Below are 112039 nucleotides of genomic sequence, written 5' to 3'. Positions count from 1 at the left end.
CACGGGGGTTCCGGTAATGTGGGAGCCGGCAGACAGTTCCTGGTAGGGTCTGAAATGTCGGCCTGCCGACAATTTGGCAGGCCTTCTTTGCTTAAGCTCCACAGTTGATCCAATTTTTTCGGAGATCGTCTATGAGCGCTATGGTGCTTGTGATCTTTAGTCCTCGCCAGCACATAGAGCTGGTCACTCCAATACAAACCATCGATCCTGAAAGCGGCAAACAATCTCGTGATTGGTTTGATCGCACCTGGCAGGAACTGGGCTGTGAACCCATGCGGGCCAGCGGCAAAGTGCTGCTGCTCGATAAAATCATGGGTGTTGCCGATGCCCTGGGCTATACCTTGCTGACGCAAGACGAAGAACGCGCCCAGGAGTTTGCACGCCATTGTTTGCAAGCGGTCGGTTCCATGCAGGTCACCGTGGATTTGCCAGGTTTGGCGGTTACTTACTGATCAGGTTCAAGACAATGGAAGACCGGCTCCTTGGGGTCGGTTTTGTTATTCCTTTTTAGCGCGACTGGACAACTGAACCGGTGTTGAAAATTTTGAGCATGTTCGCCCAAAACCCATCGTCGTGAACTTCCATCCCTCAGCAGGCGGAATATAGCCGATCGATGAGTGCAAACGTTTATGGTTGAACCAGGCAACCCCTCCCAAGCTCGCCAAGTTGCTGAACTGCCAGGCTGAATCTGCCGTCAGGCTCAGTCGTTCCACGAAAAGTCGCATTTTCACAAAAAGACCGAGCCTTGCTCAAGTTAGGCGTGCTTGGCAACCGAGGTTAGAGGGTGATCTTGCCTACGTACAACAACCACAGCACCACGACATCGGCGATCAGCAAGATGGCGACATACAGTTTTTCCAGCCTCTCAAAGATTGGCTTACCGTCGTTCTTTTCCTTACGCGACCAAATGAATACGGGCAGACCGCAAGTCAGAAGGATCGGAACGAGTGCCAGGTAGTTCAGTGAGCTGGCGTAGAAGATGAAAAGGCAGAAAAGTACGCCCATCACGCCGCTGACGAGCGCAAGCGTCATGCCTGTTGAAGAATACTTCTTGTATTCGTGAGTCAGGCACAGCTTGGTTATGTAAAGCGTGGTTGTGATATAGGCAGGCACCACCATGAGGGCGCTGATGTTGTACATCGTGTTCCAGGCATTGTTGGAGAAATACACCAACAGCATGGCCGCCTGCATGATGCCGCTGCTTACCCAAAGCGAGATGCTGGCTGCGTCGTTCTTGTTGGTCCGGGAAAACGCCTTGGGAAATGCACCGTTTTGCCCAGCTGCCATGGGAATTTCAGCGCACAGCATGGTCCATGCTAGCCATCCAGCCAGAACTGAAATGATCAACCCCACATTCATCAACCAACTGCCCCATTGCGCGCCCACGACGTGTTCCAGCACGCCGGAGGTAGACGGGTTGGCCACTTGAGCGAGCTCTGGCTGCGTCATGGCGCCAAAGGGCAAGACCGATAACAAGATATAAATAATCAGGGCAATCAAGAAGCCCAGCAGGGTGGCCTTCCCCACGTCGCTTCTTTTGCGGGCGCGGCCAGAGAGCACCACGGCACCTTCTACGCCAATAAATGCCCACAGGGTAACGGTCATGGGTGCCATGATCTGTGCTGTCAGCGAAACCGGGGTGCCCTTGTCTCCGGGACCGCTGAGCACTTGAGGCGAGGAGCCCCAGATATTGCTGAGCAACTGGGAGTAGTCGATCAAGAAGCCCAAAAGGAACACGAACAGCACCAGGGGCACGAGCTTGGCAATGGTGCCTAGAGTGTTGATGAAGCCGGCCACTTTGGTGCCGGAGAGAACGAGATAGTTGTAGCCCCATATCAAGATGGAGCCGCAAATAATCGAGTTGAGGTTATTGCCGTTTGTGAATACGCCGGGAAATATCTGGTCGAACGCATCCATGAGAATGACGGCAAAGGCTACGTTGCCAAAGCACGTCATCAACCAATAGCCCCATGCCACGTTAAAGCCAATGAAAGAGCCGAAACCCTCCTGGGCATACATGTAGACCCCGGCCTGCAGGTCTGGACGCAAATCGGACAGCATGCGAAAAGCGTTGGCAATGAAGTAAACGCCAATGCCGGCGATGATCCAGGCAATGACAACAGGCCCCACTGCCGATGTGGCCGCCGTGTTCTGCGGCAAGCTGTAAACGCCGCCGCCCAACATTGAGCCCGCCACAATCGCGATAAGGGCCAGCATGCCAAGCTTTGCTCCAGCGGGGCCTGCGCTCGGCGTAGCGTCGGCACTTGCACTTACTTGAGATTTATCAGTCATGTCTTTTCTCGCACCTTAGAAGAAAATGTCGCCCAAACATCGGACGGCCACCTTATTTATTGCCTTCCCTTCTTGATTGAAGAAACGCGGGGCGCCTTGAAGTTAATGTGCTTAGGTGTGGGATGAGGCTGTCTGTCTTCCTCGACGATGGCTCGGACCCAATAATCTCCGTTCTGATCGATGCTGACGCCCTGAATTTCATGCTCGAATCCGGGGAAGCGCTTGTCGAATTCCTGCAGCGCTTCGAGGTAGCCGGTAATGCCGGTGTCGTCGGCCGGCAGGCGCTCGCCCGGCATCAGAACAGGAATGCCCGGGGGGTAAGGCACCAGCATGCTGGCGGCGATCCGATTGGCAAAATCAGCCACTTTGACGCGTTCAGTTTGATAGCGCACCACCTTTTGGTAGGCCTCAGCGGGTGTGAGCACAGGTTCGGGTATGGAACTCACAGCATCGCTGCTGTGCTTCATCAGGTTCAGCTCTTGCATGGTGTCGTGCATCTGCTGGCACAACGCTTTGAGTGTCATCGACGCATACTTGGGTGACATGCGGGCCAGAGATGGGATGGCGTCTGTTGCCTTGGCACCCTTGTCGTAGAGCTTCTTGAACTCCAGCAGGCTCTCGATCAGTGTGCCCCATTTGCCCTTGGTGGTGCCCACCGAGAACAGAATGAGGAGGGTGTAATCGCCAGTTCGGGCAACTTCGATGCGGCGATCATCGAGGAACTTGCTGACGATACTGCCCGGGATGCCGTGGGTCAGGTGCTGACCGTCGGGCGTGATGCCGGGGCAAGTGATGCTTACCTTCACCGGGTCGAGCATGCAGTCCGCTTCGCCGATGTCTTGTGCAGCAAAGCCGTGCCAGTTGTCGCCGGCATTGAGACGCCACAGTTCAGGCGTCTGGCTCAGCAGCTTGATCGGTGCCTTATGAAAGGCGTGAACCTCGCCGCTGGCAGGATCTTTGACTTCAGTGGGCTGTAGCACATCAAAGAACCACGATGACTCACCGTCTTCTTCGGCGAGCTCTTGCTTGACGTTAACAACCGCTTGGCGGAAAGCGATGGCTTCTTCGATGGATTCCTGCACCAGTGAATAACCGCCCCTGCCCTGCATCATCGCCACGGCCACGTCGATGGAGGCAATGATGGGATAGAACGGCGACGTCGTGCCGTGCATCATGAACGAATCGTTGAAGTCGTCAAATTCCAGCGGGGCACGCTCGCTAGGTTTGACGTGAATCATCGAGGCCATGGAAAGCGCCGGCAGCATCTTGTGCGTGGAATGCACCGCGAACAACGTGGGGCGGTTGGGCATGTTGTCGTCTACATCCATGGCAAACCGACCGCGATAGAGCGGATGGAACTTGGCGTAGGCGTACCAAGCCTCATCGAAGTGAATGCGTGGCACGCTTTCGCTAAGCTGGCCCACTACCTGATGGACGTTGTAGATGAAGCCGTCATACGTGCAATTGGTGACTACCGCATAGCTGGGGTCCGGACTGACCGCGCCGGCGGTCAAGGCACTCGACTGGATGAGCTGGCGGATGCTGCTTTTTTGTAAACGCTGTGCCGGGATGGGGCCGATCAAACCGTAGCCGTTACGGCTGGGCGTCAGGTAAACCGGCCGAGCTTGCGAGAGCGTAAGTCCATGATTGAGGGACTTGTGGCAGTTGCGGTCTACCACGGCAATCTCGTTGGCACCAATAGCGCCTTGCGCCACCACGCGGTTCGAGCCCGACGAGCCGGCCACGCCGTAGAAAGTCCATTTGGCACCAAACAGCTCGGCGGCGATTTCTTCGGATTGCTTGGGTGGCCCAGAGTGGATCAGGTAGTCACCCATTTCGGCTGTGGCGACCCCAATGTCCGCCCGCATCATGTTTTCACCGAAGAAATTGATGAACTCGACGCCGACCGGATGCTTGGTATAAGCCATGCCGCCCATGTGCCCCGGGCAATCCCAGTAGTAATCGCCGTCCTCAGTGAAGTTCTTCAGAGTAGCAAAATAAGGAGGGAGCAGCTTCTGAGCGTAGCGATGAACCGCCGTGTACACTCGGTTCGCCGTGAATTCGGCGGTTTCAGAGTACAGATAAACATACTCGTTAATTTCTCTCAGTATGGAAACAGGAATGCCGTTGACGGTTTCCTCTTCCGAAAGCAAAAAAATGGGAACCGTGTCGTTGCGTTCGCGTATCTGCTGGATAAGTTGCTGGCTCTCGCTAACGATGGCGGGATTGCGGGTATCCCACAAAAGAGCGATGAAGCTGTAATGCGGGCTCTGCTGAATGTAGGTAAGGCCGGCCTTGGGGTTAGCGGCAAGCTGGACGTTAAAGCCTCTTTCGATGACCGCCGTCTCTAAGGCCTTGAGGGCCTGGGCGGCGGGTAGACCCGGGGTCAAACTATCGGAAACCACCACTAGCGCATTGTGATTAAATTTCATTTCAAAGCTCTACGGTTAGGTTGGCCGGTGCGTCCGGCATTTGATACTGACGCTTGAACGTCAGTACGAGAAAACCTTTTACAGCTTGATATGCCCCATTAAATAGAGCGCAATGACCAAGATATCGATAGTTAGTAGAAGCATTAGCGCAACGCGTTCGCCCTTACCCAGCGCAACCTGAGAGGGATGATCCTGGTTACGTGCCCAAAAGAACAAAGGAAGGCCTAGCGTAAGCAGCAGCGGAGTCATCGCGACATACCGAATATCGCTTGCGTACAGCATGAACAGGCAAAAGCCAGCCCCCACCAAGCTGCTGAACAGCGCCAGCCCACGTCCCGCAGGCTGGCGTCGGCTGAATTCGCCATTCATGCAGGTCTTGATCAGATAGGCGGCCGAAGCGAAATAGGCGGGCAGCACGCAGATGGCTGAGATGGCCAATAGCGTGAGCCAGGCATGGTGTGAGAAATACACCATCACCATTACGGATTGCATAATCCCGCTACTGACCCACAGGGCGATGGATGCGGAGCCCTTGTTATTCTCAGTGGCAAACACTTTGGGGAAGGTGCCGTTGCGGGCTGCCACCTGTGGAATCTCGGCGCAGATCATGGTCCATGCCAGCCAACTGACGAGAATTGAAATAAGAACCCCGATGTTGATCAGCCACTCTCCCCAAGCGCCGGTGAGATGATTCATGACGCCAGCGGTGGACGGGTTGGGGATCTGGCTCAGGGTTTGTTGCGATAAGGTGCCAAAGGGAAGCACCGACACGATCATGCAGATGATCAGGCCCAACACGAAGCCGACCAGCGTGGCGCGCCCCACGTCCTTTTTGTTCCGGGCCCGCGCCGATAATGCAACGGCGCCTTCAACGCCGATGAAGCACCACAGAGCCACATACATGGGTGAAAGCGTTTGCGACAGAATGGAGCCAAGCGGCTTGGCGCCTGGCACGGGATGGTGGCCCCAGATATCGGCGGTTAACTGGGTGTGGTTGAGAAAGTAGCTCACTACCCCGACAAAAATTACCAGCGGAATGAGCTTCACAAAGGTACCGATGGTATTAATCATCCCCGCCGTTTTGGTGCCGGACAGCACCAGGGTATGAAAGCCCCAGATCAGGATGGAAGCGCCAACGATAGAGGTGATGTTGTTGCCACCGGTGAAGTCGCCCGGGATAAAGTAATTAAGCGTATCCATCACCATTACAGCAAACGCCACGTTGCTGAATATGGTCATGAGCCAGTAGCCCCATGCCACGACGAAGGCACTGAGAGGACCGAAACCCTCTCTGGCATACATGTAAACACCAGACTCGAGATCTGGCCGAAGATCAGAAAGCGCAACAAACGTCTTGGCGATAAAAAACATACCAAAACCGCTAACGAGCCAGGCAATGACCACCGGTCCGAGAGCTGAAGTTTCCGCCATGTTTTGCGGCAGGCTGTCTACACCGCTTCCTATCATTGAACTGACAACGATGGCAATCAGTGCCACAAGGCCGAGTTTCTGGTCGGTAGACTTAGTGCTCATACGCTCTCATTGGTTATTTCGGCGCAGTTGCCGCTCTTGATGGGGTGCCAATGGATGGAGGAAACGGACCATACAATCGATGTATCTCAGTTCGTATGGCTTAGACCGACTGGAGCAAAGATACCAGAGTAATTCACTTACCGTTGAACGGATATCTTCAATCTTAAAATAATTTAGTACGACGTATGGATGATACAAATGGCGCACGATCCGACTGTGCACGATAAGGTTTAACGTCAATGGTGTGGAGGGCAGCAGTGGCGTTAACAGGATTGAGTGGACAAGGGTGTGACCAGATTAGACTGCCCCGATAATCCCAGGCATGTCAGGCTTACGATTTGAGCATGAGGGGTAGTCCATGAGTACTCAGTGTTTTTCCCCCTTGAATTCAAGAAGGAGGCCGTTCGACAAATTGTTGCCTGGGGGTATTCAGTGGCAGAGGTTGTTGCCCGGATCGGCGTGTCGGCCCATCGCCTTGCTAGGTTGTAGTCGTGATAAGGCCGTGAGGCCCGATAATTCGGAGAAACACGCTACCGAACTTGTCGAGGCCAAGCGCGGTCTTCTGCCTCTGCGGGTCGGCATGCGATCCTCACATTCTCGCAGCTATACGCCCACGCCTTAGACTGCGCTCTGGCTCTTGGCATGCGTGCTGCCCACCCAGTGGGCAGGCAATCCACCATCGCGCTTGAGGGCACCTTGTCCCTGAATCTAGAAGGTTTGATAGATAGTTTCGTGAGAGATGCGCACCGATTTATCCTCCTGAAAATCGGAAGTCGGTTGGCAATCTGTGCGGGCGACCAGCCCTTTACCCATTTGTGGTCCCCGCGATGTGGTTTATTCCATCCATTAAGCGGCGACTGCCGAGAGTGTTCGATCTCACACTGAAGCACCTATGCGATACCTAACCGGAAAAGCAGCATGCGCACACGGTGGTCGAAATCTGGCCTAACCTGCCCCGTCCTACTTTTCATGGCGCGGCATGATCCCGCAAAAGGCTTGATAGCAGACATTTTTTAGGAGCGAATGGAGATGGCCTCTTGAGTCGCCCACGAAAAACCCGCCTTGTGGGCGGGTTGCGGGCAGAGCGACGATAAGCCGGGCTGCGAAAGCGGGTCAGGCGCGGCCGGGATAGACCGGGCGGGCGCTGGAGCGGGATCACCCCTCCAGCGGCGACATAAAGACGATTTAGGCCGTCGTGGCTTCAGCTTCCTGCTGGGCGCTGGTGTGGCGGTTGACGGCGCTCAGGATTGCCAGGAAAGACGAGGTCACGATATCGGCGTGGATACCGACCCCGAAACCCGAGGGGCTGTCGCCGATACGCATTTCCACGTAAGTGGCGGCGCGGGTCTCAGCGCCCGAGCCGATGGCGTGCTCGTTGTAGTCCATGATCTTGATCGCCAGGTCCAAGGCATTCACAAAGGCAGAGATCGCGCCTTCGCCCGAGCCTTTCAAGGTGCGTACCTGGCCGTCGTGCTCAACATCCACCTCAATGGTGAATTGCTGGCCACTGTCGGCATGAGGCTGGCTGATGATGTTGTGCTTGAGCAGCTTGTAGTGTTTTTTGCAGTTCAGGTACTCAGACTCGAAAATGCCGTATACGTCGGCCGGTGTCACTTCCTTGCCGGTGGAGTCGGTCACGCGCTGAATGGCGCGGCTAAATTCGATTTGCATGCGACGTGGCAAGACCAGACCGTGTTCCTGTTCCAGCAGGTAGGACACCCCTCCCTTGCCGGACTGGCTGTTGACGCGGATCACCGCATCGTAGCTGCGGCCCAGATCGGCCGGGTCGATGGGCAGGTAAGGCACTTCCCAGAGCTCGTCGGATTTTTGCTGGGCCAGGCCCTTTTTGATGGCGTCCTGGTGGGAGCCGGAGAACGCGGTAAAGACCAGATCACCGGCGTAAGGGTGACGTGGATGGACTGGCAACTGGTTGCAGTACTCGGCGGTGCGGCGCACTTCGTCGATATCGGAGAAGTCCAGCTCAGGGTCCACACCCTGGGTGTACAGGTTCAGGGCCAAGGTGACCAGGCAGACATTGCCGGTACGCTCACCGCTACCGAACAGGCAGCCTTCAATACGATCCGCGCCAGCCATTACGGCCAGCTCAGCTGCTGCCACGGCAGTGCCACGGTCATTGTGCGGGTGTACGCTCAAGGTGACGTTGTCGCGTTGTTCCAGATTGTTGTGCATCCATTCGATCTGGTCGGCGTACATATTGGGCGTGGTGGCCTCAATGGTAGCGGGCAGGTTCAAAATAACGCGCTCGTCCTTGGCCGGACCCCAGGTCTTGACGACGGCGTTGCACACATCCAGGGCAAATTCGGGCTCGGTGGTGCTGAATACTTCGGGCGAGTACTCGTAGCCCCATTGGGTTTGCGGGTACTTGGCCACTTCGTTTTTGACCAGACGCGTGCCGGTCAAGGCAATTTCCTTGATCTCGTCTTTACTCAGGTTAAAGACAATCTTGCGAAAGGCAGGAGCGCAGGCGTTGTACAGGTGAATGATGGCGCGCTTGGCTCCTGCGGCCGCCTCGACCGTGCGTTTGATCAGGTCTTCACGCGACTGCGTCAGCACAATGATGGTGACGTCGTCGGGAATGCGGTTCTCGTCAATCAGCTTGCGAACGAAATCGAAGTCGGTCTGCGACGCGGAAGGGAAACCGACCTCGATTTCCTTGAAACCGATTTTGACGAGCTGCTCGAAAAAGCGCAGTTTACGAGCCACATTCATGGGTTCGATCAAGGACTGATTGCCATCGCGCAGGTCAGTGCTCATCCAGATGGGCGCTTTGGTAATGCGCTTGGACGGCCAGGTGCGTTCAGCAAAGTCGCGATCAAAGGCGACAAAAGGACGATACTTTTGAGAGGGGTTTTTCAGCATTGCCATGGGGATACCTGTCGGACAAAAAGTGTGGATTACTTCTTGCCGTCACCAGCGATTGCAGCATTTACGTAGGCCGGTGGCGGCACAAATGACGTAGATGTGGCTGAGTATTGGCTGCCGAACTGCCACGGGACACTAGGCCCGGCAACCGGACGCTAGTAGTAGCAGGCAGGATAGGCTGGAGACAGGGGCCGAAAAGCGGCCTTCACGCACGGAACGCGACAAGGCTGCTTCAGCGGCGGGGCTGAAACCTTGGCATGCGTAGGAGGATGGGCGTGCGTAAGTCATGACCGTAAGTCAAACACAAAAAAAACAGGAAGGCAAGCGTTACGCCTGCGGTTCATGGCGTTCGTAGTCGGCTTGAAGCAGGCGACTTTGCTGCTGAGCCAGTTCTATTTTGCCAAAGCGACCGGCACGCAGTTCGCGATGGGCGCGTTGTAAATCACCCACAGTCAACGGGCTGCGTTGGTCGGGCCAGGTCCATAAAATGACTTCCCGAGCCGGGCGGCTGAGGGATCGGGCCAGTTGGGCCACCGTAGCCTCGTCAATAATGCGTTGCTGGTTGCGTCGCATGACCGCTTGTACGAAGCCATACAAAAGATAGGCAATAATGAGGGTTATGACGCCCACGACCGTCCACCAGAAAAACGGGTTGTATTGCTTGATCAGCGCCAGGTTCTGAATGCTCAGGGCCTGCAGGCCGGAGTAATCCAGACCACGCCCAAAGCTGATAAGACGGTTGAGCAGGTCCCACCAGATAATGGCGACCACGATAGTGACTACGGTGCAGATAATAGTGGCCGTGGCGCACAGTTTGAACAGTGTGTTGCGCAGAGCCTGACTATCGTTGGCGGTGGGTGTCTGGGCGTTGTCAGTTTTCATGGAAACGATTGTACCTATGCTTACGCGTCAGTCACTAGATTTACGCCAGCAGCAAACGCTGGTTTTGACGCCGCAATTGCAACAGTCTATTAAAGTGTTGCAGCTATCGGGTGCCGAGCTGGAGCAGGAATTGGCTCAGGCTTTGCTGGAGAATCCGTTGCTGGAGCGTTTGGACGTGCAGGCGGATGTCGCCGCCGATCCATTGCCGGAAGCCGTTTCGGGTGAGGCGGAATCCTCGTGGGCGAGCCTGGAGTTTCCAAAGCATCTGGGCGACAAGGAGGACCCGGACTGGACGCCGGAGTCGGCCATGGATCAGGACCTGGTGGCTTACCTGGTCGAGCAGTTGGGCTTGTTGCGTTTGAGCGACCGTGACCGGGCCTTGGCGCAAATCTTGATCGAAGAACTGGACGATAACGGCTACCTGCCGATGTCACTGGACGAGGTGCTGGCGTGCCTGCCTGCCGAGCTGGGCATTGATGACAGTGACTTGCGCTGCGCACTGGCCCAGGTGCAATCCCTGGACCCCGCCGGTGTCGGCGCTCGGGACCTGTCTGAATGTTTGAGCTTGCAACTGCTGCACCAGGCCAGACAGCTCGAACCCGCCTTGCTGGAGTGTGCCCTTTATCTGGTGCGCGAGCATGTCAGCGTCCTGGCCTCTCCCAGCCAGTTGCGACAGCGTTGCGCTGGCCGTTATTCGGCTGAACTGGTTGAGCGTGCCCATCATCTGGTCTTGAGGCTGGACCCCAAACCGGGCCGTGCCTGGACGCAGAATGTCTCGGCTTATGTCGTGCCCGATGTGTTGCTGGTTCGGGGCAAGGACCGCTGGCAAGCGGCCCTCAATCCCTTGGCTGTGCCACGGCTGCAATTGGTCAAGCTGCACGACTATGACATCGAGACACACCCAGCCTTGTTGGCGGAACGGCAAAAGGCCACTGGCCTGCTGCGCAGTGTGAACAGCCGCTTTGTGACGATATTGCGGGTGGCGCAAGCGATTGTGCAAATGCAGCAGGACTTCTTTACCCAGGGCATTGCCGCCTTAAAACCCATGCAATTGGCGGATCTGGCAGCAGAGTTGGATTTGCACGAGTCCACGATCTCACGTGCGACGCGGCAAAAGTACATGCAAACCCCGCATGGCGTGATGGAACTCAAGCAGTTCTTTACCGTGGGCTTGAGCAGTACGGACGGCAAAGCCGATATGTCGGCCGCCTCGGTACGAGCCCAGATTGTGCAGATGATTCGCGAAGAGTCGCCTGCCAAGCCTTTGTCGGACCAGCAGATTACCGATCTTTTGCAGGCCCAGGGCTTGACGTTGGCACGCCGCACGGTAGCCAAGTATCGGGAGGCGGAAGGGTTGGCCCCGGCTTCACAGCGCAAGATGCGGGCAGCTGCCGGGGTTTAGCTGCGAGGGCCGCGTATCTGCCTTCGTGGGGCGATTGCGGTGACGATCCGGCGCTGACACGTGCTGGGCTGCCTCCTGCCAGACGCATGCCGGGGCGTTTCCTAGCTGAACAGCCAGGGCTCCTGCCGTTTGCGCTTTTCCTCGTAGGCCTGGATCATTGCCTGCTTTTGCTCGGTGATGCTGATGTCATCCAGGGCCAGTAGCAGACGGCGTCGGCGTTCGGGCTCCACGTGGAAAAGGATGGGTGGTTGGGGGCCGCTCAGCGTGCAAGCCTGTAGATCCACTGTCCATTCATCCCAGGGATGACGGGCGACGGTGGCAAACAGGGCGTCTACCTGAGCGGTACTGAGCGTTATGGGTAATAAGCCATTTTTAAAGCAGTTATTGCGGAAAATGTCGGCAAAAGAAGGCGCAATCAGTACGACAATGCCCAAATCCTTCAGCGCCCATACCGCGTGCTCGCGGCTGGAGCCGCAGCCAAAGTTCTCCCGTGTCAGCAAAATACGCGCTCCTTGCGCACTGGGCTGATTCAGGCAAAAACGGCTGTTCGGCTCGCGTTCGGCCCGTGGTTTGCCCGGATAGCCGATGTCAGCGTATCGCCAGTTGTCAAAGGCATAAGGGCCAAAGCCGGTGCGTGACAACGAGGTCATATATTGCTTGGGCAAAATGGCATCGGTATCCACATTGGCGCGGTCCAGTGCAATCAGGCGCGAGCGTACGGACGTAAATGCGGTGTTGAGGCTCATGGGGTCTCCCAATGTCGGATATCAACCAGGTGGCCCGCAATTGCGGCTGCGGCGGCCATGGCCGGACTCATCAGGTGGGTGCGCCCCAAGGCGCCCTGCCGCCCTTCGAAATTGCGGTTGGAGGTGGAGGCGCAGCGCTCGCCCGGCTTTAAGCGATCCTCGTTCATGCCCAGGCACATGGAGCAGCCTGGCTCGCGCCATTCAAAACCGGCTTGCATGAAAATCTGGTCCAAGCCCTCTTGCTCGGCCTGACGACGCACCAGACCCGAGCCGGGGACCACCAAGGCTTGCAGCACGGTGCTGGCCACGCGCTTGCCCTTGACCATGGCGGCCGCACTGCGCAGATCCTCAATGCGCGCATTGGTACAGGAACCAATAAACACCCGGTCTATGGCGATACCCGCCAGCGGCTGGCCGGCCTGCAAAGCCATATAGTTCAATGCGCGTTGCGCATCAGCTTGTTTGCCCGTGGCGGCGGTCAAGGGGTCAGGCACACGCTGGTCGATGGCCAACGCCATATCGGGGGAGGTTCCCCACGTAACAGTGGGGGCGACCTGCGTGGCGTCGATCTGCAAGTGCTGATCGTATTGGCAGCCCTCATCGCTGACCAATGTGCGCCAGTACGATTCCGCCTTGTTCCAGGCTTCGTCTTTCGGTGCCAAGGGACGACCGCGCACATAGTCCAGAGTCTTGTCGTCCACAGCGACCAGGCCAATACGGGCACCCGCTTCGATCGCCATATTGCACAAGGTCATGCGCCCTTCCATCGACAAGGCGCGGATGGCAGGGCCGGTAAATTCAATGGCACAGTCCCGCCCGCCATCCGCGCCCAGGCGGGCAATGATGTGCAGGATCAGATCCTTGGCGGTGCTGGTGGCTGGCAGTTCGCCTTGCACATCTACTTGCAGGCTGCGCATGCGTTTTGCGGCCAGACATTGCGTGGCCAGAACATGCTCCACCTCGGAAGTGCCAATGCCAAAGGCCAAGGCCGCAAATGCGCCATGCGTGCTGGTATGGGAATCGCCGGCCACGATGCTGGAACCGGGCAAGCTCATGCCCTGTTCGGGTCCGATCACGTGGATGATGCCTTGGCGCTCGTCATCCAGCCCGAAGTAGCGCAGCCCAAACTCCCGGCTGTTGATCTCCATCTGGTCAATTTGCGCCTGGGCCAGGGGGTCTGCCAGACGCTGATTGCGGCGACGAGTGGGCACGTTGTGGTCGACCGTGCTCAGTGCGGTTTCCGGGCGACGCACGTGACGCCCGGCCAGACGCAAACTCTCGAAGGCTTGCGGACTGGTGACTTCGTACAACAACTGGCGGTCTATGTAGATCAGATCATGCTCATCGTCTAACGCTGCCACGCGATGTGTATCCCAGAGCTTTTGAAACAGGGTGCGGGCGGGGTTCATGACGGGGACACCTTCAAGGCATAAGCCGGGCCGGCTTTGTGCAGACGACTCTGAATAGGCTCGTGGGTCAGGGCGGCGATTTCTTCAGCCAGTGCTTGCAGCTTTTCCAGATTCAAACCGGTTTCCACGCCGCTGATCTGGAACATATGCGCCAGATCTTCCAGGCTGGCATTGCCGCTGGCACCCGGGGCATAAGGGCAGCCGCCCAAACCGGCCAGTGCTGCATCGAAACGACGCCCTCCTTCGCGGTACGCCGCCCAGGCATTGGCCAGCGCCAGACCGCGGGTGTCATGAAAATGGCCGGTGACGCCCTGCTCGCCATACAGGCTCAAAGCGGCTTGGGTCAGGCGCTCTACATCCACGGGCGAACCCATGCCGGTGGTATCGCACAGGCTGACGGAGCTGGCCCCCATACGCTGTACTTCTTGCATCAAGGCAATCACGTGTGCAGAGGCGACGGAGCCGCTAAAGGGGCAGCCAAAAGCGGTGGACAGGGACACGTTGACGGGCGTGTTGCCCGCTGCTTCCAGGACCTGCTCCAGCTGGGCCAGTGATTGCGCAATCGTCATGCGCAGATTGGCCTGGTTATGTGCTTCAGAGGCCGAAAATACAAAGTTCAGCTCATCCATACTGGCCGCTAAAGCCCGTTGCGCACCGCGCAGATTGGGAACCAGGGCGGTGTAACAGACGTGAGGGCCGCGTGCGGTCAGGCTGGCCAGCTCGTCGGCATCCGCCAGGGAGGGAATGGCTTTGGGCGAGGTAAAGGATGTCAGCTCGATCTTGCGCACGCCGCATTCAGGCAGGGCGTGCGCGATACGCAGCTTGTCCGGGGTAGGCACCCAGCGCGGCACGATTTGCAGGCCGTCACGCAAGGTGACGTCGCTGATCAATACGGTACTCATTCCACGATTCCTTGTTCACGCAGTGTTCGGCAGCGCTCCGGGCTCATGCCCAGTTCTTGCAGGATGCTGTCCGTGTGTTCGCCCAACTCCGGCCCCAACCACTGGGTGGCGCCGGGGCTGCGGCTGAGCTTGGGCACGATGCCGGGTATGGTCAGTTCCTGGCCGTCCTCCAATGTGTGTTTTTCCAGCATGCCGCGGGCCTGGTAGTGTGGGTCATTCAGAATGTCGGCAGCAGTGTAGATGCTGCCGCTGGGAACTTCGGCCTGCTCCAATGCCGTCAGCACGTCGGTCAGGCTGCGAGCGCCGGTCCAGTCGCCAATGGTCTGGTCCAGCATGGCGCTGTGTTCCACGCGTCCGGCGTTGTCCGACAGACGTGGGTCGCTGGCCAGATCGGGGCGGCCCATGGCCTGCATCAGGCGAATGAAGATGGCATCGCTATTGGCCGCAATCACCACCCACTTGCCGTCACCGGTAGGATAGGTGTTGGAGGGGGCAATGCCGGGCAGGCTCGCTCCGGTGCGTTCGCGTTGATGACCGTTCAGTTGATAGTCCGGAATCAGGCTTTCCATGATGGCAAAGACCGATTCGTACAAGGCCACATCAATCATTTGGCCCTGCCCGCCTGACTGATGCAGATGGTGCATGGCCAGCAGCGCCCCAATGGTGCCGTACAGCGAAGCCAGCGTATCGCCCAGGCTGACACCGGCCCGTACGGGAGGACGATCCGGGTAGCCGGTGCCATAACGCAGGCCGCCCATACATTCTGCGATGGCTGCAAAGCCGGGGCGCCGGTGATAGGGACCGTCCTGCCCGTAGCCGGAGACGCGCACCATGATCAGGCGCGGGTTCAGTGCATGCAGTGTTTCCCAGCCCAGACCCCAGCGTTCCAGCACGCCGGGGCGAAAATTCTCAATAACGATATCGCTTTGCAGGGCCAGTTCACGGGCAATGTCCTGGCCTTCGGGCTGGCGCAGGTCCAGTGCAATGGAACGCTTGTTGCGGCTTTGCACGCGCCACCACAGGGAGGTGTCCTTGTGCAGTTGCCGCCAGCGGCGTAGCGGGTCGCCCTTGCCGGGCGGTTCAATCTTGATGACATCGGCCCCGAATTGGGCCAGCAGGCTACCGGCATAGGGGCCGGCAATCAGTGAGCCCAGCTCCAGGACTTTGATGCCTTTGAGCGGGGGGGCGGTAAAGCTGTTTTTATCCATTTCTGTTTCCTCCAATGATTGATTCTGGAATAGAAAAAGAAAGTGGAAAAGCAATGAAATATTATGCTGCCATCGTAAAAAACGTGGATGGAAGATAAATAAAAACCCGCATGAAGCGGGTCTTTATTTAAAGTGTTCTGGGAAGCCAAAGAATAATATCGGGAAAGATGGTCAGAATAATAATGGCCAGAATTTCCAATGCTACAAAAGGCAAGGCTCCTCGTGTAATTTGCTGTAGCGAGATCTGTGGTGCAATGCCCTTGATGACATACAAATTCAATCCGACAGGAGGGGTAATGACCGCCATTTCGCAGGCGATAATCATGACAATCCCAAACCACAAAGGGTCATAACCCAGAGCCACAATAACCGGCAATAAAACAGGCGTGGCAATCAGAATCAGGGAGACAATATCCAGGAACATGCCGACCGCAATTAAGAACAGCAGCACGAACAGCAAAATAAGCCAGGCCGGCTGAGACGAAGCCGTAATTAAGGACACCAGCTTTTGCGGAATCATCAGGCGCGTCATGATATAGCCAAATAGCAGCGCCGCAGCCAGAATGAGCAGGATCATGCCACTGGTCACCGCAGTGGAGCGCAGAATTTGCAAGGCGACGCGCCAGTTCATTTCCTTGTAGGCGATGGCGATGATAAAGGCGCCCGCAGCACCAATGCCTGCTGCTTCTGTTGGCGTGGCAATACCCATGTAAATCGTGCCCAGCACCAGCAGGATCAGCAGCGCGGCGGCCCAGATGTCTTTCAGGGCAGTCAGCTTCTGAGTCCAGGTGACGACTTCGGCATTGCGGGGAGCTGCTTCGGGTTTGAACACCGCAACCAGCGCTACATAGATCACCATCATGATGGTCACCATCAATGCAGGCAGCAAGGCGCCAATGAATAGTTTGCCGATGGACTGGTCCGCCATTTCGCCATAGAGCACAAAACCGATGCTGGGTGGAATCAGCAGGGCCAAGGCACCAGCGGCGGCAATTGTTCCGCCCGACAGGCTAGGCGAGTAACCGCGCTTGAGCATTTCAGGAATGGCAAAGCGACCAATCGTGGCGGCCCCCGCTACGCTGACGCCGCTCATGGCACCGAAAACGGCCGAGCTGCCCACACTGGCTACAGCCAAACCACCGGGTAAACGGTTCAGCCACAGGTAAAACAGTTGATAGAGCTTGCCGCCAATGCTGGTGCGCGCGATGACCTCGCCCATCAAAATGAACAGCGGGATGGCGATCAGGGAATAGCTGGCCATGCCGCGGTGCAAGGTGGCAGGAATCACATCCAGGCCGGCTAGACCGGACTTCATCAGAATGCCGGAAATGCTGGCCACACCCAGTGCGGCAAAAATGGGGGTACCGATAACCATCAGGATGGCAAAGCAGGCCATCATCAGGCTGAAAATGAGCATGGAATCCATGTCAGAACTCCTTGATGCTGTCGTTGGATTCCACACTGTCCGGGATGAACAGTCGGCGCAGGGTTGCCAGACCCAGCAAGGTGCCACCTAGCGGGATCATGCCGTACGCGATCCATAGGGGGAAACGCAGCATGGAGGCCGAGCGATAGTTGCGGGCAAGGGCGGTTTCTACCACCGACATCCCGGCCCACAAGAGCACCAGGCAGAAAAACAGAATGCACAGTTGCGAGATGCAGGTCGCCAGACGCTGGCCGCGCGGTGAAAAGCGCATGTGGAAGGCCTCGACACTGACGTGGCGGTTCTCCAGATGGACCCAACCTACGGATAACCAGGAGCAGACCAGTAGCAGGTACACGCACACTTCGGTGATGTAGATGCTGGGACTGTTAAAGACATAGCGAGCTATCACGCCGTAGGTGCAGGCAAGCATCAGGGCGGCGAGGGCCACTTCGGCAAGCAGAATGGCAAGCCGATTACTGCCGCGCGCAAAGGCGCCCAGAAAATGAATAAGTGGATTCATGGTGTCTCCCCACGCGCAAGGCGCGCCGGTGCTGGGCACGGCGCGCCGTCACGTGTGATCAGGGCTGGCGGGTTTTTTCGATCAGTTCCAGATAGGCTGGGCCGTTCTCAACCTGCTTGCTCCATTCTTCAATGGCGGGGCGGGTCTGTTCACGCATCTGGGCCAGTTGGGCCGGCTCGACACGATTGATAGTCACCCCGGCTTGTTCGTAGCGTTGCAGAGCCTGGTCTACAAAGGCATTGACGCGCTCAAACTGCTCCTGGTCTCGCTGCTGGGCAGCCTTGATGAGGATCTCCTGCAGATCAGCGGGCAAGGACTCCCATTTCTTGCGATTGATGGCGAGCACCGAAACGTCGATGCCAAAGTTGGCGATGGACAGGTGCTTGGCCACTTCGTACAGATTGCGTCCAATGCCCGTCAGCAAGGGGCGCGGGGTGGCGTCGATCACGCCACGGTCAAAAGCCAGATAGAGTTCAGACGAGGGCATGCCGGTGGGCGAGCCCCCCAGCAATTGCAGTGCGCGAGCGTCCATGGAGCTGGTCGAGGCCCATACTTTGCCTTTGACGTCGGCAGCCGAATTGATCGGTGCCTTGCGGCTGTAAAACTCGTACGGGTCCCAGGGCGCCAGGCCCAGCACCACGGCATCATGTGTATCGCGCAGTTCCTGCTCGGCACCCAGCTTGAACAGGCCCTGGTCCAGAGCCCGCTTGAGGTGGGCGGTGCTGTCAAAGAGGAACGGCAGGGTAAAAATGTTGAGCGCGGGCACCGTGCCGCTGGGGTAGGTGCTGGTCATGTTGACCATGTCCACGTCGCCGCGGGACAAAGCGGGCAGTTCCTCGTAACCGTCAAACAGCTGGCCGGAATGGAACACATTGATCTTGATTCGGCCCTGGCTTTCTTTCTCGACGGTCTGGACGAAATTCTCGATGGGTTTCCAGGCGTACTCGTAGGCCGGCGGCAAATAGGTTGAAAAGGTCAGTTCCACTTCCTGGGCGTGGGCTGGCGAACTACCCAGCGCCAGGGTGCAGGCGGCCAGAGCCGCTGTCAGGGCTTTTTTCATGTATGTCTCCTGTGGTTTCTTTTTTGTTTCGTGTTTAAAGCGTGTGCAGATGAGCGATCAAGCCTGCAGAGGGCAGCACTTCGGCGTATTTGCTGGCCATGTCGATCAGATTGCTGCGGTGTTGGGCTGCCGAGCGGTCCGCTACCGCATCTTCAGCCACGAACGGGGCAAATCCTGACTGCAGGCTGTCCACCACACTGGCGCGCACGCAACCGCTGGTCGTCGCACCTGCCACTATCAGCATGTCGCAGCCTTGATGGGCCAGCAGGGCGGACAACGGCGTGCCGTAAAAGGCGGAGGCCTGTGTTTTGTGCAGGATGATGTCTTGCTGGGGGGCGTAGTCCAGTCGGGGGTCCAGCTCACAGGCTGGCGAATCACGCAGCAGGCAGCGCAAGGACGAGGCCTTGCTGAGCCACAGATTGGCGTCGGCCAGGTGGGTTTCATAGCCGATGATGGTGAATATCACGCGGCCTTTGCCGCGCATGGCGCCAATCAAGCGGTTGGTCTGTTCGATCTGGCTGTCACAGTCCGAGGCCAGCGGCGTCAAGCCGGGCTCGGTAAAGCCACGTTGAAAATCGATAACGAGTAAAACCGGCTGGTGCCCCATGGGCAGGGTGCCATCAAAGCCCCCTTTCAGATTGTCGCTGTCGCGCATCGTGTCTGTCCCCTCACTTTATTTCTCTGACTTGGATAATCAGGTTCCGTATTATTGACCTAGTCTGTCATCGCTATTGGTGTGAGTACAGCGTCAAATTGCGATGGTGCTATCGCGATTGATGATGGTAGAGCGCTTGTCGGCCTGCCTCTCCTAGGATGGAATACTGGCTTATGAACATTGATCCCAAATCTTTGCGGCTGTTTTTACTGGTGCTCGAACGGGGCACCATTTCGGGGGCTGCCGAGCAGTCTCACATTGCCCCTGCTGCCGTCAGCAAACGTCTGAGCGATCTGGAACAGCAGTTGGGCGCCGCCCTGATCGAGCGCAGCAACAAGGGTGTCTATCCCACCGCGGCGGGTAAATCGCTGGCCGCCATGTCCCAGCGGTTGCTGGACGATATGGACGCCATGGGCGCGTTAATGCGAGATTTTGCCGGGGGGGCGACCGGGCATGTGCGGATTGCAGCGAATCTGTCGTCGATTACGCAGTTCTTGCCGCAAGCCCTGAGCTCTTTCATGGCACGCCATCCCAAAGTGCGGGTATCCCTGGAGGAGCGGATCAGTGCCGGGGTGGCGCAGGCGGTGGCGGACAATAACGCCGATCTGGGGGTTTTGATTCGAGGCGTGGACAGCGCCGAGGTGGAGTATTACGATTATCGGCAGGATGAGCTGGTTCTGCTGGTGCCTGCCCGCCATCCCTTGGCCGACCGGCCCGAGCTGGCCTTTGCCGACACACTGGATTTTGACTATGTCGGCATGCACACCGGTAGTCATCCCAATCTTTTGCTCTTGCGCGCGGCCAGCGAGCTGGAACGTACCTGGCGTTGCCGCGTCCAGGTCACCAGTTATGACGCTCAGTGCCGCATGATTGAGGCCGGCCTGGGCATTGGCGTACTGCCTCGTTCCGTGGCCGAATCCTACGTACAGAGTCTGGGTCTGGCCATGTGCGTCATTCGGGAGCCGTGGACGCGCCGCCGGGTTGCCTTGTGCGTACGCAGCCGCTATAGCCTGTCCCCTGCTGCCCGCCTGCTGATGGACCACCTGTTGCAAAATTGATGCGTTTTTTCCCGCCTTGAGTCCGGTGGGCACTGCCCGGTAGCAGGCCGTTCCCAGGAGGCACAGAACGTTCAGGTGTTCTTAATGAGAATGACTCTTGATCTTTTTGCGGTTCTTGATAATAATGGTTCTCATGTTTATCTGCATATGTAACGCAATCACCGAGCGTCAAGTACAAGAAGCAGTACGAGGCGGCGCTTCCAGTCTGGCAGACCTTCAAGGTCAGCTGGGCGTGGCGTCGTGCTGTGGCTGCTGCGCGGAGACGGCTCAGGACTATTTACCGGGTGGGCGCTATGCCAATCAAGCCATGATTGCCAGCCTCGAAACCGCCCGGGTGGATTCGGCTGCCAACGACAGCCTGATCCCTGTTCCCGAGTTCGGCCGCCTTGTCTGTCGCGCTTAAGCGCGTGATTTCAATCAGGATTGTCGCTTCCCGCTCTTCGTAGTGGGAATGATTGTTGTTAGTCCTGTTACTAACCCAAAAGTGCAACGCTTTCTGGGTGCCTGTCCCTTTTTTAAGCCATTGCCCTCGAGTGCATGGTAGCCTGTCACCTTCATCCCCCACCCCGATTTTGACTGCGTCGCACCTGCTTGTGATAGCGGCAGTGAGGTCTTGTGTGGGGGCTGGGCGCGTCCTTGGGGGGAGCGCCGTCAGATTTACAGGAGAACAGCATGTTTGGCGATAAAGTGGTAATTCAGCATTTGAACAAGCAGTTAAAGAACGAGCTGACAGCGATTAATCAATACTTCTTGCACGCTCGCATGTTGAACCATTGGGGCTTTAACAAGCTGGGCAAACACGAGTATGACGAATCCATCGGCGAGATGAAACATGCCGATATGCTGATCGAACGTATCTTTATGCTCGATGGCCTGCCTAACCTGCAGGATATGCACAAGATCATGATCGGCGAGAACGTGCCTGAAGTGCTTGGCTGTGACTTGAAGCTGGAACAGACAGCGCGTCAGACGGTGGTAGAGGCCATTGAGTACTGTGAGTCCGCGCGTGACTATGTCTCTCGTGATCTATTTTTGAAGATTCTGGACGACACCGAGGAACACATTGACTGGCTGGGCACGCAGTTGGAACTGATCGAGAAAGTGGGTCTGCAAAACTACCTGCAATCGCAGATGGGCGATCACGACGAGTAAGTCTGTGCTGAACGCGCAGGTCACAAAAAAAGCACCCGTCAAAACGGGTGTTTTTTTATTGCCGTTTCAGGAGCCGGAGTCGGTCTTGAACCTGGAGCGTCGGGGCGCGCTGGTCGTAATAGCCAGCAGCCGTCAGCGATCAGCGTGTCCTTAAAAGGACTTGCTCGGACAGCCGGGCACCTTGCCCCAGGCATTGTTGGGACCACAGTACTTGTTCCGGGCTTCCCAGGAGCAGCTGGGGCGATCGAAAAAGCCTTTTTTGCTACAGGCATTCAACTCTTGCTGCAATTGCGCCTGCCAGGCCCCGCCATTATTGCTGGCAATCTGGATATCTTGTGGCGGGGGTGGCGGGGGGGTGCCAACCTCCACCGGCTGAATCGCCTCGGCATCACCCAGGTTCACCCGGGCGATTCCCTGCAGCTCCCGATTCTGCTCGGACATGGCAATCTGAATGGCCTGCTCCAGGGAAATGGATGTGGTCGCCAGCGCAATGGGCGGTTTTTCTTCGGTAAGCGTCGAGGTATCGATTTCCCAGGCAATAGGCGTGGGCTCCTCGGGTACCCCTAAGCGGCCATTGACCAAAGGTTGTGGCGGCTGGGCGGTAAAGGGCTTTCCATCGGCATCAAGCGTAGGCAGATCGGATGGATCAGGCGCACTGACGACCATGGATTTTTCAGGGCCGTGCGCGATGAGCCAGTTCCCCAGTTCCAGGCCGCCCCACACTGAAGCACCTGCGGCCAGCAGCAAGACAGCAATGATAAAACGCCAGGGCATAAGCGATGTCTCGGTTTTGAATCAGGGGCGATCCGGTCAGCCGGATGCGCGTTATTAAAAGAATAGAGCCGTCATTGTAGCGAACTGTCGGCTCTGCTCTTGTGACAGAATTAGACGGCATCCCCGAAAACGTGTCCACCATGTTCACGTAATGCGTGGAATTCAATGCCTGGATTGAGCTCCTGCGCCACACGCAATTGCGCTGGCGAGCTTGCTAAAAAGGCAGTGGCCTCGACCACGTCATAGGCAATATTGCCAGCGTTGGTCTCGATGAACTTCTTCATGTCTTTAGGGTCTTTGGCCGTGACCCAGCGTGCCATGTTGAAGCGGCTGGACGACAGGCGGGCTTCCACGCCATATTCTGTTTTCAGACGATGGGCCACCACTTCAAACTGCAACTGGCCCACGGCGCCCAAGAGCATCATGCCGCCTGCCATATGGGGGCGAAACACTTGAATGGCGCCTTCTTCGCCTAGCTGGGTCAAGCCGGTACGCAATTGTTTGGTGCGTAAAGGATCTTTGACCTCAATGGATTGAAAGAGTTCAGGGGCAAAGAACGGCAGGCCGGTAAACTGCAGATTTTCGCCTTCGGTCAGCACGTCGCCCAGTTGCAGAATGCCGTGGTTGGGCACACCGATGATGTCGCCTGCAAACGCATCGTCCAATAGCTCGCGACGCTGGGACAGAAAGGACACCACGTTATTGGGGCGAATCTCTTTGCCGGTACGTGATACTTTCAGTTTCATGCCACGCTTGAAGTGCCCGGAGCTGACACGAACAAAGGCGACGCGGTCGCGGTGAGCGGGGTCCATATTGGCTTGCACCTTGAACACCACACCACTGAATTTGGGCTCGTCGGGCTGCACTTCGCGTTGCAGGGCAGCGCGTGGGCCCGGCGCAGGAGCCAGATCCACCAGCGCGTCCAATACTTCTTGCACGCCAAAGTTGTTGATGGCCGAACCAAAGAATACCGGGGTTTGCTTGCCTGCCAGGAACAAGTCCAGGTTGAACTCGGGCGCTGCTGCATTCAGCAGTTCGATCTCTTCCTGCGCTTTTTCAAATGGCTCGCCAAAGCGCTCGGCAATCACGGGGTTGTCCAGGCCAGGGATGATCTCATCCTCGCCATGACGCTCCTGACCGGGCTTGAACACACGCATATGGTTGGCGCGCAGATTGAACACGCCGCCAAAGCGACGCGCCATCCCGATCGGCCAGGAAAACGGCACCACTTCCATACCCAGGTGCGATTCAATTTCCGACAGGACATCCAGTGGCTCTTGAACTTCGCGGTCCAGCTTGTTCACAAAGGTGATGATGGGCGTATTGCGGGCCCGGCACACTTGCAAGAGGCGAATGGTTTGCGGTTCCACACCGTTGGCGGCGTCAATGACCATCAAGGCAGCGTCCACGGCGGTCAGCACCCGGTAGGTGTCCTCGGAGAAGTCCTGGTGACCGGGGGTGTCCAGCAAGTTGATGACGCAGTCGCGGTATTCCATCTGCATGACCGAGGAGGCCACCGAGATACCCCGTTGCTTTTCAATTTCCATCCAGTCCGAGGAAGCGTGGCGGCTGGCTTTACGAGCCTTGACGCTACCGGCAATCTGAATCGCGCCCGCGAACAGCAGCAGTTTTTCAGTCAGTGTGGTCTTACCCGCGTCAGGGTGAGAAATAATGGCAAAAGTGCGGCGTTTCTTGACTTCAGAGCGTATGTCACCGGACGACATTGAAAATCCTTGTGGCAGCGCCAGTCTGGCGCGTGGAAAACAGTGAGCGAATTATCCGTAAAGCAGGGCCTGGGGGCAAGCGCAGGCGCGCACGAGGCTAACGTGACACGCTGGCCAATACCGTTCCTGCCAGAATAAATAGCGAACCGAACACGCGGTTCAACAGCCGGACGTGGCTGGCCTGACGAAGCACATGCAACATGCGTGCCGCCAAGGAGGTGTAGCAACCCATGGCCACCAGATCCGTAAAGCACAGGGTCAGGGCAATGAGCAAGTATTGCAAGGGCATCGGCCGATTCACGTCCAGAAACTGGGGCATGATGGCCAGCAGAAATACCAGACCCTTGGGGTTGGTGATGTTGATCAGACAACCCCGAAGCAGCAAATCGCGGATGCGAAAGTCGCTGGGCGCCTGACCGGTGACTTGTACCGGCATGGCGTCGGTGCGCAGTTGCTTCCAGCCCAGATAAATCAGGTAGGCTGCGCCCAGCCACTTGAGCGTGGTGAACGCCAGTTCCGAGCGCGCCATAACTTGTCCCAATCCCAGGCTGATGATGAACACCTGAATCATGATGCCGATATTCAGGCCGATCGCCATCCAGTAGCCACGCTTGAAGCCGTATTTCAGGCCGGATGACATGGAGGAAATCGCACCTGGGCCAGGTGAAAACGAAATGACCCAGGAAGCCGCGAAAAAGGCGAGCCAGGTGCTCAGTGCCATGATGTGCTCGGTTCAAAGGCGGGCACTGCGCCCGCCTTTGGCAGGCACAGTCCCTTGGCGGAGTTTAGGCTTTGGCTTGTGCGGCGCTACGGTTGCTGCGGTTGGGACCGCGGCTGTCCTGACGGCCACCAGGGCGACCCTGACCGGCACGGGCCGCACCACCACCGGCTGCACCGGGGGCGGCGCTGCGACGTGGGCGGTTGTCGTTGCCAGGCCGGCGCGGACGGCTTTCACCATTGCCGCCGCGGCCTTCAGCGGAGCGGGCTTGGCCAGCACCGTTGGGACGACGGGCAGCAGGAGCACGAGCGCCAGGAGCGCTGTTGAAGCGACGCTCTGCGTACGTGTCTTCCTTGGCTTCTTCGGCCAGAGCAGCGCGCGAAGGAGGCGTCCAGCCTTCCACCACGATGCGGTCGATCGGATTGCGGGTCATGCGCTCGATCTGCTTGAGCAGGCGCATTTCGCTGCGATCCACCAAGGACAAGGCCACGCCTTCGCTGCCGGCACGGCCCGTACGGCCAATACGGTGAACGTAATCTTCCGGCACGTTGGGCAACTCGAAGTTGACCACGTAAGGCAGTTGGTCAATGTCCAGACCACGCGCGGCAATGTCAGTGGCAACCAGCACCACGACCTTGCCATTTTTGAAACCGGCCAGAGCACGGGTACGAGCCGCCTGGCTCTTGTTACCGTGCAGGGCTTCGGCGGCCATGCCGTCTTTCGACAGTTTTTCAGCCAGACGGTTAGCGCCGTGCTTGGTGCGGCAGAACACCAGAACCTGATTCCAGCTGCTTTCGCGGATGATGTGGCTGAGCAGATCGCGCTTGTGCGCCTGTTCCGCCAGAATCACTTGCTGGGTAATCAGTTCGTTGGTGGTGTTGCGGGCAGCAACGGCCACTTCGTCAGGGTTGTTGAGCGAACCGCGGGCCAGTTCGCGGATTTCGTCCGAGAAGGTGGCCGAAAACAGCAGGGTCTGGCGCTCTACCGGCATCAGGCTGATGATCTTGCGGATATCGCGGATAAAGCCCATGTCCAGCATGCGGTCGGCTTCGTCCAGCACCAGGATTTCCACGCCGGTCAGATCGACTGTGCGCTGACGCACGTGGTCCAGCAAGCGGCCAGGGGTGGCCACCAGAATGTCCAGCGGTTTGCGCAGGGCATGGAACTGGGGGTTGATGTTCACGCCACCAAACATGACCATCGAGCGCAGACGGGTGTGCTGGCTGTACAGACGGACCGATTCCTCGACCTGGGCGGCCAGTTCACGGGTTGGGGCAAGAATCAGCGCGCGTGGGCGGCCGGGTTTGCGGTTTTGCTGAGGGTTGTTCAGCAGGCGGTGCAGGATAGGCAGGGTAAAGCCGGCCGTTTTGCCAGTACCGGTTTGCGCAGCGGCTAGCAAGTCGCCCCCTTCAATGACCTTGGGGATGGCCTGGGCCTGAATAGGAGTGGGGTGGGTATAGCCTGCGTCAGTTACAGCACGCAACAGAGGTTCTGCCAGCCCAAGGGCGGCAAAAGTGATTTGAGAGTCCAAGAATTTTCCAGTGACTAGCCCAAAAGCCCTCTTCGGGGCCCTACCAATCCAGGCTAAGGTATTTTGTTTATGGCGACAATGCCACGGCAGGGGCAAGAACGCCGCCTGCTGCAAGAGGCGCAGTGATTGGTGCGCTGCGCAATCTGACATTATAGCGTGAAATCAGTAAAAATCCTCATTGACCATCTTGTATCATTTTGCGCGGTCGCGTTAAAACAACCTGTTTCAAGGCTAAAAGGTCAGCGTGGCGGGCACGGCGGATTTGACAGAAATTGTTAAGCACCGCCATAGACGCACTTGTTATGCTGCAGTACGCGGTTTACGCTTGGCGTGCACGCACTGCCTGACGGGTTTGGGCACGTGCCCTGGCAAATGGGGTGTAACCTGTTTTTGTTGTTTATCTGCTTATTTTTGCAGGAAAAAAATCATGACATCATGGATTCGATGGGTCTTTATCAGCAGCATGGCGGTCTTGCTGTCGGGTTGTGGGTATAACGAGATCCAGCGGCTGGACGAGCAGGTCAAGGCCGCGTGGTCGCAAACCTTGAATCAATACGAGCGCCGAGCCGAGCTGGTGCCCAAGCTGGTCAGCTCGGTCAATGCCTATATGGTCAATGAGCGCACGGTACTCACGCAGGTTACCGAGGCGCGCGCCAAGGTGGGCACCATACAGATGAAAGTCGAGGATATTGATAATCCCGAGGTCATGGCGCGCTTTCAGGAAGCACAGAACCAGTTGTCCTCAGCCTTGTCGCGCCTGATCGCGGTCTCGGAAAACTATCCGCAGCTCAAAAGCGACGGGCTGTTTCGTGATTTGATGACGCAGCTGGAAGGCACGGAAAACCGTATCGCCACCGAGCGCGGTCGTTACGTGCAGGCAGTGCAGGAATACAACCTGTACATTCGCCAGTTCCCTACCCTGATTACCGCCAAGCTGTTTGGCTACAAGGTCAAGGAAAACTATGGGGTGGATCGTCAGAGCGAAATCACGCGTGACCCCGAAGTCAAATTTGATATTCCTGCGACACCGGCTCCTGCCGGGTATTGAGTGACTCTGGAGGGGGTGCCATGAAGGTGTCCGATCTTGCACCGACGACCGGGCTTGGGTCTGTACGGACAGGCAGGCTGGTTTGGGTCTGTCTGCTGACGGTTTTGCTGATGTTGTGCTGGCCGTGGGGCCAGGCGCAGGCCAAACCCGAGCCGATTCCCGCCATTGCCGGTTGGGTGACGGACACCACCGGCACCCTGAGCGCGGAGCAGAAAGAGGCCCTGAACCAGCAGCTCAAGGCTGTGGAGCAGGAAAAAGGCGCACAGGTGGTGATCCTGATGGTGCCCACCACGGGTGAAGAAACGATCGAGCAATACGCCCTGCGTGTTTTTGATCAGTGGGAGATCGGTCGCAAGAAAGTGGACGATGGCATCTTACTGCTGGTGGCCAAAGATGATCGTCGCATGCGTATCCAGACTGGCTATGGTCTGGAAGGCGCGGTGACAGACCTGCAAGCTGGCCGCATCATCCGAGAACAAATGACCCCTCGCTTTATCGAAGGCAATTTCTACGCCGGCATTCAGGCTGCGACGGATAGTTTGGTGGGGCTGGTCAACGGCGAGGAACTGCCCCCGCCCCCTAAAAATGCCCCTGTCACTTCGTCCGGGGAAGATGGGGTGTTCTGGGAGCCTTTGCTGGCCGTCGGCGCGATCGTGTTTTTTGCTTCGCCCTTGTTTGCGGCCTTTGCCGCGGGGGTGTTCACGCTGGTGGTATCGGGCAGTATTGGTCTGGCTTTGCTGGCCGCCGTCGTTGGTGCGGGTTTGAGCATGATTGGCCGACTCTTTGGGGCAGGCGGCAAGTCCAGCTCCGGGCGTGCTTCGCGTCGTGGCGGCGTCATTGGAGGCCTGGGCGGTTATTCCTCGGGCGGTTTTGGCGGCAATGGCGGCAGCAGCGGTGGGGGTTTTGGCGGCTTTGGCGGTGGCAGCGGCGGTGGTGGTGGCGGCAGTGGAGGCGGTGGCGCCTCCGGTAGCTGGTAAGGCCACAGGGGAGCAACATGAGTGTGAACTGGAAAGAGTTGTCGGGCTGGGCATCGGTGCACGGCCAATGGCTGCGCCGACGTCATTTCAACGCGGAAATGCTGGGCCATCTGGCTGAACAGATTCGCAAGGGTGAACAGAACCATAGTGGCGAGCTGGTGGTGGCGATCGAGGCCGTCCTGCCGGCGCACGAAGCGGACAGTGCCCAACGTGCCCTGGAGGTGTTCGGTCGTTTGCGTGTATGGGATACGCCGCTCAATTCCGGTGTCCTGTTGTATCTGGCTCTGGGGCAGCGGCATATCCACATCATTGCGGATCGTGGCATCCAGGCCGACCCGGCCCAGTGGGCGCGGATCTGCCGAGAGTTGGAAAAGGATCTGGCGGCCCGCGAATATCTGTCTGGCTTGCTGACGGCGGTGGAGGCGATTGAGGCGGTGTTGCAGCAAGGCGCGCCGGCGCATGATCCGAATGATGCGCGCGTCAATGCCTTGCCTGATGAACCTGTGCTGCTGTAAAGGGGGCCCAGGGCCATGAAACCGTCTGCCCCTGTCGGCTCCTGGCAGCAACAAACCTTGGTTGAAGCCATACGTTTGCGTGAGACCCTGTGGGGGCCCCTTGAAGACCTCTCGGAGTCGCGACGTGCACGGGCGGCGGGTGGCTCATTTGCTCGACGCGTAACGGCGCGAGCCCTGGCTCTGGCTCAACGTGACGGGTTGGAGCAGGCCTGGAGTCGCTGGTGGCGCGTGGCGCGTCTTCTGATGGTCGCGATGGCCGTGCTGGCGGTGTTGGCCGGTGCTGCGACCGCAGCCGGTGCCTTGGGCGATGGCCGTCGTGCCGTTAATGTGGTCACGGCCGTAGGAGCCTTGTTGGGACTGCATGTTCTGACTTTTATTTTCTGGTTGCTCAGTCTGGCCTTGTCGGGGAAAACGACCGGCGCTGGCAGTTGGGCTGGCGATCTGTGGTGGTGGCTGAGTCGCCGCTTCGTCAAAGGCGAGGCCAGTCTGGTGCCGCAGGCTTTTGCCGCCGTGTTGGCGCGCCGTGGCAGTCAGTTCTGGCTGGCGGGATTGATCAGCCATGGTTTGTGGGTGTTGGCCTTCCTGTCGGCCCTGAGCACCCTGCTGTTATTGCTGGCTTCGCGTCGCTATCACTTCAACTGGGAAACCACGCTTTTGACGCCAGAGACCTTTGTCTGGCTGGTTGAAGGCCTGGGCGTCCTGCCGTCCTTGTTGGGCTTTACCTTGCCCGATACCCTCACCATACGTAGCAGCGATGGCTTGCACATGCTGGATGCCCAGGCTCAGGCCCTTTGGTCCAGCTGGTTGCTGGGTGTGGTGGTCACGTATGGCCTGCTGCCTCGTGTGCTGGCCCTGGCCTGGAGCCTGTGGCAATGGCGTACACACACGGCGCGACTGAGCTTGGACGACAGTTTGCCGGGTCTGGCGGAATTGCGCCCGCGCCTGATGCCTGCCAGTGAGCCTACGGGCGTAGACGAACTGGCCTCGCCCGACAAAGTCGCCCGGATTCACAATGAGCCCGGCGCTCTTTTAGCGGCTCATGCTCTGTGTGTGGTGGGGCTGGAGTTGCCGCCCGAACACCGTTGGCCGCCTGCCTTTATCCAGGAGGACATGCAGGATCTGGGTCGCGTGGATTCACGGGCCGAGCGTCTGGCCATTTTGGGCCGCCTGCAGTCAGCGAGCCCTCGTCATTTGTTGATGGTGTGTGACGCTGCCCAGACCCCGGATCGGGGTGTGGTCGCCACCTTGGTGGAATGGGCGCAGTTGGCCCAGCAGTCCGATGTCATTTTGCTGGATGAGGCCTTGGCCGATCCTGAGCAGGCACGCCGTCGCAGCTGGCATGAACGCTTGGTGGCGGCCGGTTTTGCGCCGGGACAGATACACGATCAATGGCCTGACCGGCCTTTGAAGGAGCCTTCATGAATGCTGCGGCTTTGACGCTGGCGGTGGTGGGCCATACCAATACCGGCAAGACCTCCTTGTTGCGCACCCTGACCCGGGACGCCGCTTTTGGTCAGGTCAGCAACAGTCCCGGCACCACACGGCATGTAGAAGGAGCCCGGCTGACGGTGGACGACGAGGCTCTGGTAGAGCTGTTTGATACCCCCGGCCTGGAAGACAGCATGGCTTTGCTGGACTTTATGGATCAGCTGAGCCAGCCTGGGGAGCGTATTGATGGGCCGGAACGGATTCGGCGCTTTCTGGAGTCCCCCGCGGCGCAGGGACGCTTTGAACAAGAGGCTCGCGTGCTGCGTAAGTTGCAGTCCTGTGATGCCGGTTTATACGTGGTGGATGCACGCGATCCTGTGCTGAGCAAGCATAAAGATGAGCTGACGCTGCTCGCCTATAGCGGGCGGCCTTTGCTGCCTGTTCTGAACTTCGTGCGCAGCCCGCAGGCTCGGGTGCAGGAATGGCGTAGTGCTTTGGCCCGCTTGGGCCTGCATGCCTTGGCAGAGTTCGATACGGTAGCGCCAGCGCTGGATGGCGAAGCGTTGCTGTACGACAAGCTGGCGGTATTGCTGGAGACGCAGGCCGGGGTGTTGCAACATCTGAAAATGGATTTGGCCCAGCAGGCGGCCTTGCGGCGTCGGGATGCCCTGCGGCTGTTGGCAGAGTTGCTGATTGATGTGGCCGCCTGGCGAGTGAGTACGCCCTCGGACAAGGAATCCATGGCCTTGGCGGTGCAGCAGTTACGGGAGCCGGTCCTGGCACGCGAGGCCAAGAGTGTTCAGGCTTTGCTCAGACGCTACAGCTTTGGCCGTCAGGATGTGGTGGCAGATCTGCTGCATTTTGAGGGAGGCCGTTGGGGTATGGATTTGTTTGATCCCCAGGCCTTGAAAGAGTTTGGGGTGCAGTTGGGTAAGGGCGTGGCGGCTGGCGCCATGGCCGGTGCGACACTGGATGTGATGACTGGTGGCTTGAGTCTGGGAACGGGAACGGTTCTGGGCGCACTGGCCGGCGGTTTGTGGCAAGGCGCGGACAAGTGGGGCCAGCGCTTGATGGGCAGGCTGCGAGGCGAGACCGAGTTAAGTGTGGATGACGCGGTGCTGCGCCTGTTAGCGGTGCGCCAGCTCAGTTTGATTGCGGCTCTGGAGCGGCGCGGTCACGCGGCGCAAACGCCTATTCGGCTGGGCGAAATTGATGCTGAGGATTTCGATCAGGCCTTGCAGCGGGAATTGAATGTCTGGCGTGCGCAAAGCCTGCCTGAGGAGTTGGCGCAGGCTCGGATTCATCCGACCTGGTCCGCCTTGCGCAATGACTACGCGCCGGATTCGCGGCGTGAAGCCTGTGTGCAGAGCCTGGTCAAGCACTTGCTGGGAGCGCGCAATGCGCCAGGGGCCAGCTCGGTTGGGCAGACACAGCGATAACGCAGTCGGCTTTATTCCTTTTCCTCGCGTGGCAAGTGGGCATAACAGACCGGCGAGCTGGGTTCCCTTGCGTCATGGATGCGGTCCTCGTTGGCCAATGCGTTGAGCACGGCCTGTTTTAGCACCGTCAAATACGAGGTGTGTGGGTCATGGGCGGCGCTTAGCAATTGCAGTTCGCCTTTGCGGGCCAGCGTCATCAAGGGCAGCAAGGCGTCGGGGTCCTGCTCCAACTGTTGTTGATAGCGGCGCTGAAATTGCTCAGGGGAAATGTCGCCTTTATGAAGACCCTTGCGCAACTCCGGTGTGGGGCTGGCTTCGTGCAGCCACTGGATATCGCCCAACGCTTCTTTGCGCAGGCCGCGTGGCCAGAGACGGTCTGTCAGGACACGGGCAGCCTTGCCGGAAGACGCATGGATGGCATCGTAAACGCGATTCAAGGTGATGATGTAAGGCATGACAGGCTCCGGGAACGTCGGGTGTCCTGGCGCTCAGTCGCGATGGCTGGTCGTTTTCTGCTTCTGTGCGTCGGGGCCGCCGCAGTAACAAGCGGCGGTGAATGCGGCTGCTAAAGGCAAGCAGCAAGCTGCAGCAGCTTCCCGGACTTGTGTAGCCCGTTTCCGTGCGAGGGTGAGGTTCAGGTCTCAACCACCTGGCCGTCAAGGCTGCTGCAGTGTTGGGGGGTACGTGTGGCGCTTTACGCCTTCTTACTGACCAGGCCGTAGATAAACAGGACGATGATGGCACCCACGATGGAACCGATCCAGCCAGCGCCTTCGCCGGGGACGTACCAGCCCATGGCTTGACCCAGATAGCCGGCTACAAATGCGCCGACAATCCCCAGGATGGACGTCATTATCCATCCCATCTTCTGGTCGCCAGGCATGATCGCCCGCGCCAGCAAACCTACGATAAAGCCCACAACAATCATGGAGATAATACCCATCGTTCTACTCCTGTTCTGTGTTTGCCGGTCATAGGTTCAGACCGCTGGGTCTATCTTAGGTAGGGAGTTTTTGCACGTCTATCGTTTTGCGTATCTGAAACCGTTAAAAACGTCAGGCTTTGTAAATGGATGATCCTTATCCGGGCTGCTGCTAGTGTGCGAATGTCGCGCAGCCTTGCGAAGAACCGGCTATTTCCCTTTGCCCGTGACTCTGGCTGTCGGTGGGCTTTCACCGGAATTTTGCGCGGACAGCGCTACGATGGGGTAAAGCGAGAGGTGTGCGCTGTCACTGAGGGGGTGGCCTGAGCCTGCCCGTTCTTGTTTAACCTGCCTTGTTTGAGGGTGTGCTGATGACGATTCCCTTGCCCATTCTGGACCTGAAGCAGTGCGATGCCGAACACGCTATGCGTGCGTTCATCGGCTGGTGGCCCGATGCGCAAACCCGGGCCTGGCTGGCCGAACAGGCCCGTCAGGCCCAGGCCCTGTATGGTGGACGGATGATGCAGTCTGATCACTTTCACTTAACCCTGGCTTTTCTCGATAGCAGCCCCGTGTCGGCGCTGCAGTCCTTGGCGACACGAATGGCTGGATGGACGGTGCCGGATATCAAGCTGGATCTGACCGTACGGGATGTGTTTGAAAAGCCCAGGGTGGTGTGGGCCGGTCCTGACGACTCGCAAAAGCAGGCTCTGGATGCCCTGCAACAGTGGCATGAGGCAATCTGGTCCAGCTTGACCGGGCTGGGCTGGGCACAGCCTCCGCGCCCTTTTCGACCGCACGTGTCCTTGCTGAGACATGCGCAGATTGTGGCGGGCCGAGCGCATGGCCATAGGTTGTCGCCCCAGGCTTTTGTCGGTGATGGTGCTGGCTTGATTGTGTCCGTTCCCTGTGAACAGCGGAGCCAATATCATCTTGCCGCCATGATGGGCTCAGAAAGGACAGGTGCATGAATATTCGTTTTTTGGAAACCTTCATCTGGATTGCTCGCTTGGGCAGTTTTCGGGCGGCCGCGAACAAGCAGCATTTGACACAGGCTGCGGTGTCGGGACGGATTGCAGCCCTGGAGAGCGAGTTTCAGAAAACCCTGTTTGAGCGCGGTCATCGGGATTTGCGTTTGACTCCCGCCGGGCGAAAACTGATGCAGTACGCCGAGCAGATGCTGGGCATGGAGCACGATCTGCGCGAGGCCCTGGCAGGTTCCAGCCGCTTGAGCGGCCGTGTGCGTCTGGGGGTGGTCGAGTCCATTGTGCATACCTGGTTCAAGGACCTGATTCGCCAATTGCATGCCCTGTATCCCGAACTGGAAATTGAGCTGACTGCTGAATCCACGTTGCGCCTTCATGACCTGCTCAAACGCGGAACGATTGATGTGGCCTTGCAGACCGATCCCATCATGGGCGATGGCATACGCAATCTGCCCATGGGGTCGATGCGTATGGGCTGGGTGTGCATGGCCGATGAGAGCATGCCGGTCCGTAGTGGCTTGCAGGAGTTGGTCCAACGCTGGCCCTTGGTCACCTTCCCTCGCGGCTCGCAGCCCCATCTGGCCTTGGTGCAGTTGCTTGACCCCTTGCCGGTAGATCAGGCCCGGATTCATTATGTCTCTTCCATTGCCGCCAGCATGCAACTGATCGAGGCACAACCCAGTATTGCGACCTTGCCCCTGGCGGCGGTCAGTCGTCAGCTCAACAGTGGGCTGTATCAGGAAATCGTCTGTGAGCATGCCTTGCCGGACTTGCGTCTGGTGGCCAGTTGGCGACCCGATCCCTTGACGCAAACGGCTCAGGCCGTCATTGGGGTAGCGCTGGAGCGCATGCATCATTTTGCTGCCGAGCATCCAGGTCTGGCTTTACCCCCGCCAGACACGCGTGTTTTTGCCATCTAGCCTTTGAGGGTTTTCCCCTTGCCCGTACAGGTGTACGACCGCCGCGCTTGCTTGATAAGCTATATCTCGCGCCATTCGCTAGAACTGATCGCTTTTTCCGATTGCTCCAGGTTGAAATAAACCGTTTGGTCTCTGCCCGGCAGCCGTTGGACACTCCCACAAAGCGTGTGCAATGACTTTGATTCGGGAGAGCTGTCGTGTCTGCTATTTTTCGTACGGATCGTGATGCGCCGGGGGAGTTGTTCATCTGGACAGATATCGCCCCGGAACATGAGCGGGATTTCAATCAATGGTATGAGCGCGAGCACATGGCCGAGCGTGCGGCCATACCGGGCTTTCAATGGTCGCGACGTTATGTGCGTCAAGGGGTCGGGCGCAAGTATCTGGCCCTGTATCGCACCGAGTCCCTGCGGGTCTTTGGTACCCCCGAATATCGAAAAGCATTTGAGCAGCAGACAGACTGGTCCAATACCAACTTTGCGCGCATGAGCAATACCCAGCGCCGCGTGATGGCGGTGAGCGTGCTGGGCGGGGCCGGTACGGGCTCACATGTTTTGCTGGTGCGTCTGCCTGAACGTGCACATCAGCAAAGCCTGGCCCGTCACAGTGCGGCCTATCTGGAACAGGTGGATGGTTTGGTGGCCTTGCGTGTGCTCACGCCTGATCCCGAGCTCTCGACCCCCCTGCCGTCCGAAGATACGCAGCAGCGTCGTTTGGACCCGTATCTGGTGGCGGATCTGACCACCCCGGAGGCTGCGCATGTCTTGGCCGCCCGCTTGCAGCAGGATCTGGGCGTGGCAACGAACGATGTATCCGAGTTTTCTTTGTTGTGGGATCTGCAGTCACGGGATCTGAATGCGAGCCGTTCATAAGACGGCTATCACCTCAATTCTTGGGAGAAGCGACATCATGATTAAAAAATTACTTTCCATGGCTTGCGTACTGGCGTTGGCAGGGACCGCGCAGGCGGCCACCAACTGGAACATGAGCACCGAGCAGCCTGACAACAACTTTCTGACACAGAATGCGCGTGAGTTCGCGGCCGATATCAAAGCGGCGACCAATGGCGAGTTGAATATCAATGTGCAATCGAACTCGGTGCTGCTCAAGCGTCCCGAGGTCAAGCGTGGCGTTCAGCAAGGTGTGGTGCAGGCCGGGGAGATGCTGGTGGCGGCCATCGGCAACGAAGATCCTTTGTTTGAAGTCGACAGCGTGCCTTTCCTGGCCTCATCCTTTGACCAGTCGGAAAAGCTGTGGAAAGCCACCCGTCCGTTTCTGGCCGAGCGCCTGGACAAGCAAGGCATCGTGCTGGTCTATGGCTCCCCCTGGCCTCCACAAGGCATTTACACCAAACAACCGGTGGAGCAGCTCTCGGATCTGGCTGGCGTCCGTTTCCGTGCCTACAGTCCGGCCACCAGTCGCCTGGTTTCCTTGATGGGGGCGGTGCCCACCACCGTGCAAACACCTGAGGTGCCACAGGCGTTTTCTACCGGCATTATTGATGCCATGCTGACCTCGCCGGCCACGGGCGTGGATTCACAGGCCTGGGACTACGTGAAGTATTACTACGACGCGCAGGTGTTCATTCCGCAAAGCTTTGTGATTGTGAATAAGCGCGCGTTCCAACGCCTGCCCGAGAACGTGCAAAAAGCCGTGCTGGAAGCTGGGGAACGGGCTGAGCAGCGTGGCTGGGCGATGTCGCGTGAACAGACGTCCAAGCTGACCCAGACCATGGCCGATAAAGGCATGGTGGTCGGCCCGCTCAGCGACAAGCTGGCTGCGCAGTTGCAGGCTATCGGCCAGACCATGACCGAAGAATGGCTGAAGAAAGCGGGGGCCGACGGCCAGAAGCTGCTTGATACTTACCGTCAGCCCTAAATCAGGAGTGCGTCCATGATTGTGCTGGAGCGTATGGCCAGAGTATGCGGCGCACTGGCCGCACTCTTTCTTTGCCTGATCGGGGTAGTGGTGACGGCGCAGATTGTGGCGCGCCTGTTCTCCATGCAAATACCGGCGTCGGACGACTTCGCAGGATGGTTTATGGCAGCGTCGATTTTTCTGGCGCTGCCCTACGCCATGCTGCAGGGCGATCATATCCGCGTCTCTTTGTTGTTGCAGGTGATCCCCGAGCACCTCAGGCGCCCTTACGAATTGTTGGCCACGCTGATTGGGCTGTTGCTGGCCGCCTGGTGTACCTGGGAGACGGCCCATTTTGTGTATGAGTCCTTTGTGTACAAGGAAGTCGCTCAGGGCATGGTCGCGGTGCCCCTGTGGATTCCCCAACTGGGCATGCCTGTTGGTTTGGGTCTGCTGACCCTGATGTTGTTGCGGCGTCTGCTGCGTGTGGTTCAGGGTCAAGAATTGGAGGCAACGGAACATGGCTGATTTATCTCAGGCAATCGTCTTGTTTGTGGCTCTGCTTGCCTTGCTGGCCAGTGGCGTGTGGGTGGCGCTGGTCCTGATCGCTTGCGGTATCTTGTCTATTTTTTTGTATGCAGATGCACCGGCGGGCATTATTTTTGCCACTAAAGCCTGGGACTCCTCGGCTAGTTGGGCCCTGACAGCCCTGCCCTTGTTTATCTGGATGGGGGAGATTCTGTATCGGACCCGGCTGGCGGAAGATATGTTCAGCGGGCTGGGGCCGTGGGTGCAGCGTTTGCCGGGTCGTCTGGTTCATGTCAATACCTTAGGTTGCGGCATTTTCGCGGCAGTCAGTGGTTCTTCGGCTGCCACGGCTGCCACCATTGGCCGCATCTCCTTGCCCGAGCTCAAAGCACGAGGCTATGACGACAGCATCAGTATCGGCTCGCTGGCCGGCGCCGGTACCCTGGGCCTGCTGATTCCCCCCTCGATCGTGATGATTGTGTACGCCGTGGCCGCTCAGGTTTCCATCATCCGCCTGTTTGTGGCCGGGGTATTGCCCGGTATCTTGTTGATGTGCCTGTTTTCGGCCTACATCGCAATCTGGTCCATACGTCATCCGGATCGGGTGCCGGCGGCAACCGAGCAATTAAGCCTGGGTGAGAAAGTACGGCGCCTGCGTCTGCTCTTGCCGGTGGTCTTGTTGATTGTGGCTGTGATCGGTTCAATTTACGGTGGTATTGCAACGGCCACGGAAGCGGCTGTGCTCGGTGTCATTGGTTCCTTGCTTATTGCCGCGGTGGGGCGTTCCCTGAATTGGAAAACCTTTACGGCCAGCTTGTTAGGCGCTGCGCGCACCTCGTGCATGATCTCCTTTATTTTGATCGGGGCCGCCTACCTGACCAGCGCCATGAGCTTTACCGGCCTGCCTGCCAATCTGGCTGCCTGGATTGGTTCCTTGGGTTTGAGCCAATACGCCCTGATTGCCGTCTTGACGGTGTTTTTCGTCATTCTGGGCGCCTTTCTGGATGGCATTTCCATTGTGGTGCTGACCACGTCGGTCTTGTTGCCCGCTGTGATGGCGGCCGGTATCGACCCGATCTGGTTTGGCGTCTATCTGATTTTGACTGTGGAAATGGCCCAGATCACTCCGCCCATCGGTTTCAATCTGTTCGTGATTCAGGGGATTACCGGCCGTAACCTGTTTGAGCTGGTGCGCATGGCCTTCCCCTTTTTCTTGTTGCTGGTGCTGGCCACCGTATTGGTGACGATCTTCCCGCAAATCGTCATGGTCTTGCCTAACGCGATGTAAAGGGGGGGGAGATGACTATGGCTTATGTCAGCCTGGGAGCGCAACGCTATAAAGTGGAGCGCGCCTGGACGCAGGCCGATGTGGGCAGCATCACCAGCGTGGCGGTGCTCTCTGATGGGCGTATTGCGGCGTTGCTGCGCCGTCCGGCCAGTGTGCTGGTGCTCACTCCGGATGGACAGGTATCGGCCCGCTGGCCATTGGACGATATGCTGTGCCCGCATCACATCAGCGCCCGTCCGCAGGGCGGCGTGTTGGTGACGGATGTCGATGGGCATCAGGTTGTTGCTCTGGACGGCCAGGGCCATGAGCAATGGCGGCTGGGCATGCCGGAGCAGCCGCGTTGGCAGGAACCGTTCAACCACCCCACCCATGCGATTGAATGTGCAGGGGGAGGCTTGTGGGTAAGCGATGGCTATGGCAATACCGTGGTGCATCGCTTTGACCCGCAGCGTCAGTGGCTGGCTGCGCTGGGCGCGCCGGGCCCGGGGCCTTTGCAGTTCAGCACGCCACATATGCTGGCCGGCGCGGCGGACGGTTCGGTCTGGGTGGCTGACCGTGAAAACAATCGCGTCCAGCATCTGGATGTACAAGGTCGTTATCTGGGGGAACTGCGCCCCTTGTACAAGCCAATGGCCGTGGCCGTACAAACCGACGGTTCCGTTCTGGTCAGCGACCAGACCGCGAGCCTGTCACGGTTTGATCCGGATTCGGGCATCTTGCTGGGGCGTTGTCGGGTGCAGGGCGTGTATGGGCATGGTTTGACCACCGCGCTGGACGGACGGATTTATATAGCAGAAATGTTGCCTGATTGCCTGACTTGCTTACAGCCCGTTTAATTATCCACAAAGCATGAAAAAGTAGTTGGCGCTATGGAAGCGGTCAGCGCAAATCCATTAGACTATGCGCATGAATACGTCTGCGTCTCTGTATGTCCGTACAGACTCCTCTGGTCAGCTGCAATTGCTAGGCGACTGGTCCTTGCGTCACTACGAAGCGTTGCAAAGCAGTTTGCGCTCGCTCGGTGACAAGCAGGGCCCGTGGTCCTTGGATTTCAGCGCCTTGAAGTCGCTGGATACCACCGGTGCTCAGGTGCTGTGCGAGTGGCTCGGAGCCGAGCGTGTGCAGGTGGCTCTGGATACGGCCCAAGGCTTGTCCAAAGAGCGCCATCAGTTATTGCAAACCGTCGCCAAGGCGATGAGTCGCATGGATCAGCGCCATCTGGTTGCGCCCCGCTGGGGCATCACGGATCTGTTCGAGCGGGTGGGCCTGTCCATGGTCCACATTTCGCGCAATATGCGCGAGCTCCTGGGTTTCATCGGCCTGACGCTGGAAACGCTGATCCGCAATCTGCTGCGGCCCAGTCAGTGGCGGGTGACCTCGATTGTGGCGCAACTGGAGGAAACTGCATTTAATGCAGTGCCCATCGTGGCCCTGCTGACGTTTTTGGTCGGTGCAGTGATCGCCTTTCTGGGCGCGACGGTGCTGGCGGATTTTGGCGCCACGATCTACACCGTCAACCTGGTCGGTTTTTCCTTCCTGCGAGAGTTCGCGGTGCTACTGACGGCCATTTTGATGGCGGGTCGTACTGCCAGCGCCTTTACCGCGCAAATTGGCTCCATGAAGGCGAATGAAGAAATTGATGCTCTGCGCGCCCAGGGGCTGAATCCCATGCTGATTCTGGTCATCCCCCGGGTGCTGGCCATGTTGTTGGCCATGCCTATCCTGACCTTTGTGGGCATGCTGGCGGGGATTTTTGGTGGCGCACTGGTGTGCGCCCTGATTTTGGATATCTCGCCGACCATGTTCATCAATATCTTCAATCAGGATATTGATTTGCGACACTTTGTGCTGGGCATGGCCAAGGCGCCGATCTTCGCGTTTCTGATCGCGGTCATTGGCTGTCAGGAAGGGTTCAAGGTCACTGGCAGCGCCCAGTCTGTGGGCGAGCACACCACCTCGGCCGTGGTGCAATCCATCTTTATCGTCATTTTGATCGATGCCTTGGCCGCGCTGTTCTTTATGGAGATGGGATGGTAGAGGCTGCCGTTCGTCCCATTATTCAAGTGCGTGATCTGGACAATCGCTTTGGCGATCACGTCGTGCATGAGCATTTGGATATGGACGTCTACCCCGGTGAGATCGTCGGCGTGGTGGGGGGCTCCGGTACGGGTAAGTCGGTACTGCTGCGCGCCATTTTAGGTTTGCGCCCGCCCAATGGGGGCACGGTTCGCATTTTTGATCAGGAAATCGGTTCTCTGACGCCCGAAGACCGTTCGCGGCTGGAGCGCCGTCTAGGGGTTCTGTTCCAGCAAGGGGCACTGTTTTCCTCGCTGACCGTGGTCGAGAATATTGCGATGCCCTTGATCGAGCATATCGGTCTGTCCCGCTCATCGGCCGAGCATATCGCCGCCATGAAAATGGCACTGGCCGGTTTGCCCGCCAATGCGGCGACCAAATATCCGGCCGAGCTGTCTGGCGGCATGATCAAGCGCGCCGCCTTGGCGCGTGCCCTGGCACTCGATCCGGAAATCCTGTTTCTGGACGAACCCACGGCCGGTCTGGACCCTGTGGGCGCGGGGGATTTTGACCAGCTTATTCTGACCTTGCGCGATGCGTTGGGTCTGACCGTTTTTCTGGTTACACACGATCTGGATACGCTCTACACCATTTGTGACCGGGTCGCCGTGCTGGCGCAAAAGCGTGTGTTGGTCAACGACACGCTGGCCCATGTAGAGCAGGTTGATAACGACTGGATTCGGGAATATTTCCACGGTCCACGGGGACGGGCCGCCCAACAGGCCCAAAGCCGTCGTCAGGAGCATTGTTAATGGAACCGCGTGCCCATCATGTATTGATCGGGGTCTTTACCTTGGTAGTGGCGATCGCTGCTGTCTTTTTCTCGCTTTGGCTGGCCAAGTCGGGGCAGGATGCCGAGACCCGTGATTACGATATTGTCTTTCTGGAAGGTGTGCGTGGCTTGTCACGTGGCAGTGCCGTGCAATACAACGGCTTGCGTGTGGGCGAGGTGCGGCATTTGCGCCTGGACCCGAATGATTTGCAGCGTGTGCGGGCGCAAGTGACGATTCAGGCTGCGATCCCGATTCACGAAGATACCCAGGCTCGCCTGGCGCTGGCCGGCATTACCGGCCAGTCCGTGATTGAGCTTAGCGGCGGCACGCCTAACAGTCCCTTGCTGGAGGCCCAGGATGACGGCTTGCCTACCATTGTGGCCTCGCCCTCTCCACTGGCTCAATTAATGGCCGGGGGCGAGGAGCTGATGGCACAGATCTCCCGGCTGCTGGATAACGCCAATACCTTCTTGTCGTCCGAGAACTCATTATCGCTTTCTGCCAGTTTGCAACAGCTGGAAGCCTTGATGGGGCAGCTCTCGAAGGCCAGTGAAGGCGTGCCGGCCCTGGTAAAAGAGCTGTCCCAGGCCAGCGAACAGGCCACTCGCCTGCTCTCGTCCACGCAGGGGCTTGTGGATCGTCAGGGTACGCAGGCCATGAATGCGATTCAGAAATCCATGGAAGATTTCAGCCGCGCCACTCAAAGCCTGAACAAGCTGCTGGAACAGAACTCGGCCGCTATTGGCCGCGGGGCCCAGGGTTTGACCGAGATCGAGCCTGCCTTGCGTGAGTTGCGGCAGGTACTGGCCGGGTTCCGGGCCGTTACCTCCCGTCTGGAAGAAAATCCGACCGGTTACCTCTTGGGTCGCGACAAATTACAGGAGTTCACACCATGATGCCCACGATTGTGCATCGTTTGCTAAAGGCATCGGTAGTTGGTCTGGCCGCCTTGTCTACGGCCTGCTCGGTTCTGCCTCAGTCCGAGCCCCTGACCTACTATCAGCTTCCGGCGGCAGCGCTGAGCGCCCAGCAAGCCGGTGCTTCGCACAAGCAATTGATTATTCAGGTCAATCGCCCTCATGCGGATCGTTTGCTGGCCAGTTCGCGTATTACAGTTTTGCCTCAAGGCAACGAATTAAGCGCGTATAAAGGCGTGCGATGGGGGGATGATGCGCCTGCCCTGCTGCGCAATCGTCTGGCCGATGGCTTGCGTGACGCCGCACAGTTCCGGGCCGTGGTGCTGGAAGGCGAGTCCGTGATTGCCGATATCGAGCTGGGAGGTACCTTGGGAGCCTTCCAGGTCGAGTATGTACAGGGTGCGCCACGGGTACGCATTCAGCTTGATGCCTTGTTGCGTGACCAGCGTTCTGGCCAGTTGATCCAGACCCGTCGATTTGTGGTTCAGCAGGAGGTGGACGGCACGGCGGTGCCTGAGGTGGTTGATGCTTTTGGGCAGGCTGCCGATGCCCTGTCCTTGCAGGTCAGCCAGTGGTTGGGTTCTTTGACGGTTCAGACCGAGACGTTTTAATGATATGTACGAGTCACGCGATCAGCCCTTGATTACGGGTTGGCAGTTTGCCAAACGCCTGTTGATGCATACCTTGATTGGTATCGTTTTTGTAACTTTTTCCCTGATGCTGGGTGCACTGGGCCATATGTGGTTTGAAGAGAATGTGCCCTGGCACGATGCGGCCTTGAATGCAGCCATGATGGTGGGGGGACTTGGCCCCATGGCTCTGCCCGAGACCTGGGCTGGCAAAGTTTTTTTTGCGATTTATGGCGCATATATCAGTCTGGTGCTGGTCGCCACGTTCGGGCTGATTATTACGCCCGTGATGCATCGTATTTTGCATACCTTCCATCTGGAAGATTAAGCCACGGACAGGAAGGCACGGTAGAAGCGAGGAGTCCAGAAAAAGAAAGGGCACACGTCGTTTTTGAGTCCGGCTCGCTACGCCGCGCCTTTTTCATGGCTGCATGAAGGTTTAACCCTGTACGCGTTCGTGCTCCAGCCTAGCGATCAAGGCCGGTAATTCATCCATACGACGGAAGGTGTCCCGCACGCCAAGGCGGCGCAGATCTTCTTGTTTGTCGGGGACCGGGCAGTAACCCAAGACAGTCGCCCCGGCGGCCAGGCCTGCTGTCGCGCCTGTAACACTGTCTTCCACGACCAGACATTCCTTGGGGTCTACACCCAAACCCTGCGCAGCGGCCAGATACACATCCGGGTAAGGCTTGTTGCGGGGGGTCTCGGCGCCGCTATAGATATGGCTGCCAAAATAATCCAGCAGTCCCGTTTGTCCCAGTTGCAGTACCAGCTTGGCTCGGTCTGCCCCGGAGGCACAGGCAATCATGCCGGGCTTGTCGCGCAAAATGGCATCCAGAGTGTCCTGGATGCCGGGAATGGCCATGACTTCATTGCTCAAGGCATGGTTGCGGCGCATGCGAAAGGCCATCACCCATTCCATATCCAGGTCCTTACCCGTCATTTTTCGCACGGTCGGCAGCTCGTCGGGCAGGGCTTTGCCAATGAACCAGTCGTAGCACTGTTCGTAGCTCATCACCCAGCCTTCCTCTTGCAACATGTCCCGCAGCACGCGAACCGTGATGGGCTCGCTGTCTACCAGCACACCGTCACAATCAAACAGCACAGCGGAAAATGTCATCAGTAATACCTTTTAGCCAATAAAACTTGAAGTCTGTGATGATACCGCAGGCGGATGCCGAGCAGGCACGGCGCGGCGTGGACTCCTGAGTACCGGCAGGGGATCTGCCGGCCTAGTGAAAACCCCGACTCATAAATAATTGATTATTGATATATTTATATCTAAACTAAAATTTCATAATCAATAAACCTTACTGCGGAAGTTCCGTCATGGTTCATAAAACAACTCGAGTGGTGGCAGCAGCGTTGCTGGCATTGGGAATGGCTGGCGCGCAGGCGGCGGAAGTCACGCTCAAGGCGGTATCTGTCTTTACGATGGACACCTTCTTTACCAAGCGGTTCAAGCAATTCGTTGACAAGGTCAACGCAGAAGGCAAGGGCTTGGTACAGATCAACGTCATTGGTGGCCCGGAAGCCATTCCTCCTTTTGAGGTCGGCAATGCCCTGCGTTCGGGCGTGATCGATTTTGCCAATACAACCGCTGTCTTTCATGCCAACCTGGTGCCAGAGGCGCTGGCCCTGACGCTGACGGAAAAACCCATGAGCGAGCTGCGCCAGAATGGCGGCTACGAGCTGATGGACAAGATTCACCGTGAAAAAGCCAATATCACCTGGCTGGCCCGCACTACCGATGGCCTGCAATACCACATCTACACCAACAAGCCGGTGACTTCGGCGGACCTGTCGGGCTTTAAGCTGCGTGGCGTGCCGGTGTACCTGTCTTTCTTCCGTGAAATCGGTGCTACTCCCTTGCAGATTCCACCCGGCGAGGTCTATACCGCGTTGGAGCGTGGCGTGGTGGACGGGTATGGCTGGCCGTCAGTGGGTGTGATGGAAATGGGCTGGCATGAAAAAACCAAATACCGTGTTGAACCCGGCTTCTATAACGTGGAAGTGGGTTTCTTCATGAACCAGAAGAGCTGGGAAAAACTGGATGAAGAGCAAAAAGCCTTCATGCGCAAACAGATCGAGTGGATGGAGTCGCAAAACGTGACTGAACACCAGATGGCGGTGGAGGAAAAAGCCGCCACTGAGCAGGCCGGTGTGCAGGCGCTGGTTCTGGAGCCGGACGTTGCTCGTGCCTTGCGAACCAAGGCGTATGAAGCTGGTTGGGCCGGTATCGACAAATCCAGCCCCAAATACGCCGCGCAACTGCGCGAACTGTTTGGTGGTTACCAGCCTTAACGCAGATAGTTGTTGACGCTGTTGGACAGTGGACATTGCCCCCTTGCGGACAGTGTCCACTTTTTGATGGCGCCCTACGGGCGATATGATGCCCGCCCTTTCAGTGATCCTTGACCTGCGGAGAAGACGCGATGTCTGCTGCAACAGCCCCGGAAGGCCAGCCTTCCAACCCGACGTGGGGGCGTCCTTACGCCCTTTTAATGCATACCTGCGGTGCCGTGGCAGCCGTGACTTTCGGGCTGATGAGCCTGCTGGTCTGTGCTGACGTGATATTGCGAAACCTGGGTTACGACGCGCTCTCGACCAGCGTGGAGGTGACCGAGTACATGCTGATTATCGCCACCTTTGTGGCAGCCCCCTGGGTGCTGTACCTGGGCGGTCATATTCGTATTGATGTGCTGTTCAACACCTTGCCAGCTTCTGCCCAGCGCGGTCTGGATCTGCTCTCGAACCTGCTTGGACTGGGTGTTTGCGGCACACTGGCCTGGCAATGTGCCCTGGTGGCGCTGGATTCGCACGAGCAAGGCGCCATGGTTTTCAAAGCGCTGATCTTTCCCGAGTGGTGGCTCAATCTGCCTTTGCTGTTCGGGGCGGGCTTGCTGGCACTGGAATTCTTTCGTCGTCTGATTTCGCGTTCCGCGGCGCAAGGAGCCTGAGCATGGAATGGCAAATGGCATTGATCCTGCTGCTGGGATCGCTTTTTCTTCTGATGGCCATCGGCACGCCGGTGGTATTTGCCTTTCTGTCCGTCAACTTGCTGGGAGCCTGGTTGTTTCTGGGCGAAGCGGCCGGTCTGGCTCAGTGGGCACGGAATACTACCGCTTCCATTGGCAGTTTTTCGCTCACCCCCATTCCCTTGTTTGTCTTGATGGGGGAGGTGCTGTTTCATACTGGTCTGGCCTTTAAGGCCATCGACTCGATTGAACGCATGATCTCGCGCGTGCCGGGCAAATTGTCCATCGTCAGTATTCTGGGAGGGACGACGTTTGCCACCCTGTCGGGTTCGTCGATTGCCAATACGGCCATGATGGGCGGTGTGATGCTGCCTGAAATGCTGCGTCGCGGCTATCACCCTACCATGGCCATGGGCCCCATCATGGCCGTGGGCGGTATCGCCATGCTGATTCCGCCTTCGGCACTGGCGGTGATGCTGGGCAGTCTGGCCGGCATTTCGATCGAGCGCCTGCTGATTGGCGGTATTTTGCCCGGCATGTTGATGGCGGCCGGTTTCCTGGCCTATGTGGTCGTGCGTAGCCGCCTGCGTCCGCAAGATGCACCGATGAGCGATGACGATCCTGCCACACGTCTGAAGGGCTGGGCCCTGTGGAAGCCCTTTGTGCTGAATGTGGTGCCTTTGCTGGGCATCTTTATCGCGGTGGTGGGCTCCATGCTGGCCGGCTGGGCTTCGCCCACAGAGTCAGCAGCCATTGGCGTGGTCGCCTCGGTGCTGGCAACCATTGCTTACCGCGCCCTGACGCTCAAAGCCTTGTGGAAGAGCCTGATCGAAACGGCCAAAGTATCGGTGGTGATCCTGTTTATTCTGGCGGCCTCGACCACTTTTGCCCAATTGTTGAGCTTTTCGGGCGCCAGCGCTGGCTTTTTGGGCTTGATCAAAGACTATGATTTGTCGCCCTTCGTGTTGGTCATTTGCATGTTGCTGGTGCTGCTGGTGATGGGCATGGTGCTCGATCAGATCTCCATGATGATGATCGCCTTGCCCTTTTTCATGCCCTTGGCATTGGCCGCTGGTGTGGACACCGTCTGGCTGGGAGTGATGATTCTGATTGCACTGGAAATCGGCTTGTTGACCCCGCCGTTTGGTCTGTTGCTGATCGTGATGCAAAGTGTGGCACCTCCGTCCATCCGCTTGCCTCACATCTACAGTGCCGCCGTGCCCTTCCTGGTCATCGAGATCGGCATTCTGGCCCTGGTCCTGTTCGTGCCCTGGATTGCCATCGGCCTGCCAGGCCTGATCGGCTAAGGCAGAGCAGGCAGTCTGAAAGCGGGACAACAAGCATGTTGTTCCGCGAAGAAAGCCAGAGTCTGGATACAACGCTCAAACAAAAAACCTCAGTTCGGCAGATGCCAAACTGGGGTTTTTTTATGCTCAATAGCGTTGATCGTTCTTGCTGCCTATTTATGTGCAGCAAAGTGATTGATGTGGGGGCGGCGCACAAGCGCTTTAACGATCTTTCTGCCTGTCGCTGGGATCGCTTTTAGAGGCGAGTAGGACGCAGGTTGTGTGTGCCGACAGTGTTCAGGTCAGTTTTTGAGGCTTGAGCGCATAAGCCCCACGTCTTTAGCTTGTGTGTAGTAAAGCGCACTCAGCCATCCCGTCAAGAACACTAAGTCGGAGCATTCACACCCCCTATCAACAATCGTCCGATAAAAGATGCTGTGAGCTGATTGAGGGGCTGTCCGGGTGTTTGGGGCGGATCAGGCGACTTGCCGCAGGCAGATAATTGCGCAGGGGTGCAAGCACCTTGCGGTTTGAGTCCGACGCTTGTGGTTTGTCCGGGGGACAAGCCACCGGACGAGTTCAAGGGGCGCCCGTAGCGATTATCTGACCAGGGCACCGGCGCGCAGCGCCGGCAAGTTGCCAGCCCCGACACCCGGACAGCCCCTGAACCAGCGTCTTATAGTCACCTTCTTCATTGCGTCGAACCGTGGCTGATTCCAACACGTGAGTCAGCCCAATCTTTACTGACTGGGCATCTAACCCCAGCCTCAGCAAATAAGGCCATTAAACAAGCCGCTGAGAGATCCCCTTTACTTCCGCTCAAGATCCGCATAAATCCCACCATCCCGCAGAACCAACGCGACCTTATCCCCTCGCTGGACAGCCTCATCCAGCACACGAGCAATCAACACCGGCCCCGCATCGCTGGCAACCGTTGCCAGCATATACACCCCTGGCTCCTCGCCAGAAGCAGCGCTACGCGTCAGTTCCGTCACCACACCAGACGCACACTCCTCAGCCTCAAACACATCCCCATGACACATGGGACACAAGAACCGCGCCGGAAACACCCGATGATCACACTGCACACACCGAAACACAGAAGGATGCATTACAAAGCCTCCAGAACAAGCGCTGTCGAGCACATGCCATAGCGATACTCCACCATGCCGTAACCCGTGACCAAGCCATAGCGAGCCTGCGCCACCTGACGCTCCCCCGCCTGATTGCTTAACTGACGCATCACCTCAACCAGTCCATGCAGGCTGCAAGCCGCCCCGGCCTGCCCCGCTGACAATTGCCCGCCAGAGGTATTTACCGGTACACGTCCTGTGGCAATCGACTCATGAATAAAGTGTTTGGCATTATCGGCCTGAAAGAAGCCCAAATCCTGTAACTGCGCCAGCACCATGACGGGGTAGTCGTCATAAATACTGACCACATCCATCTGCGCCGGACTCAAGCCGGACTCCGCCCATAAAGCCGGAGCCAAAGCCGCCAGACCCGTGCTCAAGCCATCGCCTTGCTGATCATCAATATTGTGAAAACTGCGTAACGCCCTTACGGTAATTGCAGGCTGATTCTGCGCTGCCGGATGATCCGCGCGCATCACCATCAAGGCATTGGCACCATCGACCACCGGCACACAATCCAGCCGCGTCAAAGGGTCCGCCACTTCAGGCGCATTCATATAGTCATCCAGACTCATGGGGCTGCGATACACCGCACCCGGATTCATGCCGGCCCACAAGCGCTGGCGCATCACCAAGGCCGCATAATCCGCCCGCTCCAAACCCAGCTTGCGCATGTGATTCGCAGTCAGCATGGCAAAGCGATGATTCGGACTGCCTGCGCCCAAAGGTCGCAAATGGTCATAAGTCGTCTGGTTATAGTTCTCGACCAGTTGCTGGAAATCCTTGGCCTGAAAATGATCCCCGGCCACAATCGCTATACAGCGGGCATCCCCTGCCTGAACGGCGCGAATGGCGTGCTGCAGAATATTCAGACCGCTGGCGCCGCCATTGCTGTCATCCATTATCCAGCCCACCTTCAAGCCCAGCTTCCAGGCCAGATCAATAGCCCGGTCAGGGGCGTGGGTGAAGGAGGCCACCCCCAGGCCATCAATTTCGCCGGCCTCCAGACCCGCTGCGGCAAGAGACTGCTTGAACGCCTGGGCCAGCAGCTCGGAAGTGCCAAGCTGACCGCGTCGCGTATAGGTGACCTCGGTCGCGCCCAGCAGACGCACCGTATTCAAGTTGAAAGCAGGTGTCATGGTCAGTTCCTGTAACAGCGCTTAGCGACGAACCTGATAGCCCGCTTTTTCTCTGTCCCACGTGTTGGGACCAATGCCGCGATCACGCAGGGCAAATTTTTGAATCTTGCCATTTTCCGTAGTGGGCAAGACATCCGTAAATTCGATAAAGCGGGGGACAGCAAAATAGGGCAGGCGGCGTTCGCAATGCTGCAGCAGTTCCTCGCAGCTAACGCTGCAATCAGGACGCAGCACAATCATGGCCATGACCTCGTCCTCGGCCAGTTCGGACTTGGCCGCATACACCGCAACGGTGTGGACAGCGGGGTGACTGGCCAATGCCTGTTCGACTTCGTAGGAGGAAATGTTCTCACCACGACGGCGAATCATGTCTTTCAGACGGTCCACAAAGCGGTAGTAGCCATCGGCATCACGCACGACGCGGTCACCGGTGTGGAACCACAGGTTTTTCCAGGTCTCCACCGTCTTGTCCGGTTGCCCGTAGTAACCCAGCGCGAAGGCATAGGGTTCATCGGCGCGCAGCAACAGCTCGCCCACTTCACCGTCTGGCAGCGGGTTGTCGTTTTCATCCACTACCAGCGCCTCAAAGCCCTCGGATACACGGCCCATATAACCATTGCGCTGCTCCTGGATACCCCGGCCCATCACATAATTGGTCTCGGTGGAGCCAAAGCCATCGAGCAGGTACATCTGGCAGCGCTCCAGAAACTGGCTATGAAACTGTTCAGGCACGCCAGGGCCCAGGGCAATGCGGGTCTTGTGCTGCTTTTCTGCGGCCGTGACCGGCTTGGACAGCAAGATGGGCACCATGGCACCGAGCAGATAGGTAATGGTGGCACCAGTCTGGCACAGATTGTCAAAGAAGCGGCTGGCTGAAAACCGCTTGTCCACCACCATGCAGGCGTCACTGACCAGGGCCTGAAAGAAGGTGTTTAGGGCATTGGTGTGGAACATGGGCAGGCAGGTGTAGAGCACATCGTCGGCTTTCATGCCCAGTTTGCTGGCAGTGTAAATACCCCACCAGTAGAACTGGGCGTGGGGGCATTGCACGCCTTTGGAGGGGCCCGAGGTGCCGGAGGTGTACAGAATGGCCAGCGTATCGCCAGGGCCGATATCCGCAGGCTCGCAGTAATCGCCTAAAGCAGGCAGATCGCAGGTGGCCACAGCCAGTGTTTGTGCGGCTTCCTGGCCTTGAATCAACCAGGCTTGCTGGACGGCAGTGGCGCCAAGGTCCACATCGGCCAGCAGCGGAGTCAGATCACTTTCCACCACCAGCAGGCTGGCTTGGCTATTGCACAGAATGTGCTGCAACTGGGCACCACGCGAGGCGGTATTGATGGGCACCACAATGGCACCCAGCCAGCCGCAGCCAAGCACCATGTCCAAAAATTCGTGGCGGTTGGTGCAAAGCAGGGCGACCCGGTCGCCACGCTTGATGCCGGCGCGGCTCAGGCGGCTGGCGCTGGCTGCGGCCACTTGCAAGGTTTGTTCGCCGGTGTAGTGGGTATGACGGTCTGAGAACAGCGGGGCATCACCCATGCGCTCGGCGCGCAGGCGCAACAGGGCCGGTACCGTGCGCTGCGTGGCGGGTATTGAAAACAGCGGCAATTCAGAAGCGGGAATGGAATGGGCGTGCATGATCTATCTGTCTCCCGGCTCACGCGCCACCAAGGCGATAAGCCGATATGCATGGGTGAAATTACTAATATCCTGCAAACAGTATACTGCAATATATTATTTATAAATTCCTGTCCTTCACCGGAAAAACCCGAAGTGTCAGAGGCCATCACGCAGTGGTACTTCGGGCAAACCCAACCTTGGCGCGGGACAGAAAGGGGGTCGTTTTGCGACGTGTGGAAATACGGTTGGCAAAACAGTTGATCCGGCTTGGGGATGCGGGTTGATCAGCAATAAAACAGGCCGGGCTCACCAATTTGAGCAAGGGTGCTTCACAATGATTTTGAATAAGCCCACAGGGGCAACGGGGATAGAACAATGAAGGTATGGCTTAAGTTGGCAACGTGTTGTGCACTGATGTTGGGTGCACAGGCCCATGCTCAAAACAAGAATGTGACGCTGGTTGTGCCTTACCCACCGGGCGGTGCGGCGGACCAGCTCGCGCGCGTGATCTCCCAGGAAATGGGCACGCGCTTTGATCAAAAAGTCATCGTGGAAAACCGCCCCGGCGCGGGTGCCCAGGTGGCCATGAACGTCGTGAAGAACGCCAATCCCAGCTCCTTGGGTACGGTCCTGTTTCTGGCTGATAGCGGTGCCTATTCCTTGAATCGCCACTTGTATCAGCGTCTGAATTACGACGTGGCAACCGACCTGATCCCCATGACGCTGGCCGCCAAGGCGCCGGTGTTCCTGCTGGTCAATAAAGACAGCCCCTTCAAGACGGTTCAGGATCTGGTGGCCGCGGGCCAGAAACAGGAGCTGACGTACGGTTCGCCGGGGATGGGGACGGGGACTCACCTGCTGGGCGAGATGCTGCGTAAAGAAACCGGCGCCCGACTGGTACACGTGCCTTACAAAGGCGCTGGTCCCGCTTTGATTGACGCGGTGAGCGGCCAGATCGACTTTATTTTTGATGTGCTGACGGGCAGCCGCGGTTTCCTTGAAGATGGCCGTTTGCGTTCGATTGCGGCCGCCACGACCGAGCGCAGCCCTTTGCGTCCAGACGTGCCGACGATTGCAGAAGCCGGTATCCCCAATGTGGCGTTCACCATCTGGTGGGGCATTTCGGCCAAAGCCGGTACGCCTGAGGAAGACGTGGCCCGTCTGACCGAACAATTGACGGCGGTGCTGAAAGAAGAGTCAGTGGTCAAGAAGTTCGTGGACTTCGGTATTCAGATCGAACCTTCCACACCTCAGGAGTTTGCGGATCTGATCGAGCGTGATGCTCAAACCATGGGGCCGACCATTAAGGCCTTGGATATCACGCTGGACTAACAGGACGGCTTGATTGCAAAAGGGCGCTGCGGCGCCCTTTTTTTGTGGCCTGCGGCCGGTGACCGCAGGGGGGCGTGTCCTGTAGGGCCGCCCTCAGGCCAGCAGCTCCGCTTGCTTGAGGCAGTAGGCCGAGCAGCAAATGACCAGGTTTTCCCTAATCAACTGGGCTGCCTGCTCCTGCTGGCATTCACGGAATGCCTGGCAGATGGCCTTGGCCCGCTGCATGGTCTCCAATCGGAACTGGGGGTCCTGGAGGCAGGCAATCCGGGCTTGGTCGGCCTGATCGTGCAGGCGTGCCATGGTGTCGACCAATTGCTTGTTGGGCACCATGCTGATCCAGGCACTGCGAAAGGCCCAGTTGGCCTGAATATTGTCGATCGGGTCACCTTGCTGGTGAGTGGCTTCAATTCGGCTCAAGGCCTGTTCCATTGCCAGCATGCCCACTTTGCTTTGATGGATGCAGGCCAGCTTGGCTGCTGGTGGCTCAAGTAAAAGACGTACTGAGAAAATGTCCTCGATATCCTGGGCGGTGTAGACCCGCAGTACAAAGCCGCGTGATGTTCCTTCCAGCACCCCTTCGTTTTTCAGTTGCAGCAAGGCTTCACGCACCGGCATGCGCGAGACATTCAGGCTGGCCGCAATTTCATTATCGACCAGCCGCACGTCAAAGCCGATCTTGCCCAGGGCAATGTCCTGACGCAACATGCCATAGACTTGTTCACGGATATTGGGTTCGCGTTTCTTGTAGGGATTGGCAGCCATATGCTCGCCCGGCGTCTGGCGCACGGCAAAAGACTCAAAAGGCTATAGGATACCAAGTAAGCGCCGGGGGCTGATGGCTTTCCTGCCCGTACGGTTTTGCTGTCCAAGTTGCAGGATAATACCGGGTATTCACACCAGCACGCACCAGGAGGGCCCGTCGATGCGGTGGCGGCATGTAGAAATTTTTGACGCAATCTGCCGTGGCGGTTCATTGACACAGGCCGCGCAGTTGCTGCATATCTCCCAGCCTGCGGCCAGCAAGATGCTGGCAACGGCGGAAATGCAGCTGGGATTTCGGCTGTTTGACCGCGTGCGGGGCCGCTTGATCCCCACACGCGAGGCCAGCATCCTGGCGCCTTACGTGGCGCGCTTGCATCAGAATCTGGATGACGTCAGCCGACTGGCGCGCAATCTGCGCTCTCACCATGAAGGGCTGTGGCGTATAGGCAGCAGTCCGGCGTTTGGCCTGGAGCTGCTGCCGGTCGCCTTGAGTCGCTGCCGTCAGGCGCACCCGGCCATGAGTTTCGAGCTGCGTACCCACCATAGTGGCGAGTTGCTGCAAGCCTTGGAAACGCGCGACCTGGACATGGTGATGAGCTTTGATCAGGGCGAAGCCTCCGGTGTGCAGCGGCAGGTGTTGGCCCATACGGAACTGGTACACGTTACCTTGCCGGGCGTTGCTCCGTTGCGTCACTGGAAGGAGATGGCCGGGCGCGCCTTCATTGCTTTGGACGCGGATGACCCGGTCGGTGCGATGGTGGAAAGCCTGTTGCAAAACCATGCTCCCGATGTCACGCCCTTTATGCGTGTGCAGACCCATTACGTTGCTTGCAGTCTGGTGGTGCAGCAGGTGGGCGAGGCCCTGGTCGATCTGGTCACCGCGCGCGCCATGCAAGGCCGAGGCCTTGCCATCCATCGTTTGCCCGAGCCTTTGCCTATCCCCGTGAGTATTTTGACGGCCCCTGATGATGCGGGCTCGGGTTCGCGCGAACGCGTGCTCGATCACATCCGGCAGGCGCTGCTGGAATGCCGTTTTCCTGGTTGAGTCGTTGGTTTTTCCATAACCCAGGGTTATGGACTACAGCAACTATTCATTGGCGTCCCGACGCCGCCCCCCAGACAATAGAGCAGTTATTGGGGGTATAGCCATGCATGTATGTATTATCGGCGCCGGTGTAATCGGAATGAGCACTGCGTTCATGTTGCGCCAGAAAGGGATCAAGGTCACGGTTCTGGAGGCCGGCCCGCAGGTGGCCGGACAGACCAGTTTTGCCAACGGTGGGCAGCTAAGTTACAGCTACGTCGCCCCCTTGGCGGATCCCGGCGTGTTCAAGGATTTGCCCCGCTGGTTGTTGAACAAAGACTCGCCCCTGCGTTTTAAGCCGGCCCTGAGCCTTCAGCAATGGCGCTGGCTGCTTCATTTTCTGAAAGCCTGCCGCAGTGATGTGGTGCGTCGGACTACTGCGCAGATGCTGAGTCTGTCCTACTTGAGCCGCGACGTTCTGCACGACTGGCAAGCACGTTTCAATCTGGAGTTTGCTCATCAACGCAATGGCAAACTGATTGTGTTCCGTAGCCCGGGCCCGTTTGAGCATGCGCGTGAGCAAGCGCAACTGCAGGCTGAGCTGGGTTCGTCGCAGCAAGTGCTGGAGGCCGCCCAGGTACTGGAATTGGAACCCTCACTACAGGCTTTGGGTTCACGCTTGCAAGGTGCGATTTACACACCGAGTGAAGAAGCGGGCGACGCTTGTTTGTTTGCCCTTGCCTTGCATGAGCGCCTGCAAAACGACGGTGACTACGAATTGAGGCTGAACACGCCGGTGCAGCGTTTTGTGATGGAAGGACGCGACATTCGCGCTGTGCACACCCCGCAAGGCGAGTTTCAAGCAGATCAGTTTGTTCTTGCCAGCGGGATGGGTACGGTGTCTTTGCTGCGGCAATTGGGTGGCCGCCCGTTGATTTATCCCTTGAAGGGTTATAGCTTGAGCCTGCCGCTGGAGGGTTTGAATCAGGCGGTGCCGGCGATCAGCGTCACCGATTACGAACAGCGTATTGTGTACGCCCGTCTGGGCAAGGTACTGCGCATGGCCGCGATGGTGGATATTGGGTTTGAAGGTTTGGATATTCCTGCTGCCCGCATGGCGACCTTGAAGCAGCAGGTCAATGGCCTGTTTCCCGGTCTGCCACTGGAACAGGCCCAGACCTGGGCTGGTTTGCGGCCTGCGACGCCATCGGGCAAACCGGTGGTGGGAGCCAGCAAGCTGGCCGGTCGCTTGTGGGTGAATGCAGGCCACGGCGCATTGGGCTTCACCTTGGCTTGCGGCAGCGCAGCGATTCTGGCGGCTCACCTGACGGGCGAGGCATCTCCTATTGATGACGCGCCATTTCGTCCTTAAGCCTTGAAGGGGATGATGGGTACGAGGCCATCAATGGTCCATGGCCGGTCATGGGTTGACGGTGGCGGGGCGTGGTGTGAAGGCTTGGTGCTGGGTAATGAGCCGCGAATAATCAGTCGCGCCGATGGTGCACCCCTAGATGGAGATGGGCAAGTTTCTCTTTGGAAGCTAGCCCATTTTTTTTGTGTTTTACGTAGTGATGTTTAGACGGTTGCCCGCAAAACCGGCGTCGCTTTGAAGCCGGCCGTCAGCAGCAGGGACAGACCATAGATGGCCACTGCCAACGCAGGAATTGACCACAGCGCATTGAAATCCAGCGCGGTGAACAGGTAGCGGTACATCAGGTCGATCAGCCAGGGGTGGATCAAATACACCCCCAAGGTCAGCTCCGCCAGATGGGCACTGATGCGCGAGTTGATCAAGGGCTGATTCCAGTCACGCAGCAGCACGATCAACGCGATAGACATGGGGATGACGGTAATGCTCAGGTAGTCGTAAAAGTACGCCGCGGTTTGACGATCGTGGGTGATGGCCAACGCGTAAAAGCCCCAGGCTGTGGCCGCAATACTGCCCAGTAATACCGAGAGGGTCAGCCAGCGGGGCACGCGTACAGGTACTTTGCGCAGCAGATAGCCCAGCAGGAAATAGGGCAGATAAGACAGAAACCAGGTGAAGAAAGGAGCCGAGTGAGTGTTCAGCTCTGGCTTGCTCAGGGTGCTCAGCGCAGACAGTACGAAAGCGGCTCCAGTCAGCACCGTCAATTGCTTCAGATTGGTGTTCTGGACCATGCGACGCAAAAATGGCGTGAACAGGTACAGGAACACGATCATGTACAAAAACCAGAGGTGAAAATAGGGACGCCCCTGCAATAGACGCTCCAGATAGGGGTAGGGATCTGCCTGCGGCGTCCACCAATGTTGCTTGAAGGCGGTCCAGCCCAGGTAAAAGGCCGTCCAGAACAGCAAGGGCAGCAAGACCCGTGATGCCCGTTTGCGATAGAACAGTTTCATGCCTTCTTGAGGCCGGGGTTCGAGCAGGAGCGCACCGCTGACCATCACAAAGACCGGTACGCACCAGCGGGTGGCCGCATCATACAGATTGCCGCTCCACCAGTTGGCCGTGCCTACCTCGGCATTGAGGACGGCGTAGGCAGCGATATGCAGGCATACCACCGAGAAAATCGCCACGATCCGCGCATTGCTGATCCAGTTCATGAGAGGGCATAAAAAACAGACACCTGCTTATCCTAAGGGGCAGACGTTTCTGATTTGTCCCCCAAATACGGGATTTGGCGTCCAGTTTTGTCTGGATGTGACGGGAAGAGGGCGAGCTCACGGCTTGGCGGGCGCGGACACCGTCAGCGTGCTGTCTTTAGGTCGGGATTGAGAAAAGGGTGTATAAATTACCAGCGTTATACGGTTAAATAGCAGGCTTAGCCGGACAGACCGGTCAGGACATTCCTGATCTGGCGGTGCTGGGCAGGAGTAGGGTGGATGCAGCTGGATTTGACGGGAATGGATGTGCTGATCGCGGTGGTCGCCTTGGCGCTGGGACTGGTGCTGGGTGCATGGCTGCGGTCGCGCATGACCGCCCCGGTCGAGCGGGCACTGGAGGATCGATGCGCGCGTCTGGAGCAGGATCTGGCCCATGCTCACGAGCACTCTCAGCACGCCCAGAACCGGGCCGTGGAACTGGATAAAGAGCTGATACGCCGCGATGCTCAGATTCAGGCCCAGGAACGGCGTAACCAGGCTATCCAGGAGGACCTGGAACATAGCCGTGAACAAATGCGGCTGCAGTTCGAGTCGCTGGCTCAACAGATTCTGGAGGCCAAAGGACAAACGTTGCGCCAGGACAGCCAGCGCACCCTGGATGAAATGCTGCGACCCTTTCGCGAGCAATTGGCTGGTTTTCAACTGCGGGTGAACCAGGTGCATGACGAGTCCGTGAAAGGCCAGACCGCCTTGAGTCTGGAGCTGCAACGCATGCAGGAAATGGGGCTGCGCATGAGTGCCGAAGCGCACTCGCTGGCGATGGCCCTGAAAGGTGATAAGAAAACCACGGGGAATTGGGGTGAAACCCAGCTGGAGAAAACGCTGGAAGTGGCGGGGCTGGTGCGTGGTGTGCACTTTGATACGCAGTGGCAGGCACGCGATGAGCAAGGCCGCCTGCGGTATCCCGATTTTGTGGTCCATCTTCCCCAGGACAAGCATCTGGTGCTGGACTGTAAGGTGTCCCTGGTGGACTACGACCGCGCCATTCGTGCTCAGACCGATGAGGAGCGTCAGCAAAGCCTGCAGGCGCATGTGCAGGCACTGCGCAACCATATTGATGATCTGGCCACCAAGGATTACAGCGCCTTGCCCGGTTTGAACAGCCCTGGTTTTGTATTCATGTATGTGCCGATTGAAGCGGCCTATATGCAGGCGTTGCAGCAGCATCATGGTCTGTTCGATTACGGTCTGGGTAAGAACGTCCTGATGGTTTCACACACGACCTTGCTGCCCATTTTGCGCACCGTAGCCAATATCTGGATGATGGTGCGCAGCAATGAGCAGGCCCACGAACTGAGCCAACGTGCAGGGGATATCTATAACCAGGTGTCTCTCCTGGCCGAACGTCTGAAAAAGCTGGGCGAAACCTTGGGGCAGGCGGGCAAACACTACAACAGCACCGTTACGGCACTGGCTGGCCAGCAAGGTTTGTACGGCAAAGTCAGCCGCTTTGCCGAGCTATCGGCCAGGGCCAAACGTACGCAGCCGGGGATTGAGCCCTTGCATACGGATATTGAGCATGAGCGGCTGGAATGGGTGTTGCCGCAAGAGACTGAGCCGGTGCAGGAAAAAGGGTCGGATGCGTGATCGTGCGTGACAGCACAAGCCCCTGCTTGGCTGCGCGATGAGGCCAGGCCGTCCTTATCTGACATGCCTGGAGTCGTGCCAATATCAGCGGGAAGATGGCCGTCAGGGCTGAGTGTGACGGGGCTGGCGTGGCGACGGGAATAAGGTGAAACCGGTGCATGCAGCCCGCGTTTTCAGGGGGCGGCGGCAGGACCCCCATCCTGCTCAATAAGCTCCAGCCACTGCTCCACCAGTTGCGGGGCGCTGAACAAATAGCCCTGCAATCCATGGCAGCCGCGACGCAGCAGGAATTCTTTCTGCTGCTCGTTTTCCACCCCTTCTGCCACCACGTGCAGGCCCAGTTGTCGTGCCATGGCCAGTACCGTGCGCACAATGGCGTTGGCTTCTTGCTCCCCAGGCACCCCCAGAATCAGGCTGCGGTCCATTTTCAACTCATACAGTGGCAGGCGGCGTATGGCGGCCAGGTTGGAATAGCCGGTACCAAAGTCATCCATGGAAAAGCGGATGCCCAGATCCTTGAGTTCCCGCATCATGCTGTTGGCAGAGCTGAAGTCCTCCATCAGCACGCCTTCGGTAATCTCAAAAATCAGGCGATGGGCGGGGGCGCCGCTGCTTTCCAGAATCTGGCGTGTGCGGCGGGCAAAATCGGGCCGGCGGAACTGGATCGGGCTGACGTTAATGGAAATCGGAAAGTGGCACTGCTGGGTTTGCAGCAGCAGATCACAGACCGAGGCCATGATCCAGTCGCCCAGGGGGGTGATCAGGTCCGTGCTTTCCGCCAGCGGAATGAACAGATTGGGAGTGAGCATGCCGCGGGTGGGATGCAGCCAGCGCAGCAGTACTTCAGCACCACAAATACGGTTGTGCTTGTCGTACTGGGACTGCACAAACAGGCGCAGTTGATCCGATCCTATGGCAAAGCGCAGATCGTGTTGCAGATTCAAATGTTCTTCGACGGCCTCTTGCATGCCAGGCTCGTACAGCGTGATCTGGTTGCGGCCATTTTCTTTGGAGCGATACATGGCCGTGTCGGCCTGACGCATCAGATCTTCCGAAGTCAGGGTGCTGTCGGTAATCAGGGCCAGACCGATACTGCTGCTGCTCAGATACGAATGGCCTTCAATGTTGTAAGGCTCCTCAAGACGGGTGCGCACCAGTTCAGCAAATTCCAGTGCTTCTTTGTAGCAGTCGCGCACGGTGCCTGGGTGCAGAATCTTCAGGATGACAAACTCGTCCCCGCCCAGTCGGGCCACGATGTCCTGGGGGTCAATAATCAAGGACAGGCGGCGTGCTACTTTGCGCAGCAAGGCATCGCCAATGGCGTGTCCGCGTGCGTCGTTGATATGTTTGAAGCGGTCCAGATCCAGAAAGTACAACGCACCGGGCCGTTTGTAAGGCTCGATGGTTTGCAGGTGGCGTTCCAGGCGTTGCAGCAGCAGGCGGCGATTGGGCAGTTCGGTGAGTGGATCGTAAAAAGCCAGCCGATAGTTTTCTGATTGCGTGGCTTTAAGGGCCGAGATGTTGGTGGAGATGCAGTACAGGCTGGTTTGCCGCGTTTCCGGGTCTTGGACGGGCATCTTGATGGAGAAAAATGTGGCGCGTATATCGCCTTTACGGTCCCGCACCACCTCTTCCACGGCCAATCGTTCACCGCTGTACAGCACCTGTTCGTCGTTGTGCCGGAATTCGTTGATGGTCTGTTTGTTGGCGTACAGATCCTGATCGGTTTTACCCACAATGCTGTCGGTGGTGTAGTTCAGGTCCTCGCACAGCTTGCGGTTGGCGTATTGATAGCGGAACTGATCGTCCTTGATGTACACGTAGGCGTCAATGGCATCGAGCACCGTATGCAAATGATGCTCGGTGCGCAGCAGTTTTTTGCGCTGGCGACGCAGGACAATGCGCATCAGGGTCACGGTAAGCAGAGCGATCGTCAACAAGACGCCCAGCGTCAGCAATGCAGGAATAATCCAGGGCTTGGTCGGCTTTTCGATCAGGCGCAGACCCCACTGGTTCAGCGTTTCGGTATAGAACGGGTCGTTATTGTCTTGCCAGTTCTTGATGTGGGTATCAATGGCCGCCAGCAGATCCAGGTTGCGGTCCTTGGCAGTGACAAAATAAGTGTTGGTCGGTTCCAGCCGGATAGGGGCGGTTTTCAGGCCATGTTCACCGGCATGGCGTACCCCAAATAAATGGCCGACTACTGCGGCGTCGGCCTGTTTGGTCTGTACCAGTTTCAGGGCACTGTACTGGGAGTCGGTGATGACCAGCCTGGAGCCCAGTTCCAGTTTTTGCAAAATATTGTAGAGCTGGGTCAGTTGCAGGGTGCCGCTCATGACCGCAATGCGTTTGCCATTCAGGTCGTTCAGCGCGCCGATATGTGTGGTTTTGCCTGTGAAGATCTGAGACCAGTCCTCCAGCACCGCTCGGTTGTGGTAGCTGTACAGCGCTGCCCGTTCGGGCGAATAGGCCAGTCCTGGCACGAGATCGAGCAGGTCGTTTTGCAAGGCGTTCAGGCACTGTTGCCAGTCGCACTGTACCGCCTCCAGGGTCCAGCCCTCGCGCTTGGCAATCTCCATCAGCAGCTCGCCCATAATGCCGCCGGGACGGGCCTGGCTATCCAGCAAAAGCTTGGGGGGATTTTCATAGACGCCCACACGCACAATATGCTGTTGGGCATGCGGTGCCGCCTGGGCAAAGGGGACCAACAGGCCCAGGATAGCCAGTAGGCTTGGCATGTAGATTGCCCTGCGCAGCGATAGATAAATAAGGCGGGGCAATTTCATGATGAAGTGGCTGCACAAAGCAGGGAATCGGGTGCGGTCATGCAACAATGATGTGACTAATTTAACTGAATATCGAGAACGGGGGCGGATGCGTGCCACATTTCGGTAACAAATAGCAGGGAGCAGACGAATGGCGGATTGTGAAACCGTAGAGGTGAGTGTTAAAGGGCGGGTCCAGGGGCTTGGGTTTCGTGCCAGCGCCTTGCGTCACGCGCATCTGTATGGCGTCAAAGGCTGGGTCAGCAATGCAGGGGACGGCTCGGTGGAGCTGTTGTTGCAAGGCACGGCCGATGCCATCGATCGTATGGTCAGCTGGCTTTATATCGGTCCCGAGCAGGCGCAGGTTGAGCAGGTGGATATACAGCGCTCTTACACCGACAAGCGTTACGACTTTTTCGAAATTCGCTAATGCCACCCATCATTGGCAGCACAACGCCCTGAAAAAGAAATAATGATAGCGAATTGCGGGCAAACCCTAGTAAAACATTTGTTTTTTTTGTTCGTCTCCAGATTAACATGCGTTTTATTGTGTGGATGTGTGAGTAGAACGATACATGGAGCCCTTGTTACGCCTGCAGCGTCTCTTGCCTGAGCTGACTCCCGAGTTGCGTCGGGCGGCCCAATGGGTAGAACGCCATCCGGTAGAGGTCAGCCTGTGGTCCATGCGCAAGCAGGCGCAGGCCTTGTCGCTGGCTCCGGCCACCATGCTCCGTCTGGCCAAAGCGGCGGGCTATGAAAGCTATGATGGCTTTCGCGAGCCCTTCCAACAGGCTTTGCATCGCACCAGCGGCACGATGGCCGCACGCGCCCAGAACTTGCAAGGCAGCCGCGCCTCGGAGCAACAGGCCAGGGACTTGGGTGCGCAACAGGAGCAGGCGTTGGCGTCCGTGTTGCGGCTCAACCCGCTTAATGCGCTTGATGCGTGCGCCCGGGCCATTCTGGGCGCGTCCAAGGTCGGGTTCTTGGGGCTGGGAGCCAGCTTTGCCTGCGCTTTTCAGATGCATTACGCCTATCAGCTGATTCGGGGCGACGGTGTCTTGCTGAACCGGGCGGCCGATTTGCTGTTGGAGCTGGAAACGGGTCTGGATAGCGGCAGTGTGTTGCTGGTCATCAGTCAGGCGCCGTACGTTAAAGCCGTGGTCAACAGCGTGCAGCAAGCGGTGCAACGCGGGATTCCCGTCGTGGCAATTACCGATAGTGTGTTGTCACCGATTGCACAAGGTGCCCGGCATGTTTTGTTGTTCGAGGCACAGACCGGTGGTCAGTGCGCAGCAAGTTTTTTCCATTCCCTGGTGGGCGCCGTCACCGTAGCCGAGCATCTGCTGGCGCGGATTGCCGCGCTGGGAGGCAAGCCGGTTGTACAGCGCTTGGCGCAACTGGAGACATCCTTTCGTAGTCAGGGAATTTATTGGCAGCACGATGAAGAGGCAGGCCCGGCTCCTGCAAAGTGAAGAAAACCGGCCGTACCGGCTATACAAACAGGGGATTTCCCCATGGGAGACAAGAAGATGGAACACATTAGCAAACAAACCGGCAAAAAGAAGGTGTGGGCGCTCAGCGCAACGGCGGCGGTTTGCGCCATGCTACTGAGCCCGCTGCCGGCCAGTGCCCAGCAGAAATTTGTCAGTATCGGCACGGGAGGCGTGACTGGCGTGTATTACGCCGCGGGCGGTGCGATTTGCCGTCTGGTCAATAAAGATCGGGGTACCGATGGCGTGCGCTGCTCGGTAGAGTCCACCGGAGGCTCGGTTTTCAACGTCAATACTATCAAGGCCGGTGAGCTGGACCTGGGCGTGGTGCAGTCCGATGTAGGTTACAACGCCTATAACGGTGAAGGGCAGTTCAAGGACGGAGGGGCTTACAAGAAGCTGCGTTCGGTGTTTTCTATTCACCCGGAACCCTTTACCGTGCTTTCGCGCAAAGAGGCCAACATCAATACCTTTGATGATTTCAAGGGAAAACGCTTTAACGTGGGCAATCCGGGCTCGGGCACACGGGCATCGATGGATCAGTTGTTGCAGGCAATGGGTCTGGACAACAGCTTTTTCTCGCTGGCCTCGGAACTGCGTCCTGATGAGCATGGCCCGGCCCTGTGTGACGGCAAGATCGATGGCTTCATTTATGGCGTAGGCCACCCCTCGGCCAATATTCAGGACCCCACCACCTCTTGCGGCGCCAAGCTGGTCCCACTGACCGGAGCGGCGGTAGACAAGTTGGTCGAGACCTATCCCTACTACGCCAAAGCCGTGATTCCAGGCGGGTTGTACCCAAATAACCCGGACGATGTGCAAACCTACGGCGTTTTGGCCACCTTTGTGACCTCGGAAGATGTGCCCGAAGAGTCGGTCTATAACGTTGTCAAAGCCGTGTTCGACAATTTTGACGACTTCAAGCGCTTGCACCCTGCATTGGCAAACCTGAAAAAAGAGGACATGGTTAAAAATGGCCTGTCCGCTCCCTTGCACAAAGGGGCTGAAAAGTACTTCAAGGAAAAAGGGCTGCTGTAAGACAGTCTGATCGTGGCCAGGCCGGCACAGGCCGCCTGGCCGCAAGTGCCGCTGCACCAGCAGTGGTCTTGCTTTTCCTGGAGACACATGCAAATGACACAACAAGAACCTAAAAAAACGGCGCAGGACGTCGCTCTGACACAGGATGAAACAGCACAACTGGAAAAACTGGTTGCCGATGTAGACCGGGGTGGGCGTTCGGTCACGGGTGCGGCGGGCATGGTGTTGTTCCTGGCTGCAATCGGCTGGTCTCTGTTCCAGCTCTGGTACGCCTCTCCGTTGCCTTTTGCCCTGAATCTGGGGATTTTCAATGATACTGAGGCGCGTGCCCTGCACTTGGGCATCGCCATGTTTCTGGCCTATCTGGCGTATCCTGCCTGCAAGAGTTCGGCTCGGGATCGCATCCCTGTTCAAGACTGGATATTGGCGCTGATCGCCGCATTTTGCGGCTCGTATCTGTTCTTTTTCTATAAAGAGCTGGCCATGCGTCCCGGCATCCCGACCACGATGGACGTGGTGGTGGCCAGTGTGGGTCTGGTCTTGCTGCTGGAGGCCACGCGGCGCTCCTTGGGCGCGCCCATGGCGGTATTGGCGCTTATTTTCATTGCCTATATCTTTTTGGGCCCCTGGTTGCCCGATGCCTTGTCCCACCGTGGCGCTTCCTTGCAGCGTCTGGTCTCACACATGTGGTTGACCACCGAAGGGGTCTACGGGGTGGCCCTGGGCGTTTCTGTTTCTTATATTTTCATTTTTGTATTGCTGGGCTCGTTGCTGGATCGTTGCGGGGCGGGCAATTACATGATGCAGGTCTCCTTTGCCTTGTTGGGGCACTTGCGCGGCGGGCCTGCCAAAGTGGCGGTGGTGTCCTCGGCGGTCAATGGCATTGTGTCGGCCTCCTCGGTTGCCAACGTGGTGACGGGGGGCATTTTCACCATCCCCCTGATGAAAAAAGCCGGTTACGGTGGCATCCGTGCCGGCGCGATTGAAACCGCCTCCTCGGTCAATGGGCAGATCATGCCCCCAGTCATGGGCGCAGCTGCGTTTCTGATGATTGAGTATGTCGGCATTCCCTATACCGACATCATTCGGCATGCCTTGCTGCCTGCGGTCATTTCGTACATTGCCCTGTTCTACATCGTGCACCTGGAGGCGCTCAAACTGGGGATTCAACCGATGATGGCATCGGGCAAGCCCAAGACCTTTGTGCAAAAACTGGCTGGCTGGGGCATGGGGACGGCCGGCACCCTGATTGTGATGGGGCTGGTGTACTGGATAGGCGTCGGCGTGCAGGCGGTGGCCGGTGCCGCTGCAATCTGGATTCTGTTGTTCCTGCTACTGGCCTTGTACGTGTTTTTGCTGAAAGTGGCAGCGGATCATGAGGATCTGCCCACCGATATCAATGTGAACACGCCGGTGCGGCCCGAACCCTGGCCAACGGTGCGAGCCGGTTTGTATTTTCTGATCCCGATTGGCATTTTGGTCTGGTGCCTGACGGTAGAGATGATGTCTGCGGGCCTGTCGGCTTTCTGGGCAGTAATGGCCATGTTGTTCCAGATGGCGACACAACGGCCCATCATCGCCTGGTTTCGCAAACAGGCGACCGCCCAGCCTCTGCGCCAGGGCATCAGTGAAGTCTGGGTGGGGCTGCAGGAAGGCGCTCGCAATATGGTGGGCATCGGCATTGCCTGCGGGACGGCGGGCCTGATTGTAGGGGCCATCACACTGACTGGCCTGGGCCTGCGCATGACTGCCTTCGTGGAGATGGTATCCATGGGCAATGTGCTGGTCATGCTGTTTTTCACCGCTGCAGTATGTCTGGTTCTGGGTCTGGGTATGCCAACGACCGCCAACTACATTTTGATGGCGACCTTGATGGCCCCCGTCGTGGTGGAACTGGGGGCGCAAAGCGGGATGGTCATTCCGCTGATTGCGGTCCACATGTTTGTGTTCTATTACGGGATCATGGCGGACATCACGCCGCCGGTCGGCCTGGCCACCTTTGCAGCGGCAGCCATTTCAGGTGAGGACCCGATCAAGACGGGCGTGCAGGGCGTGACCTATGCGATGCGCACCGCCGTGTTGCCGTTCATGTTCATCTTCAATCCCATGCTGCTGCTGATCGGCATTCACAGTGCCTGGGAATTAATGCTGGTGGTGCTGGGCGCCACGGTTGCATCGCTGGCCTTTGCCGCAGCCACCATGGGCTGGTTGCGGATCAAGACGAGCTGGCTGGAGACCGGCCTGCTGTTGCTGGTGACTTTCATGTTGTTCCGCCCCGACTGGTTTATGGATCACGTTGCTGAGAAATATCAGGATCGTCCTGCTTCGGAGTTGATGCAGATTGTGCAGACCATACCGGATGGCGGAAATCTGGTGGTTCAACTGGCCGGGATGAACCTGGAAGGCAAGGATTTGCAGAAAACAGTAGCGGTGTCGTTGCCGGCCTTGCCGCCAGGTGACCAAGCGAGCGGTCTGGCAGCGGCCAGCAAGCGCTTGTCGCAAGCGGGCCTGACGATCATGGCATTTGGCGACACGGCCCAAATTGCATCCGTGAGTTTTGGCAGTCCCGCACGTCGAGCCGGGTGGGAGCAAGGCTGGGACATTGAGCAGGTGAAGGTGCCTCATCCAGATCGCCCTTCGGAATTCTGGGTGTATATACCCGCTTTTCTGATCTTGATCTGGCTGTGGACTCGTCAAGGTGTGCGGATGCGTCGTATCCCCGATCCGGTTCGGCACTGAGCGTGTCAGTACTACCGGCCGTCCTTGCGGTGGCGGGTAGTACACTGATGGCCCTGATTGTCTGGCCCGCTGCGTTGGCGGGCCGTTTTCCGTGTGGCTTTTCTTGTCATGACACCGATAAACAGCGTCCCGCCCGTGCCTTCGCGTGACGGGGTCAGCCCCAGCAAAGTGTGGTGCCCGCCCGGTCCGTGGCAGCGGCTCGATGAGTTTTTGCTGCAGCGTTTTCCACATGTGAATCCTGAGGTTTTGCTCGATAGACTCAGGCGTGGCGACATTCTGGATCAGAATGCGGTACCCCAGACGCTGGATTCACCCTACCGGGCTGAGCGTTGGCTGTGGTACTTCCGCATGGTGGACAAGGAAACCATCGTTCCCTTTGAGATGCCCATCCTGTATGCGGATGAGTGTTTGATTGCGGTCGACAAGCCGCATTTTCTGGCGACGACGCCCGGCGGACGCCATTTGCATGAAACAGCCTTGAGTCGCCTGCGAAAACATTTCAAAGAGGATGGCATCAGCCCTATTCACCGGCTGGACCGGGAAACAGCGGGTATTTTGCTGTTTTGTCGGGACCCGTCTGCCCGTGGGGCATATCAGTCCCTGTTTCAGCAAGGTGGCATTGAGAAGGAATATGAGGCGGTGGCACCATTTCAGGAAAAACTGGCAAGCGGGCTGGTGTACCGTAGCCGCCTGAAAGAGGTGCCGGGCCGTTTTGTGATGGAAGAAGTGGCGGGAGAGCCCAACAGCAGTACCGAAATCGTGTGCGAGCGACATTGGCAGACCGGGCAGGGCGATCATCGGGCGCTTTATCGCCTGCGCCCGCATAGCGGTCGCAAGCATCAGTTGCGGGTGCATTTGAGCAGCTTGGGTGCCCCCATTCTCAATGATGTGTTTTATCCGGAGTTGTTGCCCGAGCGCGCTGCCGATGATTTCAGTCAGCCGCTGCAATTGCTGGCGCGGCACATTGCATTCATCGACCCTTTGAGTGGCCAGCCACGGCGCTTTAGCAGCCAACGTCAGCTGGAGCTGGCCTAGTTGGCCTCAGCGTTCACGCCGCGACTCGAACTGCGGGCATCTTGAGTGAACGTCAGGCGGGCAACAGGTGTACGTCCCCTTGGCACACCAGCCGGTCCGGGCACTCAGTAATCGCGGAAAACCGCTTCGATCTCATCGTGTTCCAGCTTGTTGGCCAAGGACAGCATCAACAAGATTCGGGCCTTTTGCGCGGGCAGGTAATGCGCTGCGATCGTGTGATGGTCGGCATCATAAGCGCTGTCTGTCACAGGCCCTGCAGGGATACGGGAGGCGCGGACACAGACCACGCCGAGCCGGTGAGCCAGGCTGACCCCTTCCAGCGCGCCAGGAGTCAGGCTGCCGTTTCCGGTTGCGGCCACTACCAGGCCCTGCACGCCGCTTTGGGCCGCGTGGCGATACAGTTCGGCCAGCGTGTCGGGATGATCGTAAAAAATCTGCACTTTGGGCAGGCTGTGCAAAGAGCGAACATCGAACAGGCTGCTGTGGGTATGGGGCAGCAGGCTGCGCATCATGAAACGAGCCTGGCCGCCCGCTACCAGTCCCAGTGGGCCGGCATCGGGCGAACCAAATGCGCCGGTCTGGGTGGTGTGTTGCTTGCTCAGAAAACGGGCGCTGTGAATCTGGTCATTGAGCAGCACCAGCACGCCCTGATCCTGAGCCCGCGACGAGCAGGCCACTTGCACTGCCTGGTATAGGTTCAGCGGTCCGTCGGCGCTCAGGGCCGAGGCCGGGCGCATGGCCGCTGTCATCACCACCGGCTTATCGGTTTTCAGGGTCAGGTGCAGGAAAAAAGCACTTTCTTCCAGGGTGTCGGTGCCATGGGTAATGACGGCGCCGTTGATATCGGGGCGTGCCAGCAGCGCATTGAGTTTGTGGGATAGCTCCAACAGCATCCGCGAACTCATGGCCCGACTGTCCACGTTGAAAATCTGGTGGCATTCCAGGTCGGCCAGCTCATTGAGAGCCGGTACGGCTTGTAAAAGCGTTTCCACGCCCTGGGTGATGTCGTAGTCAGTCAGGCCCAGATTGGATTGGGTAGTGGCGGCAATCGTGCCGCCGGTGCCCACCAGGGCCAGTTTGGGGCGTGTTGGCATGTGACAGTGCTCCGCGTCCAGTTGTTATGGTCGGTAGGGCGCACAGTCTGGGTGAACGTCGGTTCAACGGCGAACTTTCAACCAGCGCTCGATCAGGTGTACTACCGACAGCAGGGTAAAGTTAATCAGCAGGTACAGCAGGCCCGCAATCACGAAGGTCTCGATGATGGCGTAGTTCTGGTTCATCAAGCGTTTGGCATGGCCGGTCAGATCCATGACGGCAATGGTCGAGGCCAGACTGGTGCCTTTGATGGCCAGCACGATTTCATTGCTGTAGGCCGGCAAGGCCTGGCGGATGGCCAGGGGGAAGACGACGCGGCGAAAGCGCATCCAGGCGGACATGCCGATGGATTTGGCGGCCTCGATCTGGCCGACCGGAACGGCCTGAAAGCCCCCACGGAACACTTCGCTGACATAGGCGCCACTGTTCAGGCCAATGGCCAAAATGGCGCAGCGCATGCCATCGCTGAACAGCCACCATAGGGCGGGGGTCTCGCGCACAAAGCTCACCGTACCTACGCCGTAATACAGCAGAAATAACTGAACCAGCAGGGGGGTGCCCCGAAAAACGGTGCTGTAGCCAAAGGCAAAACCGTTCAGAAGACGGCTGTGGGACTGGCGCATCAGGGCCAGGGACAGGCCGATGAACAGCGACAGCACAATGCCCCACAGACCGATATACACGCTCATGCCAAACCCTTTGAACAGGGTTTCGATGGTCGTGTTGAATAATTCCAGATCTATCATGGCCGGGCTCTCATGCCTTTGCCGGTATAGCGTTCGGCCAGTAAAAACAGGGCCTGACTACAGGCACCGATCAGAAAATAAAGCACACCCGCAATCAGGTACATGGCCATCGGTTCGCGTGTGTTGGCCGCTCCCAGGGTGGCGGCGCGCATGATTTCGACCAGGCCGACCAGCGAGATCAGGGCGGTGTCCTTGAGTGCGGTCTGCCAGACATTATTGGCGCCGGGCAAGGCATACCAGAACATTTGCGGCAGGATAATGCGGCGCAGGCGCTGCCAGGATGACATGCCGATGGCCTTGGCCGCCTCGATCTGGCCTTCAGGAATGGCCTGCAAGGCGCCGCGAAAGACTTCCACGCTGTACGAGCCGGCAATCAGGCCAATCGCCAAAATGCCCACCAGGGCGGGAAACCAGCGGGTGACGACATCTTCCATGCGCATGAAGTCGGCCAGATCGGAGACAAATTGCACCGAGCCGAAAAACAGCAGATAGATGATGAGCAGCTCAGGGATGCTGCGCACAACCGTGGTGTACAAGCTGACGGGGCCACGCAGCCAGCGTGGCCCGTTGGTCTTGATGCTGGCTCCTGTAATTCCAATGACAACGCCAAGGGCCATGCCCAAAACGGAGATCAGCAAGGTCATTGCCGCTCCGCGAAGGAACATCCAGCCCCAGCCTTCGCGCAGCACATTAAAAATGGTCTCTAGCATCAAGTGGTACTTCTCGACTTATTTCTTGCAGATCTCGTAGTTGGCGATGTCGATGTCAAACCACTTTTCGCTGGCGGTCTTGACGGTGCCATCGTCAATCAGCTTGCACAGGGCAGCATCAACCTTGGCTTTCAGTTCTGCATTGTCTTTGTGGATACCGACGGCAATGCCGTAACCCAGCGTCTCGGGATCGGAGGAGCCCTTGATGACCAGCTTGGACAGGGCAAAGTTCTGCTCGCCAACCTTATGCAGAAATTTGGACTGAGAGGTCAGGTCGGCAAAGGTGCCGTTCAGACGACCGGCGTCCAGATCAATTTGCATCTGGTCCAGGGTTTCGTAATTCTTGACAGTGGTCTTGGGGGCTTTCTTGGCCAGGAAAGCGCCATGTGTGGTGCCGCCCTGAACGCCAATCGTTTTACCGGCCAGGCCGTCAAAAATGGTCTGTTCGTTGTCGGCGCCGATCAGCTCGCTGTTCTTGGGCAACACGAAAATCGCGTCTTCAACGGCGTAAGGAATACTGAAATTGACGCGCTTGGCACGCTCGGGTGTATAGGACATGCCCGAGATGATCAGGTCAAAGCGTTTGGCATCCAGGGAAGGAATCAGGCTGTCAAAGGCTTGCACGATGAATTTGCAATCGCTGTTCAGCTCTTTGCACAGGGCTGCGCCAATATCGGCGTCAAAGCCGGTGACTTTACCAGCGGCGTCCACCATGCTCCATGGCGGGTAACCACCTTCGGTACCGATTTTCAGGGTGTCTGCCATTGCAGCCTGGGAGCCCAACAGGGCCAGGCTTGCACAGATCAGGGTCTTGCTGAGGAAACTCATGGTCTGGCTCTCCTTTGTGGAAAGGCTGGTCAGGGCCGTCTCAGCCCTGCTGGTTTTCCAGCCGGTGTCGTATGCACGAAGCGATGATCTTACTGCATTGGTTGTAAAAACTGCTGTAGACGCTCGGATTGTGGCCTATCGAACAGGTCTTTGGGGTGGCCGCGCTCTTCAATCAGGCCGTTGTGCATGAAAATGGTCTCGGAAGAGACGTCGCGCGCAAAGTTCATTTCGTGGGTCACCAAAATCATGGTGCGGCCTTCCTGGGCCAATTGGCGAATCACACGCAGTACCTCGCCCACCATTTCCGGGTCCAGTGCCGAGGTCGGCTCGTCAAACAGCAAGACATCCGGGTCCATGGCCAGGGCGCGGGCAATGGCCACACGCTGCTGCTGTCCGCCCGACAGCTCGGCTGGATAGGCATCACACTTAGTGCTCAGACCCACCTTGCCCAGCAGTTCGCGGGCGTAGTCGGCCGCTTCCCGGGCCGGACGTCCTTTGACATGGATGGGGCCTTCGGTGACGTTTTGCAGCACCGTGCGGTGCGACCAAAGATTGAAGTTCTGAAACACCATGCCCAGGCGTGCGCGGACTTGTTCAAGCAGGCGCGGATTGTCCGTCTGGCAAATTCCCTTGCGATTGCGGTGGCTGCGCAAAATGTCATTGCCGATCTGGATCTCGCCCTGATCGGGGACGACCAGATGGTTGATGCAGCGCAGCAAGGTGCTTTTGCCCGAACCGGAGGCACCGATGATGGAAAGCACATCGCCCTTGTGGGCTTGCAGGGAAATGCCCTTGAGCACCTCGTTGGTGCCAAAGCGTTTGTGGATGTCGCGTACCTGGACCGCCGCGTTCAGGTCATTGTTATTCACAGCAACGTCCTTGCGGTCAAAGAGAAAGGGGGTAAGGGTTTCATACGGGTGTCATATCCTGGATGCCCGATTCTACCGCTTTCCCCCTGTTTTTTTTGCACAGGCGCTGTATTTTGCTCATAAAAAGCGGCATAAACCGGGTATGCCGCCTTACAAGCTTAAGGATACAGGCCGCGTACCTGACGAGATTCCAGAATGCGGGCGCAACCCACGATAAAGGCAGCCGTGCGCAAGGTGACGTTGTGCTCCTTGGCGACCGCCGCCACGGTGGTGTAGGCCGAGCGCATCATCATTTCCAGACGGTTGTTGATCTCGTCCTCGGTCCAGAAGAAGCTGGAGAAGTCCTGGACCCACTCGAAATAGGACACGGTGACACCACCGGCGTTGGCGACCACGTCCGGCACAATGGTCACGCCCTTGCTGTTCAGAATGTCGTCGGCTTCGGGGGTGGTGGGGCCATTGGCACCCTCGATCACAATGCGGGCGCGAATGCGGTCGGCATTGTGCTTGTTGATCTGGCCTTCCAGGGCAGCCGGAATCAGCAGATCGGTTTCAATGTGCCAGAAGTCTTCATTGGCGATGGCCTCCGCGTTGGGAGCGCCGGCCAGACCCTTGTGCTGTTCCATGTGGTTCAGCAAGGCCAGTACATCCAGGCCGTTGGGGTTGTACACGGTGCCGGTGTGGTCCTGTACGGCCAGCACCTTGGCGCCGGCTTCCTGGAACAGGCGCGCCGCAGTGCCGCCCACATTACCGAAGCCTTGCACAATGACGCGTGCGCCGTTCAGGTCGATGCCGGCATCACGGGCCGCTTCGCAGCCTACGGTAAATACGCCGCGCCCGGTGGCTTCCACCCGGCCCAGGCTGCCGCCCAGGGACACGGGCTTGCCGGTGACCACCCCTGTGCTGGTGCCGCCCACGTTCATGGAATAGGTGTCCATCATCCAGGCCATGGTCTGGGCGTTGGTGTTGACGTCCGGAGCGGGAATGTCCTTGTTGGGGCCGATGATCACGCCGATCTCGCTGGTGTAGCGGCGGGTGATGCGCTCCAGTTCGGCCTGGGAGTAGTTGCGCGGGTCAATACGAATACCGCCCTTGGCACCGCCAAATGGCAGATTCACGGCAGCCGATTTGATCGACATCCAGGCAGCCAGGGCCATCACTTCGGACAAGGTCACGTCCTGGTGATAGCGCACGCCGCCCTTGCCAGGGCCACGGGAAGTATTGTGCTGAACGCGGTAGCCCTCAAAATGAGCCACGGTGCCGTTATCCAGTTCAATGGGGACATCGACAATCAGTGTGCGCTTGGGACGCTTGAGTGTTTCAACCCATCGGGACAGTTTGCCCAGATACGGTGTGACTCGCTCCACTTGTTCGAGATAAATACCCCACGGGCCGACGTCGTCGGCGTTCAGGTATGACGGCAAAGCATGGGTGGGACGATCTGTCATGAGCTCCTCGATAAGGTTGGGGAAACGGGATACGAGTACACCGTGAAGACGCCAATGGCATACAGACATGCAACGGGGCAAACACGCGGTCGATGGGCTTAGCGATGGCCGTGTGTAACAGTTATGCTATCGGAAATGGCCGCTGTTGTGTTTGCAGCGTTTGCAATGGTTTTCTCTGGATGCGTGTGCATTGATGGCTTTTTCTGACTCTTCCCTTTCAGGTCGGCTGGCGCAGCTGCGCCAGCGTATCGAACAGGCTTGCCTGCAGGCTGGCCGCCCTGCCAATGCGGTGGCTCTGTTGCCGGTAAGCAAAACCTTTCCTGCGCCCGTGCTGGCCCAGGCCCTGGATTTGGGCTTGTCGCGAATGGGGGAGAACAAGGTTCAGGAGATTCGGGACAAGCAGGCAGAGCTGGCCGATCGCGCGGTCCAGTGGGTGATGATAGGCCATCTGCAAAGCAATAAGGCCAAAGATATCGCTCGTTTGGCCAGCGAAGTGCAATCTTTGGACCGTTTGTCGCTGGCTCAGGCCCTGGATAGACACCTGCAAACCGAACAGCGCAGCCTGGATGTGCTGATTCAGGTCAAGACCTCGCCCGAGCCCAGCAAGTTTGGTCTGGCACCGCAAGAGCTGCCTGCGTTCATGCAATCCCTGCGCTCACTGGACACCTTGAAGGTGCGCGGCTTGATGACCATGGCCGTCAATAGCGATGATCCGCAGGCTGTGCGCGCCTGTTTCGCACAGTTGCGCCAGTGGCGTGACCGTCTGGTGGAATTGGGCTATGAACAGGTGCAAGGCCTGTCCATGGGCATGAGCGGAGATTTCGAACTGGCGATTCAGGAAGGTTCTACCGAAGTCCGGCTTGGCTCGGCCCTGTTTGGCGCACGTGACTATGGCTGATCGATATCCGCATCGTTACTAATGCCCTGGGTGAGGCGCTCCGCGCATAATGTCTCTGCGCATCCCGGACGGGATGCTTAAAACTTAAAAAAAAGCGGCGCCAAAAGCGCTGCCTGCATGCACAGAGGAGACATCATGCATTGGAAAAAATTTGGAGCCGGTGTGCTGTTGCTGGGCGCCACCCTGACCGGAACGGCGTTGGCAGCGAACTGGCCTCAGTCGGCAGTGACCTGGGTCGTACCCTATCCCGCAGGGGGCGGTTCTGACGTGATAGCCCGGCTGGTCGCCAAACAGTTGGAAAGCAGCCTTGGACAGACACTGATTGTGGAAAACAAACCGGGGGCTGCCACCATTATTGGCGCAACCTACGTCAGCAATGCCAAGCCGGATGGCTATACCGTGGGTACGGCCGATTCGGGCACGCTGGCCTTTAATTCCTCCCTGTACAGCAAACTGCAGTACGATCCCGCCGCGTTTACCTACGTGGGTGGCCTGGCCCGCTTTCCCTTGATGCTGGCAGTCCCGCAAGAGTCTCCGTACAAAACGGTGGCCGAGCTCCTGGAAGCGGTTCGCGCCCAGCCTGAAAAACTGACCGCCTCATCTGCAGGCAGTGGCTCACCCCACCATCTGGCCCTCGAAATGTTCAAGCAACGCACGGACAGCAAAATCGTGCATGTGCCCTACAAAGGAGCCGCGCCGGCCATTCAGGATCTGTTGGGCGGTCAGGTGGATATGTCCTTTGTGGATTCCGCTGCCGCGCTCTCTCATATAAAGGCGGGCAAACTGCGGGTGCTGGCGCTTGCCACTCCCGAGCGCAGCAGTCTGATGCCGCAGGTGCCGACCATGGCCGAGGCCGGGATTGCCGATTTCTACGCCTACGCCTGGCAAGGACTGGTAGGCCCTCCCAAGATGGCTGAGGACGCGCGTGAACGCTTGAGCCAGGACCTGATGCAGGCTCTGAAAACGCCTGAACTGGCTCAGCGTATTCGCGATATGGGCGTGGAGCCCATGCCGATGACGTCCGATGAGTTCCGGGCTTATGCCGAGCGCGAGCGTGCCGACTGGGCCGCCGTAATCAAACGGGCCGACATCCGCCTGGACTGACCGGAATGCGGTCGGATGCGACCGCATCATCAGGCGGCATATTCATCGCCGTAACGTTTCAGGCCGTCCAGGTCCAGAACCTGGACGCCCCCATACTTGATCAGTAACAGCCCTTCGTTTTCCAGCTGACGCAGGGCCTGGTTGGCCCGTTGGCGCGACACCCGCGCCAGATAGCCGATCTCTTCCTGGGTGATGTCCAGGCGCAGACCTTTTCCGGGGTAGAGCAGTGGATTGAACAGCTCTGCCAGACAACGTGCCACGCGGGCATCGGGCGTAGACAGGCTGTTGTACTCAGCCTTGCCGATAAATTGCGCCACACGTTCATTGAGCTGATGCAGGAGGTAGCGGTTGAAAGCAATGCTCTGGTCCAGCAAATCGTTGAAACTGTGCATGGGCAAGCGGGCCACCTGGCTGTCGCGCAAGGCCACCACATCGTATTTGCGCTCTTCGTTTTTCAGCAAGGAGCCTTCCCCTATCCAGCCGCCGGCTGGCACCCCGGTCATGGAGGCGATCTTGCCCTCAGAGTTTCCGACCGACACCTTGAGCAAACCCGAGAGCACACCAATCCAGGCTGTGGCGCGCTCTCCCTTGCGTTCGACGATGGCTCCGGCCTCGTAGGCGGTAATGAGCGTGTCGCGGCGCACTCGCTCTTGCAGCTCCGGCGTCAACAGGCGAAACCAGGCGGCTCGCTCGGATAAAGCATCTACAACATGCATGAGGATTAACCCTCGATAAAGGTCGAATGTCATGTCCGTGACAATCTTCGGGACGGGCAGCCGATAACTTGATTAATAACAGGCTGCAAATAGCGTGAAGGCATAACATGTGCCTTCTGCCGCAATCATAAGCAGCCTCCTGGACCATAACAAGCCGGGAAAATTCGGAGGAGACATGGTTGTGCGGATGGATAAAGAGCAGGTAGCGGGTTTACCCGGCACCTTCCCAGCCTGGATAGAACACCATGCCCAGGTGCGTGGCGACAAAGTCGCCATGCGCGAAAAAGACCTGGGAATCTGGCAGACCTGGACGTGGCGGGAGCTAGCCGAACAGGCCGAGCAACTGGCTGCGGGCCTGGCCGGGCTGGGTGTCAAAGACGGTCAGCATGTCGCGGTGATTGGTGAGAATCGCCCGCGCCTTTACCTGGCCATGATGGCGGCGCAGATGCTGGGCGCCGTACCCGTGCCGCTGTATCAGGATGCAGTGGCTCAGGAGATGCTGCACGTCTTGCTGGATGCCAGCATACGTGTGGCGGTGGTCGAGGATCAGGAGCAGGTCGACAAGTTGCTGGAAGTCTGGGATCAATGCCCGGACCTGGACGCGCTGATCTATGACGACCCGCGCGGTTTGCGTAACTATCAGCAAGAGCAACTGCAATACATCGAGCAGGTCATGGAGCAGGGGCGTTTGCAACTGACGCATGATCCCGATTGCGTACGCCGCATCTGGAAAGCGATTGCTCCGGATCATGCAGCCGCCATGTTCTACACCTCCGGCACCACCGGCAAGCCCAAGGGCGTGGTTCTGACGCATGCGGCCCTGATTGATCGCGGGCTGGCCATTCAGGAGCTGGAATCGCTGACCGATGCCGAGGAAGTCCTGGCGTATCTCCCCCCTGCCTGGATCGGGCAGAACATGTTTTCCTACACGCAGTTTCTGGTGACAGGCTTTACGGTGAATCACCCGGAGTCGCCCGAAACCGTGTCCATCGACCTGCATGATATTGGCCCCACCTATTATTTTGCGCCGCCACGCGTGCTGGAGGGCTTGCTGACGCAAGTCACGATTCGCATGGAAGATGCCAGCGCCCTCAAACGCGGACTGTACAGGCGTTTTATGGCCTTGGCTCAACGCGTGGGCGTGAAGATTCTGGACAAACGACCCGGTGTGGGCCTGTGGGACCGGCTGTGCTATGGCCTGGGCAATATCCTGATCTACGGCCCCTTGCGCAATGCCCTGGGCATGAGCCGCGTGCGCGTTGCCTACACCGCTGGCGAGGCGATTGGCCCGGATCTGTTTGATTTTTATCGTTCCATCGGCATCAACCTGAAGCAGCTCTATGGCGCTACCGAGACGTCTGTTTTCGTGTGCGTGCAGGAAGATGGTCATGTGCGGGCCGACACCGTAGGCCCACCTGTGAAAGGGGTGGAAATCCGCGTGGCCGATAACGGCGAGATTCAGGTGCGCAGCCCCGGACTGTTCAAGGAGTACTACCGCAATCCTGAGTCCACCGCCGAATCCTTTACCGAGGATGGCTGGTATCACACGGGGGATGCGGGGTATCTGGATACCGATGGTCAGCTAAAGATCATCGACCGCGCCAAGGATGTGGGCAAATTGGCCGACGGCTCCCTGTTCGCGCCCAAGTACATCGAGAACAAGCTCAAGTTCTTTCCCTTTATCAAAGAGGCGGTGGCGTTTGGTGACGGCCAGAAAGAGGTCTGTGCCTTCATCAATATTGATCTGGAAGCCGTGGGCAACTGGGCCGAGCGCCGCAATCTGCCTTATGCCGGCTATACCGACCTGGCGGGCAAACCCGAGGTCTATGCCTTGATTCGTGACTGCGTGGCGCAGGTGAACGAGGATCTGGCCAGCGACCCCAAACTGGCGGGATCGCGCATCAGCGCCTTTCTGATTCTGCATAAGGAACTGGACCCCGATGACGATGAGCTCACCCGTACCCGTAAAGTACGCCGGGGCTTTATTGCTCAAAAATACAAGGTGCTGGTCGATGCCCTGTTCAATGGACTGGACCGGCAGTTTGTGGAGACAGAAGTGAAGTTCGAGGATGGGCGCAGCGGTCGCATTTCGGCAGACCTGCACATTGAGCGCATGACAGACGCAGCAGCAAGGAGCGCATGATGAGTGAGGCGCAAGTGGCGGGCCGTCGCATAGGCCCGGTGATACTGGATTTGAAAAATATTTCCTTGTCCTTTGGTGGGGTGAAAGCCTTGACCGACATCTCGTTCAACATTCGTGAACACGAGATTCGCTCCATCATTGGCCCGAACGGAGCCGGCAAAAGCTCCATGCTGAACGTCATCAACGGCGTGTATGCGCCACAACAAGGCGAGATTGTTTTACGTGACCAGAGTTATGCCCGCATGAACTCGCGTCACACCGCCGAGCAGGGTATTGCCCGCACCTTTCAGAACCTGGCCCTGTTCAAGGGCATGAGTGTGCTGGATAACATCATGACGGGTCGCAACCTGCACATGAAAAGCGGTGTGTTTGCTCAGGCCTTGCGTCTGGGGGCGGCCGAGCGTGAAGAGATTCGCAACCGTGAATACGTGGAAGGCATCATCGACTTTCTGGAGATCCAGGCCTACCGCAAAACGCCGGTGGGGCGACTGCCGTATGGCCTGCAAAAACGGGTGGATCTGGGGCGCGCCCTGGCAATGCAACCGAGCATTCTGCTGCTTGATGAGCCCATGGCGGGCATGAACATCGAAGAAAAGCAGGATATGTGCCGCTTCATTCTGGACGTGAACGAAGAGTACGGCACCACGATTGTGTTGATTGAACACGATATGGGCGTGGTCATGGATATTTCGGACCGCGTGGTGGTCCTGGACTATGGCAAGAAGATTGGTGATGGGGTACCGGACGAAGTGCGGCAGAACCCGGACGTCATCCGCGCCTATCTTGGCGCTGGCCATTGAGGGGAACGGACATGGCATTTTTTCTTGAAACCTTGTTGGGCGGCTTGATGAGCGGGATGTTGTACGCCCTGGTCGCGCTGGGCTTTGTCCTGATCTTCAAAGCATCGGGTGTCTTTAACTTTGCACAGGGCGCCATGGTGCTGGTGGCCGCTCTGGCCATGGCCCGTCTGTCGCAGTGGATTCCACAGTGGCTGGGTATGGAGCCCGGCTTATTGGGCAATGTGCTGGCCTTTATTGTCTCGGCCATCTTGATGTTTGTGCTGGCTGTCGTCATCGAGCGTTGGGTGTTGCGTTACCTGGTCAATCAGGAAGGCACGACCTTGTTGATGGCTACGATCGGCATCAGCTACCTGCTCGATGGCCTGGGCCAGATCGTGTTTGGCAGTTCGGTGTACTCCATCGATGTGGGGATGCCCAAAGACCCGGCGTTCATCCTGGAGTCCGTGTTTGAAGGTGGTGTGCTGGTCAGTCTGGAAGACCTGAGCTCGGCCGTAGTGGCGGCCTTGCTGGTGGTGGCCCTGGCCATCTTCTTCCAATACACCAGCGTGGGCCGTGCCCTGCGGGCGGTGGCAGACGATCACCAGGCGGCGCAGTCAATCGGTATTCCCCTGAACCGTATCTGGGTTGTGGTCTGGACCGTAGCCGGTTTGGTGGCCCTGGTCGCCGGGATTATCTGGGGCTCCAAATATGGGGTGCAGTTCACCTTGTCGACCGCTGCGCTGCGCGCCTTGCCGGTGGTGATTCTGGGTGGCCTGACTTCGGTGCCTGGCGCCATTGTGGGTGGCCTGATTATCGGTGTGGGCGAGAAGGTGTCCGAGGTGTACCTGGGCCCTTATGTGGGCGGCGGCATCGAGATCTGGTTCGCTTATGTGCTGGCCCTGGTGTTCCTGCTGTTCCGACCACAAGGTCTGTTCGGCGAGAAGATTATTGATCGCGTCTGAGGTGGAGTCGATATGATTTACCGCGAAAATGGTCAGTTCAAAAGCAGCTATCGGGCTGACCAGCAGATTTTCCCCATCCGCCAGGATCGCTATGTGGTGTTGGGCTTGTTGCTGGTGGCATTCCTGGTGGTGCCTGCCATGGCATCCAACTACTTCCTGCAAGCCATTCTGATCCCCTTTCTGATCCTGTCTCTGGCAGCCATTGGCCTGAACATCCTGGTGGGCTATTGCGGCCAGATCTCGATTGGTTCGGGCGCCTTCATGGCCGTGGGGGCATATGCCGCCTGGAACTTTGGCGTCCGTATTCCGGAGTTGCCGCTGGTGTTGCAAATCCTGCTGGGTGGCGTGTTTGCCACTCTGGTGGGCGTGGCCTTTGGCATCCCCAGCTTGCGTATCCGTGGCTTGTACCTGGCTGTCACGACACTGGCCGCACAGTTCTTTGTGGATTGGGCTTTCCTTCGCATTGCCTTTTTCACGAACTATTCGCCTTCGGGCAACGTGTCGGTACCTGCCTTGAGCGCCTTTGGTTTGCCGGTTCAAACCCCCATGCAAAAGTACTTGTTTGTGCTGATCTTCGTGGTGGTGTTTGCCCTGTTGGCCAAGAACCTGGTGCGTGGCGCGATTGGCCGCCAATGGATGGCAATCCGTGACATGGATGTGGCGGCCGAGGTCATTGGTATCCGTCCGGTCTATGCCAAGCTCACCGCCTTTGCCGTCAGCTCTTTCATCATCGGTGTTGCCGGTGCCCTGTGGGCCTTTATCCACCTGGGTTCCTGGGAGCCGCTGGCCTTTGACCTGAATCGTTCCCTGCAACTGCTGTTCATTGTCATCATCGGTGGACTGGGCTCGATTGTGGGCAGTTTCTTCGGCGCTGCCTTCATGGTTTTGCTGCCGGTGCTGTTGACCAACGTGCCGCACTGGTTTGGTGTGTCCATCGGGGTGGATACCGCTTCGCACATTGAGCACATGGTGTTTGGTGCCCTGATTGTGTTTTTCTTGATTGTGGAGCCGCACGGTTTGGCTCGACTCTGGAGTATTGGTAAGGAAAAGCTGCGTTTGTGGCCCTTCCCCCATTAACAGCAGGTAGGCAGTTCATTACAACAACAGCCCCGCCCATCGGGACGGGGTATTCAGACACATGGTACTTATCGGAGGACCAGGAGATGACAACACGACTGAAACGCGCTGTGCTCGGTTTGAGTGCTTGCGCTGCAATGCTGACCATGAGTACAGCCGCTGTGGCAGCCGAGGAACAGTACGTTCCACTGCTGACCTACCGCACCGGCTCCTTTGCGCCATTGGGTATCCCGTGGGCGGACGGCAAGCTGGACTATCTGGCTTTGGTCAATGAACGCGATGGCGGTGTCAATGGCGTCAAGCTGGTGTACGAGGAATGTGAGACCGCGTACGCCACCGACCGCGGCGTGGAGTGCTACGAGCGCATGAAAGGCAAGAATGGCGGGGCATCGGGTTTTGACACGCAGTCTACGGGCATTACCTTCGCCTTGACTGACAAGGCCTTTGTGGATGGGGTGCCCATTGAGACCATGGGCTACGGCCTGTCGCACTCGGCCAACGGGGCGGTGTTTGAGTGGAACTTCCCCTTGCTGGGTACGTACTGGACCGCGGCGGACGTCATGATTCAGGACATTGCCAAGCAAGTGGGTGAGGACAAGCTGAAAGATCAGCGTATTGCCCTGGTCTATCACGACTCGCCTTACGGCAAAGAGCCGATTGCGCTGTTGCAGGCTCGTGCCAAAGAGCAAGGCTTTAAATTGGATCTGTACCCGGTGACAGCGCCTGGCGTGGAGCAGAAGTCCACCTGGCTGCAGGTGCGCAAGAACCGTCCTGATTTCGTTTTGCTGTGGAGCGCCGGGATCATGACGCCTACCGCCATCCGTGAAGCGCAGGCCGTGGGTTACCCCCGCGACAAGATCTACGGCATCTGGTGGGCTGCCTCCGAGAGCGATGTGGTCGATCTGGGCCAGACTGCCAAGGGATACAAGGGCATTACCATCCACAACAGTGCTGCCGATGGTCCGGTGCATGATGCGGTGCGCGAGATGCATGCCAAGGGCAAAGGCGCTGAAAACGGCGACAAGTACGTGGGTACGCTGGCCCACACTCGCGGCATGATGATCTCCATGATGCAGGTCGAAGCAATCCGCGCGGCTCAGGAAAAGTTCGGCAAAGGCAAACACATGACCCCCGAGCAAGTGCGCTGGGGTTTTGAAAACCTGAACCTGGACGAGGCGCGTCTGAAAGAGTTGGGCTTTGAGGGCATCATGCGCCCCATCAAAACCTCATGCAGCAATCACATGGGTGACGACTGGGCGCGTATTGTGCAGTGGGATGGCAACAAATTTGAAGTCGTGTCCGACTGGTATCAGTCCGACAAGAAATTTGTCGATCCGCTAGTCAAGGAAATGTCGGCCAAGTACGCCGCCGAGAAGAAAATTACGCCTCGCAACTGCGAAGGCTAAACCCAGGCGCCCAGGGTTCGCCCTGGGCACTGCATTGCGTGGGGAAGATTATGAGTGAGACCGTAGGCCAAGTGGATGAGACGCCCGCCCTGCTGGACGTCAATGGCATCGAAGTGATTTACAACCACGTCATTTTGGTGCTCAAGGGCGTGTCCTTGCGGGTGCCGGAGGGGCGGATTGTTGCCTTGCTGGGCGCCAACGGTGCCGGTAAAACCACGACCTTGCGGGCCGTATCAAATTTGCTGCGCGCCGAGCGCGGCGATGTGACCAAAGGCCAGATCCATCTGCGTGGTGAGCGTATTGATCAGCTGACGCCGGCCGATCTGGTCAAGCGCGGTGTGGTGCAGGTGATGGAAGGGCGTCATTGTTTCGCGCACTTGAGCATTGAAGAAAATTTATTGACGGGGGCCTATACCCGCTCCTTGTCGCGTGGCGACCTGAGCGCCGAGCTGGACAAGGTCTACCAGTATTTTCCGCGACTCAAGCAGCGCCGTGCCAGTCAGGCCGGCTATACCTCGGGCGGGGAGCAGCAAATGTGTGCCATTGGCCGCGCCTTGATGGCCGATCCGGGCATGATTTTGCTGGACGAACCGTCCATGGGACTCGCACCGCAGGTGGTGGAAGAAATTTTCGAGATTGTGCGGGATCTGAATCAGCGCGAGCGAGTCAGTTTCCTGCTGGCCGAGCAAAACACCAACGTGGCCCTGAAATATGCTGACTATGGCTACATCCTGGAAAACGGCCGGGTCATGATGGACGGACCGTCGCAGGCGCTGGCCGAGAACGAGGACGTCAAGGAGTTTTACCTGGGTGTGTCGGGAGGAGAGCGCAAGAGCTTTCGCGACAATAAATTTTACCGGCGTCGCAAGCGCTGGCTGGCGTAACGCCCAGGAATTTCCATGTATCAGCCGGGTCTGGCCTGTACTGAACAGCAGCAGGATCAGCACAGGGAAAGACCTGCCACCGGGATGCACATGAGGTGCCGCCCTTGGCCTTTTGACGTTTTGAGTTTTGGGCTGCTTCTGGCTACACAGGGTGTGGCTGCGGAGCTTGGCATTGACACGCCTTTGTCTGTGGACAGCAGATTGGTTTGGCGCAGCGTGTTGGGATGCCAATTCATCCTACTGGAGGATAAATGAGCGAGTATTACGATGAGCGCGAGACCCTGGAACCGGACGAGCGCGAAGCCGATTTGATGACCCGTTTGCCGCAGGTGTTGCAGGCGGCAGCCCAGGGCGCCCCTGCCATTGCCAGGCAACTGGAGGGCGTGGAGCTGGCGGCCGTGCGCAGCCGCGAGGATCTGCTGGCCATCCCGGTGTTTCGTAAAAGTGAGTTGTTGCAGGCCCAGCTTCAGGCTCGGGAGCAGGCACGGGCCGGGCAGTCTTCGGCCGCTTACGCGCAGGCTGTCTTTGGGGGCTTTTCCTCCATCTCCTGGGGAGCGGCCCGCAAGGTGTTTGCCTCGCCCGGCCCCATGTACGAACCTGAAAGCCGCCGCTCGGACTATTGGGGTTTCGCGCGTGCCCTGTATGCGGCAGGTTTTCGGCGTGAAGAACTGATTTTCAATTGTTTTTCTTATCACTTCACTCCGGCAGGCTCCATGATGGAAACGGCCGCGCATGCACTCGATTGCACTGTATTTCCCGGTGGGGTGGGCCAAACCGAGCAGCAGGTGCAGGCTATGGCCGATTTGCGCCCTCATGGCTATACCGGCACACCCAGTTTTCTGAAAATCATCATGGAAAAAGCCCAGGCCATGCAAATTGCCTTGCCGGGTCTGAGCAAGGCTTTGTTTTCAGGTGAGGCCTATCCGCCGTCGTTGCAAAAGTGGTTCAGCGAGCAAGGGGTGGCAGGCTACCAGGCTTATGGCAGTGCAGATCTGGGCATGATCGCCTACGAAACCCAGGCTCGCGAAGGCTTGGTGTTGAATGAAAACCTGATCCTGGAAATTGTGCGTCCTGGCACGGGACAGCCGGTGGCCCCGGGTGAAGTGGGCGAGGTCGTGGTGACTTCTTTCAATCCCGACTATCCGCTGGTGCGCTTCGGGACGGGGGACCTGTCTGCCGTGTTGCCTGGACAATCCCCCTGCGGCCGCACCAATCAGCGTATTCGCGGCTGGATGGGGCGTGCGGATCAGACTACCAAGGTGCGGGGCATGTTTGTGCATCCGGGGCAGGTGGAGCAGATTCGTCTGCGGCACAAAGAATTGGGGCAAGCCCGTCTGGTGGTACGCGGGGCCAGTGGCCAGGATCAGATGGTGTTTCAGGTGGAAGTGAGCGCACAGCCCGACGGGCTGGAAAGCGCCTTGGCGGATTCGATCCGTGAGATCACCAAACTGCGCGCCCAGGTGGAGTTTATGGCACCTGGCGCCCTGCCAAGGGATGGTAAAGTCATCGAGGACCAACGCAGCTACGATTAATTTGCCATATAGATATGCACACAAGTAGCGTTCGGGCTGCGGTACTATTTCAGGAAAATAGCCAATACCTATATCTTTTGAGGAGAGCCCGATGCGCTTTGTGCCAGTTTCTGCTGTTGTCCTGGCCTTGATGGCCAGCCTGCCTGCTGCCCATGCAGCCACCTTGGACAATGTCCAACAGCGCGGCCACGTGCTGTGTGGCGTGACCACCGGTTTTGCCGGGTTTTCGGCCCCCGATGACAAGGGGACCTGGACGGGCCTGGATATTGACGTATGTCGTTCGGTGGCGGCGGCCACCTTGGGTGATGCCAGCAAGTTCAAGGCGGTGCCTTTGAACTCCCAGCAGCGCTTCACAGCCTTGCAATCGGGCGAAATTGATCTTCTGGCCCGTAATACCACCGTGACCCAGCAGCGTGACACGGCGCTCGGTGCCATTCATGCCGGCATCAACTTTTACGATGGCCAGGGTTTTCTGGTGTCCAAGAAGCTGGGCGTGACCAGTGCCAAGGAACTGAACGGCGCTACCGTTTGCATGCAGACTGGCACGTCCAACGAAAATACGATGGCCGATTGGGCACGTGCCAACAAGGTTGACTACAAGCCAGTCGTGATCGAACAGTTCAACGAAGTGGTCAATGCTTTTGTGGCGGGTCGTTGTGACGTGTTTTCCACTGACGCCTCCGGTCTGGCGTCGATTCGCATCTCCAAAATGGAGAACCCGGACGATTATCTGGTTCTGCCAGAAATCATTTCCAAAGAGCCTTTGGGTCCCTTCGTTCGTCAGGGCGACGATGCTTGGCTGAACATTGTGAAATGGTCCCTGCAAGCCAGCTTCAATGCCGAAGAGTTGGGTGTGACGGCCGCCAACGTGGATGAAAAACTCAAAAGCGACAATCCCAACATTCAGCGTCTGCTTGGGGTGACGCCAGGTGCCGGCAAGAACCTGGGCCTGGACGAAAAATGGGCTTACAACATCATCAAGCAAGTCGGTAATTACGGCGAGTCTTTCGAGCGTAACGTGGGTAAAGGCAGCCCGCTGCAGATCGAACGCGGCCTCAATGCCCTGTGGATCGACGGTGGCCTGATCTATGGTCTGCCTATTCGTTAATCCTTTCGGGGTTCACGATATGCAAAAAGCAGCTCTCTTTGAGAGCTGCTTTTTTATTGACTGATGGGTCTGGGGGCTATGACGTTGCTGTGCGTTTTGCTCTTGGTCCCCGGATGGTGTGCGCTGCCCCGGGGACTGGTGGTGTAGGTATCGTCGTGGGGTGGAACACGGCCATACCTGGTCTGTCTAACTGCTGCGCACGGCTTTCGTATGGAAGACGTGCTGGATTGTTTGCCCCAATATGCCAAGCCTTACGGAGCAAACCGGAAGACCTAATTCTTGCGCCTCAACACCAGGGAAATCTTGGCAAAGGCTACTTGCAGATCCTGTGTGGCACCTTGAAAAATCACGGGACGACCACGTCGGGTAAAGCAGATCAGACGCTTGGAGTTGAACAGCGGCACAAATTTGGCAAAGTGGATGTCCTGCCATTGCACTTGCCGCTTCATGATCCAGCTCTGGCGTATGCCGGTCTGGTCAATTGTGGTGACCCCATGCCACATGTGCCAGGCAATCAGAATCAGGCCGGTAAACAGCAGTACCAGGCTGCCCGCCAGCACGGGGCTGATAGCCGCCCCTTGCGGAGAGCCAGCGACCAAGGCAAACCGCACCCCGATCAGGGCCAGCACGACCCAGGCACTGGCAGCGACCCATTTGGGCCAGGAGCGGCCTTGAATGGGAAGCGGGCCCAGGTCGCTTAACAGGGCGTCAATTTCCTCTTTGGTGGGGGCTTGGCTCATCAGCACGCGGCGGCCCCTTGCTTGCGGGCGGCCAGGGCGTTACCGGCATTGCTGGCCGATTTACGTTTCAGGTGAGCCGAAATCCATTGTCCCGTCTCTACCACGGCGTTCAGATCAATGCCGGTCTCAATATCCAGGCCTTGCATCAGGAACAGTACGTCTTCAGTCGCGACGTTGCCGGTTGCGCCCTTGGCGTAGGGACAGCCGCCCAGACCGGCCACGGAGCTGTGGAAAATATGAATGCCAGCCTGCATGGACGCGACGATATTGGCAATGGCCTGGCCGTAGGTGTCGTGGAAGTGGCCGGACACATGAGCTGGGTCTATGTGCTCGGTCACCATGCGCATAAGGTCATAAACCTGGCGGGCCGTGCCTACGCCGATGGTGTCGGCCACGTCGATCTCGTCACAGCCCAGTTCAATCAGGCGCTTGCCGACTTTCAGTACGTTGGACGGGGCTACCGCACCTTCATAGGGACAACCGAAAGAACAGCTGATGGAGCCGCGCAAACGCAAACCGGCTTCTTTGGCAGCCTGGGCAACGGGGGCAAAGCGCTCCAGCGATTCTTCGATGCTGCAATTGATGTTGCGCTGGGAAAATGCCTCGCTGGCGGCGGCGAAGATCACCACTTCGTCCGCCTTGGCGGCTAGGGCACCTTCAAAACCACGCATATTGGGGGTCAGAACGGAATAAATCGTGCCGGGGCGACGGTCGATCATTGCCATCAACTCGGCGCCGTCGGCCATTTGCGGTACCCATTTGGGCGACACAAAAGAAGCTGCTTCCACATTCACAAAGCCAGCATGAGACAAACGGTTGACCAGCTCGACCTTGACGTCGGTGGGGATGAATTCTTTTTCGTTCTGCAAGCCGTCCCGGGGGCCGACCTCCACAATCTTGACGCGCGATGGGTATGACATGAAGTTTCCTGAAGGGATAGAGGGCTGGGGCCCGCAGGCCCTGACGTAATCGTCATGATACCTCTTGAGGGCCGGGGCTGGCGCCCTAGGAACTGCCCTATGGTTCTTAAGGCTTCAAGCGTTGAAAGCGGCCGTCGGGCAGGGCCTCGATACAGCCTGCCAGCTCCAGCTCGGCCAGGAAGGCGGGCAGTTCGGTAGCCAGCAGGCCGGTACGACGCATCAGTTGCTCCGGAGTCAAGGGGGCAAAGTCGATGCGCTCCAGGATGGGACGTAGTTCCTCGGGCAAGCTGTCATGGGCATGTGGCGTGGGTCCGGGCCGGGCAGGCGTGTCCCGGCAGACGTCGCCTTGGGCATTGCCCAGCTCGTCCAGAATATCTTGGGCGCTTTCAACCAGCTTGGCACCTTGACGAATCAGAGCGTGGCAGCCTCGAGCCAAAGGGGAGTGAATGGAGCCGGGAATGGCAAAGACTTCTCGCCCCAGCTCCCCGGCCAAACGGGCGGTAATCAGCGAACCGCTTTGTTTGGCGGCCTCCACCACCAGTACGCCCTTGGACAGCGCAGCCACAATGCGATTTCGACGCGGAAAGTGGTGGGGCAGGGCCCGTGTTCCCAGAGGGAATTCGCTCAGCAACAGCCCCTGAGCGCTGATTTGATGAGCCAGGTCGCGATGGGCGGCCGGGTAGACCAGATCCAGACCGGTACCCATGACCGCAAGGGTGCCGGCACCCTGAGAGCCGGCTTGCAAAGCTCCCTTATGGGCGGCCTGATCGATGCCGCTGGCCAGACCACTGATAATGCACCACCCCTTGGTCGCCAGGGTATGGGCAAAATCGGTCGCGGTTTCCTGTCCGGATTGGGTGGCGTTGCGCGCTCCCACAATAGCCAGCCCTTTACGCTGCAAGATACCTAGATCGCCATTTGCGTAAAGCAGCAGGGGAGCGTCGTGCAGATCCAGCAAGGCAGCCGGGTAGCTGGCGTCAGCCAAGGTCACGATATGGTGGCCAGGCTGTTTGAGCCATTGCACCGTTTGGTCTATGAGTGCCTGCAGCTCTTTCACCGGCTCCTGGCTGAGTTGTACCGCCAGTTCGCCAGGGATATGCCGCGACAGGGTTTGCACCGAGCTTTGGTAGATGTGCGGTGGCAGCCCGCAGGCCGCCAGCAATTGCCGGGCCTGGGCGGGTGCAAGCCCAGGCTCTAGCGACAGGCGCAACCAGGCATGCAATTCTTCCGAAATTTCATCCGAGCTAAAATAATGAGGCATAAGGCAGTGTGGCACGAAACGAAACCGTGTTCGGTGTAACCCCGATATTTTTATCCAGGGTGGATGTCGTTTGGTGACCAGGGCGTCGTGGTGTGCCGGGGCAATCGGATGCCGCTCTGAAACTTGTTTTATTATATCGACTTATCGCTTTTTCTTCGGACATGACAATGGCTTTGCTTCCCATCCTTAAATTTCCTGACCCCCGACTGCACACGGTGGCCAAACCTGTGCAGGAGGTCGATGACCGCATTCGCAAACTGGTCAAGGATATGGCCGAGACCATGTATGACGCGCCCGGTGTAGGCCTGGCTGCGACCCAGGTGGATGTCCACGAGCGGGTGGTGGTAATTGATGTGTCCGAAAGCGGCAATGAATTGCTGGTGCTGATCAATCCGGAAATCACCTGGAAAAGTGAAGAGCTGAAGGTGTACGAAGAGGGTTGCCTGTCCGTGCCCGATACTTATGACAAGGTCGAGCGTGCGGCCAGTATCCGTTTCAAGGCCCAGGACGAGAACGGACAGTGGTACGAGAAAGAAGCCGACGGCCTGCTGGCGGTGTGTGTGCAGCACGAGCTGGATCACCTGGATGGCAAGGTGTTTGTGGAGTATCTGTCCGTGCTCAAACGTGAACGTATTCGCAGCCGTTTGCGCAAGCAGCAGCGTGAAGCCCTGAAGGCAGGGCAATAGTTGCCATGCGTATTGTTTTTGCCGGTACCCCAGATTTCGCTCGTGTGGCCTTGGAAGCGCTGCTAGCCCAGGGTGTTGAGGTTCCCTTGGTCATGACGCAGCCGGATCGCCCGGCGGGTCGGGGTATGAAACTGAGCCCCAGCCCGGTCAAGCAGGCCGCCCTGAAGGCTGCTATCCCGGTCCTGCAGCCGCATAGTCTGCGCCTGGATGGCAAGTACCCCGAGGAGGCCGCCCAGGCCCGCCAGACATTGTTGGACGTGCAGCCCGATTTGATGGTGGTGGCCGCTTATGGTTTGATTTTGCCCAAGTGGACCTTGGAGCTGCCACGTTATGGCTGCTTCAATATTCACGCCAGTCTGCTGCCCCGCTGGCGTGGCGCGGCCCCTATTCAGCGGGCCATTCAGGCAGGCGATGCGGCAACGGGCATCACCATCATGCAGATGGATGAAGGCTTGGATACCGGCGATATGCTGGTGCGCAGCGAGCTGCCCATTCGCGATGACCACAGTGCTGCCACCTTGCATGACGATCTCGCTCAACTGGGGGCGCAGGCCTTGCTGGACGCCTTGCAGCACTTGCGTGATGGCACCTTGCAGGCCGTTCCTCAGCCAGAGGCAGGTGTGACCTATGCCGAGAAATTGTCCAAGGCGGAATCGGTGCTGGATTTAAGCCGGCCAGCCAAGGAACTGGAGCGCCGTATTCGTGCGTTTGACCCAGTGCCAGGCTCCACTCTGTCCTTGCCCGGTTTGGAGCAGCCTGTGAAGGTGTGGCGCGCTCAGGTGGTAGAACAGACGCATTGCGCAGAACCTGGTCAGATTCTGAACGTCAGTGCCCAAGGTATTGATGTGGCTTGCGGTGAAGGGGTGTTACGTTTGCTGGAGCTGCAAAAAGCCGGTTCCAAACGCCAGCCCGTCGCCGTCTTTGTGCAGGGCTGGCAATCGCGCTAAGTTCGCGCCAACGAGTCAGGCGCCGGATTGCTTCTGGCGCCGCCACTCCAGCGTTCCAATCACAATACCGCTGGCACAGACCACGCCAATTCCGATCCAGGTAAACATGTCGGGGAACTGACCCCAGATCAACCAGCCCAGCGCGGCGGCCGCCACGATTTGCAGGTAGACAAAGGGGGCCAGCAGCGAGGCCGACGCTCGCTGATAAGCCTGAATTTGCAGCAAGTGTCCCAGGCAGCCCCACAGGCCGGTAGAAATCAGAATCAACCATTGGAAAATGGTCAGCTCTTTCAGGGCGGGCAGCGCTGCGGGTAAAAGAAAAGGCAGGGCAATGGTCAGGCAGATGCTGCCAACGGCACCGCTCCAGATCAGTGTGGTCAGTGAGTTGTCCACCGCCACGCGACGGGTCGCGATAAATTGTGTGGCGAACATGCAGGCGGTGATCAAACCAAACATCACCCCAAGCGGGTCCAGGCCGGCCGTTGGTCGGATGATGATGAGCACCCCCAGGAACCCGACTCCGGCTGCTATCCAGCGGCTCAGACGAGGTGGTTCTTTCAGAATCCAGGGAGCGACCGACAGCACCAGCAAGGGTGCCAGGAAATTGATGGACGTGGCCTCAGCCTGAGGCAGATAGCTCAGTGCCGTGAAAAATGAAAAGGTGGACAGCATCATCACGGTGCCACGCAGTATTTGCGCTTTGGGCCGGGTGCTGCGCAAAATCTTGTGTCCTTTGACGGGCAGCACCAGCGCCAACACCAGGGCCAGATGGACCACGTAGCGAAACCAGCACATCACCAGCAAGGGCACGCCAAAGCCCATGATCCATTTGCCACTGGCATCCAGTCCCGACAGCGCCCAGGACGACAGAATCAGGATGAGCACCCCCGCCAAGGGAAAGGCTGTCGGTGTCAGACTGGTCCGGGGCAAGGAGGAAGACTGGGTTGTGCTCATGACAGGCTCCTGACGCAAAGCACAAGGACGGCCGGGTGGCCGTCCTGAAACGAACTTCATCTTAGCGGATTAGCGTCCGCGCAAGGGCAATACCCGTTCGATCGCTGCACCTACTGCCAGCAAGTGTTCGTCATGGTAGGCAGGAGCGGCCACCATCAGGCCGACCGGGGCTTCACCGGCAGCGTGGCAGGGCAGGGACAGGGCGCAGCCGTCCAGGAAGTTGATCAGTGTGGGATTGCGCAAAACCAGGCCGTTGGTGGCGAAGTACACCTCGTCCGAGGCCTGCAGATCGGCGATGCGCGGGGCGACGACGGGTACGGTCGGCATCAGCACGGCATCATAGCGCTCCAGACGGCTCTCGACCGCGCTGATCCAGGCTTGGCGGGTATCCTGCAGTTCGATGTAGTCAGCGCAGTCGATGTCCTTGCCGCGCAGGATGCGCGAGGCCACACGTGGATCATATTGTTCGCCCTTGCTTTGCAGGGTGTCACGGTGAACGGACCAGGCTTCCGCGCAGACAAAGCCGCCTTTGCGGTTGATGTGGGGCAACTGCTCAAACTCGGGCAGGTCAATTTCCTCAACGACTGCGCCGTGCTCACGCAGCAAGGCGATGGCGCGGTCAAAGGCGGCGCGTACCGTCTGATCAATGCCATCAAAGACAAAGGTCTTGGGTACGGCCAGGCGCACGGTTTCCAGGGCAGGAGTCGCCACAGGTACATAAGGTTGGTCGGTCAGGATGGCATCAACAATGGCGCAGCACTCAACAGAAACCGCCAAGGGGCCGTTGGAGTCCAGGCTGCGGGACAAGGGCATGGTGCCTTCGCTGGGGACACGCTCGGCAGTGGGTTTAAAACCGGTCAGGCCGTTAAAGGCCGAAGGGATACGAATCGAGCCGCCGGTATCGGTACCAATGGAAAAGACCGACATGCCCTGGGCAACCGCGACCCCGGCGCCGGAGGACGAGCCCCCGGGGATACGGGCATTGTCACGATCCCAAACGGAGCGCGGAGTGCCGTAGTGAGGGTTGATGCCCAGACCGGAGAAGGCAAATTCGGTCATATTGGTCGAGCCGATCAAAATGGCGCCGGCGCGCAGCAGGCGTTCCACAATGGTGGCGTGCTGCTCGGCAGGCTCAGCATCTTTAAGCACTGTCGACCCACCCAACGTTATGTAGCCGGCGATGTCATGCAGGTTCTTGACCGACATGGGCAGACCCTCGACCAGCGAGCGGCTCAGACCGGCCGCACGCAAGATGTCGGAAGCCTTGGCCGCTGCCAGAGCCTGTTCGGCAAATACTTCGATGAACGTGGCAGCGCCGTCACGGCTGTCGTCCTGGATACGTTCCAGGGCTTGCCGAGTCAGTTCGACCGAGGTGGTTTCGCCACGATCAAGAGCACGTTGCAGTTCGGTAATAGTCGCTAGCATGGATCACTCGCTAAATAAATGGGTGGGGCGGGCTGGGCCAGTTTAGGCTACTTCGGGCAGGACTTCAGCCACATAGGTGTGGCGGATGCTGCGTTCGCGGCGGGGGTCATACAGTTCCATGGTGAACTGGGCAGCGGGACGGATGCCTCCGATCGCGCCGACGGTGCCGCAGGTCATGCCGTAGCCTTCCGGCATGGTGGTGGACTGGAAGTAGCCCTCGATCAGCTCCAGCGGATTTTTCAGTGTGGACAAGGGACCGTCCTGGTACAGGACTTCCTTGCCGTCTTCCTGAATGTAGGCGCGGATGATCAGCTCGTCCCAGTACTCTGCCACGTCGCTGAACAACCAGGCTTCGCGGGCAATGGGTTTGGCGCAGATCTGTTTGGACAGGGCAACGCTATGCGCTTCCAGAACACGATCGGTGTGATCGGACGCCAGGCTCACCAGCAGGCGGCCTTGATGATTGAAGACAAATACCTCAGTCTCGCCCGACGACCCCGAACCCACGACCTGGATGTCGGCATCCTGAATCATCTGGTTGGCCGCGATGCGGTAGTACAGCGGTACCGAGCTGGGGCGTGGTACGCCCAGTTCGGCCAGCTCTTCAATGTGGTGCTCGATGGCGGCCAGATCACGGCCCGCCCAACCGGCCACGATGCAGTGCTGCAGATCAGCCTCGATGATTTCAGTGTGGGTGGCCTGGGCCAGTTCAAAGGTCAAACGCATAGCAGTACTCGTTAACTTAAAGACAGATTGGGATTAACCGAACAGGCGTGGCAGCCACAAAGCCAGATCCGGGAAGATAGCCAGCAGGCCCACCATGGCCAGCAACATGATCACAAAAGGCAGGCTGCCCAGCATCACGTCGTTCATGCTGCCGCTCTTGCGCAGGCTCTGGACCACAAACAGGTTCAGACCAACAGGAGGGGTGATGAGCGCCACTTCCACCAGAATGATGATGGCAATACCCAGCCAAACCGGGTCAAAGCCCAGAGCGATCATAATGGGAGCCACGATAGGGATAGTCGTGATCATCATGGACAGGGTTTCCATGAAGCAGCCCAGCACCAGGTAGAACACCACGATGATCATCAGCATCACCATGGGCGAGACACCCAGCCCGGTGATGGCGTCAGTCAGCGCGTTGGTCAGGCCCGTGGCGGACATGACAAAGTTCAGGAAAGCCGAGCCGATCACGATCAGCATGATCATGGCCGTGGCTTTCATGGTGCCTTCCAGCACTTCCTTGATCATGGTCCAGCTCATGCGGCCCGAGAAGGCAGCCAGAATCAAGGCGCCGACCACACCCAGGGCAGCAGCCTCGGTCGGGGTGGCAACACCGGCGTAAATCGAGCCCACGACCAGCAAGAAAATACCCAGGGGTGGAACCAGATGCACCAGGCTGGCAAAACGCTGACCCCAGCTAGCCTTGATCTTGGTGCCGCCCCATTTAGGCTTGACCATGCACGCGGCAGCGATTGCCAGCATGAACAGCAGGGCCATGCCCAAACCGGGGATGATGCCGGCCAGATACAGCTTGGGCACGGAGGTATTGGTCAGCACGCCGTAGATCACCAGGTTGATCGAAGGCGGAATCAGAATGCCCAAGGTACCGCCTGCGGCCAGGCTGCCCAGGAACAGGGGCTCGTTATAGCCTTGTTTCTTGATCTGCGGCAGGGCCACGGTGCCCACGGTGGCGGCAGTGGCCACGCTGGAACCGGAAGTGGCGGCAAACAGGGCGCTGGCCCCGATATTGGCGTGCATCAGGCCGCCTGGCAGCCAGGACAGCCACAGGCTCATGGCGTTGTACATGCGTTCGGCCATACCGGAGCGCAGCAGGATCTCGCCCAGCATGATGAACAGGGGAATGGCCACCAGCAGGAATTCGTTGCTGGTGCCCCAGGAAATCTCACCCAGGGCGCCAGTGAGCGGCAACATGGAATACAGCGGGTCCAGAATCAGGCCCAAAACACCCAGGGCAGCGCCCACGGGAATGCTCAATCCGATCAGAACGAGCAAGAGAGTCAGTGCGGTGGTAATCATTTGGCGTCTCCTTGCACCATGCGTTTGCCAGCCTCGGCTTCTTCGGACGCTTCTTCCTGGGTACTGCGGATGCCGCACAGGGACCGGATACCGGCCAGGTCACCTGTAATCAGGGCCAGGCTGGAGCGCAGCAGCATCAGGGCCAAAACGACACACAGCCAGATCAGACCGCCCACCCACAGGAACTGCGGAATCCACAAGGGAGTGCCCATGGCGGTGTTGGCAGTGGACTGGTTGGTCCAGGACAGGCCGGCCACGTCAGTGGCGTACAAGGTCAGGTAGACAATGAAAACAGACAGGGCCACCAGAGCAATCCAGTCCAGCAAGGCGGCCAGACGGACCGGCAGGTGCTGGTAGATGGCGTCGATACGGATATTGGCCCGTTGCAGGGTGGCAAAAGATAGTGCCCAGGAAATGCTGATGGCAAAGGCGTAGCCAGATAGCTCATCCGAGCCGCCCAGAGAGCTGCCACTGAATTTGCGAAACAGAACGTCCGCGGTGATATAGAGGGCGCTGATCAATGTCAGGCTGCCTGCGAACCAGATGGCGATGCGCGACAGGGTCGTGGCACCGGACAGCAAGCGGTTCAGCATGGCGAATTTTTCGGTATTTTCCATGGTGTCTACCCCGTACAGGGTCTAGGAGGGAGGGGCCTGAAGGACAGGCGGCCTGCCACCGCAGGATGGGTGGCAGGCGGTACGTACAGATTACTTCTTGGCTTCAAAGCCCAGGATCGGGCTCAGGCTGGCGTTGAAGGCAGCCACGGTGTCAGCGGAGCTACGCTCGGCCCATTTGGGCACCACGGTTTCGCTCATGACTTTCTTCAGCAGTTCGCGGTCGGCGTCGGTTGGCTTGACCAGCGTCATCTTGCCTTTGACGGGCTGGGTACACGCATCGGAGCCGGTATTGCAGTCATAACCTTCCTGGGTTTCCTTGGCAGCGGCAGCCCAGATGTCTTGCGTCATGGCCTTGATGTTGCTGGCCAGGAACTCCTGGACTTTGGGGTCCAGCTTGTTCCAGGTTCCCAGGTTGGCTGCGTGAATCTGCTGGTTCCAGTTGATTGGCATTTCATACAGCTTGGAGCTGACTTCGTACCATTTGGCCGAGTAGCCGGACATGGAGCCGGTAATCGCGCAGTCAACCACGCCGTTTTGCAGGGCAGGAACGACTTCACCAAATGGGATGGTGACGCTGTTGCCACCCAGAGCCTGGACAAATTCAGCCTGGGTGCGGCTGCTGGTGCGCACTTTCTTGCCTTTCAGGTCGCTCAGGCCATTGAAGTTGCCATTGCAAAACAGGACCTGGGCAGGGTAGGTCGAGAAGCCCAGTACCTTGACGTTGCTCTTGGCATAGAAATCTTCGTAGGCAGGCGTGAACGCGTCGGTCAGTTTTTTGGCCACTTCGATATCGGGTGCCAGACCGGCCAGGTCGATGGCTTCGTTAATCGAGTTGTCGCTGGCGAAGTAAGCCAGGGTGGCGGTACCGAAAGGAATCACGCCCTGGCTGATCAGGCGCATGATTTCAGGACCTTTTAGGCCCATGTCGTTGAAACCTTTGATATCGGCAGTGATCTGGCCACCGGACAGCTCAGGCACCTTTTTGGTCCAGAAGGGCTGCTCGGTATTCTGGTAGGCGGTCAGATTGCTCAAGCCACCGACTACTTTCAGGGAGGTCTTGGGCAGTTCCTGGGCCATGGCGGCAGAGCCCAGGGCCAGCGAGCCTAAAGCCAGGGAGGTCAGTACGATTTTTTTCATAAGGTGCTCCTAATAGCGGTCCAGCTGTATGGTTGATAGAGTGCGCCCCCCTTTTGGGCAGGGGGCTGCATATTGAAACCAGAGGGGTGACCGGACAGTGCCGGTCCAATTTTTAAAGCGCGGCCAGCCGTGTGTTGGGCAAGTCGGTAATCAACATATGGCCAGGGGCATGCGTGATGCAAAACTGCGGCTTGGCCTGGGCGGCGACGGCTTGGGGAGTAACGCCGCAGGCCCAGAAAACGGGTAATTCGTCAGGACCGACTGGCACAGCATCACCATAGTCGGGCTTTTGCAGGTCGCCGATTCCGATCAGGGACGGATCGCCAATATGTACCGGAGCGCCGTGTACCGATGGAAAGCGCGAGGTGATCTGAATGGCGCGGATGGCATCGGCAGCACGCATGGGCCGCATCGATACTACCAGCGGGCCGGACAGGCGCGTCGTACCTTGAGTCTGGATGGAGCTGCGATACATGGGCACGTTCACCCCCGCACTGATGTGGCGCACATCAATTCCGTCGGCCAGCAGGGCCTCTTCAAACGAAAAGGAGCAGCCGATCAGAAAGGACACCAGATCCTCGCGCCAGACATCGGTAATGCTCAGTGGCTCGGCTCCGAGCTCGCCATTTTGCCAGATGCGGTAACGGGGGAAGTCCGTGCGCAGATCAATCGTGCCACCCAGGGTCGGGACCTGAAATTGACCGGGTTCGGTCACGGCCAACAACGGGCAGGGCTTGGGGTTGCGCTGACAAAACAGCAAAAACTCGTCGGCCCACTCTTTGGGAAGAATCATCAGGTTGGCCTGCACATAGCCTGCGGCCAGTCCTGCAGTGGGACCAGTATGGATTTGTTGACGGATCAGCTCGCGCCACTTCTGGGCCTCGGGCGCTAGCACAGGCAGGGTTTGCAGGTTCATGATGACCACTCGCACAAAGGGGGTTGATCACAGCCTCGGATTGCAACCGATCAGATAATTTGTGTCCAATCGTATGTTTGAATCCTAGGCCATAACGATTACTTATCGGTCTGCACGTATTGTTGGGCGATTTCTTGTGCGTGATTGGCGACGACGCGAGCAATATGACTGTCGGGCGAGTCCATCCAGCAGGCAAAAAATTCGATGTCCGGAAGGGACTGATCGACCTTCAAAAGTCGCAGTTTTCCCTCGGAAAGCTCGTCTTTTATGACCGCTGGGGCCAGCACGCTGGGGCCCATGGCATGACGTGTCATTTGCACGATGGTGCTCAGGGATGCACTGCCAAAAATACGGGGTGATTTGACGCCGGCACGCAGCAATGCTTCGCGTGTGGCCAGGTACGGAACGCTCCCGGACGGATAGGTGATTACAGGGTAAACCCCTAGCTCGGAAACGCTGATTTTGCGGCCGTGCAGCTTCAGGGTCGGGCTGGCGACCCAGCCCAACTGATACGCACATAAGCGGATGCATTGTTCTTTAGGGTCTTGGCCAACGCCCACAATCATGGCCATATCAATCTGGAAACTGGCCAGTTGCTGGCGCAGCACGCTCGTGGTGTCGACGTGGATCTCGATGACCAGGGCCGGGTACTCCTGGTGCAGCTTGTCGATCAGCTCATGTAGCCAGGTCTGCACAATGGTTTCAGCCACCCCTAGGCGTAGCAGCCCGCGGATGGCATTTTGTTCTTTGGCAGCGCGCAGCATTTCGGTGCGCAGATCCAGCATGCGCTGTGCATGTGACAGTAGCTCCTGGCCTTTGTCTGTCAGTTTGATGCCCCGGGCGCCCCGATCAAACAAACGCAGTTCCAGACTGGATTCCAGTCCGGCGATGCGCTGAGAAATAGATGGTTGGGTCGTGTTGAGCTTTTCGGCAGCCGCCCGGAAACCGCCAAGTTCGGCAACCCATACAAAGGCTTCGATCTGTTTGAGATCAATCATGTTTCCGGTCCTGAAAATAGGCAGTTCTATTATGCCTGATGGCGGTTGCGGCACAGAACAAGAGCAGATGGATATTTTTATGCATCTTTGATGGATTGGACGCGGCCACCACTATAATTCGCCCATGACTTGCAAGATATTGATTGTGCGTACGTCCTCATTGGGAGATCTGGTTCATATGTTGCCAGCAATCTCGGACATTGCACGCCATGTGCCCGGTGCACAAATTGACTGGCTTGTAGAAGAGAGCTTTGCCCAGATTCCGGGCTGGCATCCGGCGGTAAACGACGTCATTCCCGTGGCGCATCGGCGCTGGCGCAAGCAATGGTGGTCTGCCCAGACGCGTCAGGAGCGCGCTGCCTTGCGTGAGCAACTGCAATCGCGCCAGTACGATGTTGTCCTCGATATGCAGGCCCTGATGAAATCCATTTGGCTGGTCAGGCAGACCAAGGGGCGCCGACATGGCTTGGATTGGAAGTCGGCCCGGGAACCGCTTGCCTCGCTTTTCTATGATGTGCGCCATCGAGTCGCCTTCTGGCAGCCTGCCGTGCTTCGTCAGCGAACATTGGCAGCCTCCGCCTTTGGCTACCAGTTTGACGGAGCGCCGGATTTCGGTTTGCAGGCTCTGGCGGCGCAGGCCCCCAAGGACGGTGATCCCTATGCCATCATCATGCCCTCGGCCAGTCGCGACGATAAGCTGTGGGACCCCGAGAACTGGCAACAGGTGTTCGATCGCCTCCAGGAGGAGGGGATGGCTTTGCGCCTGCTGGCTGGCAGCCCTGCCGAGTCCGAACGTGCCCAAACGCTGATTGCTGGCCGCAGCCAGGCCCAGGTCATGCCACGTATGGAGCTGACGCCGATCGCCTTGCAATTGGCCGGGGCGCAAATCATGGTGGGGCTGGACAGTGGCCTGACGCATTTGTCGGCCGGTTTGGGACGCCCCACGATCGGTATCTATAAAGCCTCCACACCTGTGCGCACGCCTTTGGAAGGTTCGGCTTATACCGCCAGTCTGGGAGAGCGAGGTCATCCTCCCTCCGCGGAAACGGTACTCTGTGCCATCGATCAGGCGTTGGGACGTACGACCGCGCCCCAGGGCGCTTTGCTGGATACGCAAAAAAACTAGTTTGACCTGGATGGCCAATTCGTTTTTTGAGAGCCGGCTTTGTGCTTACAATACGCGGTGCCAAAGGGTCTGCGGCCCTGTTTGAGGGCAGGTTTTTCTGCCTCGCACCGTTTTCTGTAGTTTTTCGGTAGCACCCCAAGCCGGGTCGGGTGGTTGCTGATTTCATAACGAGGCCAAAACGGGTGAACCGATTCTTTTATACCGCCTCCATACGCATTCTGGCTCCAGCCTTGATGGCCTGGATGGGTCTGCGTGCTCGTCGCGCCGGTGGGCAATGGCAAGTGTTGTCAGGCCCCCGTTTTGGTTTTTACGGTTCTGCGCCCACCCTTGAAAAAGCGCCTGTGTGGGTGCATGCGGTCAGCCTGGGTGAAACACGGGCTGCGCAGCCCTTGATCCGGGCCTTGCTCGATCAGGGTGAAACGGTCCTGCTGACACACATGACCGTGACGGGCCGTGAAGAAGGGGCAAACGCGTTTGCGGCTGAAATTGCCAGCGGGCAGTTGGTGCAGCAATGGTTGCCTTATGACTTCCCCGGCTCGGTACGGCGCTTCTTTGCCCACTACCGGCCGTGTGCCGGTGTGCTGATCGAACGCGAGGTGTGGCCCAATCTGCTGGCCGCTGCGCGTCGGCAGGGCGTACCCATGATGCTGGCCAGTGCTCGCTTTTCAGAAAGCGCCCTGCGCACCAGCCTGAAAGCTGGCTCAGTCATGCGCGAGGCATATCGATCTTTTCAGCTGATTTACGCGCAGAGCCTGGCTGATGCCCAGCGTCTGGAGCTGGCTGGGGCCCAAGGGGTCCGGGTATCGGGAAACCTGAAGTTTGACGTCGTATTGCCGCAGGAGAAAATTGCGCGTGGTCGAGGTTTTGCCAGTGACCTGGGCCGCCGCGTGGTGGTCATTGCCAGTACGCGCGAGACCGAGCATATGGATTTTATTGATGCGATCGCGCATTATTTGCGTCGTGAGCGTAAACAGGGCAGCGAGTTGCACAGTCCCGTTCTGTTTGTCGTGGTGCCGCGACATCCTGAACGCTTTGATGAGGCTGCCGACTACTTGAATCAACGGGGGCTGCGCGCAGTGCGTCGCAGTGAACTGTTGAAACAGGGCGATACCAGCACCAGTGCGGTTGAGGCGTGTCGCGAGGTCGACGTGCTGCTGGGCGATACGCTGGGCGAAATGCACTGGTACTACGGCATGGCCCGGGTGGCGATTGTCGCGGGCAGTTTTCAACCTTTGGGTGGTCAAAACTTTATTGAAGCCTGCGCAGTGGGGGTGCCTGTCATTGTGGGGCCTCATACGCATAATTTTGCCCAGGCCATGCAAGATGCCATGCAGGCGGGTGCCGCCATTCGGGCCAGTACCCCCGCCCTGGCTTTGCAGCAGGCGGTAGAGCTGGTGGATGATCCCGCGCGCCATCACAAAATGGCAGATGCAGGCTTACATTGGGTTCAGATGCATGAGGGCGCAGTGCAACGCGTACTTTCGGGACTGGCTCAGATTCGCGATTAAATACCGGCTTGCTTATTAGCTAATAAGTATTCGGTTTTGACTGGCGCTGGAGTTTGTGGCGATTTGTAGACAGCTTGACCTGATCTGGATCAAGTTGAATAAAAAAAGCCCGCATGACGCGGGCTTTTTTGAGTTCTAAAAACTGATCGAGATCGATTTACAGTTTTTGGATGCTCTTAGCTTGTGGGCCCTTTTGACCTTCGGCCGACACGTACGAAACGCGCTGGTTTTCTTCCAAGGATTTAAAGCCTGTGCCCAAGATGTCGGAATGGTGAACGAAAAGATCTTTGCCACCGTTGTCGGGGGAGATAAAGCCGTAGCCTTTTTCGTTATTGAACCATTTCACGATACCGGTTTCTGTTTGCATTTCCTGCATTCCCTAAAAATGACGAGCAATCTGCTCAAAAAAGATTGTCAAGATGTAAAAATCAGGGCAATGAGTATTAGAAACAATACCGTATTGAACAAACTTCGACGAACTTGAAATCCTGCACTGCCAATCGTAGGGGGTATTTAGCCTGTAAGTCAAGCTAAATCGCCCTTTGCGTGGTTTTTCAGGCAGTGTTTGAACAACAATTACAACCAAGCTTGTTATGCGTGCGGACCCCTCTGCGCCCCTCGTTAAAGTCCGTGGTATTTACGACCAAATTCAAGCGTAGCATGAAAGAATCCTGATTTGCTACCACAGTCGTAACGTGTGCCTTCATATTCATAGGCATATACCGCACGACTTTTCAAAAGGCTGGCAATTCCGTCCGTTAATTGAATCTCTCCGCCCACCCCTGCTTGAGTGCGTCGCAGGTGGTCAAAGATTTCCGGTTCCAATACATAACGGCCCACAACGGCTTGCGTAGAAGGAGCCACTTCCGGTGCTGGTTTTTCAACGATTCCATTAAGTCGGGTGGCTTTGGAATCGATTAAGTCGCCGGAAACTATTCCATATTTATTTGTTTCATTTTTATTTACATTTTGAGTGGCAACAATACTGCCATTGTATTGATGGGCCGCTTCAACCAGTTGTCGTGATACCGGGGTATTGGCGTCGATCAGGTCGTCCGCCAGCAGAACCAGGAAGGGTTCGTTGCCCACAATGGGTGCGGCGCACAGAACCGCATGTCCCAGACCCAGCGCGCGCGGCTGGCGGGTATATATACAGCTGACATGGCTGGGAATAATATTTTGGACCGCATCCAGCAGTTCCAGCTTGTTTTTGCCGGCCAGTTCCTGTTCCAGCTCTGGGATGCTGTCAAAGTGATCTTCAATGGCCCGCTTATTGCGGCCGGTGATGAAGATCAATTCGGTGACCCCGGCGGCAATGGCTTCCTCGACCGCATACTGAATGAGGGGTTTGTCGACGATTGGCAACATTTCCTTGGGCATGGCCTTGGTGGCAGGCAGAAAACGTGTGCCTAGACCGGCGACGGGGAAAACAGCTTTGCGTATAGGTTTCATAGTGTCGGCAATCGAGGATCAAGGGGAAGCGGGCGCCGGATGGGCCGGGGTTCCAAGTTGAATGGCATCTTGATTGCGCTGCGAGAACTGACGAGGCTCGCGGCCTTGCTCACTGGGGGGCGTGCCAAAAAAGCCTTGTCCAAAGGCCAGCAGGGCGACGTTCGCCACCAGGATCAGTATGAAAAGCAGTCGCATCGTCGATGCCCGGAAAAAAATACAGTTCAGCCCGGCATTGTAAGGGCAGGGCAGTTTAAGTTCATCCGTTTTAATGCCAAACGTATCCAGGGGTCACGCGGGCGAACGTGGGCCATCCCGTCGCGGCCTTTCAAGCCGTTCAATTTCGGCAGGCAAAAAGGGCCAGCCCGCGCAAGGCAGGGGTATCCAGCTCATAGAGGGTCGGCGGTGCGATCGCTATCAAGCGGCAGTGGTGATGGAGCTGTTCGGACAATTCCTGCTGTGCCAATGCCCGGCCGCCTCCGGCCAGAAAGATCAGAGGGCTGTGCCCCAGATGCTGGCGTCCCTTTTCCCATTGGCGCAACACCGCACCAGCTTGCGCGGCTGCAACGCCCGTGCTGATTGCCGACTGTGTGTTGCGTGGAAAAGCGGCGGTTTGTCCGTGTGCCTGCGGCAACTGTGCCGTATTTTGCTTGAGGGAGGCCAGCATCAGGCTGGGGCCCGGCAGAATGGAGCCGCCCAGAAAATGGCGTATTCCGTTTTGCGCGGGGCCTAGAAGATCGATGGTTGTGGCAGTCCCAAAGCTGATCAGTAAAGCGCCCTGCTCGTCAGGGTGTTCCTGGGCCAGCAAGTCGCTCAGGCCCAGCAAAGCGGCCCAGCGGTCTGCACCTAATTGACTGGCTTGCTCATAATCGTTGTGCAGGCCAAAAACCTGTTCCTGGGCCTGTAGCCAGCGCACGGGGCCCAAACCCAGACGGCGTACCGCGGCATCAATCTGCGCCTGAACCTGGGGGCCTGCCACATTCACGCCGAGTGCCTGCACGCCTTTTTGGTTGGCAAACGTCTGCAGCGGAGCGTGAGCGGCTTCCAGCCAGCTTGCCAACTGATCCAACTGGTCCGCATGCAGGCTTACCGCCTGGTCCTCGCGCACGCCGGTTAAAGGATGACACCACCCCAGTTTGATGCGGGTATTGCCAGAATCGATAAGCAGGGTCATACCGGGTCGTCAGAGCTAAAAGAATGCCAGTATAGCGATCAACGTTGGGCGCGAACGGAAACTTCGCCTACGGTAACCGCACGTTCCGAGCCATCGGGGTGGCGCAACAGCAGTTGCCCGGAGGTGTTGATGCCCGTCACGATGCCGGTATGCAGGATGTGGCCATTGTCGATGATATGGACTTGTTGCCCAATAAGGGCATCGACCTGTGCATAACGAGCGGGCAAATCAGCAAAGCCATGGGCCGTGACATGATTCAGGCTCAGATACAGACTCTGGGCAACCTTGGCAACGATGTCCGAGCAACGCGTCAGCGAAGCCTGGCGCGACTGTTCGGCAATGCTGGTCCAGTCGGCAACAGCTCGCTGGGTGTTCAGGCTAAGGGTGGCGGCTTCACGCAGATTCAATCCAATGCCGATAATCACCACATGATGGTCGTTGGAGCTGGGGGCGGCGCTAGCTCGGGTGGCCTCGACCAGGATGCCGGATAGTTTGGCTTGATCCCACAGCACATCATTGGGCCATTTCATGGCCAGTCGATTGCGCAGCGCAGGCTCCAGAAACTGGCGAAGTGCCTCGGTCGTGGCCAGGCCGGACAACGGCGAGAGTGTGGGCAGTTGGCGTGCGGGTAAAAAAATGTCGAAGGCACAGGAAAACATCAGGTTGGCGCCTACGCTGTTTTCCCAGGTGCGTCCCGCCCGCCCGCGGCCACGGCTTTGCAGATGCGCGCCCAATAACCAGGGACGTACTCGCGGGCCTGCCTCTTGGCGAGCCAGGGCGAGCAGATCCGCGTTTGTCGATTCGGTCGAGTCTACCCAGCGGATCTGAGGAAAATGAGGCAGGCGCGTGCGCAGCTCCGCCACCATGTCGCGAGGGCTGGGTAAGGTGAATGCAGAAGAGGTATTCATGACAATCCGGTACACTGGATGAGTTAAACGTAATCTTATGTGATATTTGATCTGAGCATGTCTGAACGCGTAGATACCATCCAGTTTTCCGGCCAGGCCGGGGTGATTGACTGTGCTCTGGATTGGCCAGCCGGCGAGCCCAAGGGTTGGGCCTTGCTGCTGCATCCTCACCCCTTGCATGGGGGAGCCCGCAATAACAAAGTCGTGACTACCCTGTCGCGCAGTGCTACTCAGCATGGCTTGCTGGCGGTACGCCCTGATTTCCGTGGTGTGGGCAAGTCCGCCGGGGAGTTTGATAGCAGCCGTGGAGAGACGGCCGACATGCTGGCCTTGATCGAGCAGTTTCCGGCTCATTTCCCACAGTGGAACTCAGGCCCATTCATGCTGGCTGGCTTTTCGTTTGGCACCGCTGTCGCCGCCCAGGTCTATGCCAGCCTGAAAGATGCCCAGGCACCCTTGCCTCCTGTATTCATCTTGACGGGCACGGCCGTCAATCGCTTTCGTTTCCGGGAAGTCAGTCCTCCTGCCGATACCCTGTTGGTGCACGGGGAAACCGACGATGTTGTTCCCTTGTCCGAGGGCATGGACTTTGCGCGCGAGCACCAGTTGCCCATGGTCGTACTACCTGAGGCTGGGCATTTTTTTCATGGCAAGCTGATTCAGTTGCGCGAACTGATTAGCCGACATTTGGCTGCGTTTGGAACCTAAGTCGGATTTTGCTTTCAAATCGTTGCGTTTTCCTGCTCAGACTCAGGGGTCCTGCCCCTCACAGGCCCATATGGCTCTGCCATAATGGGCTCTTTCCGCCACTGTCAAAGCAATCGATTTTTTCCATGACTTCTATTCAAAAATTTGCATCTCCAGTCCTTTCTCGTTGTGTGGTGGCCCTTGCCTTGGCACTGCCTATGGTGGCACAGGCACAGACGCAAACACCGGCTCCAGCCGAATCCACGCAAGTGCTCGGCGCCCAGACGCCTGCCTTGCCGGGTGACTTGTCTGTGGTGCCTGCACCCAGTCTGACAGCGCGTGCCTGGTTGTCCATGGACGTCAATAGTGGACAGATCATCGCGGCAGAAGGACTCAATGAACAGGTGGAGCCCGCTTCCCTGACCAAGCTGATGACAGCCTATCTGGTCTTTGATGCCTTGGAGACAGGCCGCCTGAAGCTGGACCAGAACGTCGTGATCTCTGACAAGGCCTGGCGTACCGAAGGCTCGCGCATGTTTGTCAAAGTCAATTCGCAAGTGTCGGTGAACGATCTGCTGCAAGGTGTGATCGTGCAGTCGGGTAACGATGCCTCGGTGGCGTTGGCCGAAGCCGTTGCGGGTAGCGAAGGCGCCTTTGCCGCCCTGATGAACGAAGAGGCGGCCAAACTGGGTTTGACCGCGACACATTTCAAGAACTCCACCGGCTTGCCTGATCCCGAGCACCTGACATCGGTGCGCGATCTGGGTGTGTTGTCCGCAGCGCTGGTCGCCCGCTTTCCCCAGTACCTGCATTACTACAGCCAAAAAGAATACACCTACAACAACATCAAGCAGCCCAACCGCAACCGTCTGCTTTGGCTGGACAATACGGTGGATGGACTAAAAACCGGCCATACCCAGTCAGCGGGTTACTGCCTGGTGTCTACGGCCCTGCGTGATGGCCGCCGTGTCGTCTCGGTGGTCGTGGGGACGGCCAACGATGCAGCTCGTACAGAAAATAGTCTGAAGCTGTTGAACTGGAGCTTCCAGAACTTTGAAACGGTCAAGCTGTACGACGCCAATAACCCGGCGGTCACCGCCCGCGTGTGGGAAGGCGAAGTCGAGAACGTAGGTTTGGGTACAGCCCAGCCCTTGTGGCTGACGGTTCCTCGTGGCAAGTCCTCGGAAATCAAACCGGTTGCCAACTACACCCAGCCCTTGCTGGCCCCGTTGAGCAAGGGAGACAAGGTCGGTACACTGACTTTGTCCCTGGATGGCAAGGTATTGGCTGAGCAGCCTTTGCTGGTGCTGGAAGATGTGCCCGAGGCAGGTTTTTTCGGACGTATGGCCGACAAAGTGCGCTTGATGTTTGAGTAACCCTTTGGTGCGAGACTAAACCCTATGATTGCAGGCATTGACCCCGATAGCATTGTTTACCTGAATGGCGATTTCGTGCGCTTGGGTGAGGCCAAGATTTCGGTACTGGATCGAGGTTTCATCTTTGGCGACGGTATCTACGATGTCGTGCCTGCTTACCATGGCAAACCCTTTCGTATTGATGGGCATCTGGGGCGTCTGGAGCGCAGCCTGGCGAAAGTGGGGATTCACAATCCCTTTAGCCGCCGTGAATGGGAAAAGCTGGTGCTGGATATGCTGGCCCGCTCGGGCCGGGGCGCTGACTGCATGGTCTACATTCAAGTGACCCGTGGCGTTGCCAAGCGTGATCATGCCTTTCCGGACCATGTGTCACCCAGTATTTTCATCATGGTCTCGCCTTTCAAGCGTGTGCAGCAAGAGCGCGAGACGGGTTTGAAGGCTGTGGCCATTGACGATGAGCGCTGGTTGCGTTGCGATATAAAATCTACTTCGTTGCTGGGTAATGTGTTGGCTAAGCAGCAAGCTGTCCAGGCGGGTGTGGACGAGGTCATTCAGTTCAGAGATGGTTTTCTGACAGAGGGGGCTTCCTGCAACATCTGGATCGTGCGCGATGGCACCTTGCTGGCCCCCATGCGCAACAACCTGATCCTGGAAGGGGTGCGCTACAGTTTGATGGAGGAGCTTGCCGCTCAGGCAGGCATCGCTTTCCAGGCACGGCAGATCTCACGCGCAGAGGTCGACACTGCCGACGAAATTTTGATGACGTCAGCGACCAAAGAGGTGCTGCCCATCGTTGTATTTAATGGTCAGCCCGTCGGTGACGGGCTACCCGGCCCTGTCTTTGCCAAATTGCGCGAAGGCTATGACAAGGCCATCAAGGCTGCGGAGCAAGCATGACAATTTCACCCGAAGAATCATTAATTGAATATCCCAGTGACTTTCCTATCAAAGTCATGGGCCAGACCCACGACACCCTGCAAGACGAATTGCTGGCAATTGTTCTGGAGCACGACCCCGACTTTGACGCCGCCACCATTGAAGTGCGGCCCAGCAAGGCGGGCAATTACACTGGCCTGACTTTTACCGTGCGGGCCGTCTCGCGTGAGCAGTTGGATAATCTCTATCGTGCCCTGCACGCGCATCATCTTGTGCGCGTGGTGATGTAATCAGGGACCCGGCGTTCATGTCCGACTCTGTTCGTATTAAATGGTTTGAGCGGCCTAGCGCCTATGAGCCCATCTGGCAGGCGATGCGCGCTTTTACCGAATTGCGCGGGCCGGACACGCCGGATGAAATCTGGCTTGTGGAGCACACCCCCGTTTACACCCAGGGGCAGGCCGGCAAGCCGGAGCATTTGCTCAATGCGGGTGGTATACCCGTGGTGCAAACCGACCGGGGCGGACAGATTACCTACCACGGCCCGGGTCAGCTGATGGTGTATTGTCTGTTTGACCTTCGCCGGGCAGGGCTGTACGTCAAAGAATATGTGCGTCTCCTGGAAGAGGCGGTAATGGCCTGTCTGAGCCATTTTGGGGTCGAGGGTGCCTGCTGCAAACCGGGTGCGCCTGGGGTGTACGTGCCGCAAGCGCGATGCAAGACCGAGCTGGCCAAGATCTCCGCGCTGGGCGTCAAAATCCGTAATGGCCGTTCTTACCATGGCCTTGCCTTGAATATAGGGATGGATCTCAAGCCGTTTGGCGGTATCAATCCCTGTGGCTATGAAGGGCTGCAGACCACGGATATCGCGTCGCAGGGTGTGGAGGTCTCCTGGGAGCAGGCGGCACAGTATCTGGCTGATTATCTGGCCCAGGCGATCACGTCGCGGGCAACGGCCACGGTTGCTTAGTGCGCGGTGACACAAGAGCACCGTTTCCCGTTACGGTGCTGTGTTCTCTATAACCTTTATTTCAGGTCAAGCGTCACCTCAGGTGCCGCTCCATTGCGGCATGCGTTTGCTGATAAAAGCGTCAATGCCTTCGCAAGCATCATTGCTCATCATGTTGTCGGCCATGACCTGGCCTGCGTAATCGTAGGCATGTTCGATAGCCAGGCTGCGCTGGCGATAGAACATGGCTTTGCCGGCCCGCACGGCGACCGGACTTTTTGCCATGATGCTGTCGGCCAGTCGTTGTACCGTTTGATCCAACTGATCTTCGGGGACTGCATAGTTGATCAACCCCAGCTCTTGAGCCCGCTGAGCACTGATGAATTCGCCCGTCATCAGCATTTCCATGGCGGCCTTGGGGGGTATGCAGCGTGACAGGGCAACGGCAGGGGTGGAGCAGAACAGGCCAACGTTAATGCCGGACACGGCAAAGCGGGTGGATTCGGAGGCAACAGCCAGGTCGCAGGTTGCAACTAGCTGACAGCCGGCGGCGGTGGCCAGCCCTTGCACACGGGCAATCACCGGTACGGGCAGGGCCAGCACACTTTGCATGACGCGACTGCAACGGCTGAACAGCTCTCGGTAATAGTCGTGTTCAGGTTTGGCGCGCATTTGCTTCAGATCATGCCCCGCGCAAAAAGCGTTACCTTCGGCCTGGATGATGACGCATTGCAGACTGGGTTCCCGGCCCAGTGTGTCCAGAATGTGTTGTAACGAGTTCAGCACTTCTTCGGACAGCGCGTTGTACTGTGCGGGTCGGTTCAAGGTGATGCGGGCCAGTCCCCCCTGTTGCTCAAGCAGGACAGGATCGGCAGGGTGCTCGTGTGACATGCAAGTCTCCGTACTTATAGTATTTGCAGGTTTTATTCTCGGGTGTTGCTGCATTCTTAAGTCGACCTCTATATTAGAGGGGTCTGGTACAAACTATCGCCCTTGTTCTAGGCGCTTGTAAAGCGAAGGGGCTACAATTGACCACTGCGCCCATCGTTGAGTGATGATGTTGTTCGCACGCTGTTTTTCTATTTAGACGCCTATGACCACCCCTACCGATCCATCCGTCGATTCCAAACCTACTGTGCGCCCTCGCGTTGTTGAGTATGACGCCACGCAAAAGCAGAAAGCCGAGGCCAAGACCTCGCGCATTCCCATCAAGGTCGTGCAGGCAGAGCGTTTGAAAAAGCCTGACTGGATTCGGGTGAAAGCGGCTGCGCCGAACTCCCGTTTCTACGAGATCAAGGAAACCCTGCGCGAACACAAGTTGTTTTCGGTGTGTGAGGAAGCATCCTGTCCCAATATCGGGGAATGTTTTGGCAAGGGCACAGCGACGTTCATGATCATGGGCGACAAATGCACCCGCCGTTGTCCCTTCTGTGATGTGGGTCATGGCCGCCCTGATCCTCTGGATGAGAACGAGCCCGCCAATCTGGCCAAGGCGATTGGGGCCATGAAGTTGTCCTACGTGGTGATTACCTCTGTGGACCGTGATGACTTGCGTGATGGGGGTGCGGCTCACTTTGTGGAATGTATCCGCCAGGTGCGCGAGCACTCTCCTTCCACGACCATCGAAGTGTTGGTGCCCGACTTTCGCGCACGTCTGGACCGAGCCCTGGGCATCCTGAATGCCTGCCCGCCGGATGTCATGAACCATAATCTTGAAACCGTTCCTCGTTTGTACAAGCAGGCGCGTCCTGGTTCGGACTATCACCATTCCTTGAAGCTGTTGCAAGAGTTCAAGAAGCTGCATCCCAACATTCCGACTAAATCGGGTCTGATGGTGGGCCTGGGTGAAACCAACGAAGAGATTTTGGAAGTGATGCGCGATATGCGTGCTCACGATATTGATATGCTGACCATTGGTCAGTATCTGCAGCCCTCGGGTCACCACTTGCCCGTGATGCGTTATGTGACGCCCGATGAGTTCTTGATGTTTGAACGGGAGGCCTATGCAATGGGCTTTACTCATGCCGCCGTGGGCGCCATGGTGCGTTCGTCCTATCACGCCGATCAGCAGGCACATGCTGCAGGTGTGCAGCCTTGAAATCCCAGTGGGCGGGTTGAAATGCAATCCGGCTAAGAGATGAAGAAACCCGGCTTTGGTGCCGGGTTTTTTTTGCCCTTCCGACCTTGCCATGCCCATGAGGGCCACTGGCGCATCGGCGCTGAGTGTAGGAGCGGGCAAATGGGGGCGCGCCAGCGGGGGCGGAGCTGCGGTCAGCTTGCTCGGCATTGTTCAAGTCCTCTGTGCCAGTGCGGACAGTGCCGGCGCAGCAGTCCTTATGTCGTTTGGTCCTGGATCAGAGCCTTTGCAGATAAGCCCTCTATATAAGGCTCCAGTGCCTCATCGTAGTCTTCGACGCCTAAATACCAGGCTGTCAGACCGGTGCTGTCTTGCTTGAGATCCGTCCAGCAGAATAAAGAACGGTCAAAGGAGTCCTTGATGGTTTCGTTCACGAATGTGAACAACTCATCCAGCAAGGGCAAGGTGCTCAGCGGAACGGCAAAGCGAGTTTCCCCCTGGAACTGCCAGCTATATTGTTCGAGCAGTTCGTTTGACCATTGGGCATGCTGCTCTTGAGAGCTTAGTTCGGGATTGGCAGGGCTTAAAGGCATGGTTTTGTATGGGGTAAAGGGAAGGGATGGTCAGGCACCAGTGGCAAACCATTGGATAGGCGTGGCACCTTGCTGTGTGAGCCACTCATTGGCTAGTCGAAAATGACCGCAGCCAATAAATGGGACCGGTGGGCGACGCGCAGCCAAAGGGGAGGGATGATTGGCTTTCAGAATCAGATGGGGGCATTGAGCCTGTTGCTGGATCAATGCCTCTTTGGCCTGGGCATGAGCACCCCACAACATATACACAATAGGGCGTGTACTTTGCTGGGCCAGGTTCATCAGTAAAGCGTCGGTAATTTGCTCCCAGCCTTTCTTGGCGTGAGAGGCAGGCAAGCCATCCTCGACGGTTAGGGATGTGTTCAAGAGCAACACGCCTTGTCGGCCCCAGTTGCTCAGATCATGGCTGGGCGGGAGAGGGGTCTGGGGATACTCCAGTTCCAGCTCTTTGAAGATATTGCGCAGACTAGGTGGTGCAGGGCAGGTGTCCGGAACCGAAAACGACAGTCCCTGGGCTTGATCGGGGCCGTGGTAAGGGTCCTGACCCAGAATCACGACGCTGACCTTTTGTAGTGGTAGCAGCTCCAAAGCACGGAACGGGGCGGCGGGATAAATGACGGCACCGTCCTGGCATTCCTTGTCCAGCCACTTGGCTAATGTTGCCAGTATGTTCTGTAGCTCTGGCTGATCCAGGGTGGCGCGCCAGTCAGCGGGAAGGCGGGCGACCTGATCGAGAATGTTCTCGGTCAGGAGATTATTGGATAGCATTTCCTCGCCAATCAGGCTGAGCTGTGTCGTGGGGGCTTGAGAAGATGAGCGTGCCATACAGAGTCTGCATGCAAAGTTAGTTGTCTGCTTATTGTAATAGGGGAGCGTCGACCGACCTATCAGCTTGGATACCGCTTTCCTTCTCTATATAGAGGGGCATGTTGAATCGAAGCGAGAAGGACGGCATGTCGCCTCTATATATAGAGGCGAGGGTTGTGACGCTACAGAAGGAGTTCCAACTTCCTTCCCGGCAAGCGCGTCAACGTTATAAGTGCTCCCCCCTAAGAGGGCTTGTCACGCGGGTGGGTTGCCATCTGGTCTACCAGCCTACCTATCCCTATCCTTGTCCCTGTCTATCTATCTATCTATCTATCTATCTATCTATCTATCTATCTATCTATCTATCTATCTATCT

General features: G+C 57.9%; 108 protein-coding genes and 1 pseudogene (1 of these 109 cut by a window edge). 56 read left to right on the top strand and 53 right to left on the bottom strand.

Annotated elements, in window-relative coordinates; translation table 11 throughout:
• Together VF694_RS12815 and VF694_RS12810 are read left to right on the top strand one after the other, a co-directional pair.
• Nucleotides 1–46, top strand: partial view of a DUF1840 domain-containing protein gene (locus tag VF694_RS12815; protein ID WP_003800531.1) — the final stretch only. 302 nt of this gene lie to the left of the window's left edge; 46 of the gene's 348 nt are visible here — the last part of the coding sequence; its start codon lies beyond the left edge, outside the window; its stop codon occupies nt 44–46.
• A gap of 85 nt (nt 47–131) precedes the next feature.
• A complete protein-coding gene (locus VF694_RS12810; RefSeq protein WP_003800530.1) occupies nt 132–452 on the top strand; it encodes a hypothetical protein in 321 nt (106 codons plus the stop codon).
• Between the two features lie 325 nt (nt 453–777).
• Here the strand turns inward: VF694_RS12810 and VF694_RS12805 are convergent, their stop codons facing one another.
• The 6 genes and pseudogenes from VF694_RS12805 to VF694_RS12780 form a co-directional block, all read right to left on the bottom strand.
• Nucleotides 778–2217 carry a basic amino acid/polyamine antiporter gene (locus tag VF694_RS12805; protein ID WP_440164517.1) on the bottom strand — a complete coding sequence of 480 codons (1440 nt, stop codon included), beginning with the start codon at nt 2215–2217 and terminating at the stop codon, nt 778–780.
• A 131-nt stretch (nt 2218–2348) separates the two neighbouring features.
• Nucleotides 2349–4724: an Orn/Lys/Arg decarboxylase N-terminal domain-containing protein gene (locus VF694_RS12800; RefSeq protein WP_003800525.1), complete on the bottom strand. Its 2376-nt coding sequence runs from the start codon at nt 4722–4724 to the stop codon at nt 2349–2351.
• Between the two features lie 78 nt (nt 4725–4802).
• Entirely contained in the window at nt 4803–6257 is a 1455-nt protein-coding gene (locus tag VF694_RS12795; protein ID WP_219235429.1) for a basic amino acid/polyamine antiporter, read from the bottom strand.
• Nucleotides 6258–6802: 545 nt separating this feature from the next.
• Nucleotides 6803–7135, bottom strand: a pseudogene (locus VF694_RS12790) (IS30 family transposase); the annotation flags it as partial.
• A gap of 307 nt (nt 7136–7442) precedes the next feature.
• Nucleotides 7443–9137: a 2-isopropylmalate synthase gene (leuA, locus tag VF694_RS12785; RefSeq protein WP_207307440.1), complete on the bottom strand. Its 1695-nt coding sequence runs from the start codon at nt 9135–9137 to the stop codon at nt 7443–7445.
• Nucleotides 9138–9467: 330 nt separating this feature from the next.
• Entirely contained in the window at nt 9468–10022 is a 555-nt protein-coding gene (locus VF694_RS12780; RefSeq protein ID WP_003800519.1) for a hypothetical protein, read from the bottom strand.
• 16 nt (nt 10023–10038) lie between these two features.
• Between VF694_RS12780 and rpoN the strand changes: the two genes are divergently transcribed.
• Nucleotides 10039–11424, top strand: a complete 1386-nt coding sequence (gene rpoN / locus VF694_RS12775; protein ID WP_240209186.1) for an RNA polymerase factor sigma-54 — start codon at nt 10039–10041, stop codon at nt 11422–11424.
• Between the two features lie 101 nt (nt 11425–11525).
• Here the strand turns inward: rpoN and leuD are convergent, their stop codons facing one another.
• The 8 genes from leuD to VF694_RS12735 form a co-directional block, all read right to left on the bottom strand.
• Nucleotides 11526–12170, bottom strand: coding sequence for a 3-isopropylmalate dehydratase small subunit (gene leuD / locus VF694_RS12770; protein ID WP_003800516.1), 645 nt, complete (start codon nt 12168–12170; stop codon nt 11526–11528).
• Nucleotides 12167–13579, bottom strand: a complete 1413-nt coding sequence (gene leuC / locus VF694_RS12765; RefSeq protein WP_003800514.1) for a 3-isopropylmalate dehydratase large subunit — start codon at nt 13577–13579, stop codon at nt 12167–12169. Before leuC ends, leuD begins: the two co-directional genes overlap by 4 nt.
• Complete coding sequence (locus VF694_RS12760; RefSeq protein ID WP_059318380.1) at nt 13576–14481, bottom strand: hydroxymethylglutaryl-CoA lyase; 906 nt, start codon at nt 14479–14481, stop codon at nt 13576–13578. Before VF694_RS12760 ends, leuC begins: the two co-directional genes overlap by 4 nt.
• Nucleotides 14478–15689: a CaiB/BaiF CoA transferase family protein gene (locus tag VF694_RS12755; protein ID WP_003800509.1), complete on the bottom strand. Its 1212-nt coding sequence runs from the start codon at nt 15687–15689 to the stop codon at nt 14478–14480. The genes VF694_RS12760 and VF694_RS12755 overlap by 4 nt, the downstream gene beginning before the upstream one ends.
• A 127-nt stretch (nt 15690–15816) precedes the next feature.
• Nucleotides 15817–17115, bottom strand: coding sequence for a TRAP transporter large permease (locus tag VF694_RS12750; protein ID WP_003804965.1), 1299 nt, complete (start codon nt 17113–17115; stop codon nt 15817–15819).
• Between the two features lies 1 nt (nt 17116).
• Nucleotides 17117–17635, bottom strand: a complete 519-nt coding sequence (locus tag VF694_RS12745; RefSeq protein WP_003804964.1) for a TRAP transporter small permease — start codon at nt 17633–17635, stop codon at nt 17117–17119.
• A 58-nt stretch (nt 17636–17693) separates the two neighbouring features.
• A complete protein-coding gene (locus VF694_RS12740) occupies nt 17694–18695 on the bottom strand; it encodes a TRAP transporter substrate-binding protein (protein ID WP_003804963.1) in 1002 nt (333 codons plus the stop codon).
• 34 nt (nt 18696–18729) lie between these two features.
• Entirely contained in the window at nt 18730–19350 is a 621-nt protein-coding gene (locus VF694_RS12735; protein WP_440164513.1) for an isochorismatase family protein, read from the bottom strand.
• A 173-nt stretch (nt 19351–19523) separates the two neighbouring features.
• Between VF694_RS12735 and VF694_RS12730 the strand changes: the two genes are divergently transcribed.
• From VF694_RS12730 to bfr, 3 genes are all read left to right on the top strand, one after another.
• Entirely contained in the window at nt 19524–20408 is an 885-nt protein-coding gene (locus VF694_RS12730) for a LysR family transcriptional regulator (RefSeq protein WP_440164511.1), read from the top strand.
• Between the two features lie 133 nt (nt 20409–20541).
• The gene (locus tag VF694_RS12725) at nt 20542–20811 is read left to right on the top strand and encodes a (2Fe-2S)-binding protein (protein ID WP_039944052.1); all 270 of its coding nucleotides are present in this window, start codon (nt 20542–20544) and stop codon (nt 20809–20811) included.
• Nucleotides 20812–21080: 269 nt separating this feature from the next.
• A complete protein-coding gene (gene bfr, locus VF694_RS12720; RefSeq protein WP_003804958.1) occupies nt 21081–21560 on the top strand; it encodes a bacterioferritin in 480 nt (159 codons plus the stop codon).
• A gap of 150 nt (nt 21561–21710) precedes the next feature.
• Here bfr and VF694_RS12715 read toward each other — a convergent pair whose 3' ends face one another.
• The 4 genes from VF694_RS12715 to VF694_RS12700 all read right to left on the bottom strand — a co-directional run bounded on the left by VF694_RS12715 (nt 21711) and on the right by VF694_RS12700 (nt 26307).
• Complete coding sequence (locus VF694_RS12715; RefSeq protein WP_003804955.1) at nt 21711–22334, bottom strand: hypothetical protein; 624 nt, start codon at nt 22332–22334, stop codon at nt 21711–21713.
• Nucleotides 22335–22444: 110 nt separating this feature from the next.
• Nucleotides 22445–24058, bottom strand: coding sequence for a peptide chain release factor 3 (locus tag VF694_RS12710; RefSeq protein ID WP_003804953.1), 1614 nt, complete (start codon nt 24056–24058; stop codon nt 22445–22447).
• A gap of 97 nt (nt 24059–24155) precedes the next feature.
• Nucleotides 24156–24779 carry a LysE family transporter gene (locus tag VF694_RS12705; protein WP_003804951.1) on the bottom strand — a complete coding sequence of 208 codons (624 nt, stop codon included), beginning with the start codon at nt 24777–24779 and terminating at the stop codon, nt 24156–24158.
• 64 nt (nt 24780–24843) lie between these two features.
• The gene (locus VF694_RS12700) at nt 24844–26307 is read right to left on the bottom strand and encodes a DEAD/DEAH box helicase (protein WP_003804950.1); all 1464 of its coding nucleotides are present in this window, start codon (nt 26305–26307) and stop codon (nt 24844–24846) included.
• Between the two features lie 427 nt (nt 26308–26734).
• On the opposite strand from VF694_RS12700, the gene VF694_RS12695 reads away from it, so the two are divergent.
• From VF694_RS12695 to VF694_RS12675, 5 genes are read left to right on the top strand one after another with little or no spacing between them, the layout of a single operon-like run.
• The gene (locus VF694_RS12695) at nt 26735–27355 is read left to right on the top strand and encodes a LemA family protein (RefSeq protein WP_003804948.1); all 621 of its coding nucleotides are present in this window, start codon (nt 26735–26737) and stop codon (nt 27353–27355) included.
• Between the two features lie 20 nt (nt 27356–27375).
• On the top strand, nt 27376–28332 hold the full coding sequence (locus VF694_RS12690) for a TPM domain-containing protein (protein WP_003804947.1): 957 nt from the start codon (nt 27376–27378) through the stop codon (nt 28330–28332).
• 17 nt (nt 28333–28349) lie between these two features.
• Complete coding sequence (locus VF694_RS12685) at nt 28350–28847, top strand: TPM domain-containing protein (protein ID WP_003804945.1); 498 nt, start codon at nt 28350–28352, stop codon at nt 28845–28847.
• 15 nt (nt 28848–28862) lie between these two features.
• A complete protein-coding gene (locus tag VF694_RS12680; RefSeq protein WP_440164508.1) occupies nt 28863–30269 on the top strand; it encodes a DUF2868 domain-containing protein in 1407 nt (468 codons plus the stop codon).
• A complete protein-coding gene (locus tag VF694_RS12675; protein ID WP_003804942.1) occupies nt 30266–31714 on the top strand; it encodes a DUF3482 domain-containing protein in 1449 nt (482 codons plus the stop codon). The genes VF694_RS12680 and VF694_RS12675 overlap by 4 nt, the downstream gene beginning before the upstream one ends.
• A gap of 11 nt (nt 31715–31725) precedes the next feature.
• Here VF694_RS12675 and VF694_RS12670 read toward each other — a convergent pair whose 3' ends face one another.
• Nucleotides 31726–32169, bottom strand: coding sequence for a DUF488 domain-containing protein (locus tag VF694_RS12670; protein WP_003804938.1), 444 nt, complete (start codon nt 32167–32169; stop codon nt 31726–31728).
• A 239-nt stretch (nt 32170–32408) separates the two neighbouring features.
• Entirely contained in the window at nt 32409–32657 is a 249-nt protein-coding gene (locus tag VF694_RS12665; RefSeq protein WP_003804935.1) for a GlsB/YeaQ/YmgE family stress response membrane protein, read from the bottom strand.
• Nucleotides 32658–33007: 350 nt separating this feature from the next.
• Here VF694_RS12665 and thpR point away from each other — a divergent pair, with 350 nt between their 5' ends.
• The 12 genes from thpR to VF694_RS12605 all read left to right on the top strand — a co-directional run bounded on the left by thpR (nt 33008) and on the right by VF694_RS12605 (nt 42938).
• Complete coding sequence (gene thpR, locus VF694_RS12660) at nt 33008–33607, top strand: RNA 2',3'-cyclic phosphodiesterase (RefSeq protein WP_440164506.1); 600 nt, start codon at nt 33008–33010, stop codon at nt 33605–33607.
• Nucleotides 33604–34542, top strand: coding sequence for a LysR family transcriptional regulator (locus VF694_RS12655; protein WP_003804930.1), 939 nt, complete (start codon nt 33604–33606; stop codon nt 34540–34542). Before thpR ends, VF694_RS12655 begins: the two co-directional genes overlap by 4 nt.
• A gap of 197 nt (nt 34543–34739) precedes the next feature.
• On the top strand, nt 34740–35414 hold the full coding sequence (locus VF694_RS12650) for a DUF4286 family protein (protein WP_003804927.1): 675 nt from the start codon (nt 34740–34742) through the stop codon (nt 35412–35414).
• 37 nt (nt 35415–35451) lie between these two features.
• Nucleotides 35452–36420 (top strand): TRAP transporter substrate-binding protein, encoded by a 969-nt coding sequence (locus tag VF694_RS12645; RefSeq protein WP_003804925.1) that lies wholly within the window; start codon nt 35452–35454, stop codon nt 36418–36420.
• Between the two features lie 15 nt (nt 36421–36435).
• Nucleotides 36436–36927: a TRAP transporter small permease gene (locus VF694_RS12640; RefSeq protein ID WP_003804924.1), complete on the top strand. Its 492-nt coding sequence runs from the start codon at nt 36436–36438 to the stop codon at nt 36925–36927.
• Nucleotides 36920–38215, top strand: a complete 1296-nt coding sequence (locus VF694_RS12635; RefSeq protein ID WP_131071158.1) for a TRAP transporter large permease — start codon at nt 36920–36922, stop codon at nt 38213–38215. The genes VF694_RS12640 and VF694_RS12635 overlap by 8 nt, the downstream gene beginning before the upstream one ends.
• A 17-nt stretch (nt 38216–38232) precedes the next feature.
• The gene (locus VF694_RS12630; RefSeq protein ID WP_336580026.1) at nt 38233–39051 is read left to right on the top strand and encodes a peptidylglycine monooxygenase; all 819 of its coding nucleotides are present in this window, start codon (nt 38233–38235) and stop codon (nt 39049–39051) included.
• A gap of 64 nt (nt 39052–39115) precedes the next feature.
• Complete coding sequence (locus VF694_RS12625; RefSeq protein ID WP_003804920.1) at nt 39116–40252, top strand: ABC transporter permease; 1137 nt, start codon at nt 39116–39118, stop codon at nt 40250–40252.
• Complete coding sequence (locus tag VF694_RS12620) at nt 40246–41043, top strand: ABC transporter ATP-binding protein (RefSeq protein WP_131071160.1); 798 nt, start codon at nt 40246–40248, stop codon at nt 41041–41043. The genes VF694_RS12625 and VF694_RS12620 overlap by 7 nt, the downstream gene beginning before the upstream one ends.
• Entirely contained in the window at nt 41043–41960 is a 918-nt protein-coding gene (locus VF694_RS12615) for an MlaD family protein (protein ID WP_003804915.1), read from the top strand. Before VF694_RS12620 ends, VF694_RS12615 begins: the two co-directional genes overlap by 1 nt.
• The gene (locus VF694_RS12610) at nt 41957–42592 is read left to right on the top strand and encodes an ABC-type transport auxiliary lipoprotein family protein (protein WP_003804913.1); all 636 of its coding nucleotides are present in this window, start codon (nt 41957–41959) and stop codon (nt 42590–42592) included. Before VF694_RS12615 ends, VF694_RS12610 begins: the two co-directional genes overlap by 4 nt.
• A 4-nt stretch (nt 42593–42596) precedes the next feature.
• Complete coding sequence (locus VF694_RS12605) at nt 42597–42938, top strand: hypothetical protein (RefSeq protein ID WP_003804912.1); 342 nt, start codon at nt 42597–42599, stop codon at nt 42936–42938.
• A gap of 111 nt (nt 42939–43049) precedes the next feature.
• Here the strand turns inward: VF694_RS12605 and VF694_RS12600 are convergent, their stop codons facing one another.
• Nucleotides 43050–43730 (bottom strand): HAD family hydrolase, encoded by a 681-nt coding sequence (locus VF694_RS12600; protein ID WP_003804908.1) that lies wholly within the window; start codon nt 43728–43730, stop codon nt 43050–43052.
• A 209-nt stretch (nt 43731–43939) separates the two neighbouring features.
• Here VF694_RS12600 and dctP point away from each other — a divergent pair, with 209 nt between their 5' ends.
• The 4 genes from dctP (at nt 43940) to VF694_RS12580 (ending at nt 47134) form a co-directional block, all read left to right on the top strand.
• On the top strand, nt 43940–44914 hold the full coding sequence (gene dctP, locus VF694_RS12595) for a TRAP transporter substrate-binding protein DctP (protein WP_039944037.1): 975 nt from the start codon (nt 43940–43942) through the stop codon (nt 44912–44914).
• A gap of 131 nt (nt 44915–45045) precedes the next feature.
• Nucleotides 45046–45570: a TRAP transporter small permease gene (locus VF694_RS12590; protein WP_003804904.1), complete on the top strand. Its 525-nt coding sequence runs from the start codon at nt 45046–45048 to the stop codon at nt 45568–45570.
• A 2-nt stretch (nt 45571–45572) separates the two neighbouring features.
• Complete coding sequence (locus VF694_RS12585) at nt 45573–46895, top strand: TRAP transporter large permease (protein ID WP_131071161.1); 1323 nt, start codon at nt 45573–45575, stop codon at nt 46893–46895.
• Nucleotides 46896–46930: 35 nt separating this feature from the next.
• On the top strand, nt 46931–47134 hold the full coding sequence (locus VF694_RS12580; RefSeq protein ID WP_440164500.1) for a hypothetical protein: 204 nt from the start codon (nt 46931–46933) through the stop codon (nt 47132–47134).
• A gap of 549 nt (nt 47135–47683) precedes the next feature.
• On the opposite strand, the gene VF694_RS12575 is transcribed toward VF694_RS12580, so the two are convergent.
• The 3 genes from VF694_RS12575 to VF694_RS12565 are packed head-to-tail and all read right to left on the bottom strand — an operon-like array spanning nt 47684 to nt 50784.
• Nucleotides 47684–47986: a rubredoxin gene (locus VF694_RS12575; RefSeq protein WP_440164498.1), complete on the bottom strand. Its 303-nt coding sequence runs from the start codon at nt 47984–47986 to the stop codon at nt 47684–47686.
• Nucleotides 47986–49146 (bottom strand): thiolase family protein, encoded by a 1161-nt coding sequence (locus VF694_RS12570; RefSeq protein WP_440164496.1) that lies wholly within the window; start codon nt 49144–49146, stop codon nt 47986–47988. The genes VF694_RS12575 and VF694_RS12570 overlap by 1 nt, the downstream gene beginning before the upstream one ends.
• 21 nt (nt 49147–49167) lie before the next feature.
• Nucleotides 49168–50784: an ATP-dependent acyl-CoA ligase gene (locus tag VF694_RS12565; protein WP_003804897.1), complete on the bottom strand. Its 1617-nt coding sequence runs from the start codon at nt 50782–50784 to the stop codon at nt 49168–49170.
• 357 nt (nt 50785–51141) lie between these two features.
• On the opposite strand from VF694_RS12565, the gene VF694_RS12560 reads away from it, so the two are divergent.
• Nucleotides 51142–52098, top strand: coding sequence for a Bug family tripartite tricarboxylate transporter substrate binding protein (locus tag VF694_RS12560; RefSeq protein ID WP_039944036.1), 957 nt, complete (start codon nt 51142–51144; stop codon nt 52096–52098).
• A gap of 93 nt (nt 52099–52191) precedes the next feature.
• Here the strand turns inward: VF694_RS12560 and VF694_RS12555 are convergent, their stop codons facing one another.
• Nucleotides 52192–52860: a GntR family transcriptional regulator gene (locus tag VF694_RS12555; protein WP_003804894.1), complete on the bottom strand. Its 669-nt coding sequence runs from the start codon at nt 52858–52860 to the stop codon at nt 52192–52194.
• A gap of 160 nt (nt 52861–53020) precedes the next feature.
• Between VF694_RS12555 and VF694_RS12550 the strand changes: the two genes are divergently transcribed.
• Together VF694_RS12550 and VF694_RS12545 are read left to right on the top strand one after the other, a co-directional pair.
• A complete protein-coding gene (locus tag VF694_RS12550) occupies nt 53021–53905 on the top strand; it encodes a LysR family transcriptional regulator (RefSeq protein ID WP_003804892.1) in 885 nt (294 codons plus the stop codon).
• Nucleotides 53906–54008: 103 nt separating this feature from the next.
• On the top strand, nt 54009–55256 hold the full coding sequence (locus VF694_RS12545) for a D-amino acid dehydrogenase (protein WP_240209193.1): 1248 nt from the start codon (nt 54009–54011) through the stop codon (nt 55254–55256).
• Nucleotides 55257–55459: 203 nt separating this feature from the next.
• Here VF694_RS12545 and VF694_RS12540 read toward each other — a convergent pair whose 3' ends face one another.
• Entirely contained in the window at nt 55460–56470 is a 1011-nt protein-coding gene (locus VF694_RS12540; RefSeq protein ID WP_059318368.1) for an acyltransferase, read from the bottom strand.
• Between the two features lie 279 nt (nt 56471–56749).
• On the opposite strand from VF694_RS12540, the gene rmuC reads away from it, so the two are divergent.
• The gene (gene rmuC / locus VF694_RS12535; protein ID WP_059318367.1) at nt 56750–58117 is read left to right on the top strand and encodes a DNA recombination protein RmuC; all 1368 of its coding nucleotides are present in this window, start codon (nt 56750–56752) and stop codon (nt 58115–58117) included.
• Nucleotides 58118–58290: 173 nt separating this feature from the next.
• On the opposite strand, the gene VF694_RS12530 is transcribed toward rmuC, so the two are convergent.
• Complete coding sequence (locus VF694_RS12530; protein WP_003804885.1) at nt 58291–60855, bottom strand: EAL domain-containing protein; 2565 nt, start codon at nt 60853–60855, stop codon at nt 58291–58293.
• Between the two features lie 178 nt (nt 60856–61033).
• On the opposite strand from VF694_RS12530, the gene VF694_RS12525 reads away from it, so the two are divergent.
• The 5 genes from VF694_RS12525 (at nt 61034) to VF694_RS12505 (ending at nt 67184) form a co-directional block, all read left to right on the top strand.
• Nucleotides 61034–61312, top strand: coding sequence for an acylphosphatase (locus VF694_RS12525; protein WP_003804883.1), 279 nt, complete (start codon nt 61034–61036; stop codon nt 61310–61312).
• A 145-nt stretch (nt 61313–61457) separates the two neighbouring features.
• Nucleotides 61458–62354, top strand: coding sequence for a MurR/RpiR family transcriptional regulator (locus VF694_RS12520; protein WP_003804880.1), 897 nt, complete (start codon nt 61458–61460; stop codon nt 62352–62354).
• Nucleotides 62355–62411: 57 nt separating this feature from the next.
• Entirely contained in the window at nt 62412–63410 is a 999-nt protein-coding gene (locus VF694_RS12515; RefSeq protein WP_039944047.1) for a TAXI family TRAP transporter solute-binding subunit, read from the top strand.
• Nucleotides 63411–63503: 93 nt separating this feature from the next.
• On the top strand, nt 63504–66149 hold the full coding sequence (locus VF694_RS12510; protein WP_100214922.1) for a TRAP transporter permease: 2646 nt from the start codon (nt 63504–63506) through the stop codon (nt 66147–66149).
• Nucleotides 66150–66257: 108 nt separating this feature from the next.
• Nucleotides 66258–67184 (top strand): pseudouridine synthase, encoded by a 927-nt coding sequence (locus VF694_RS12505; protein ID WP_440164491.1) that lies wholly within the window; start codon nt 66258–66260, stop codon nt 67182–67184.
• A gap of 104 nt (nt 67185–67288) precedes the next feature.
• Here VF694_RS12505 and VF694_RS12500 read toward each other — a convergent pair whose 3' ends face one another.
• The 6 genes from VF694_RS12500 to VF694_RS12475 all read right to left on the bottom strand — a co-directional run bounded on the left by VF694_RS12500 (nt 67289) and on the right by VF694_RS12475 (nt 72880).
• Nucleotides 67289–68278 carry an asparaginase gene (locus VF694_RS12500; RefSeq protein WP_003804871.1) on the bottom strand — a complete coding sequence of 330 codons (990 nt, stop codon included), beginning with the start codon at nt 68276–68278 and terminating at the stop codon, nt 67289–67291.
• Between the two features lie 63 nt (nt 68279–68341).
• Nucleotides 68342–69025: an ABC transporter permease gene (locus VF694_RS12495; RefSeq protein ID WP_003804870.1), complete on the bottom strand. Its 684-nt coding sequence runs from the start codon at nt 69023–69025 to the stop codon at nt 68342–68344.
• Complete coding sequence (locus VF694_RS12490) at nt 69022–69735, bottom strand: ABC transporter permease (protein ID WP_219235442.1); 714 nt, start codon at nt 69733–69735, stop codon at nt 69022–69024. Before VF694_RS12490 ends, VF694_RS12495 begins: the two co-directional genes overlap by 4 nt.
• An 18-nt stretch (nt 69736–69753) precedes the next feature.
• A complete protein-coding gene (locus VF694_RS12485; protein ID WP_131071167.1) occupies nt 69754–70563 on the bottom strand; it encodes a transporter substrate-binding domain-containing protein in 810 nt (269 codons plus the stop codon).
• A gap of 89 nt (nt 70564–70652) precedes the next feature.
• Nucleotides 70653–71432 (bottom strand): ABC transporter ATP-binding protein, encoded by a 780-nt coding sequence (locus tag VF694_RS12480; RefSeq protein ID WP_003804861.1) that lies wholly within the window; start codon nt 71430–71432, stop codon nt 70653–70655.
• A 158-nt stretch (nt 71433–71590) separates the two neighbouring features.
• On the bottom strand, nt 71591–72880 hold the full coding sequence (locus VF694_RS12475) for a Glu/Leu/Phe/Val family dehydrogenase (RefSeq protein ID WP_003804860.1): 1290 nt from the start codon (nt 72878–72880) through the stop codon (nt 71591–71593).
• A gap of 193 nt (nt 72881–73073) precedes the next feature.
• Here VF694_RS12475 and VF694_RS12470 point away from each other — a divergent pair, with 193 nt between their 5' ends.
• On the top strand, nt 73074–73778 hold the full coding sequence (locus VF694_RS12470; protein WP_039944033.1) for a YggS family pyridoxal phosphate-dependent enzyme: 705 nt from the start codon (nt 73074–73076) through the stop codon (nt 73776–73778).
• 135 nt (nt 73779–73913) lie between these two features.
• Complete coding sequence (locus VF694_RS12465; protein ID WP_003804856.1) at nt 73914–74882, top strand: Bug family tripartite tricarboxylate transporter substrate binding protein; 969 nt, start codon at nt 73914–73916, stop codon at nt 74880–74882.
• Between the two features lie 29 nt (nt 74883–74911).
• On the opposite strand, the gene VF694_RS12460 is transcribed toward VF694_RS12465, so the two are convergent.
• Nucleotides 74912–75598: a Crp/Fnr family transcriptional regulator gene (locus VF694_RS12460; RefSeq protein ID WP_059318361.1), complete on the bottom strand. Its 687-nt coding sequence runs from the start codon at nt 75596–75598 to the stop codon at nt 74912–74914.
• Nucleotides 75599–75773: 175 nt separating this feature from the next.
• Between VF694_RS12460 and VF694_RS12455 the strand changes: the two genes are divergently transcribed.
• The 8 genes from VF694_RS12455 to VF694_RS12420 all read left to right on the top strand — a co-directional run bounded on the left by VF694_RS12455 (nt 75774) and on the right by VF694_RS12420 (nt 85489).
• Nucleotides 75774–77741, top strand: coding sequence for an AMP-dependent synthetase/ligase (locus VF694_RS12455; protein WP_059318360.1), 1968 nt, complete (start codon nt 75774–75776; stop codon nt 77739–77741).
• Nucleotides 77741–78541 carry an ABC transporter ATP-binding protein gene (locus VF694_RS12450; protein WP_003804850.1) on the top strand — a complete coding sequence of 267 codons (801 nt, stop codon included), beginning with the start codon at nt 77741–77743 and terminating at the stop codon, nt 78539–78541. Before VF694_RS12455 ends, VF694_RS12450 begins: the two co-directional genes overlap by 1 nt.
• An 11-nt stretch (nt 78542–78552) precedes the next feature.
• Nucleotides 78553–79482: a branched-chain amino acid ABC transporter permease gene (locus tag VF694_RS12445; protein ID WP_003804849.1), complete on the top strand. Its 930-nt coding sequence runs from the start codon at nt 78553–78555 to the stop codon at nt 79480–79482.
• Between the two features lie 12 nt (nt 79483–79494).
• A complete protein-coding gene (locus VF694_RS12440; RefSeq protein WP_003804848.1) occupies nt 79495–80559 on the top strand; it encodes a branched-chain amino acid ABC transporter permease in 1065 nt (354 codons plus the stop codon).
• A gap of 137 nt (nt 80560–80696) precedes the next feature.
• Nucleotides 80697–81965: an ABC transporter substrate-binding protein gene (locus tag VF694_RS12435; RefSeq protein WP_003804846.1), complete on the top strand. Its 1269-nt coding sequence runs from the start codon at nt 80697–80699 to the stop codon at nt 81963–81965.
• Nucleotides 81966–82015: 50 nt separating this feature from the next.
• Nucleotides 82016–82849, top strand: coding sequence for an ABC transporter ATP-binding protein (locus tag VF694_RS12430; protein WP_003804844.1), 834 nt, complete (start codon nt 82016–82018; stop codon nt 82847–82849).
• Nucleotides 82850–83100: 251 nt separating this feature from the next.
• A complete protein-coding gene (locus VF694_RS12425) occupies nt 83101–84381 on the top strand; it encodes a phenylacetate--CoA ligase family protein (protein WP_003804840.1) in 1281 nt (426 codons plus the stop codon).
• Nucleotides 84382–84472: 91 nt separating this feature from the next.
• Nucleotides 84473–85489: an amino acid ABC transporter substrate-binding protein gene (locus VF694_RS12420; protein ID WP_440164487.1), complete on the top strand. Its 1017-nt coding sequence runs from the start codon at nt 84473–84475 to the stop codon at nt 85487–85489.
• A gap of 272 nt (nt 85490–85761) precedes the next feature.
• Here VF694_RS12420 and VF694_RS12415 read toward each other — a convergent pair whose 3' ends face one another.
• The 3 genes from VF694_RS12415 to dprA all read right to left on the bottom strand — a co-directional run bounded on the left by VF694_RS12415 (nt 85762) and on the right by dprA (nt 88410).
• Nucleotides 85762–86229, bottom strand: coding sequence for a hypothetical protein (locus tag VF694_RS12415; RefSeq protein ID WP_039944042.1), 468 nt, complete (start codon nt 86227–86229; stop codon nt 85762–85764).
• The gene (locus tag VF694_RS12410; protein ID WP_003804832.1) at nt 86229–87149 is read right to left on the bottom strand and encodes a hydroxymethylglutaryl-CoA lyase; all 921 of its coding nucleotides are present in this window, start codon (nt 87147–87149) and stop codon (nt 86229–86231) included. The genes VF694_RS12415 and VF694_RS12410 overlap by 1 nt, the downstream gene beginning before the upstream one ends.
• A gap of 106 nt (nt 87150–87255) precedes the next feature.
• Nucleotides 87256–88410: a DNA-processing protein DprA gene (gene dprA, locus VF694_RS12405; protein ID WP_003804830.1), complete on the bottom strand. Its 1155-nt coding sequence runs from the start codon at nt 88408–88410 to the stop codon at nt 87256–87258.
• Nucleotides 88411–88577: 167 nt separating this feature from the next.
• Between dprA and def the strand changes: the two genes are divergently transcribed.
• Nucleotides 88578–89096 (top strand): peptide deformylase, encoded by a 519-nt coding sequence (def, locus tag VF694_RS12400; RefSeq protein ID WP_003804827.1) that lies wholly within the window; start codon nt 88578–88580, stop codon nt 89094–89096.
• A 5-nt stretch (nt 89097–89101) separates the two neighbouring features.
• Entirely contained in the window at nt 89102–90043 is a 942-nt protein-coding gene (fmt, locus tag VF694_RS12395) for a methionyl-tRNA formyltransferase (protein ID WP_440164484.1), read from the top strand.
• Nucleotides 90044–90058: 15 nt separating this feature from the next.
• Here fmt and VF694_RS12390 read toward each other — a convergent pair whose 3' ends face one another.
• From VF694_RS12390 to VF694_RS12355, 8 genes are all read right to left on the bottom strand, one after another.
• Nucleotides 90059–90997 carry a DMT family transporter gene (locus tag VF694_RS12390; protein WP_003804822.1) on the bottom strand — a complete coding sequence of 313 codons (939 nt, stop codon included), beginning with the start codon at nt 90995–90997 and terminating at the stop codon, nt 90059–90061.
• A gap of 69 nt (nt 90998–91066) precedes the next feature.
• Nucleotides 91067–92422 carry an amidase gene (locus VF694_RS12385; protein WP_003804820.1) on the bottom strand — a complete coding sequence of 452 codons (1356 nt, stop codon included), beginning with the start codon at nt 92420–92422 and terminating at the stop codon, nt 91067–91069.
• Between the two features lie 42 nt (nt 92423–92464).
• On the bottom strand, nt 92465–93148 hold the full coding sequence (locus VF694_RS12380; RefSeq protein ID WP_301606410.1) for a DUF2848 domain-containing protein: 684 nt from the start codon (nt 93146–93148) through the stop codon (nt 92465–92467).
• Nucleotides 93149–93181: 33 nt separating this feature from the next.
• The gene (locus VF694_RS12375; protein WP_003804816.1) at nt 93182–94465 is read right to left on the bottom strand and encodes a TRAP transporter large permease; all 1284 of its coding nucleotides are present in this window, start codon (nt 94463–94465) and stop codon (nt 93182–93184) included.
• Nucleotides 94462–95082 carry a TRAP transporter small permease subunit gene (locus tag VF694_RS12370; RefSeq protein ID WP_003804814.1) on the bottom strand — a complete coding sequence of 207 codons (621 nt, stop codon included), beginning with the start codon at nt 95080–95082 and terminating at the stop codon, nt 94462–94464. The genes VF694_RS12375 and VF694_RS12370 overlap by 4 nt, the downstream gene beginning before the upstream one ends.
• A 90-nt stretch (nt 95083–95172) precedes the next feature.
• Nucleotides 95173–96219, bottom strand: a complete 1047-nt coding sequence (locus VF694_RS12365) for a TRAP transporter substrate-binding protein (RefSeq protein ID WP_003804813.1) — start codon at nt 96217–96219, stop codon at nt 95173–95175.
• 112 nt (nt 96220–96331) lie between these two features.
• Nucleotides 96332–97135 carry a putative hydro-lyase gene (locus tag VF694_RS12360; RefSeq protein ID WP_003804811.1) on the bottom strand — a complete coding sequence of 268 codons (804 nt, stop codon included), beginning with the start codon at nt 97133–97135 and terminating at the stop codon, nt 96332–96334.
• A 98-nt stretch (nt 97136–97233) separates the two neighbouring features.
• Nucleotides 97234–98133, bottom strand: a complete 900-nt coding sequence (locus VF694_RS12355) for a LysR family transcriptional regulator (protein ID WP_059318350.1) — start codon at nt 98131–98133, stop codon at nt 97234–97236.
• Between the two features lie 124 nt (nt 98134–98257).
• On the opposite strand from VF694_RS12355, the gene waaC reads away from it, so the two are divergent.
• Complete coding sequence (waaC, locus tag VF694_RS12350; RefSeq protein WP_039944030.1) at nt 98258–99259, top strand: lipopolysaccharide heptosyltransferase I; 1002 nt, start codon at nt 98258–98260, stop codon at nt 99257–99259.
• Nucleotides 99260–99441: 182 nt separating this feature from the next.
• Nucleotides 99442–100767: a 3-deoxy-D-manno-octulosonic acid transferase gene (locus VF694_RS12345; protein ID WP_059318349.1), complete on the top strand. Its 1326-nt coding sequence runs from the start codon at nt 99442–99444 to the stop codon at nt 100765–100767.
• A 157-nt stretch (nt 100768–100924) separates the two neighbouring features.
• Here VF694_RS12345 and VF694_RS12340 read toward each other — a convergent pair whose 3' ends face one another.
• The 5 genes from VF694_RS12340 to VF694_RS12320 form a co-directional block, all read right to left on the bottom strand.
• Nucleotides 100925–101134 (bottom strand): cold-shock protein, encoded by a 210-nt coding sequence (locus VF694_RS12340; RefSeq protein WP_026483779.1) that lies wholly within the window; start codon nt 101132–101134, stop codon nt 100925–100927.
• A gap of 254 nt (nt 101135–101388) precedes the next feature.
• Nucleotides 101389–102219, bottom strand: a complete 831-nt coding sequence (gene galU, locus VF694_RS12335) for a UTP--glucose-1-phosphate uridylyltransferase GalU (protein WP_003804800.1) — start codon at nt 102217–102219, stop codon at nt 101389–101391.
• An 18-nt stretch (nt 102220–102237) separates the two neighbouring features.
• Entirely contained in the window at nt 102238–102414 is a 177-nt protein-coding gene (locus tag VF694_RS12330; protein WP_003804797.1) for a hypothetical protein, read from the bottom strand.
• Nucleotides 102415–102553: 139 nt separating this feature from the next.
• Nucleotides 102554–103390, bottom strand: a complete 837-nt coding sequence (locus VF694_RS12325) for a type III pantothenate kinase (protein ID WP_003804793.1) — start codon at nt 103388–103390, stop codon at nt 102554–102556.
• Between the two features lie 38 nt (nt 103391–103428).
• Entirely contained in the window at nt 103429–104298 is an 870-nt protein-coding gene (locus VF694_RS12320; RefSeq protein ID WP_240209208.1) for a biotin--[acetyl-CoA-carboxylase] ligase, read from the bottom strand.
• Nucleotides 104299–104355: 57 nt separating this feature from the next.
• On the opposite strand from VF694_RS12320, the gene VF694_RS12315 reads away from it, so the two are divergent.
• From VF694_RS12315 to lipB, 5 genes are all read left to right on the top strand, one after another.
• Entirely contained in the window at nt 104356–105006 is a 651-nt protein-coding gene (locus VF694_RS12315) for an alpha/beta hydrolase (protein WP_039944040.1), read from the top strand.
• A 125-nt stretch (nt 105007–105131) separates the two neighbouring features.
• Nucleotides 105132–106361: a D-alanyl-D-alanine carboxypeptidase family protein gene (locus tag VF694_RS12310; protein ID WP_207307392.1), complete on the top strand. Its 1230-nt coding sequence runs from the start codon at nt 105132–105134 to the stop codon at nt 106359–106361.
• 24 nt (nt 106362–106385) lie between these two features.
• Entirely contained in the window at nt 106386–107258 is an 873-nt protein-coding gene (locus VF694_RS12305) for a D-amino acid aminotransferase (protein ID WP_003804785.1), read from the top strand.
• Complete coding sequence (locus tag VF694_RS12300; protein WP_003804783.1) at nt 107255–107527, top strand: DUF493 family protein; 273 nt, start codon at nt 107255–107257, stop codon at nt 107525–107527. The genes VF694_RS12305 and VF694_RS12300 overlap by 4 nt, the downstream gene beginning before the upstream one ends.
• A gap of 17 nt (nt 107528–107544) precedes the next feature.
• Entirely contained in the window at nt 107545–108207 is a 663-nt protein-coding gene (gene lipB / locus VF694_RS12295; protein WP_003804782.1) for a lipoyl(octanoyl) transferase LipB, read from the top strand.
• Between the two features lie 78 nt (nt 108208–108285).
• On the opposite strand, the gene VF694_RS12290 is transcribed toward lipB, so the two are convergent.
• Nucleotides 108286–109077 (bottom strand): enoyl-CoA hydratase, encoded by a 792-nt coding sequence (locus tag VF694_RS12290; RefSeq protein ID WP_440164481.1) that lies wholly within the window; start codon nt 109075–109077, stop codon nt 108286–108288.
• A gap of 202 nt (nt 109078–109279) precedes the next feature.
• On the opposite strand from VF694_RS12290, the gene lipA reads away from it, so the two are divergent.
• The gene (lipA, locus tag VF694_RS12285) at nt 109280–110284 is read left to right on the top strand and encodes a lipoyl synthase (RefSeq protein ID WP_003804777.1); all 1005 of its coding nucleotides are present in this window, start codon (nt 109280–109282) and stop codon (nt 110282–110284) included.
• A 236-nt stretch (nt 110285–110520) separates the two neighbouring features.
• Here lipA and VF694_RS12280 read toward each other — a convergent pair whose 3' ends face one another.
• Nucleotides 110521–110856, bottom strand: a complete 336-nt coding sequence (locus tag VF694_RS12280; protein ID WP_003804774.1) for a hypothetical protein — start codon at nt 110854–110856, stop codon at nt 110521–110523.
• A 30-nt stretch (nt 110857–110886) separates the two neighbouring features.
• A complete protein-coding gene (locus tag VF694_RS12275; protein ID WP_039944039.1) occupies nt 110887–111624 on the bottom strand; it encodes a uracil-DNA glycosylase in 738 nt (245 codons plus the stop codon).
• Nucleotides 111625–112039: the final 415 nt, after the last annotated feature.

The organism is Alcaligenes sp. Lyrl_28 (genome assembly GCF_051948705.1).
Classification (GTDB): domain Bacteria; phylum Pseudomonadota; class Gammaproteobacteria; order Burkholderiales; family Burkholderiaceae_B; genus Alcaligenes; species Alcaligenes ammonioxydans.
This window is presented reverse-complemented; position numbering and strand designations above follow the sequence as displayed.

Excerpts from the sequence above, each read along its gene's own strand:
- VF694_RS12810 (WP_003800530.1), top strand. The coding sequence starts at position 132 with ATGAGCGCTATGGTGCTTGTGATCTTTAGTCCTCGCCAGCACATAGAG.
- VF694_RS12805 (WP_440164517.1), bottom strand. The coding sequence starts at position 2,217 with ATGCTGGCCCTTATCGCGATTGTGGCGGGCTCAATGTTGGGCGGCGGC.
- VF694_RS12800 (WP_003800525.1), bottom strand. The coding sequence starts at position 4,724 with ATGAAATTTAATCACAATGCGCTAGTGGTGGTTTCCGATAGTTTGACC.
- VF694_RS12795 (WP_219235429.1), bottom strand. The coding sequence starts at position 6,257 with ATGAGCACTAAGTCTACCGACCAGAAACTCGGCCTTGTGGCACTGATT.
- leuA (WP_207307440.1), bottom strand. The coding sequence starts at position 9,137 with ATGCTGAAAAACCCCTCTCAAAAGTATCGTCCTTTTGTCGCCTTTGAT.
- VF694_RS12780 (WP_003800519.1), bottom strand. The coding sequence starts at position 10,022 with ATGAAAACTGACAACGCCCAGACACCCACCGCCAACGATAGTCAGGCT.
- rpoN (WP_240209186.1), top strand. The coding sequence starts at position 10,039 with ATGCTTACGCGTCAGTCACTAGATTTACGCCAGCAGCAAACGCTGGTT.
- leuD (WP_003800516.1), bottom strand. The coding sequence starts at position 12,170 with ATGAGCCTCAACACCGCATTTACGTCCGTACGCTCGCGCCTGATTGCA.
- leuC (WP_003800514.1), bottom strand. The coding sequence starts at position 13,579 with ATGAACCCCGCCCGCACCCTGTTTCAAAAGCTCTGGGATACACATCGC.
- VF694_RS12760 (WP_059318380.1), bottom strand. The coding sequence starts at position 14,481 with ATGAGTACCGTATTGATCAGCGACGTCACCTTGCGTGACGGCCTGCAA.
- VF694_RS12755 (WP_003800509.1), bottom strand. The coding sequence starts at position 15,689 with ATGGATAAAAACAGCTTTACCGCCCCCCCGCTCAAAGGCATCAAAGTC.
- VF694_RS12750 (WP_003804965.1), bottom strand. The coding sequence starts at position 17,115 with ATGGATTCCATGCTCATTTTCAGCCTGATGATGGCCTGCTTTGCCATC.
- VF694_RS12745 (WP_003804964.1), bottom strand. The coding sequence starts at position 17,635 with ATGAATCCACTTATTCATTTTCTGGGCGCCTTTGCGCGCGGCAGTAAT.
- VF694_RS12740 (WP_003804963.1), bottom strand. The coding sequence starts at position 18,695 with ATGAAAAAAGCCCTGACAGCGGCTCTGGCCGCCTGCACCCTGGCGCTG.
- VF694_RS12735 (WP_440164513.1), bottom strand. The coding sequence starts at position 19,350 with ATGCGCGACAGCGACAATCTGAAAGGGGGCTTTGATGGCACCCTGCCC.
- VF694_RS12730 (WP_440164511.1), top strand. The coding sequence starts at position 19,524 with ATGAACATTGATCCCAAATCTTTGCGGCTGTTTTTACTGGTGCTCGAA.
- VF694_RS12725 (WP_039944052.1), top strand. The coding sequence starts at position 20,542 with ATGTTTATCTGCATATGTAACGCAATCACCGAGCGTCAAGTACAAGAA.
- bfr (WP_003804958.1), top strand. The coding sequence starts at position 21,081 with ATGTTTGGCGATAAAGTGGTAATTCAGCATTTGAACAAGCAGTTAAAG.
- VF694_RS12715 (WP_003804955.1), bottom strand. The coding sequence starts at position 22,334 with ATGCCCTGGCGTTTTATCATTGCTGTCTTGCTGCTGGCCGCAGGTGCT.
- VF694_RS12710 (WP_003804953.1), bottom strand. The coding sequence starts at position 24,058 with ATGTCGTCCGGTGACATACGCTCTGAAGTCAAGAAACGCCGCACTTTT.
- VF694_RS12705 (WP_003804951.1), bottom strand. The coding sequence starts at position 24,779 with ATGGCACTGAGCACCTGGCTCGCCTTTTTCGCGGCTTCCTGGGTCATT.
- VF694_RS12695 (WP_003804948.1), top strand. The coding sequence starts at position 26,735 with ATGACATCATGGATTCGATGGGTCTTTATCAGCAGCATGGCGGTCTTG.
- VF694_RS12690 (WP_003804947.1), top strand. The coding sequence starts at position 27,376 with ATGAAGGTGTCCGATCTTGCACCGACGACCGGGCTTGGGTCTGTACGG.
- VF694_RS12685 (WP_003804945.1), top strand. The coding sequence starts at position 28,350 with ATGAGTGTGAACTGGAAAGAGTTGTCGGGCTGGGCATCGGTGCACGGC.
- VF694_RS12680 (WP_440164508.1), top strand. The coding sequence starts at position 28,863 with ATGAAACCGTCTGCCCCTGTCGGCTCCTGGCAGCAACAAACCTTGGTT.
- VF694_RS12675 (WP_003804942.1), top strand. The coding sequence starts at position 30,266 with ATGAATGCTGCGGCTTTGACGCTGGCGGTGGTGGGCCATACCAATACC.
- VF694_RS12670 (WP_003804938.1), bottom strand. The coding sequence starts at position 32,169 with ATGCCTTACATCATCACCTTGAATCGCGTTTACGATGCCATCCATGCG.
- VF694_RS12665 (WP_003804935.1), bottom strand. The coding sequence starts at position 32,657 with ATGGGTATTATCTCCATGATTGTTGTGGGCTTTATCGTAGGTTTGCTG.
- thpR (WP_440164506.1), top strand. The coding sequence starts at position 33,008 with ATGACGATTCCCTTGCCCATTCTGGACCTGAAGCAGTGCGATGCCGAA.
- VF694_RS12655 (WP_003804930.1), top strand. The coding sequence starts at position 33,604 with ATGAATATTCGTTTTTTGGAAACCTTCATCTGGATTGCTCGCTTGGGC.
- VF694_RS12645 (WP_003804925.1), top strand. The coding sequence starts at position 35,452 with ATGATTAAAAAATTACTTTCCATGGCTTGCGTACTGGCGTTGGCAGGG.
- VF694_RS12640 (WP_003804924.1), top strand. The coding sequence starts at position 36,436 with ATGATTGTGCTGGAGCGTATGGCCAGAGTATGCGGCGCACTGGCCGCA.
- VF694_RS12635 (WP_131071158.1), top strand. The coding sequence starts at position 36,920 with ATGGCTGATTTATCTCAGGCAATCGTCTTGTTTGTGGCTCTGCTTGCC.
- VF694_RS12630 (WP_336580026.1), top strand. The coding sequence starts at position 38,233 with ATGGCTTATGTCAGCCTGGGAGCGCAACGCTATAAAGTGGAGCGCGCC.
- VF694_RS12625 (WP_003804920.1), top strand. The coding sequence starts at position 39,116 with ATGCGCATGAATACGTCTGCGTCTCTGTATGTCCGTACAGACTCCTCT.
- VF694_RS12620 (WP_131071160.1), top strand. The coding sequence starts at position 40,246 with ATGGTAGAGGCTGCCGTTCGTCCCATTATTCAAGTGCGTGATCTGGAC.
- VF694_RS12615 (WP_003804915.1), top strand. The coding sequence starts at position 41,043 with ATGGAACCGCGTGCCCATCATGTATTGATCGGGGTCTTTACCTTGGTA.
- VF694_RS12610 (WP_003804913.1), top strand. The coding sequence starts at position 41,957 with ATGATGCCCACGATTGTGCATCGTTTGCTAAAGGCATCGGTAGTTGGT.
- VF694_RS12605 (WP_003804912.1), top strand. The coding sequence starts at position 42,597 with ATGTACGAGTCACGCGATCAGCCCTTGATTACGGGTTGGCAGTTTGCC.
- VF694_RS12600 (WP_003804908.1), bottom strand. The coding sequence starts at position 43,730 with ATGACATTTTCCGCTGTGCTGTTTGATTGTGACGGTGTGCTGGTAGAC.
- dctP (WP_039944037.1), top strand. The coding sequence starts at position 43,940 with ATGGTTCATAAAACAACTCGAGTGGTGGCAGCAGCGTTGCTGGCATTG.
- VF694_RS12590 (WP_003804904.1), top strand. The coding sequence starts at position 45,046 with ATGTCTGCTGCAACAGCCCCGGAAGGCCAGCCTTCCAACCCGACGTGG.
- VF694_RS12585 (WP_131071161.1), top strand. The coding sequence starts at position 45,573 with ATGGAATGGCAAATGGCATTGATCCTGCTGCTGGGATCGCTTTTTCTT.
- VF694_RS12580 (WP_440164500.1), top strand. The coding sequence starts at position 46,931 with ATGTTGTTCCGCGAAGAAAGCCAGAGTCTGGATACAACGCTCAAACAA.
- VF694_RS12575 (WP_440164498.1), bottom strand. The coding sequence starts at position 47,986 with ATGCATCCTTCTGTGTTTCGGTGTGTGCAGTGTGATCATCGGGTGTTT.
- VF694_RS12570 (WP_440164496.1), bottom strand. The coding sequence starts at position 49,146 with ATGACACCTGCTTTCAACTTGAATACGGTGCGTCTGCTGGGCGCGACC.
- VF694_RS12565 (WP_003804897.1), bottom strand. The coding sequence starts at position 50,784 with ATGCACGCCCATTCCATTCCCGCTTCTGAATTGCCGCTGTTTTCAATA.
- VF694_RS12560 (WP_039944036.1), top strand. The coding sequence starts at position 51,142 with ATGAAGGTATGGCTTAAGTTGGCAACGTGTTGTGCACTGATGTTGGGT.
- VF694_RS12555 (WP_003804894.1), bottom strand. The coding sequence starts at position 52,860 with ATGGCTGCCAATCCCTACAAGAAACGCGAACCCAATATCCGTGAACAA.
- VF694_RS12550 (WP_003804892.1), top strand. The coding sequence starts at position 53,021 with ATGCGGTGGCGGCATGTAGAAATTTTTGACGCAATCTGCCGTGGCGGT.
- VF694_RS12545 (WP_240209193.1), top strand. The coding sequence starts at position 54,009 with ATGCATGTATGTATTATCGGCGCCGGTGTAATCGGAATGAGCACTGCG.
- VF694_RS12540 (WP_059318368.1), bottom strand. The coding sequence starts at position 56,470 with ATGAACTGGATCAGCAATGCGCGGATCGTGGCGATTTTCTCGGTGGTA.
- rmuC (WP_059318367.1), top strand. The coding sequence starts at position 56,750 with ATGCAGCTGGATTTGACGGGAATGGATGTGCTGATCGCGGTGGTCGCC.
- VF694_RS12530 (WP_003804885.1), bottom strand. The coding sequence starts at position 60,855 with ATGCCAAGCCTACTGGCTATCCTGGGCCTGTTGGTCCCCTTTGCCCAG.
- VF694_RS12525 (WP_003804883.1), top strand. The coding sequence starts at position 61,034 with ATGGCGGATTGTGAAACCGTAGAGGTGAGTGTTAAAGGGCGGGTCCAG.
- VF694_RS12520 (WP_003804880.1), top strand. The coding sequence starts at position 61,458 with ATGGAGCCCTTGTTACGCCTGCAGCGTCTCTTGCCTGAGCTGACTCCC.
- VF694_RS12515 (WP_039944047.1), top strand. The coding sequence starts at position 62,412 with ATGGAACACATTAGCAAACAAACCGGCAAAAAGAAGGTGTGGGCGCTC.
- VF694_RS12510 (WP_100214922.1), top strand. The coding sequence starts at position 63,504 with ATGACACAACAAGAACCTAAAAAAACGGCGCAGGACGTCGCTCTGACA.
- VF694_RS12505 (WP_440164491.1), top strand. The coding sequence starts at position 66,258 with ATGACACCGATAAACAGCGTCCCGCCCGTGCCTTCGCGTGACGGGGTC.
- VF694_RS12500 (WP_003804871.1), bottom strand. The coding sequence starts at position 68,278 with ATGCCAACACGCCCCAAACTGGCCCTGGTGGGCACCGGCGGCACGATT.
- VF694_RS12495 (WP_003804870.1), bottom strand. The coding sequence starts at position 69,025 with ATGATAGATCTGGAATTATTCAACACGACCATCGAAACCCTGTTCAAA.
- VF694_RS12490 (WP_219235442.1), bottom strand. The coding sequence starts at position 69,735 with ATGCTAGAGACCATTTTTAATGTGCTGCGCGAAGGCTGGGGCTGGATG.
- VF694_RS12485 (WP_131071167.1), bottom strand. The coding sequence starts at position 70,563 with ATGAGTTTCCTCAGCAAGACCCTGATCTGTGCAAGCCTGGCCCTGTTG.
- VF694_RS12475 (WP_003804860.1), bottom strand. The coding sequence starts at position 72,880 with ATGACAGATCGTCCCACCCATGCTTTGCCGTCATACCTGAACGCCGAC.
- VF694_RS12470 (WP_039944033.1), top strand. The coding sequence starts at position 73,074 with ATGGCTTTTTCTGACTCTTCCCTTTCAGGTCGGCTGGCGCAGCTGCGC.
- VF694_RS12465 (WP_003804856.1), top strand. The coding sequence starts at position 73,914 with ATGCATTGGAAAAAATTTGGAGCCGGTGTGCTGTTGCTGGGCGCCACC.
- VF694_RS12460 (WP_059318361.1), bottom strand. The coding sequence starts at position 75,598 with ATGCATGTTGTAGATGCTTTATCCGAGCGAGCCGCCTGGTTTCGCCTG.
- VF694_RS12455 (WP_059318360.1), top strand. The coding sequence starts at position 75,774 with ATGGTTGTGCGGATGGATAAAGAGCAGGTAGCGGGTTTACCCGGCACC.
- VF694_RS12450 (WP_003804850.1), top strand. The coding sequence starts at position 77,741 with ATGAGTGAGGCGCAAGTGGCGGGCCGTCGCATAGGCCCGGTGATACTG.
- VF694_RS12445 (WP_003804849.1), top strand. The coding sequence starts at position 78,553 with ATGGCATTTTTTCTTGAAACCTTGTTGGGCGGCTTGATGAGCGGGATG.
- VF694_RS12440 (WP_003804848.1), top strand. The coding sequence starts at position 79,495 with ATGATTTACCGCGAAAATGGTCAGTTCAAAAGCAGCTATCGGGCTGAC.
- VF694_RS12435 (WP_003804846.1), top strand. The coding sequence starts at position 80,697 with ATGCTGACCATGAGTACAGCCGCTGTGGCAGCCGAGGAACAGTACGTT.
- VF694_RS12430 (WP_003804844.1), top strand. The coding sequence starts at position 82,016 with ATGAGTGAGACCGTAGGCCAAGTGGATGAGACGCCCGCCCTGCTGGAC.
- VF694_RS12425 (WP_003804840.1), top strand. The coding sequence starts at position 83,101 with ATGAGCGAGTATTACGATGAGCGCGAGACCCTGGAACCGGACGAGCGC.
- VF694_RS12420 (WP_440164487.1), top strand. The coding sequence starts at position 84,473 with ATGCGCTTTGTGCCAGTTTCTGCTGTTGTCCTGGCCTTGATGGCCAGC.
- VF694_RS12415 (WP_039944042.1), bottom strand. The coding sequence starts at position 86,229 with ATGAGCCAAGCCCCCACCAAAGAGGAAATTGACGCCCTGTTAAGCGAC.
- VF694_RS12410 (WP_003804832.1), bottom strand. The coding sequence starts at position 87,149 with ATGTCATACCCATCGCGCGTCAAGATTGTGGAGGTCGGCCCCCGGGAC.
- dprA (WP_003804830.1), bottom strand. The coding sequence starts at position 88,410 with ATGCCTCATTATTTTAGCTCGGATGAAATTTCGGAAGAATTGCATGCC.
- def (WP_003804827.1), top strand. The coding sequence starts at position 88,578 with ATGGCTTTGCTTCCCATCCTTAAATTTCCTGACCCCCGACTGCACACG.
- fmt (WP_440164484.1), top strand. The coding sequence starts at position 89,102 with ATGCGTATTGTTTTTGCCGGTACCCCAGATTTCGCTCGTGTGGCCTTG.
- VF694_RS12390 (WP_003804822.1), bottom strand. The coding sequence starts at position 90,997 with ATGAGCACAACCCAGTCTTCCTCCTTGCCCCGGACCAGTCTGACACCG.
- VF694_RS12385 (WP_003804820.1), bottom strand. The coding sequence starts at position 92,422 with ATGCTAGCGACTATTACCGAACTGCAACGTGCTCTTGATCGTGGCGAA.
- VF694_RS12380 (WP_301606410.1), bottom strand. The coding sequence starts at position 93,148 with ATGCGTTTGACCTTTGAACTGGCCCAGGCCACCCACACTGAAATCATC.
- VF694_RS12375 (WP_003804816.1), bottom strand. The coding sequence starts at position 94,465 with ATGATTACCACCGCACTGACTCTCTTGCTCGTTCTGATCGGATTGAGC.
- VF694_RS12370 (WP_003804814.1), bottom strand. The coding sequence starts at position 95,082 with ATGGAAAATACCGAAAAATTCGCCATGCTGAACCGCTTGCTGTCCGGT.
- VF694_RS12365 (WP_003804813.1), bottom strand. The coding sequence starts at position 96,219 with ATGAAAAAAATCGTACTGACCTCCCTGGCTTTAGGCTCGCTGGCCCTG.
- VF694_RS12360 (WP_003804811.1), bottom strand. The coding sequence starts at position 97,135 with ATGAACCTGCAAACCCTGCCTGTGCTAGCGCCCGAGGCCCAGAAGTGG.
- VF694_RS12355 (WP_059318350.1), bottom strand. The coding sequence starts at position 98,133 with ATGATTGATCTCAAACAGATCGAAGCCTTTGTATGGGTTGCCGAACTT.
- waaC (WP_039944030.1), top strand. The coding sequence starts at position 98,258 with ATGACTTGCAAGATATTGATTGTGCGTACGTCCTCATTGGGAGATCTG.
- VF694_RS12340 (WP_026483779.1), bottom strand. The coding sequence starts at position 101,134 with ATGCAAACAGAAACCGGTATCGTGAAATGGTTCAATAACGAAAAAGGC.
- galU (WP_003804800.1), bottom strand. The coding sequence starts at position 102,219 with ATGAAACCTATACGCAAAGCTGTTTTCCCCGTCGCCGGTCTAGGCACA.
- VF694_RS12330 (WP_003804797.1), bottom strand. The coding sequence starts at position 102,414 with ATGCGACTGCTTTTCATACTGATCCTGGTGGCGAACGTCGCCCTGCTG.
- VF694_RS12325 (WP_003804793.1), bottom strand. The coding sequence starts at position 103,390 with ATGACCCTGCTTATCGATTCTGGCAATACCCGCATCAAACTGGGGTGG.
- VF694_RS12320 (WP_240209208.1), bottom strand. The coding sequence starts at position 104,298 with ATGAATACCTCTTCTGCATTCACCTTACCCAGCCCTCGCGACATGGTG.
- VF694_RS12315 (WP_039944040.1), top strand. The coding sequence starts at position 104,356 with ATGTCTGAACGCGTAGATACCATCCAGTTTTCCGGCCAGGCCGGGGTG.
- VF694_RS12310 (WP_207307392.1), top strand. The coding sequence starts at position 105,132 with ATGACTTCTATTCAAAAATTTGCATCTCCAGTCCTTTCTCGTTGTGTG.
- VF694_RS12305 (WP_003804785.1), top strand. The coding sequence starts at position 106,386 with ATGATTGCAGGCATTGACCCCGATAGCATTGTTTACCTGAATGGCGAT.
- VF694_RS12300 (WP_003804783.1), top strand. The coding sequence starts at position 107,255 with ATGACAATTTCACCCGAAGAATCATTAATTGAATATCCCAGTGACTTT.
- lipB (WP_003804782.1), top strand. The coding sequence starts at position 107,545 with ATGTCCGACTCTGTTCGTATTAAATGGTTTGAGCGGCCTAGCGCCTAT.
- VF694_RS12290 (WP_440164481.1), bottom strand. The coding sequence starts at position 109,077 with ATGTCACACGAGCACCCTGCCGATCCTGTCCTGCTTGAGCAACAGGGG.
- lipA (WP_003804777.1), top strand. The coding sequence starts at position 109,280 with ATGACCACCCCTACCGATCCATCCGTCGATTCCAAACCTACTGTGCGC.
- VF694_RS12280 (WP_003804774.1), bottom strand. The coding sequence starts at position 110,856 with ATGCCTTTAAGCCCTGCCAATCCCGAACTAAGCTCTCAAGAGCAGCAT.
- VF694_RS12275 (WP_039944039.1), bottom strand. The coding sequence starts at position 111,624 with ATGCTATCCAATAATCTCCTGACCGAGAACATTCTCGATCAGGTCGCC.